Source organism: Microbacterium timonense (genome assembly GCF_900292075.1).
GTDB classification, from domain to species: Bacteria; Actinomycetota; Actinomycetes; order Actinomycetales; family Microbacteriaceae; genus Microbacterium; species Microbacterium timonense.
Genome location: NZ_OLMV01000002.1, coordinates 284277 through 394756, shown reverse-complemented (window position 1 = coordinate 394756; position 110480 = coordinate 284277). Strand labels below are relative to the sequence as shown.

Genomic DNA, 110480 nt, shown 5'->3' with positions numbered 1-110480 from the left:
CGGCTGATCTCTCGATCCAGAAGGCCGCGTCGGCGGATCAGGCGCAGGTGAACGCACCGCTCACGTACACGCTCACCGTCGCGAACGATGGGCCGAGCCCCGCGACGGCTGTCAGCGTCAGCGACCAGCTTCCCCAGGGCCTGATCAACGCGACCACGCCCACCGCGGAGTGCTCGATCGCCGGACCTTACCTGGACTGCCTCGTGCCCGCCCTTGCCAGCGGTGCGACGTTCACGGCAACCGTGACGGCCGTCGTCGACCCCGCGATCACCGCGACGGACCTGGTGAACACCGCCACTGTCAGCTCCGCGACGCCGGATCCGGATGCCGCGAACAACAGCTGGACGGTGACCACGCCTGTCGTCGGCACACCCGCCGTGGAGCTCGTGAAGACGGCATCCGCGCCGATCGACGTCGACGGAGACGGACGCATCGAGGCCGGCGACCGTATCGACTACACCTTCACCGTTCGCAATCCGGGCCAGATCACGCTGACCAGCGCCGCCGTGACCGACCCGCTCCTCGGTGGCGCGGTGTCCTGCCCGGCTCTCGACGCGCCGCTGGCTCCTGGCGGCTCGGTCATCTGTCCGCCGGTCGCATACACGCTGACGCAGCAGGACATCGATGCGGGAGGTGTGCACAACGAGGCCTCGGTGCGTGCGGAGTCCGGCCGCGGTCCTGCCACCGATGATGCCGAGGCGAACGTCACCGTGCCCGTGGTGAACAGCATCCGGCTGGCGAAGTCGCCCAGCCTTGTCGCCGACGTCGACGGCAGCGGAGGCGCGAACGCGGGCGATGTCATCGCATACACGTTCACCGTGACCAACACCGGGACCACCTCGCTGCACGACGCCGCCATCGTCGACCCGATGCTCGGTGGCGACATCGGCTGCGCTGCCTTGGACGGCGCCGTCCTGCAGCCCGGCCAGTCGGTCGTCTGCAGCCCGATCGACTACACCCTGACGCAGGACGACGTCGACGGCGGAGTGGTGCGGAACACCGCATCCGTCACCGCCGAATCTCCGACGGGGCCCGTGGAGGACACCGCCGCGGCGTCGGCCGACATCGACCAGACCGCCGGCGTCGAACTGCAGAAGAACGCCGGACCCGTTCAGGATTCCGATGGCGACGGCGTGGTGAGTGCCGGCGACACGATCGAGTACTCGTTCGCGGTGCGCAACACCGGCAACACGACGCTGACCGAGATCGTTGTCTCCGACCCACTCCTCGGGGCCGGGACGCTGTGCACCGTCGCTTTGCTTCTGCCGGGCGGCGAGTCGGATTGCGGCCCCTTCACCTACGTCCTCACCCAGCAGGATCTCGAGAACCAGGTTCGGACGAATACGGCGACGGTGCAGGGCATCAGCCCGGTCGGGCCCGTGTCCGACGAGTCGTCGGCCGAGATCCGCTTCAGCGGGACTCCGGCGATCGAGCTGACGAAGATCCCGGGCGTCATCGATCCGGGTGCCGACGGCAGGATCGGTGCCGGCGACACCGTGCCGTACACGTTCACGATCCGCAACCCGGGGAGCGTGATTCTGAACAACCTGTCGCTCGACGACGTCCTGCTGGGTGGCGCGGTGGATTGCCCGGTTCTCGACGGGCTGGCGCTGCGGCCGGGTGACGAGGTCACCTGCGGCCCGGCGACGTACGCACTGACCCAGGGCGACGTCGATGCGGGGACGGTGCACAACGTCGCGACCGTCCGGGCCGAGAGCGTCGCCGGTGACACCGAAGGCACCGCCGAGGCCGACATCACCGTCGCCGGCACGGACGCGGTCGCTCTGCTGAAGTCCGCGGCCGCAGTCGTCGACGCGAACGGCGACGGACGGACGGATGCCGGTGACACCATCGCCTACACGTTCACCGTGACGAACACCGGCACGACGACGCTCACCGGACTCTCGGTCTCCGACCCCCGCCTGAGCGGCGATGTCGTGTGCGACGCGAGCGAGCTGGCACCCGGGCAGGCGACGGTGTGCACGGCAGCTCCCGCTGTGCTGACTCAGGCCGAGATCGATGCCGGCCAGATCGTGAACACGGCGACCGCCATGGCATCGGGCACGGGGCCGGACGCGACCACGGCGGAGGACACCGTCACCACGCCGCTCGAGGCGCAACCGGCCATCGGGCTCGTGAAGACGGGTGGCGAGTACGCCGATGCCGACGGCGACGGCACCATGAGTGCCGGTGATACCGTGCGGTTCCGCTTCACCGTGAGCAACACCGGGGCGCGCACGCTGACCGACATCGCCATCGACGACCCGATGCTCGGCGGGGCTGTCGCGTGCGAGATCGCCGACCTGGCGCCGGGCGAGAGGGCCGACTGCGGACCCGTCTCCTACGTGCTCACCGCGGCGGACGTCGCGGCCGGAACGGTCGTGAACGTCGCGACGGCGAGCGGTGCGGCCGGAGCCGTCACGGTGACCGCCGCGGCGACGGCATCCGTCGATCTGAATGTGCTGGCCGCGACCGGTGGCGTGCTCACGGGTCTCGGCTGGGCGCTCGCGCTGCTGCTCGTCGGTGGCCTCGCCGTACTCATCGCTCGGCTGCGAGCGCGAAGGGCGGCCGGTCGAGCGGCGTGACGCGCAGCTGAGGCGACCGACCGGCCGGGTCCACGTGCGCGCGTGAGCGCTGCCGGCGGCTAGGTTACGAGCGTGACGTCGTACCCGAAACCCATCGAGGACTACGCGATGGTCGGCGACCTGCACACCGCGGCGCTGGTGTCGCGCAACGGTTCGATCGACTGGTTGTGCATGCCCCGCTTCGACTCGTCGTCGATGTTCGCGGCACTGCTGGACGCCGAGGAGGCGGGGCATTGGACGCTCGCACCCGACGACGAGGTCGTCGCCACCTCGCGGGAGTACCTTCCCGGAACGCTTGTGCTGCGCACCGTCTGGCGCACGGCGACGGGCGAGGCGGAAGTCGTGGAGTTCATGCCGCTGCACGACCGGCGCGCGAACCTCGTGCGCCGGGTGCGGGGTCTGCGAGGGGCGGTCCGCTTCCAGCAGGTAGTCCGCATACGCTTCGACTACAGCGCGGCGGTGCCGTGGGTGCGGCAGGTGCCGTCCGGCGACGGCTCCGCCCTCTTGGCCACCGCCGGTCCTGACGCGGTGCTCCTGCGCGGTCCCCGCCTGCAGGCGGACGGGCGTCATCACAGCGCCACCTTCGCGGTCGGCGAGGGGGAGACCGTCGATCTCGTCCTCACGTGGTACCCGTCGTACCGGCAGCCGCCGGAGCCCATCGACGTGGACGCGGCGCTGCACGACACCGTCGCGTGGTGGCAGGACTGGGCGGGCCGGAGTGAACCGCCCTCTCCGTACGACGAGCAGGTGCAGCGGTCGCTGCTGCTCCTGCGCGCGCTGACGCACGAGGACACCGGCGGAATCGTCGCGGCCGTCACGACGAGCCTGCCGGAGCAGCAGGGCGGTGTCCGCAATTGGGACTACCGCTACGTGTGGCTGCGCGATGCGGCGCTCACGATCGGCGTGCTGATCACCCACGGCTACCGCGACGAGGCGGAGGAGTGGCGCGGCTGGCTGCTGCGAGCGATCGCCGGTGACCCGGCCGACGTGCAGATCATGTACGGCGTGGGCGGTGAGCGGCGCCTGCCCGAATACGAGCTCGCGGAGCTGGGTGGATACGGCGGCGCTGCGCCGGTGCGGATCGGCAACGCGGCGTACCGGCAACGCCAGTGGGACGTGTTCGGGGAGGTCATGGTGGCGCTGCACGGGGCGCGGCTGGCGGGCCTCGAGGAGACACGCGCGTCGTGGCCCCTTCAGCGCGCGCTCCTGGACTTCTTGGCGCAGAACTGGCATCGGCCGGATCGTGGCATCTGGGAGATCCGCGGGCCCGAACAGCACTTCACCCACTCGAGGGCGATGGTGTGGGCGGCGTTCGATCGCGGCGTCCGTGCGGTCAAGGATTTCGGTCTTCCCGGGGAACCGCGACGCTGGGCCGAGCTTCGAGACGCCGTGCGCCACGAGATCCTCGAACGCGGCTACGACCGCGAGCGCAACACGTTCGTCCAGCACTACGCCACCCGCCGCGTCGACGCTTCACTCCTTCAGCTGCCGCAGATCGGCTTCATCCCGGCTGACGACCCGAAGATGATCGGCACGGTGCGCGCGATCGAAGAGGACCTCACCGTCGATGGCCTGCTGCTGCGGTACCGGGCGGACAGTGGCGTGGACGGTCTGCCCGGAGCGGAGCATCCGTTCCTTGCGTGCTCCTTCTGGCTCGTGGAGCAATACGCCGCGTCCGGCCGTGTCGCCGACGCCCGGCGGCTCATGGACCGGCTCACGACGCTCGTCAACGACGTCGGCGTGCTCAGCGAGGAGTACGACCCCGGCCGGGCGCGCCAGATGGGGAACATCCCGCAGGCCCTGTCGCATCTCAGTCTCGTCCGCGCCGCCGACGCCATCGCCGCCGCGGAGAAGGGGCGCGAAGGAGAGCTGCCGCACATTCGAGGCGGGTCCGAGGGCGCACAGGCCGACACGGCCGACCGCGAGCACGGTCGTATCTCGTCGCCACCGCCGTCCCCGGACGAGGGCGGTGATCGCGATCTGGGCGCCAAGCCCGGCGAAGCGCGGGAACAGGCCTAGGCTGACGGGGTGACGCAACCACTCGACGAGGGGCCGTTCTTCCACGGCACGAAAGCGGACCTGCGTGAGGGGGACCTCCTCACGCCAGGCTTCCGGTCGAACTACCGGCCCGAGATCGTGATGAACCACATCTACTTCACCGCGCTGCGCGACGGGGCGGGACTGGCCGCCGAGCTGGCGGCCGGCGCAGGCGAACCCCGGGTGTATCTCGTGGAACCGACCGGACCGTTCGAGGACGACCCGAACGTGACCGACAAGAAGTTCCCCGGCAACCCGACCCGCTCGTACCACAGCACCTCTGCGCTGCGCATCGTCGGTGAGGTGACGGATTGGACCCGGCTCACGCCCGAGGCGCTTCAGGGCTGGCGGGATCGCCTGGCGGCGCTCGCGCAGCACGAGCGCGGCGAGATCATCAACTGAGGCCGGGCGGCGAGAGGCTAGTCGGGCACCACCTGGATGATCGTCTTGCCGGGGGTGCGCACACGGCGTGCGAACGCGTCCGCGACCTCCTCGAGCCGACGAGTGCCGCTGATGAGAGGCGTGAGCCGCCCCGACCGCACCCGCTGGGCGAGATCGGCGAGCTGGGCACGGTCGGGTTCCACGACGAAGAACACCGCCCGCGCGTTCTCGGGCAGGACCGACGGCGGCTCGGCGATCGTCACCAGCGCGCCGCCAGGGCGCACCAGCGCGGCCGACCGACTCAGGATGTCGCCGCCGATCACGTCGAAGACCACGTCGACCGAGCCCACGTCGGCCAGCGAATCCGAGCCGAGGTCGAGGAAGGAGTCGGCACCCACCTGTAGTGCGACCTTCCGGTCGGCGGCGCGCCCCGTGCCGATGACGAACGCACCGGCTTCGCGGGCGAGCTGCACCGCGAGGGATCCGACACCGCCCGCGGCCCCGTGGATGAGCACGGTCTGACCGGCGGTCAGCCGGCCGTGCTCGAACAGTCCCTGCCAGGCGGTGAGGCCCGAGATGGGCAGCGCCGCCCCGACCGTGAAGTCGATGTCGGCCGGGAGGGGTGCCAGATTGCGGGCCTCGACGGCGACGTACTCAGCCAGGGAGCCGTCCCGGGCCCAGTCGGCGAACCCGAACACCCGCTGGCCGATCGAGAGGCCGGTCGTGCCGTAGCCCAGTTCGACGACCACGCCCGACAGCTCGTGTCCCGGGATGCTGGGCGTGCGGTCGCGGCCGGCCCGGTCGGTCCACGAGGCCGGCCAGGTGAGCTCTCCCGGCGTGAACCCGGCGGCGTGCACCCGCACGACGACGTCGTTCTCCGCCGCGTGAGGGTAGGGAACCTCGCTGACGGTGAGGTCTTCGATGCCTGCCGCGCGGTCGCGGACGGTGATGGCCTTCATGGCGTTCCTTTCGTCGGTGCCGGGACTTCCCCGGCTGAGGATCTCCTCGCGCGCCGCCCGCTCAGCTCGCCCACGGAGCGCCGAGCACCCGCTCGACGGTGGTGGTGCGGTGGAGGTGAGGGAGGTAGTGCTCGAGGATGTCGGAGTTCACGGTGCCGTTGGCGGTGTCGGGGCGGTCCCGCAGGCCCTGGACCACAGCCTGCAGGAAGCCGTTCTTGAAGTCACCCCGCGGGATCGCCGCCACGATGTCGTCGACCTTCCCGCGGTCGAGCTCGTTCAGACCGAACCCGAGCACGTCCGTGAGGACTCCGAGATACAGGGTCGCGATCTCGGGTCCCATGCGACCGGGGATGCCGGGAGTGGTGTGCAGCGCGATCGCCGTCCACACCGTGTCGGCGGCGGCCGGCGAGAACCCGTGGGAGAGCAGGAACGCGTGTGCGTGATCGGCGCCATCCACCTCGAACCGCTGCGGCGTGGACGAGAAGGGAGTGAGGAGCCCCGAATCGTGGAAGATCGCGGCAAGGTAGAGGAGCTCGGCGTCCGGCTCGAGCCCCAGCCGGCGGGCATGGAGCGTGCTGAAGTAGTACACCCTGCGGGAATGGTCGTAGAGCGTCGGGCTGACCATTCCGGCAACCAGCCGGTCCGCTTCCGAGACCGCGCTCGAGCGCGGCAGGGTCACCCCCGCGATGAGCTCTGACATCGTCGCTGCACCTCCGTCGTCACCGATGTCCTCCCATGGTCCGCCGGCTGCGGGGCAGGACGCCGCACGGTTCCGGACGAGAACCCCTTGTATCGGGACTCCGGTGGCGGATCTGTGTTACGAATGGCCCGTGAACGACAGCGCCACCTCTCGCGACGGCCGGCCGGGTGCCAGGCGCCGGGTCGTCTTCCTCGTCTATGACGGCGTGACGCTGCTGGATGTCGCCGGACCGGCAGAGGTCTTCAAAGAGGCGAACCTCTTCGGCGCGCGATACGACATCGTCTACGCGTCGCCCAGCGGCTCCGATGTGACCACGAACCTCGGCATCCGCATGGCGGTCGACGGCGCCATCGCCGACCAGAGGCCTGACCTTCTCATCGTCCCCGGCGCCGACGTGTATCCGAGCATGCAGGTTCCTCGCGCGCTCGCGGATGCCGCGGTCGCGCCCGCGGCGGAGGCATCCCGTGTCGCGTCCATCTGCACCGGGGCGTTCATCCTCGCCGCCGCCGGACTGCTCGACGGCAAGAGGGCCACGACGCATTGGAAGGCGGCCGACGTGCTGGCCGCGCGCTGTCCGTCGTGCGAGGTCCAGCCTGATGCGATCTACGTGCGCGACGGCACGACGTACACCTCCGCGGGCATCACCGCCGGCATCGACCTGGCGTTGGCGCTCGTGGAGGAGGACCACGGCCCCGCCGTCGCGCGGGATGTCGCGCGCAAGATGGTCGTCTACATGCAGCGCTCCGGAGGACAGTCGCAGTTCTCCGCGCCGCTGGAGGGTCCGCCGCCCCGGTCGCCGATCGTGCGGCAGGTCGCCGAGCTCGTCACGACTGATCCGCAGGGCGACCACTCGCTCGCCTCCCTGGGCAGGCGCCTCAATGTGAGCACGCGTCACCTGACGCGGCTGTTCCACGATGAGCTCGCATCCACTCCGGCGCGGTACGTGGAGAGCATCCGGTTCGACCTCGCGCGGGCGCTGCTCGATCAGGGCCACACCGCCACCCAAGCGGCGGTGCGGGCGGGGTTCCCCAGCTACGAGAGCCTGCGCCGTGTCTTCGCGCGCCGGCTCGGGATCAGCCCCTCGGCGTATCAGCGCCGCTTCAGCACGGCGCGCCGGGAGGGCCGCGAGACGGAACGTGAACGCGCCGCGGGCTGACGAGCCGCCGTCGCTGCGGCCGTCCCCGGCCCGGCTAGCATCTCACCGACGACACGTGCACGAGAGGCGGGCAGGATGAGCCTGGACGAGATCGATCCGACGGCCCCTCCCTCAGGGGAGGGCTGCGCCGAGTGCGACGCGCACGGCGGGTGGTGGGTGCACCTGCGACGCTGCGCGGTCTGCGGTCATGTGGGCTGCTGCGACACGTCGCCCGCCCAGCACGCGACGCTGCACTTCCGCGAGACCGGGCACCGGTACGTCCGCAGCTTCGAGCCGGGAGAGGATTGGTTCTGGGATTATGTCGCACAGGAGGACTTCTCGGGCCCGGCGCTGGCACCCCCGCAGTGTCGTCCGGAGACCCAGCCCGTCCCCGGTCCCGCAGGGCGGGTACCCGCGGACTGGCGCGAGCTGATCCACTGACACGGAGGGTCGCATGGGAAGTGCGAAGCAGTACGACATCGAGCGCATGATGAAGCCGGCTCTGTCGGATGCGCAGTGGGAGCGCCTGCTGGCGTTCGGCGAGGCGGAGGAGGTCGCCGCGGGAGAGTACCTCTTCCGCGCCGGTGATCTCGACTACGACCTCATCCTCGTCGACAGCGGTGAGGTGGAGCTCGTGCGCGTCGCGTTCGGCTGGGTCGGCGAGACGCTCATCGGAACGATGGGTCCGCGCAGCTTCGTCGGGGAGCTCGGCCTCCTCAACGGCCAGGGCGCCTTCCTCTCGGCGCGGGCATCGAAGGCCGGCCGCATGCTGCGGGTCAGTCGCGCCCGGCTGCGCCTGCTGATGGCCGAGGATGACGAGCTGTGCGACGTGATCCTGCACGCGCTGTGGGCGCGGCGGGAGGTGCTGCGACGGGGGCCGGCGGCGCTCACGCTCAAGCTGGTCGGCTCTCGCTCGTCCCGCGAGTTCCTGGCGCTGCGGCGCTTCGCCGAGCGCGTGGATCTGGTCCACAGCGCGATCGAACTCGCACCGGGCGACCTCGGCACGCTGGCGGAGCACGACATCGGCCTGGACGACCTGCCGGTGGCGTTCGTGCAGGGCGAGCCGATGCGTCGCGCCACCCCGGGACTTGTCGCGGAGCGTCTCGGGCTGAGCTACCAGGCACGCTCGGACGAGCTGGTGGACCTGGTGGTCATCGGGGGCGGCCCGGCCGGCCTTGCCGCGGCGATCTACGGCGCCTCCGAGGGCCTCAGCACCGTACTGCTGGATGCCGTGGCCCCGGGCGGACAGGCGGCCGCGACGTCGCGCATCGAGAACTTCCTCGGGTTCCCGTTCGGAGTGAGCGGCGGGGATCTCATCGGACAGGCGTCGCTGCAGGCTCTGAAGTTCGGAGTGCGCGTCTACGCGCCGTGCGAAGCGGTCGACCTCCGGTCCGTCGGAGACCACCTGGACATCACGCTCACCGACGGGCGCGTGATCCGCGCGCGCACCGCGATCGTCACCTCGGGCGCGGCGTATCGCACACTGGACCTCGACCGCTGGAACGACTTCGAGGGCACCGGCATCTTCTACGCCGCCACGCCGCTGGAGCTGCGTCAGGTGCGCGAATCGCCGGTCGTCGTCGTCGGCGGGGCGAACTCGGCCGGGCAGGCGTCGCTCTTCCTCGCCGCCAACGGGTGCCCCGTCCACCTCGTCGTGCGCGGAACCGACCTCGGCAGCCGGATGTCGTCGTACCTCGTCGACCGTCTCATGGAGGACTCCCGCATCGACGTGCACACCCGGTCCCAGGTCGTGGGACTGGACGGAGAGTCCACCCTGGAGAGGGTGCGCATCGATCCCGTCGGCGATGTCGCGGCACGCGGCCTGTTCTGCTTCATCGGCGCCGAGCCCGCGACATCGTGGCTCGCCGACCTCGACCGCGATGCGGACGGCTTCCTCCGCACCGGCACCGACGTCTCGGTGCAGTCGCTGGAGAGGTGGCAGGACCTCGGGCGTGAGCCGCTGCCTTTCGAGACCTCGATCCCGCGGGTGTTCGCGGCCGGGGACGTGCGCCGAGGATCCATGAAGCGCGTCGCGGCAGCTGTGGGCGAAGGCTCCAGCGCCGTGGCCTCGGTGCACCGCGCGCTCGCCGACCTGCGCTGACGCCGCGGCGGGAGCGACGGCCGCTCCGGGATCACCACCCGCTTCGGGTGGGCGTGTGGCCCTCGCGCGCGTCGCCGGGCATCGCCATCTCGGCCCGGACCCCGAGGAGCCGGATCGGCCGCCCCGGCTCGATCTTCGCCACCAGCTCGAGCGCGCGTTCGATCACCGCATCGCGGTCGGCGGTCGCAGGGATCTTCTTCGTGAACGTCTTGGTGACGAACGGCGCGTACCGGACCTTGAGGCCCAGGCCCACGACGGGGCGATCGTCCGTGGCCACCTCGTCGAGCACCTGGTCGAGCAGAGCCCTGGCCGCCCGTTCGACCTCGGACGGATCGACGATATCGGCCTGGAACGTGGTCTCTTTGCTGTGCCCCCGCGGCACCCACGGGGTGTCGTCGACGACCGTGGCGCCGTCCCCGCGGCCGAGCTGCCGGTACCAGAGGCCCATCTTCGGGCCGAACTCGCCGGTGAGAAGGGCGGGCTCGGCCGCGGCGAGCTCGGCGACGGTGTGAATGCCGAGCAGCGCGAGTCGTTTGGACACCTTGGACCCGACACCCCACAGCTCCTTGGTGGGCCGGTCGCCCATCACCTCGCGCCAGTTCTCCGCCGTGAGGCGGAAAACGCCTCGCGGCTTGCCGAATCCGGTCGCGATCTTGGCGCGCACCAGCGTGTCTCCGATTCCGATGCTGCAGTGCAGCCGCGTGCGTTCCAGCACCGCCTGCTGCAGTCGCCGCGCGTAGCCCTCGGGATCCTCGGTCTTCACGCCCACGAACGCCTCGTCCCAGCCGAGCACCTGCACCACCGCTCCCGGCTGCGCGCGCAGCGTGGTCATCACCTCGTCGGATGCCGCGAGGTAGGCCGGAGCATCGACGGGCAGGATGACGGCATCCGGGATCTTTCGGGCGGCGATGCGCAGCGGCATCCCCGAGCCGACGCCGAACCGGCGGGCCTCATACGATGCCGTCGAGACCACGGCGCGCTCGGTGGGATCGCCGCGGCCGCCCACGATCACGGGCCTGCCCGCCAGCTCGGGGTTGCGCAGCACCTCGACCGCGGCGATGAACTGGTCGAGGTCGACGTGCAGCACCCAGGGTCGCGCGGCGCTCACTGGCCTGCCCCTCGCCACCGGTGCATGCCATGAGACTAGGCCCGCACGGCGACATGGCGCAGGTTCCTCCGGCATTACCCGCGGTCCCACGAGGAGTCAACCCCCGTGCCGGTATCGCGGCGACGTTCGTACGGTGGCTGTTCCAAGGGAGAGGAGTCACCACTATGGCAACCAGCACCGTCACTGCCGAGATCGACGTCGATGCCCCGATCCGCGCGGTCTACGACCAGTGGACGCAGTTCGAGGAGTTCCCGCGGTTCATGTCGTCCGTCAAGAGCATCACGCAGCTCGATGACCGGCGCACGCACTGGGTGGTCAACATCGGGGGCGTGGAGCGCGAGTTCGACGCCAGCATCATCGACCAGGTTCCCGACGATCACGTCTCCTGGGCCAGCGAAGACGGCAAGATGCACACGGGGCGCGTCAGCTTCCGCCGCGAGGGCGAGGACACCCGGGTCACGCTGGAGATGACCTGGCTCCCCGAGACGTTCGCCGAGAAGGCCGGTGCCGCGATCGGCATCGATGAGCACGCCGCCAAGAAGGACCTCGATCGCTTCAAGGAGTTCATCGAAGAGCGCGGCCGGGAGACCGGCGGCTGGCGGGGCGAGATCCACGGTTCAGCCACGCCATGACGGTGCATGCGGTGCCCCGATCGCGATCGCTGTTCGTCACGGAGACGCTGCCGGACTCGCTCGGCTCGCTCGCGCAGCTGGCCGACACGGTGCACCGCTACGGAAAGCTGTATGTCCGGTACAGCGAAGGTCCGGCGTCCGACCGCGACGGGAGCGTCGACACCGAGAGCGGCCTGACGCTCCCCGGACTGTCGGTCAACCCGCTGCATGCGCAGGCGTGGTGGACGAGGCCGTTCGAGGACTGGCTCGCCCGCCAGGTGTGCCAGTACCGCGAGCTCAGCGAGAAGAACCCCGACCGATTCGCCTGGGTGCTCAGCGGCACCGAGACCGGACGCGGGCCCGACAACGAGCCCCTGCTGCGCGCGGTGGTCCCCATCGCCCGCCTGGAGGATCAGCTGCTGGACGAGGCCGCGCGCCGCTATGAGAGCCGGTTCCACGCCGGGCACGGACCCGAGGACTGAACGGACCCGAGGACTGAAAGGACGAACCATGTCAGACAACCTGCCCCCCGATGTTCCGCAGGCCCCCGACGGCCAGACCGGCATCCAGCCCCTCCGGGACCGGGACACCTCCATCGAGCCCGATCCGACACGCGATCCCGCCCAGGCGGAGTGGGACCGCGCGACGGCCCTGGATGCGGGGGAGGACCCCGACATCGAAACGGCCACGGGCGACGATCCGGCGCACCTGCCGTCGGATGACGAGGACGTGCCGCGCGCCGACATCGTGCCCGACGCGCTGCAGCCCGACACGCAGGGGCTCTCTCCGGAAGAGGCCGAACTCGGTGAGAGCGGCCAGGGCGACCTGGCGCCCGAGGACTACTGAGCTGCGCTGACGTGCGGATCCTGCTCTGGCCGATCCATGGCGGCTACACCGATGCCTTCGTGCGGGGCGGCCACGAGTACGTCCTCGCCGTGCGAAGCGTCCGGCCGGGAGAGGATGACGGCGTCAGCGGCTGGGGCTGGGAGCGCGCCCGCGCCGTTCCCCTCGATGCCCTGCGTGCGGAGCACATCGACGTCGTCGTGCTGCAGCGTCCCGAGGAGATCGCCCTCGTGGAGCAGCTCACCGGCCGCGTGCCGGGGCGCGACATCCCGGCCCTCTACCTGGAGCACAACACTCCCGGCGGGCCGGCGGTCGCCACGCGGCATCCGCTCGCCGACCGCCGTGACATCCCGATCGTCCACGTCACGCACTTCAACCGGCTGAGCTGGGACAACGGCGTCGCGCCGACCGCCGTGGTCGAGCACGGCGTACCCGATCCCGGACAGAGGTACTCCGGCGAGCTGGAGCGGGTCGGAGTCGTGGTGAACGAGCCGGCGCGGCGGTGGCGCACCACCGGAACGGATCTGCTCCCGGAGTTCGCCCGCGAAGCGCCGGTCGACGTCTTCGGGATCGACGCGGGCAAGCTGCAGGGCGTGTTCGGCGGGCGCGCGGCGATCGAGCCGGTGGAGAGCCTGCCCCCGGACCGGCTCCACTCGGAGCTCGCGCGCCGGCGGGTCTACCTGCATCCGTTCAGGTGGACGTCGCTCGGGCTGTCGCTGTTGGAGGCCATGCATCTCGGGATGCCGGTGGTCGCGCTGGCGACGACCGAAGCCGTCCGGGCCGTCGCGGCGGGGACGGGCGTCGTCTCCACCGACGTCGACGAGCTGCGCCTTGCGGTCCGCGCGTTCCTGCATGAGCCCGATTGGGCGCGGGAGGTCGGAGCCCGCGGGCGGGAGCACGCCCTCGCCCACTACGGGCTGGCGACCTTCCTCGCGCGGTGGGACGACATCCTCACCGAGACGGTGGCGGCATGGCCGTTGTCGCGCACCGCCACTCACACGTACGCGAATGCCGGGGGGAAGACCACCACCACGACCGTCGCCCACGCCAGGTAGACCGGGAGGAAGCCGGTCTGCCACCGCTCCAGCCGTTCGAACGTCGTGCGCCGCATGGCGAACCGCAGCTGCAGCCAGGCCGCACCGGCCAGGTTGGCGAGGAGGATGACATTGAGCCCGAGCGAGGCGAGCTTGTTGGGGCTGGCACCGAACTCGGCGATGCGGCCGACCATCGCGATGAGCACCATGACGTCGACGACGAGCGCCGCGAGGACCATCAGCAACTGCAGCCGCTCGAACCAGCTCGGCGGCGCCGACGGCTCGCGCGCCGAGATCGCGTAGAGGAGCAGACCCACCACGACGATCAGCACGACGTCGAACAGGATCAGCAGGTCGCGCTGGGCGAATGTGGTCGTGTCGCCGCCGTTGACGAGATCGCCCTGCACGAAGCCGGCCACGATGAACGCGAGCAGCAGCAGCGTGAACAACGGGGTGAAGAGCTTCGTCAGCACCGGCGCGATGTTCTCGATCACGCTCTGCTTGGCCTCGACGAGCCAGCCGGCGATCACCACGGCGCCGGCGATGCCGCAGGGCACCATCCACTCCTCGACGAACCAGCCGGCATCCAGGCCGATCGCCGAGAAGACCCCCACGGTCAGGGCGATGAGCACAGCGCCACCGAGTCCGATAAGGGCCAGATACACCACCCACTCGCCCGTGAACCGGATGAAGTCCATACGGGCTCGGCTGGAGGTCACTCTGCCGCCCACGTACGCGATCCCCGTCACGAGCCACAGCGCGACGGCCACGTGAGTGGCTGCCAGCATCAGCGTGGCGCCGCCCGGTGCGAACGGGTAGACCGCCATCACGACGGCCGCGAGGACGAAGGGGACCGCCACGGCGATCACCGTCCGTACGGACGCGCGCCGGCGCACCAGGAAATACCCCGCCAGGAAGGGCAGGACCAGGAGCGCTCCGAAACGGGCGTAGACGTCGGCATCCTCGCCGAACCCGAGACCGAACAGCGCCGGCACCTTGATCGCCAGCGCGGCCGCGACGGCCAGCCCGAGGGCGGCCGTGAGGCCGCCCGCGCGTGACGGACGAGGCTCGTCGGCGAACATCAGCTGTTTCCAGAGCCGGTCGGAATGCTCGCGGGCGAATTCCCGGGAGAGGTCGTCGAGTCCTCCGAGCCGCTTCACCGCGACGAGGAAGGCCTCATCGGCGGAGAGCCCGGATGCCACGAGTCGGTCGATCTGGCCCCGCAGGTGGTCTTCGAGCTCGTCGACGTCAGGACCGTCGATCGCCTCGCGGCGGGAGACGTAGGAGCGCCAGGTCTTGATCTGGTCCTCGATGGCGGGGTCGAGACGGTCCCGCATCTCAGGCTCCTCCCATGACCGGTGCGCCCGCGAAGGCGGATCCGCCGTCGCGATCGGACCACACCTGCTGCAGGGCGCGGCTGACGACGCTCCACTGCCGCCGCTGCTCGGCGAACGCCGCACGGCCGGTGCTGCTGAGGCGGTAGTGCTTGCGGGGACGCCCGCCGGAGGAGACACCCCACGACGATTCGACATGTCCGAGTCGCTCCAGGCGGTGCAGGAGCGGATAGAGCATGCCGTCGCTCCATTCCAGCTCGCCGCCCGACAGCTCTCCCACGCGCTGCAGGATCGCGTACCCGTACGACTCGCCCTCGGCGAGAATGCCCAGCACGAGCGGCGTCGCCGCCGCCGCGACGAGGTCTTTGCCGATCTTCACGCCGTCCTCCTACCTAGAAGTGCCACATACGTAGCAGAGCCACATACCTAGAACCACAAGGTAACACGGATGACGCCGTATGACACCTCCGCATCCGGCGCGGGAATGTCCCGGATCGGGACGTGTTGGGATGGACGGGTGCGCTCGCGCCCCGCCGTGAGCCGCCATCACCGCGCACCTGCCCGCCCCGAAGGACCTGCATGACCAGTTCGACGCCCACCACCGATGCCGTCACCGAGGCGCGCTGGCGCGCCGTCTCCTCCGAGCATGGCGTCGCGGCGCTGCGCCACACGCACTGGCTCGACGGCGAGGCACGAGCCTATGCCGGTGCCCCCGGCACCTGGCGCGCTGCCGACGGCCACGTCGTCGGCAGCGGGATCCGCGCAGACGAGCCCGCCTCTCCGGTCGACGAGGTGGTGCTCGCTCCCGGCCGGCACATCGAGGTGGGACGGCTGCGTCTGAAGGCGATGGATCGGCACGGCGCACTGGCACTGCGCGTGTTCGACCCCGAGACCCCGGGACGCACACGGCTGCGCCGCATCCTCTCGTTCCCCCACGACGACGCCTGGAGGCTGCCGGGAGTGTTCCGACCGGCCGCCGACGGTGAGGTGACCGTCATCAAGAGCGTGGACGGCTTCGAGCGCGAAGAGCCCGCGGTCGGCACGGTCGTACTTCAGGTGGGAGACGAGCGGGTCGAACTGACGGTGACGGGCGACCCCGCCGACGAACTCAGCGCCGTCATCGCGGATGCCACCAGCAACGTCGACGCGTACCGGTTCCGCTTCCTCCCGATCGACGCGCCGGCCGCCGACGGGTCGGTCGTCGTGGACTTCAACCGCGCCTACCTGCCGCCGTGCGCCTTCAGCGACCACTACGTGTGCCCGCTGCCGCCGCCGAACAACCGCCTGGCGGTGCGCGTGGAGGCAGGCGAGCGTTTGGCCGAAGTCGCGTGATGCGCTGATCGGCCGGCTGCGCCGACAATGGTGCCGCGGGGCGCGTCGCCCCCGCCATCCGAGTCGGAGGAGCCGGCCATGGCCAGAATGCGCGCGCGGGCGAGGGCCCGTTCGGAGCTGAAGAACACCGCGTACGAGATCTTCATCGGCATCCTGTCGATCCTGTCGATCTTCAATCTCGTGCTGATGTACGTGTTCGCGTCGGATCCGCCGCTCCAGCTGATCCTGTCGGTCATGAACGGCTTGTTCAGCGGCATCTTCCTGGCCGACTTCCTGTATCGCCTCTTCACGGCGGAATCGGCGGCCGGCTACTTCTTCCGCGGTTTCGGGTGGGCCGACCTGCTGGCCAGTCTCCCGTTCGCCCAGCTGAAGGTGCTGCGCGTCTTCCGCGTTCTGCGCGTCTTCCGGCTGCTGCGCGAAGTCGGCCCGCGCGCGATCGTGACCACCCTGGTGCACGACCGGGCCAACAGCGCGCTCATGACCCTGCTGCTGTTCGGTGTGCTCGTGCTGCAGTTCGGCAGCCTCGCGATGCTCGCTGTCGAGGAGCACGCGGACGGCGCCAACATCACGACAGCCTCCGACGCCCTCTGGTACACGATCGTGACGATCTCGACCGTCGGCTACGGTGATCGCTATCCGGTGACCAACGCCGGGCGCTTGATCGGGACCCTCATCATCGTGGTGGGGGTGGGCATCTTCGGCACCTTCACCGGGTATCTCGCCAACCTCTTCCTCGGCCCGAGGAAGGGCGAGCGGGGTGAGGCGACGACGGATGCCGCGCCCGTGGGTGAGGGCCCGTCGACAGACGACCCACCAGCCGCGCGGCGGCGCCGTCGGCACGTCGCCGACGCCACGGCGAAAGGCGTCGCCGCCGGGGGAGTGGCAGGTGCTGTCGGGGCCGGGGCTGCGGCGTCCGAAGCCGGACCGGGGCCGGCCGCTCACGATTCCGCCTCAAACGGCTCGGCCGTTCATGACGCAGCCACGCCCGGCTCGGCCGTCGACGGTTCGCCCGCGGGCGACGTCGGCACGGGGGCACCCGCGGCGGATGACACCGCAGCGCGCGTGCGCGAGCTGCTCGAGCAGTCGGAGGAGGCCATGGCCGAGGTGCGCCGGCTGCTGGCCGGGACCGTCACCTAGACCGGCGCGCGACCCGGTGTGCGCGACGCGATCGCGTTCCAGATGCCGGCCGCCAGCACGACCGCGGCTGCGAGCAGCGGTGCGACGAGAGCGGCGCCCGCGCCCGCGGTCTCGCCGACGATCCCGGTGAGCGCAGAAGCTCCCGACTGGCCGACCACGACCGCCGAGCCCAGCATGGTCATGACGGTGGCGGACCGCCCATGCGGGGAGAAGCCCGCCGCGAGGCTGTACTGCGTGACGAGGGTCGGGCCGATGCCGACCCCGATCACGAGGAGGCAGACCGCGATGGCGCCGACGCTGTCGACGAACGGCAGGGCGACGGCGCCCGCGGTGAGGATCGCCGCGAAGGTGAGCCACCGTGCGGCGAGGCTGAACCGGGCGGGGAACAGCGCGACGCCCAGCGCCAGCGCGGCCGAGCCGATGCCCATCGCCCCGTACACGAGCCCGGCCTGCTCCGGAACCCCGCGCTCGGCCATGAACGCCGTGAGGGAGGTCAGCATGGCGCCGAAGAACAAGCCCATGCCGAGCGCGCCGAGCGTGGGGGCGAGCACCCCGGACCGAAGCAGCTGCCGTGCCGGCGCCTGATCGGGCCGAGTCGATCGATCGGATGCCGCTGCCGCGCTCGCCGTCGGATGCAGGGCGAAGGCGGTCACGAACACGAGTGCGAGGACGGCGGCTCCGATCACCGGTGCGGCGGGGCTCATGGTGGTGGCGAGGAGTCCCACGATCACCGGTCCGAACACGAAGACGATCTCGTCCGCCGCGGACTCGTACGCCATCGCGCCGTTGACCACGCGCGTTTGGCGGTCCTCCGGGTATGTCCGGCCGATGATGCCGACCAGGCGCGTGCGCGAGAGCGGGGCCACCTGGGGCATCGACGCTCCGATGAAGAACGCGACGGCCAAGAGCGCGGCATCCGGTACCGCGGCGAACGCGAGCCAGGCCATGGCGACCAGGAGCAGGCTGTTGATCGTGCCGGCGAACAGCAGCACGCGACGCTGGCCGAGGCGGTCGGCAGCCGCGCCGAGGAGAGGGCCGATCAGAGCCGTTCCCAGCCCCGTCATGGCGCTGGTGGCACCGCCGAGCGCGAGCGAGCCGCGCGCCGAGACGACGAGGGTGAGGATGCCGACGACCATCATCGCGAACGGCAGGCGGGCGATCAGCGCGATGGGGAAGTAGCCGTACCCGGCCTCGCGGATGAGACTCGGCCGCGGCGTCGTGCGGCGCGCAGCGGTGTCGGTGTCGACGGCGGTTGTGTGCATCTTCTCTCCAGGCCGTCCGCCGGGGGTCGGCGGCGAATGGTGCCGCCTTGTCGGCAGCCGGAGCCGCTGACAGGTAGATGCACATCGAAATGGGCGGCCCCAGCATACCCGACGTCACCTGTGCGGCCCCTGGCCGCGAGCTCGCGGGTGCGCCGGTCCGCGGCTCGGCGACCGCACGGCTTGTTGACGAATGCACGGGTCTTGCGCGCAGCTACCTCGTGCACTCGCCGCGATCTCGTGCACTCGCGGCGACCCCGTGCACTTGTGCAGCGGGCGGGTGCGGGTCAGAGGACCGCGCCGACCATCGCCTCTCCGAGCGGCGTTCGGCGGTGCAGCATCCGGGTCCCCTCGCGCGTGCTCGCGACCAGCCCGGCGTCACGGAGCACGGTCAGGTGGTGAGACGCGGTCGAGATCGCCAGCTCGGTGTCTCGTGCCACCTGTGAGGTGGTGCGCGGTTCGTGCGCCTCGAGGAGGATGCGCGCCCGCGCCGGCCCGAGGAGCGCGCCGAGGGCGGTCATGACATTGGCCGGGTCGCGAGCCCACGACGCCGTCACGCCTTGGGCGGGGTAGAAGAGCGTCGGCTGCGCCGGCGGCTCGGTGAGGACGTTGCAGCCGGTGGAGCCCATCACCGACGGCACGAGCACGAGTCCGCTGCCTCGGCAGTCGACGACCTCGCTCCAGATGCGCATCGTCACGCGGACCGCGCCGTCCTCCCACGCGACGCGTTCGTGCAATGTCTGGATCATTGCGCCGATGCCGCTCTCGGCGATGCGCCGCGATCGCACCGCGATGTCCGCGCGCAGCAGGCGTTCGAGCTGCGTCCACACCGGTGCGATCGCGGCGTTCCATACGCCCAGCCAGGCGTCGGCGATCATCGCTCGCGCACGGTCGGGGTGATCGAGCATCCGCTGCACCGCCGTCCGCCGCGCCTGTCCCTCCGTCCGCACGAGCACTTTGGTCATGTCCACCTGGAATCGGGCGTCGTCGATGTCGCGCAGCCTCTCGCCCTCTGCCTCGGGCGTCAGCTCCCACGTCGGCGTCGTGGTGAGGAAGTCGGGGAAGTAGCCGTCCTCCCGGATGAGCAGCGCAAGCACGTCGAAGTCCGCGCGGGGGATCGAGCCCCTGGCCGAACGCATCCATCCCCACTGCAGGGGAAAGAGGTCGGGCCGCTGAAGAGCCCGCACGGCATGGCACAGTTCGTGCCCGGGCGAGACGCCGAAGCGGATGGCGGTGAGATCGTCGGGGGCGAGCCGGAAGTCGACGTACTTTCGATCCACATCGAAACTGTAGGGGGACGGATGCCGCGGCGAAAGGCTGTGATCATGAACACCGCCACCATCGTCCCCGCGGCCGAGCTGGTCATCGGCAGCGGCCGCACCCGTCGCTTCATCGGCGCCGAGCACGGCGCGGGCGTGTCCTACTTCTTCGTCGACAACGAGCCCGGCCAAGGCCCCGACATCCACCGCCATCCGTATCCCGAGACGTGGGTGCTCCTCGAGGGTGAGGCCCGCATCACGATCGACGACGTCGTGCTCCACGCCGTGGCCGGTGACACGGCCACCGCTCCGGCCGGCGCCTGGCACGGGTTCAAGAACTGCGGCACCGGCGGCCTTCGCATCCTGTGCATCCACGCGTCGGACCGCATCATCCAGGAGTGGCAGGATGCTCCAGGAGTGCTCGACATCCCCACCAGCCACTGAGAGGACGGATATGTCGTTCCAGGCATACCTCGACAACATCGAGGCCAAGACCGGGCTCACCCCGCGCCAGCTCATCGAGAAGGCGCACGAGAAGGGCTTCGACGAGCACACCAAGGCGACGCCGATCGTCCAGTGGTTGGCCGCCGACTACGGGCTGGGGCGCGGACACGCGATGGCGATCGTGCACGTGATCACGAAGGGTCCGCAGATCAGCGACAAGCACGTCGGAACCGATACCACGCACTCCGACCCGTCGAACATGCTGTGGCTCGACGGCAAGGCGACGAACCCGAACGGCTGAGTCAGAGCGCACTCCCGTTTGGGGCGCGTCGTGTGCGTGCGGGGCGCACGCCGCACGCCCCGAACGCGCGGAACGCGCCCCAAACCCGTGAGAGGTCAGCGGCGTCCACGCCGGCGCCACCACGGACGGCGGCGGGAGGCGGCATCCGACTCATCCTGCGCGCGCGTCGCGGCGAGCCGATCGTCGCGTCGTGCGCGCCACGCCAGGACCTCGGCCTCGACGTCGCGTGTGGGGGTGACCACGGGCGGGCCGCCCAGGAGCTGCCGGCGCGCCTCGATCACGCGGCGGTTGAAGTCCTCCACGGCGTCGCGCACGTCCTCCTCGCGGGGCAGCTCGTCCAGCCGCTGCTCGAGCTCTGCGCTCTCGACGCGCAGCGTGAGCGCCGGAGGCCCCAGGCCGGTCAGCTGCTCGGTCTCGATCTTGCGGCGGATCCACCAGTCCGGGTCGTGACTCTCGCCGAGCCCGGGGATGGGCTTGCCGGCACCGGGCAGGTCGTCGAACTCTCCCCGGCGGATCGCCTGCTGGATCGCGGTCTCGACCACTGCCGCGCGGTCCGCGGCCGAGTACGCGCGCGCCTGCGTCGGATTCGCGCCGGCCGCGGCATCCTCGTTCTCGCCCTCGGGCGCGAGGCCCTGCTCACGCTGCCACTTCTCGGAGCGGTAGCGCTCGGCCTTCTCGCGCGGGTCTTCGCTCACCCGGCCTCCACGTGGTCCCGCCACGAGTGCCGCGGCTCGTAGCCGAGGATGCGGCGGGCCTTGTCGATGGAAAGCAGGGTGTCGTGCTCGCCGAACTCACGCGTCTGCACGCCGGGGAAGACCTCGGCCACGAGCTCGGCGTTGGGCCGCGACATCACGGTGTCGGCGGCGGCGATGATGTACGTCTCGAAGCCGATGGGCGCCACCTCCAGGGCGCGCTGCACCGCCTGGGCGCCGTCGCGCGCGTCGATGTAGCCCCACAGGTTCCACTTGCGGGCGGTCGCGTCGTGGTCGTACGACGGGAAGGCCTCGTAGTCCTCGGGGACCATGACGTTCGAGAAGCGGAACGCGGTGATCGACAGGTCGGGGTGCCAGCGCACGAGCTCGACGGCCATCCGCTCCTCGAGGGTCTTCACGAGCGAATACACCGACTCGGGGCGCGGCGGGTACTCCTCGTCGACCGGGATGTACGGCGGGGGCACGTCGAAGGGCAGGCCGAGCACCGTCTCGCTGGACGCGTAGACGATGCGACGGATGCCGAGCCGCGCCGCCGCCCAGAACACGTTGAAGGTCGCCGTCATGTTGTTGTGGAAGGTGGCGACATCGGAGCGGATGCCGGGCGCCGGGATCGCGCCGAGGTGCACGACCGCGTCGAATCCGTCGTGACGGTCGTTGACCGCGGCGAGGGCGTCGACGACCTGGCCGTAGTCGGTGAGATCCACCTGGACGAAGTCGGGACCCCGCGTGCCGACCACGTCGAGGCCGATGACCTCGTAGCCGTTCGCGCGCAGTTCGCGGGCGACGACGGAACCGAGCTTTCCGGAGGAACCGGTGAGGGCGATGCGCATGACACAACCCTGCCACGAACGCGATCCCCCCGGACCCGGGCCCCGGTCCGCTCGGCGTCAGGAGCCGACGGCGCGCGTGGACTGCCGGACGATCAGGTGCGTGGGAAGCGGCGTGTCCTCGGTGATGCTGTCGGGCTCCTCGACGGCGATCAGCACTTTCTGCATGATGAGCTCGCCGAGGGTGCCGAAGTCCTGGCGCACGGTGGTGAGCGGCGGGTAGAGGTACCCCGCCTCGGGTACGTCGTCGAAGCCGACCACGCTGACGTCCTCGGGCACGCGCAGGCCGCGCTCGCGCAGCGCCGACATCACGCCGATCGCCATGTGGTCGTTCCCGACGAAGACGGCCTGACCCGCGTCGATGTCGAGCTCGAGGCCGACCCGGTGGCCGCTGGCGGCCGACCAGTCGCCGTGCTGCGGCTCCACGATCTCGAGCCGGCGCTCTGCCAGCTCGTCGCGCCAGCCGCGGATCCGTTCCAGCGCATCGGGAGCGCGCGTCGGCCCGGCCAGGTGCAGGATCCTGGTGTGGCCGAGTTCGGCGAGGTGACGCACCGCCGACCGCGCACCGCGGTACTGATCGATCGACACGATGTGCGGGCTTCTCCGGGCGGCCGACGTCGCGGCGACGAGCGGGATGCCGAGGTCCAGCCCCCGCACGACCTCGAGCACGCCGATGTCGACGACGATGAGCACGATCGCATCCACCCGCTGGCGCAGGAGCCCCTCGACCACCGCCTTGATCCCGGCCGGGTCGGGGTCCACGGCGCTCACGGTGTCGACGCTGTAGCGCGCCGCGCGTGCGGCGAAGTTGAAATGGGTCGCGATCGAGGTCGGACCGAAGTCCGGGACGCCCGGCGTCACCAGGCCGATCGTGCGCGTGCGACGGGTGACGAGAGCACGGGCGGCAGGCGAGGGACTGTACCTCAGCTGTGCGATGGCCTGCTCGACGCGTGCCCTGGTGGCGGGGCGGACGTTGGGCAGATCGTTGATCACCCTCGACACCGTCTGGTGCGAGACTCCCGCCAGGCGGGCGACGTCGAAGATGTTCGCGGCGCGCGTCGACCCGTCCTCGGCGGTCACACGAGGCTCACTCATCGAGCTCCTCGGGTCGGGCGACCAGCGCGAGGAGCGAGTCCACCGTGAGCGAGTCGGAGGGGAGGGTCTGGACGATGCGGCCGTCGCGGAGGATCGCCACCCGGTGGCCGACCCGCAGCACCTCCTCGAGTTCGGCGGAGATGAACATCACCGACAGCCCGTTCGCGGCCATCTCGCCGACGAGGTTCTGGATCTCGACCTTCGCCCCCACGTCGATTCCGCGCGTGGGCTCATCCAGGACGAGCACCCGCGGCGAAAGGGCGAGCAGCCGGGCGAGCAGCACCTTCTGCTGGTTGCCGCCCGATAGAGTGCCGGCGGGGCGGTCGAGGTCGGGGGGACGGATGCCGAGGGCCTCGACCCAGCTCGCGGCGAGCTCGCGCTGTCGCGCCGGGGGGATGCGACGGAGGATGCCGCGATCAGCCTGCAGCGCGAGGGTGATGTTCTCCAGCACGCTGAGCTCGCTGATGATGCCCTCGCTCCGGCGATTCTCGGACGAATACACCACCCCGAGCGAGATCGCCGAACGCGGACTGGCGGGCGTCCGGCTCGACCCCTCGATCCGGATGACTCCGCTGTCGAGGCGATCGATCCCCGTGACGGCGCGGGCGAGCTCGGTGCGCCCGGACCCGAGCAGGCCCGCCACGCCGAGCACCTCACCCTCGCGCAGGTCGACGTCCGCGTCGCGGATGCCCGATCCCGCGGTGACGCCGCGCGCCGTGAGCGCCGGGCGACCCTCGTCCACCGCATCCTCCCCGCGCGGGGACGCGGTGAGTGCTGCCGCGCTGCGTCCGAGCATCGCCTGCACCAGCTCGATGCGCAGAAGCTCACGGATGAGGTACTCGCCGATCAGCTTTCCGTCGCGCAGCACCGTGACCCGATCGCACAGCTCGTACACCTGGTCCAGGAAGTGCGAGACGAAGAGGATCGCGACGCCCCGCTGCTTGAGGTCGCGCACGACGCGGAACAGCTCGGCCACCTCGTCCAGATCCAGGCTCGACGTCGGCTCGTCGAGCACCAGCACCCGTACGTCCGTCGAGATCGCGCGGGCGATCGCCACCAGCTGCTGCACGGCCAGCGAATGCGTGCCCAGGCGGGACGCCGGGTCGATGTCGAGTCCGAGGTCGGCGAGCACCTCCTGCGCCTGCAGGCGCATGCGCCGCCAATCGATCGCCCCGGCACGCCGGGGTTCGCGCCCGAGCGCGATGTTCTCGGCGACGGAGACGTTGGGCAGGAGATCGATCTCCTGGTAGACCGTGCTGATCCCGGCACGCTGTGCGTCGTGCGGGGAGCTGAAGCGCATCACCTCACCACCGAGCGTCAGCACCCCCGCGTCCAGCGGGAGTGCGCCGGTGATCGCCCGGATCAGCGTCGACTTGCCGGCGCCGTTCTCGCCCATGAGCGAATGGACCTCGCCGGGGAACAGGCGGAAATCGACGTCGTCGATGGCGGCATCCGCTCCGAAGCGCACCGTCGCCCCGGACAGCTGCAGCAGCGGCCGCGCCTGGTCCATCAGGCCATTATCCCGATGGACCGGGGCGCGACCGGTGCGTGCGGACGTGGTGTCGCCGTCCTATCTGCGCCGCTGGGAGCGCGCCACGATCACGCGCTGCACGACGATGAACAGCAGCAGGAGCGCTCCGACGATGATCTGCGTCCAGGCCTGCTCGGCTCCCATGAAGGAGATGATCTTCTTGATGGTGCCGTACACGAGCACGCCGACGAGCGAGCCGAGCACGTACCCGGTGCCGCCGGTGAGCAGCGTGCCGCCGATCACGACGGCCGCGATGGCGTCCAGCTCGGTGCCGATGCCGTTGCGTGGATAGCCCGCCCCGGAGTAGGCGGTCAGCAGGAGTCCTGCCAGGCCCCCGCACAGGCCGCTGATGACGTATACGGCGATCTTCGTGCGTGCCACGCTCAGGCCCATCAGGCGTGCGGACTGCTCGTTGCCGCCGACGGCATAGACGGTGCGGCCGAACCGGGTCCACAGCAGCACCACGAAGGCGATCGCCACCGAAAGGAGCGCGATGATGCCGGTCGGCGTGATGTACCAGCCGGCGACGCTGAACCGCGTGCGCTGCAGCCAGAGCACGACGGGGTCCTCGACGCGAATGGACGACAGGCTCACGACGAAGGCGAGCCCGCGCGCCAGGAACAGGCCTGCCAGCGACGCGATGAACGGTTGGACCGCGAAGTACTGCACGAGGATGCCGATCAGCAGGCCGATCGCCGCCCCGGCGACGAGCATCACCGGGATGGCCACGACGGCGGGCACGCCCTGGGAGAGCAGGCTCGCGCCGAGGATCCCGGTGAACGCCATGACCGAACCGACGGACAGGTCGATGCCCCCGGTGAGGATCACGAAGGTGAGGCCGACCGCGAGGACGACGAGGTAGGCGTTGTCCAGCAGCAGGGCCGAGATGTTCCCCGGCGTGAGGAACCGCGGGAACCGGGCCTGCGCTCCGATGAGCAGCACCACGAGGATCGCCACCGCGGCGAAGGTGGGCATGAGTGCGGCGTGGCGGCTCAGGAACGTCGCATAGCGGCTGGTGGTCTTGGCCGCCGGCCGAGCGACCGTCGAGAGGCTGGTGGTCATGACGTCACCCCCACGCGGGTCTCGGCATCCGATCGATTCCGGGTGCGAGCGGACCGTAGCGCGCTGCGTGCCCAGCGGTGCAGACGGGGCGACTGCACCAGGACGACGACGATCACGACGATCGCGAAGAAGACGGGGCTCTGTGCCGACGGCACACCGAGGAACAGGATGGTGGCCTCCAGGGTCTGGATCGTGAGCACGCCCACGACGGTTCCTGCGATGGTGAACTTTCCTCCCATGAGCGACGTCCCGCCGAGGACGACCGCGAGGATCGCGTACAGCTCGATGAAGAGCCCGGCCGCGTTCGCATCCGCAGCGCGGATGTTCGAGCTGTAGATGATGCCGGCGATGCCCGCCAGCAGCCCGCTGGCCAGGTATGCGCCGAAGACGATTCCGCGGGCACGGACTCCCGCGAGCCGGCTCGCCTCGGGGTTGATGCCGACGGCCTCGGTGAGCATGCCCAGGGCCGTGCGGCGCTCGAACAGAGCGATCACGGCCACCGCCACCACCCAGATGAGGAAGGCGAACGGCAGCGCCACCAGGTAGCCGGTGGCGATGAACTCGTAGGGCTCGCTGTTGACGGTGGTGATGAACCCCTCGGTGATCAGGAGGGCCACTCCGCGCCCGGCGAGCATCAGCACCAACGTCGCGATGATCGGCTGGATGCCCACCACGGCCACGAGGAATCCGTTCCAGGCGCCGAGCACCAGCGACACGGCGAGCGCGACCGCGAGGGCGGTCAGCACGGTACCCAGGTTCCCGGGATCGGGCGAGCCGTCGATGATCGTCAGGGCGACGGCTCCCGAGACCGCCATGATGGCGCCCACCGACAGGTCGATGCCGCGGGTGGCGATGACGATCGTCATGCCCAGCGCCACGAGCATCAGCGGCGCGCTGTTGCGGAGGATGTCGATGAGCGCGCCGTACAGTTCGCCGTTGCGCACGGTGACCACGATGAACTGCGGGCGGGCGATGGTGTTGATCGCGATGAGCGCCAGTAGCGCGACGACCGGCCAGAACAGCCGATGCCTGACGACGTTCTTCATGCGACGCTCTCTTCCGGCTGGTTGGCGATGTAGTCGATGAGCCCATCGAAGTCGATCGCGCTCGAATCCACCTCGCCGACCTTCCGTCGATCGCGCATCACGACGATCCGCTGCGCGATGCGGACAACCTCCTCCAACTCGGACGAGATGAAGATGACCGACAGGCCGCGCGCGCTGAGCTCGGCGACCTTGCGCTGGATGTCGGCCTTGGCGCCGACGTCGATGCCGCGGGTGGGCTCGTCGAGGATGAGCAGCTCGGGCGCGGTCGCCAGCCAACGGGCGAGAAGCACCTTCTGCTGATTGCCGCCGGACAGGTTGCCGGCCGGCATGCCGGGGTCGGCGGGGCGCACGCCCAGAGCGGCGATGTACTCGGCGACGATCGCGTCCTTCTCGCCCTTCGGGATCGGACGCATCGCGCCGCGACGGGCCTGGATGCCGAGGACGATGTTCTCGGCGACGCTGAGGTCGGCGACGATGCCTTCGGAGCGGCGGTTCTCCGACGAGAACGCGATCCGGTTCTCGATCGCCCGTCGCGGCGAGGAGTGCTTGGCCGGACGACCGCTCACCTGGATGTCACCGGACTCCGCCCGGTCGGCGCCGTAGAGCAGGCGGACGAGCTCTGTGCGGCCGGAGCCGAGCAGCCCGGCGACACCGACGACCTCTCCCTCGTACACCTGGACGTCGACAGGCTCGAGCACACCACGCCTGCCGACCCCCTGTGCCTGCAGCACGGGTGTCCCGGTCCGGTCGATCGGCCGGTCGGCGACCGTGGCGAGCGCGCTCAGCTCGTCGAGCTCGCGGCCGATCATCTTCGTCACGAGCTCGCCGCGGGGGAGATCGCTCAACAGGTACTCGCCCACCAGCCGGCCGTTGCGCAGCACGGTGACGCGGTCGGAGATCTCATAGATCTGATCGAGGAAATGGCTCACGAAGAGGATCGCGACGCCTTTGTCGCGCAGGTCGCGTATGACCGCGAAGAGGCGCTCGACTTCTCCGCGGTCGAGGCTGGAGGTGGGCTCGTCGAGGATCAGGACCTTCGCATCGAGCACCATCGCCCGTCCGATCGCGATCAGCTGCTGAATGGCGATCGAGTGGCTGGACAGCGTCGAACGGGTGTCGATGGTCAGCCCGAGACTGCCGAGGTGCTCACCGGCGAGGCGGTGGACGGCGTTCCAGTCGATGCCGGCGGCCGTCCGTGGCTCGTGGCCGAGCATGACGTTCTCGCCGACCGACAGGTTCCCGCACAGGTTCACCTCTTGGTAGACGGTGGAGATGCCGGCTGATTGCGCATCGGCGGTCGTGCTGAACCGCCGAGGACGGCCCGAGACGACGATCTGGCCGTCGTCGACCGGGTAGACGCCGGTGAGTGCCTTGATGAGGGTGGACTTGCCGGCGCCGTTCTCTCCCATGAGCGAGTGCACCTCGCCCGGGCGCAGAGAGAAGTCGACGCCGTCCAGCGCCAGTACGCCGGGGAAACGGATCGTGATGCCGGTCATCTCGACGACCGGGGAGGGGGCGGGCACGGCGGGCATGAAGTCAGCTGCCTTTCGGGTTTCGTCGGCACCGCCGCCGGGGGCTCCCGGCGGCGGCGCCTGCGACCTACCTTGGTACGGATCGATCCGGATCAGTAGGGACGGCTGTCGATGACCTCGGCCGCCTGCTCCTGAGTGAACGACTGGTCCTCCACGTAGACCTTCTTCTCGACGTCCTTGCCGGCGAGCACATCGCGCACCAGCCCGGAGGTGAGCTCGCCCAGAAGCGGGTTGCACTCGACGATGAAGTTGATCTTGCCGTCCACGAGGGCCTGCATCCCGTCCTTGACGGCATCGATCGACACGATCTGGATGTCGACACCTGGCTCGGCCCCGGCCGCCTCGATCGCCTCGATGGCACCCAGCGCCATGTCGTCGTTGTGCGCGTAGACCAGGTCGATCCCGTCGACTCCGTACTTCTGGAGGAAGCCCTCCATCACCGTCTTGCCGCCGTCGCGCGTGAAGTCGCCGGTCTGGGAGTCGATCTTCTCGATCGCCGTGCCTTCCACGGCCTCATCGAAGCCGGCCGCACGGTCGTTCGCCGGAGCCGAACCGGTGGTGCCCTCGAGCACGACCATCTTCGTGGGGGTGTCGCCGAAGGTCTCGGCCGCCCACTCGCCGGCCATCACGCCCTCCTTCTTGAAGTCCAGGCCCACCCAGCTCGCGTAGAGGTCGTCGGAGGCCGACACGGTGCGGTCCTCGAGGATCACCGGGATGCCGGCATCCGCCGCCTCCTGGAGCACGTCGTCCCAGCCGTCCTCCACGATGGGGGCGATGACGATCGCGTCCACGCCCTGGTTGATGAAGTCACGCACGGCGGCGATCTGCGCGGCAGTGTCGTTGTCGGCGGCGTTGAAGATGAGGTCGTATCCGTTCTCGGCGGAGAACGCCTCCTTCATCGACTCGGTGTTCGCCGAGCGCCACCCCGACTCCGAGCCGGTCTGCGCGAAACCGACCGTGATGACATCGTCGCCGCCGCTGCCATCGCCTGCCGCGCCGGCTCCGTTCGATCCGGCGCACCCCGTCGTGGCGAGCCCCAGCCCGGCCAGCAGCGCGAGCCCGGCCAGAAGCGTCTTCTTCCTCATTCCAAAACCTCCTCGTTCTGGTCCGGCATCGCGGCCGGCTCGTTCCCAGCGGACCGCAGCAGCGCGACCCGTTGCTGGGAATGTTAGCCCTCACATTCAGAGCGCGCGCAAGATGTGAGCGGTAACAGTTGCGTAACGCCCCGGGTTCAGGGGCGTCCGGATGCGGCCATGCCACGGCCCTTCCGCGCGGAGGTGAGGGATCACATTCGTGGCGTAGAACTCCTTCCCCGCTTGGGTGGGAGGGGTGCGCGCGGATCGCCGGACGGGTCGGCGTCGCACTCCGGGGCCGGAGGTGATGGATAGGGTGTGCGCCATGGACGAGACGAGACGAGCGCCCGAGGAGGGGCGGCGTGTCGGCGTGCGCGACGTCGCGCGGGCCGCCGGCGTGTCGACCCAGACCGTCTCCCGCGTCCTGAACGACCACCCGAACATCCGCCCCGAGACACGCGATCGCGTGCTCCGCGCGATCACCTCGCTGGGCTACCGGGTCAACAACGCCGCGCGCACGCTCGGCACCCGCACCACACGGACCCTCGGGGTCATCGCCTCGGACGCGACCCTGTACGGACCTGCCGTCGGCATCGCAGCGCTCGAGGCGGCGATCCGCGACGCCGGGCGGTGGATCGCTGCCGCCTACGCGGACGCCTCGGCCGAGGCATCCGTCCGCGAGGCCGCCGACCGGTTGCTCGCCCAGGGCGTGGACGGGCTCATCGTGCTGGCTCCGCATGCCGCGACCCTGTCGGCGTTGACCGAGGCGAACCCCGGCACGCCGATCACCGCGCTGCACACCGGACCCGGCGCGGTCCGGCAGGAGCAGGGCGCGGCCCTCGCGATCTCGCACCTCGTCGACCTCGGCCACCGTCGCATCGGCAGGGTGGCCGGTCCTCCGGAGTGGCTCGAGGCGCGCTCGCGGGAAGCCGGCATGGCACGCGCGCTGCGCGAGGCCGGGATCGCCGACGGACCGCTGTGGTCGGGGGACTGGACCGCGGCATCCGGGGCGGCCCTGGCTGCGGACATCGCCGCCCACGTGCAGGCGCCCGGCGGGCCCACTGCGGTCGCCGCCGCCAACGACCAGATGGCGCTCGGCCTCATCGCCGGTCTGCGCGAGCGGGGCCTCGACGTGCCGAACGACGTCAGTGTCGTCGGCTTCGACGACAACCCGGATGCCGCGTACTACCGTCCCGCTCTCACCACGGTCGGCTTGGACCTGCGCGGCGAGGCGCGCCGCGCCGTGGCGGAGGTGCTGGGCGGCCCCGCCGCTGAGGCCGCCCCGCCCCGGCTCGTGGTGCGAGCATCCACCGCGACGCCCCGCTGACCTGCTCGCGCCGCGGGCCTCCCGCGGGCCTCCCGCGGGCCCGCGGGCTCGCGCGCTCCGGGCCTGCCGGCTCGCGCCGCGCGCCGCGCCGGCCTGCCGGCTCGCGCGCTCGGCTCAGGTGTCACGACACGCCGCTACGCTCGGCGCGATACCGCGTGTCGTGACACCCGAACGGATGCGAGGGGCGTCGGTCGCGCGCCCGGAGGTTGGCAACGCGTGATGTTACCGGTAACATCGGGTTCCACGGCTCGCGCGATCAGCCGCGACGACACGAGACCCGACGGAGGACCCCGTGACCAGCCCCGAAGCGGATGCCGCCGCGCCGACGTTCACTCCTGAGGTCGAGGCATCCATCGCCGCGGTCCGTGCCGACGTGGCGAAGCTCCACGGCGAGCTCGTGCGGTACGGACTCGTGGTGTGGACCGGCGGCAATGTGTCGGGCCGGGTGCCCGGGACCGACTTCTTCGTCATCAAGCCCTCGGGCGTCTCGTACGACGACCTGGCGCCCGAGAACATGATCCTGTGTGACCTCGACGGCAACGTCATCCCCGGCACCCCTGGGAGCGAGCGCAGCCCGTCGAGCGACACCGCCGCGCACGCCTACGTGTACCGGCACATGCCCGACGTCGGGGGAGTCGTGCACACCCACTCGACGTTCGCCGTCGCCTGGGCGGCGCGCGGCGAAGAGATCCCCTGCGTCATCACGGCGATGGCCGACGAGTTCGGCGGGCCGATCCCCGTCGGGCCGTTCGCCATCATCGGCGACGACTCCATCGGGCGCGGCATCGTCGAGACCCTGCGCGGGCACCGCTCGCGAGCGGTGCTGATGCAGAACCACGGCCCGTTCACGATCGGGGTGTCGGCGAAGGATGCCGTCAAGGCCGCGGTCATGGTCGAGGATGTCGCCCGCACCGTGCACTACGCGCGAGAGGCTGGCCCCCTCATCCCGATCCCGCAGGACGCCATCGACCGGCTGTACGACCGCTACCAGAACGTCTACGGTCAGTCCTCGGACGAACGCCGCGACGACGCGGCGGGGGGAGGAAGCCGGTGAGCGCCGAAGCGATCCGCGAACAACGAACCGCTCTGGGCATCGAGCTCGGCTCGACGCGCATCAAGGCGTGCCTCGTGGACGCCGACGACCCGGCGACCGTGCTCGCCATCGGCTCGCACGCGTGGGAGAACAAGTACGAGAACGGCCTGTGGACCTACTCCCTCGACGAGGTGTGGGCGGGACTGCAGGCGGCCTATGCCGACCTCGTCGCCGACGTGCAGCGGCGATACGACGTCGTTCCGGAGTCGTTCGGCGCGATCGGGGTGTCGGCCATGATGCACGGCTATCTCGCGTTCGACGAGTCCGGCGAGCTGCTCGCACCGTTCCGCACGTGGCGCAACACCAACACGGGCGCCGCGGCCGCCGAGCTCACCGAGGCGTTCGGCGTGAACATCCCGCTGCGGTGGTCGATCGCGCACCTGCACCAGGTGGTGCTCGACGGCGAGGCGCACGTTCCCGACATCCGGTTCGTCACGACCCTCGCCGGGTATGTCCACTGGAGGCTGACGGGCGAGAAGGTCCTCGGCGTGGGCGATGCCTCGGGCATGTTCCCGATCGATTCGGAGACCGTCGACTACGACGCCGGTCTCCTCTCCACCTACGACACGCTCGCAGCGGGACGCCTGCCCGTGGCGCACGTCGCGGACCTCCTGCCGCGCGTGCTCGCCGCCGGACGACCCGCCGGCACCCTCACCGAGGACGGCGCAGCTCTGCTGGATCCCTCGGGAACCCTGCGCGCCGGCATCCGATTCTGCGCGCCCGAAGGCGACGCGGGCACCGGCATGGTGGCCACGGGCGCGGTGGCGCCGCGCACCGGCAACGTCAGCGCGGGCACCAGCATCTTCGCGATGGTCGTGCTCGAGGGCCCGCTCGCGCAGGTGCACCACGAGCTCGACCTCGTCACGACGCCCTCCGGCGACCCCGTCGCCATGGTGCACTGCAACAACGGCGCCAGCGAGCTCGCCGCGTGGGCGGGGATGTTCGCCCGGTTCGCCGCGGCGGCGGGCGCTCCGCTCAGCGACGACGCGGTGTACGAGACGCTCTTCCGGGAGGCTCTCGACGGGGATGCCGACGGCGGCGGCCTGCTCGCCTACAACCACCTCGCCGGCGAACCGATCGCCGGGTTGACCGAAGGGCGCCCGCTCTTCGTGCGCACTCCCGACAGCCGGCTCACGCTCGCGAACGCCATGCGCGCGCAGCTCTACGGTGTCTTCGGGACGCTCGCCCTGGGCATGCGCGTGCTGGATGAGGAGGGCGTGCGGCTGGATCGGATGTTCGCCCATGGGGGCATGTTCCGCACCGCGGGCGTCGCTCAGCGGTTCCTCGCCGGCGCGTTGGGTGCCCCGGTCTCGGTCGGCGACACCGCATCGGAAGGCGGCGCGTGGGGCATCTCCGTGCTCGCCGCGTACGACCGGGCCGTCAGCGGCGAGGCGGCCGGTGCCGCGGCATCCGGGATCTCACTCGCCGCCTATCTCGACGAGCACGTCTTCGCCGGTGCCGAGATCGCCACCGTCGACCCCGACCCTGCCGACGCCGCCGGCTTCGCCGCGTACCTCGACCGGTATCGCGCCGGCCTGGCCGTCGAAGCCGCCGCCGTCTCCGCTCTCTGACCCTCTCTCACACGAGCATGTCCCGCTTTCTCGCCTTCGTGTCCCACTTTCGGTCGCTCCGGCGGCCCGAAGTGAAGGAAATCGGGACACGGATGCCTCTTCCCCGACGAACGAAGGACCCCCGATGACCCGCACACCCCTGTCCACCTCCCTCGACGGCTACGAGATCTGGTTCGTCACCGGAAGCCAGACCCTCTACGGCGAGGAGACGCTCCGCCAGGTCGCCGAGCAGTCGCAGGCGGTCGCCGCCGGCCTCGACGGGCTTCCCGTCAAGGTCGTCTGGAAGCCGGTGCTCAAGGACTCCGACGCGATCCGCCGCCTCGCCCTCGACGCGAACGCGCGCGACGAGGTCATCGGCGTGATCGCCTGGATGCACACCTTCAGCCCGGCCAAGATGTGGATCGCGGGCCTGGACGCCCTGCAGAAGCCGCTGCTGCACCTGCACACCCAGGCGAACGTCGAGCTGCCGTGGTCCGACATCGACTTCGACTTCATGAACCTCAACCAGGCCGCCCACGGCGACCGCGAGTTCGGATACATCCAGACGCGGCTCGGCGTCGCCCGAAAGACCGTCGTCGGGCACGTCTCGAACCCGGCCGTCCGCCGGCAGGTCGAGGACTGGCAGCGCGCAGCGGCCGGGTGGGCGGCATCCCGTTCCCTCAAGCTCGCCCGCTTCGGTGACAACATGCGGTACGTCGCGGTCACCGAGGGCGACAAGACCGAGGCCGAGCTGCGGTTCGGCGTGCAGGTGAACACGTGGGGCGTGAACGAGCTGGTGGAGGCGGTGGATGCCGCCACCGACGCCGACATCGATGCCCTGGTCGCCGAGTACCTGGATTCGTACGACGTGGCCGCCGAGCTGCGTCCGGGTGCCGAGCGGCATCAGTCGCTGCGCGACGGCGCCGCCATCGAGCTGGGCCTCCGCTCGTTCCTGGAGGAGGGCGGCTTCGGCGCCTTCACGACGTCGTTCGAGGACCTCGGCGCGCTGAAGCAGCTCCCCGGCCTCGCGGTGCAGCGTCTGATGGCCGAGGGGTACGGGTTCGGCGCCGAGGGGGACTGGAAGACCGCGATCCTGGTGCGCATCGCGAACGTGATGGGAGCGGGGCTCCCCGGTGGTGCGAGCCTCATGGAGGACTACACGTACGACCTGGTCGCCGGCGACGAGAAGATCCTCGGGGCGCACATGCTGGAGGTCTCCCCGTCGCTGACCACCGCGAAGCCGCGCCTGGAGGTCCACCCGCTCGGCATCGGCGGCAAGGACGACCCGGTGCGCCTCGTCTTCACGGCAGACCCCGGACCGGCGCTGGTGGTCGCCATGAGCGACATGCGCGACCGCTTCCGGCTCGTCGCGAACGTCGTCGAGAACGTCGAGGCCCCCGACCTGCCCAAGCTTCCGGTGGGGCGCGCCGTGTGGAAGCCGCAGCCCGACTTCGCCACGAGCGCGGCCTGCTGGCTCGCTGCCGGCGCCGCGCACCACACCGTGATGACGACGGCCGTCGGCATCGAGGTGTTCCGCGACTTCGCCGAGATCGCCGGCACGGAGCTCGTCGTCATCGACGAGGACACGACGGTCCGCGGCTTCCAGCGCGAGCTGCGCTGGAACCAGGCCTACTACCGCCTCGCGCAGGGTCTCTAACCCCGTCCCGCGGTCGCCCCACCCTCCTCCCACTTCGGTTTGTGCGAAGGACGCGCCGCAATGACGAAGCTCGAAACGGCGTGTTGTCCGCACAAACCGAGCGACCGCTAGCCTGAACTGCGGCGCACTTTCCGCATCTGAAGAGGATTCGAAACCCATGGCACGACCCCCTGCATCCGGAGTACAGCACGCCCTGCGGGCCGGCGACTACGAGGCCGTCATCGCGAGCGTCGGAGCCACGCTCCGCTCTCTCACGTACCAGGGCCGCGACCTCGTGGTGCCGTTCGAGGCCGACGAGGTGCGCCCCGCGCACCGCGGCGCGACCCTCGCGCCGTGGCCGAACCGCGTCGTCGACGGCACCTACTCCTTCGGCGGACGCGACTTCCAGCTGCCGCTCACCGAGCCCGCCCGCTCGCACGCCCTGCACGGTCTGGCGACGTGGCTCGACTTCGAGGCGATCGACAAGGGACCGGACCACGTGACGCTCGCCGCCGTGATCCAGCCGCAGACCCCGTACCCGTGGCGGCTCGTCGTGACGACGACATTCTCCCTCGGACCCGACGGGCTCACCCAGTCCGTCACGGCCCGCAACGAGAGCGACGAGCCGGCGCCGTGGGGCACCGGCCCGCACCCCTACCTCGTGGCGGGGGAGGGCAAGGGCGACGGCTGGACGCTCGAGCTGCCCGCGGGCCAGGTGCTCGCGGTGACTCCGGATCGCCTCATCCCCACGAAGCTGGAGGCGGTCGACGCCGAGGACCCCCAGCGCTTCGACTTCCGCTCGCCGCGTGCGATCGGCACCGCCGAAATCGATCACGCGTACACCGGTCTCTCGCGCGACGACGACGGCCTCGCCACCGTGCGCGTCACGGCGCCCGACGGCACCGGCGTTGCGATGTCGTGGGATGCCGCGTGCCCGTGGGTGCAGATCCACACGGCCGACAAGCCCGATCCGGCCCAGAGCCGTCTCGGCCTCGCCGTCGAGCCGATGACCTGCGCGCCCGACGCGTTCAACGCGCCGGCCTACGACTACGATGCGGGGCTCATCGTCATCGAGCCGGAGGCATCCGTCACCGCCTCCTGGCGCACCTGGGCGATCGCCTGAGCCCGGCCCGAGCCTCTCGAACATGAGAGGAGGACGACGCCGGCCCCCCGGTCGGCGTCGTCCTCCGGCATCGAGATCAGGTGTCGTCCCGCAGGTCTTCCTTGATGTCGTTGCGCGCTTTCACCGAGTCGCGCTCCGCCTCGGCCCGCCTGACGTCGGCGTCGGCCTTCATCTCGTCCGCCTTGTCGCCGATGCGATCGGTCGTGTCGTCCCACGTGTCCTTGATCTTCTCGCCGACCGCCTTGGCGGTCTCTTTCGCATCGTCCATGAATCCCATCGGTTGCTCCTCTCCTGAGGGATCCCTTTCGACGGTACGCCGGGGGCCCGCGCGCGCCCGGAGGGGTTGCGCGGTGACCGGAGCCTTGCTACCCGGCTACTGGGGCTGACCTCGGCGAACCGGCGTCGTGGTGTCGATCGCGTCGCGCAGCGGCCGGCGCATCGCCACCCAGTAGCGGGTGGGTGCGAGGCGGGCGAGCACGTCGACGAGCCGTGCCTCGCGGCCGACCATCGTGCGCGGACGTCGGTGGACGGTGGCCTCGACGATGCGCGCTGCCGCGTCGGCGGGGTCGGTGTGGTACATCGCCGCCTGCGCCGCGGCGGCACGCTGGGCGACGGCCGGGTCGATCGCCGCAGCGTAACGGCCGTGGAGGATGATCCCGGTCTTCACGCCGGCGGGGTAGACGGCGCCCACCGTCACGGTCGTGCGCTCGAGCTCGTGGCGCAGCGCCTCGGTGAAACCGCGCACCGCGAACTTGCTCATCGCGTACGGGATGCGGCCCGCGGGCGCCGCCAGGCCGTAGATCGACACCAGGTGGGTGATGTGGGCGGCGGGCTCCTTCCGCAGCGCCGGCAGCAGGGCCTTGGTGATGTTGACGGTGCCCCACAGGTTCACGTCCATGAGCCAGCGCATCTCGGCCATGGTGAGCTGGTCGATGTCGCCCAGCATGGATGAGCCCGCACACGTGATGAGCATTCCGACATGGGAATGGGATGCCTCGACCTCGGCGGCCAGCGCCGCCACCGCGTCGTCGTCGGTGAGGTCGACCACGTGGGTGGTGTGCCCGTCGCCGTCGAGCGTCGCGGCCACCGCGGCAAGTCCCTCGGCGTTGCGGTCGACCAGTGCGATGCGGGCGCCGCGCGCCGCGAGCTGACGCGCGATCTCCGCGCCCATCCCGGCGGCCGCGCCGGTGATCACGGCGGTGCGCCCGCGGACCTCAAGAGGTGGCTTCTTGGCCATGTCCTGCCCTTCCCTGGCCGGCGTCGACGTCGACGACCTGGCTTGTCGATTCTCGCCGACTCGTGAACGCGCCGCGGACGCTAGCCTTTTCGAGGGAGGTGCGATGGGCAAGACCGCAGAGGCGATCGCCGAAGGGGTGTCCATCGCGTCCGCCGCCGCACGGCTGGCGATCCGCAACCGGATCCTCGTGGACACGATCGCGAACGACGAGCCGTTCGAAGTCAGCGCCTTCACGCCGTTCGCGCGCGAGACGCTCATCGCGCTGGCCGATGAGCAGGACGAGGCGGCCGCCCTCGTCAAGCGTCAGCGCAAGAAGGCGTGGGGGAAGTTCACCGACCCCGACGGCACGCACGACTATCGCGATCGCGACACCCGCAACCTCCGCAAGCGCGGGCGCCAATACGCGGGCGTGGCGCAGGAGCTGCGTCGCATGGCGGACGATCCTCACGTGGTGCGCACGCTGATCGAGCAGTCGCGGGATGCCGCGTGGGGCGACGTCGAGTCCAACCTGCAGCGACGGCTTCGCGTGGAGGGAATGCGCCCCGAGCTCGACCCCGACTACGAGCGCATGCGCGCCGCACGCATGCAATCGATCCGGCTGGTGGATCTTCCGCGTCTGGCCGCCCACAAGCGCCATCGCGACGCCGAGGACCCGGATGCCACACCCGACGTCGCGCCGGCCGCACCCTCGCCGCGCGTGGGCGGCGTGGACGTCAGCGAGCTCGAGTCCTGACGCCGCTGCGGGGGAACACGCCCGGGATGCCGGCATCCCCGGTCCGATTCGCGCCCGGCCAGAGCGTGGGGTATTCTTGACGAGTTGTGCGCGCGAGCGAGCAACATGCGCCCGTAGCTCAATGGATAGAGCATCTGACTACGGATCAGAAGGTTAGGGGTTCGAGTCCCTTCGGGCGCGCACTGTGTTGAGACAGTGACCCTCGAAAGCCCGCGGATCTCCGCGGGCTTTCGTTCATTCGGTCACCTTCACCGATCCGCTCACGTACGGACGCGCGGTGGCGCCGATCGTCCCCTGGCCGCCTCGTTCGGCGAGGTGAGCGGCCCAGGCCGTAGCACAGGCTGACTCTCCGCGGCATCCTTGGTCGCATGGCGCGCTTCTTGATCTCGGCAATGCCGTTCACGGGCCACGTCAACCCCATCCGCGCCGTCGCGACGGCACTGATGGCCCGCGGACACGACGTACGGGTCTATACGGGTGCCGCCTTCCGAGTCGCGGTCGAGTCGACGGGCGCCCGGCTGGTGCCGTGGCGTCATGCGCCGGACTTCGATGAGAACAACCTCGTCGCCACGTTCCCGCGGCTACAGGGTAGGAAGGGGATCCGTCAGGTACTGGTCAATGTCGAAGAGGTCTTCATCCACACCGCTGCCGCCCAGGTGCAGGATTTGCACGACGAATGGGCGCGTGAACCGTGGGATGTCCTCGCCAGCGACGACGTCTCGATCGGCGCGGCGCTGTATGCCGCGCAGAGCGGCGGCCCATGGGCGACGATCTCGGTGACTCCGCTCAACCTCTTCGGACCTCAGGGGCCGCCATCCGGACTCGGCCTCCGGCCGGGGACGAACCCGATCACCAAGGCGAGAGACGCTGCCCTCCGCGCGGCCGCACCGCTGTTCGCCAGACCGCTGGGGAGGGCCATCGCAAAGGCGGAGGAAGCGATCGGCCTCCGGCCGCGTGGGCTGACGATGGAGCAGGTCACGTTCTCGCGGCAGCTCATCGTGGCGAGCGGGTCGCCGCTGCTGGACTTCGAGCGCACGGACCGACCCGGCTTCGTGCACTTCGTCGGTGAGCTTCGGATGCCGCCATCCGTGACGCGGTCGCTGCCGGAATGGTGGAGCGAACTCGACGGCCGCCGGGTCGTCCACGTCACACAAGGGACTCAGAACATCGATCCCGCCGACCTCATCGAGCCCACGCTCGAGGCCCTGGCCGACAGGGACGATCTGCTCGTGGTGGTGGCGACGGGCGTCGCCGGAGTCGACGAGCTGCCCTTTCCCGTTCCCTCCAACACTCGTGTCGCAGGATTCCTCCCGTATGCCGCGCTTCTTCCAAGGGTGGATGTCGCCGTGACGAACGGCGGATGGGGCGGCACGCTCGCGATGCTCGCCCACGGCATCCCCCTCGTCATCGCGGGAGGCGACCTCGACAAACCCGAGGTCGCCTCTCGCGTCGCATGGACCGGAGCAGCCGTCGACCTGAAGACCGGCACGCCGACCTCGGCTCAGGTCGCGGCCGGACTCGACACGCTCTTGTCAGCCCCGTCCTACCGGGATGCCGCAGCCCGCGTCGGAGCACAGTTGCGGTCGCTCGGCGGAGCCGACCGGGCAGCCGAACTGCTCGAGCGGGCGTTACTGAAGGGCGACCCTCCGTCGGCAACTTGACTAGCCAGTCTGTGTGCAACCGGTCGTCCACCGCGCCGGCAGCGGCTGGACCGCAGCGCCGCGCGCAGCCGATGCGGTGGGAGCCCGGGACCCAGCAGCGCTGGCCTGAGCTTTATCAGCATGCGCCGAACCGTTCCGTGGGCCCCATGACCGCTGCGCCACTGCTCATGCTCGGAACCGTCGCGCTTATCTGGCTCGCCGCCGTACTCGCCCAGGCAGGGATCCCTCAACGCGCACTGCGCGATGGGGGCGGTCACGCACGCACGCGGATGCGCATATGCCATCCGTCAGCGGGCGCCGAGCATTAGGGGAACCGGAACGCGCAATTGCGATCCCGAGTAGACCGTGAGTCAAAATCCCGCTTCGGCTGCGGTCTCATCCCATGCCGGGCGCTCCATATTGGACTCCATCCGGCAGTTCCGGGCACGAAGCGTCAGCTGTCTGGGCTGCGATCTCCGCACGCACAGCGACGCCGTCCGGAACGACTAGGAGGGTGTATACGATTCCCTCCTGAGCGCCCGGTTCCGGGATGTATCCGAGGCTCATCCCGTCACTGTCCATGCCGTCGGGCCGGTCGTCTCCCCACACAGAGACGAGACCGCCGGCGGGGTGTTGGTCGAGCCAGTCGGCGGTGTCGCTGAGAGTGGCGTCGGGGACCAGCCAGAACGCCTCAAGCTCAGAGACCGGCCCGCACGGCCAGCCCGTGTAGGAGGAGAGGAACGAGGCGACCGTCGAGGTGGCGGCAGTCGTACCGGGCGGGAGGGAGATGTCGTCGAGCCATGCCTGGGCCTGCGCCTGTGCCTGCTCGTCGTCGCTTCCCGACGCGATGACACCAGAGCGAGACGGTGTCGGCTCGGGCGTGGTGGCGGCTGCCGGGGCGGGTTCACCCGCGGGCGTCTGCCCGGTCGCGCATCCGGTTAGGGCGAGGGCGGCCACAATCGATGCGGCGAAGGTGATGGGGTGGCGCATCCGACCACTCTAGGAGGCACCCCGAGGCTCGCGGTGCGCGCTACACGCGTTTTGGGGCAGTCCGACTAGGCGAGGCGGCAACCACTGTGTGGGGCACCCGCTGACCCGTTCACCGCGGACTTTGAGCCACGCGACGTGGGCACGCGCCGCCAGTCGATCCGCATCCAGGCAGTCCACGCAGGCGGAGCCGCCGCGTGCATCGGGGATGGCCTAGCGGACTGCTGTGCTGACCGGCTCGATCAGAAACAGGCACCTGCTCTCCTCATACCCGTCAACCTCCGCAGTGACCGCCAGGTTCGTGCCGACGCCGACGCTGTCGGGAACGTCACCAGCCCAGCGCATGTCGTTCGTGGTATTCACGTCACGGAACTGGAACGCCGGCCCCGGCGCTGACGTCTCGCTGTAGTCGCCGGCGCCGATGAGGATGTCGTAGCGGGTAGTGGCACCGTTGTGCGGGTTGATCGCGCCGATGTATCCGGGGAACGCGATCGTGTCGCCGCTGTGCGCCGCGGCGAATGCCGCGATGTCAGATGAGCAGTAGTCCCCGAGGGCGAGGATCGCCGCGAACTCTGGACTGTCCTCAGGAGTCAGGGCGGCCGGCCCTGGCGCGGTTGTGGGAGTGGGTTCCGCTTGCGTCGGCTCAGGTGCCGGCTCCTCCTCAAGCGCCTCTTGGGTTGGGCTCGTCGCTGCTCCCGTGGACTCGGCGGGCGCGTTTCGTTCGCCGATGACACCGATGGTAATGACGGTCCCGAGGATAAGTGCAAGCGCTGCACCACCAATGATCCAAAGTAAACGCCGGGACTTCGGCTTTGGGCGACGGAAAGTGATCTCGGTCTGCAGTTTCCCCTGCGTCTGCGAGACGACTTCCCAGCCGTCGTCCTGCCACTTCTTGATGGTTCTGGACTCCATACCACGCATCGCGCGGGCGGTCCGCTCCTCGTACTTGACTTCGGTGTCCGTCGTCATTCTCAGCTGCCCCCATTCAGTGCCGAACCTGATCGGCCTCGCCGAGCCTATCGATCGCGCGGGTCCGGTTCTGACGCGGGTACCAAAGCGTGACGAAGCTCAATGAGCTTCCCAATAAGGGCGCTGCCCGCTCATCGGTTCTTGCCATGCGCCGGCGAGCTTGAGTTCCGTTGCATTGCCGATGCTTGCGGTGCCGACCGGCCGCCAGCGAATGACCAGCAACGCCTTCCGACCAATGTCGTCGGTGCTTGATACAACGTCGATATGGTCCTGACTGGCATCGACTTCGATCTCGTCGACATGCGCGGGTGGATTCTCGAGGGTCGATGGGATGCGCTGGTAATCCTGTGGAACGCCGGAATCACCGCGGCTGGGCAGCACTGGTGGTTCGGCCCGCTCGTGATCACACTTGTCCTGATTGCGGGGCGACGAGCCTGGATCCGTCTCGCTCGCTTCGTTCTCGGCGCCTACCTCCGCGGCTCCGCTGACTCTGGAAGGGTCTGAAAACGTGACTGACCTCGAGGAGCTGCCTCTTTCCGAACTCTTCGACGTTCATGCTCGTATCCAACGCGAGTTCGCCCGCCGTGGGGTCTCCAGAACGTCGGGGGCTATCCATGGTGAGGTCGGAGAGGGCTTGGCGCTTGCGGTGTACGGCCGTGCGTTGCCGCCGCCCGGAACAAAGGCCTACGACCTGGTCGACGCGCAGAGGCGTCTGATCCAGGTAAAGACCCGCACGCTCCCGAAGGACGATCACCGAATCTTCCAGTTCCACAGCCTCGACTTCGACGTCGCGGTGTGCATCCGATTCGACCGCGACTCGAACGAGCTCGAGTGGGCACGAGAGTTCGACAACTCAGAGTTGCGCTCGCTCGTGAGTCCTCACGCGCAGGGCCCTCGCCTGCCGATGGGGCGGACACACGCGAACGGACGAGACGTCACTTCTACGTTTCGGGCCGCGTACAACGCGCTGCGGGGCAGCTAGTCGGTCGCGCGAGCGAACGTGTCCCTGGGATCCCCATCCGGGCATTGCGCGTTGATGGTGGGTATCCGGTCGCGCTGAGGCGTGCTCGGCGAGTTTGAGGGCGGTGTCCCTCCTGGCCGCTCAATCCGCCTCAGGCAAGGTGCGAGCGGCTGGTGAGTCAGCACAGCGTGGCGGTGCGGCAGAGGCGGGGCCCCGAAGCCGGTTTTCGCCCGGTGTCGTGGCACAAGTGAGCAACGATCCAGCCCTAGGATCGGGCACATGTCGCTGAGTCCCGACGATGTGTTCATCCCTGGTGGGTTGCCCAGTGAGACCTACGTCTCGCGAGCGCACCTGAATCTTGAGGAGGACCTTGAGCATTGGCTTGAGCGCCGCCAAAAGCCGCTCCTCTCAGTATCCGGGCCGACCAAATCCGGCAAGACCGTTCTCCTGAAGCGGCTCGTGCCGAGCGCAGTCTGGCTTTCTGGCGGTGCTATCGACTCTGCTGACGACTTCTGGAGTGCGATCTGCGACGAGTTGGAGGTCTTCACCGACCACTCGCTGTCGTCGGAGCGTACGCGTGGCAACGGAGCACACCTCGAAGGGGAGCTAAACGCGGGCGTCGTGTCTGTCTCCGGGGGCGCGTCGGCCGACGACGCCCTCACCTCGGGCATCACTCGCTCGCGGGCTGCGGACCCACGTTCGGCCGCTCGCCGCGCACTCCGCGATACCGACCGCATCGTCATCATCGACGACTTCCACTACATCGACGGCGATGAGCAACTGCAGATCGTCCGTGGCCTCAAGGACCTCATCTTCGACGGGCTGGGAGTCATTGTCGCCGCCGTCCCGCACCGCGCCTACGACGTGGTTCGGGTCGAGAAGGAAATGACAGGCCGCGTCGAACCGCTCACTGTCGCCCAATGGAACGACGATGACCTGTCGCTTATTGGCAACCAGGGCTTCAACGCACTTCACGTCGCCGTGCACAAGTCCCTTACTCGTCGGATGGTTAAGGAGAGCTTCGGCAGTCCTCACCTCATGCAGACCCACTGCCTGAACCTCTGTCTCGCCAATCGCGATGAAGAGCGGAAGCTCAAGTCCCCGTTCACCTCTCCCGACTGGAAACAGTTCTTCGAGAAACAGGCGGCTGCTTCATCGAAGTCGGCGTTTGACCTGCTCAAGACCGGACCACGAACGCGCACCGACCGCATGTCACGGGAACTCAAGTCGGGTATCAGCACCGATATCTACGGCGCAGTGCTAGCCGCCATCGAGAACACCGGTCCTCGTACGACCCTCGTTTACGAGGAGATCCGCGCGTCGATGCGAGAAATCTTGGCATCCGACCTCCCCCAGCGGCACGAGATTACCAATGTCCTTGAACAGATGACGACAATCGCCAAAGACAAGATCGAAGGCGAGCCGGTCCTGGAGTACGACGCTGAGTATTCGACGCTGCACCTCGTGGACCCGTTTTTCGCCTACTACCTGAGGTGGGCACCTGACTCACTGAAGGACATCGCAATCTCGAAATCCTGAGCGCACGCACCTACCGTCCCGCGACGTCGGCTGTTTGCGATCCACGCGCCGGTCTTGCGCCGTGCGTCCATGGGGACGGGGCCTACCCGGTTGATGGCCTTGTTCAGACCGTAGCGGTCATGCCGCTTCAGCTTCACGGCGAAGCCAGACTTGTTTACGCGATCCCGAGTCCTGTGTCCATGGCCATGACGTCAACAGGATCCGACGGCCGCTGCGCATCGGTATCGCGCCCCTGCTCGCCTTCGGGTGACCAGCGTCACAATGCTGACTACAACTCAAGCGACGTTTGCGACCGCGAGTATGGACCGGACGAATGCACCGATTCGCGCGGCAAAGCCGTGGCTCGCTTCAACTCGTGGCATAGGATCGGCGCCATGCCGAGCCGCGACAATCGGATCGAGAACGATCGCCAGTCGCGCCGTGCTGCCCGAGACGCTCAACAGTCGGTGGAGCTGTACGAGCCGCCAAGCGAAGACGAATGCCTCAAAGACGAGAACGAGATCTACCTAAGCAAGGATCACCAAATCCTCACTGTCCTCTGGTTCTACGAGGGCAGGCTCGTGCGCTTCTTCATCGCATGGATGAGCCGCGATCGCGACGGTGAATGGTCGGAGCGGTACTCCGTCTGCGCGCAGCATGGGTACTTCCACGAGCACACCACTGGCCATCACCGCGCCGACGACCGCCAGGACATCTTGCCGCTCCGCTCGCAGGTTGACGTGCAGGAATGCCATGACAGCGGCTATGAGCGCGTGCACAATAGGTACATATTCGCGACAGGTGGGGGCTGAAATGAGCGACGACGTTCAGAGTGATCGCGACAAGGCAATCATCCGTGTCATGAAGTCGCTTGCGCGCCTGCGCGCTCACGGCGACGTCCTGCCCGTTCGGCGTTCCAACGGCGTCGCGCCGATCGTCGTCGTCCTGCCGTCCGACCGCGTCGGCGACGTCGAGGAGCAGGTGCACGACGCGGGCGGCGTCGCCAACGTGATCATTGCCGAAACGAACGGCTTCGTCATCTGGTCGTGGGACTGCACCGTGCCAGCTTCCGAGGACGCCCTGCAGGTGCACGAACACTCGACGATGGAGATGTTTCGGCTGTGGTGCGAGTCGCGCGAAGACGGGATCGCCAGCTATGACCTGGTTCGCGAGCTCGCGTACCAGTTCTAACGGGTAGTGCCGACGCGGGACGCTCGATGAAAGCGTAGCCATCCGCTGGAGACGTCGCTCGGATGCCGGTCCCTCAGCGAGCCACATATCCCCCCCCCGGGGACGCGGCGGCGGGCCGTCCTCAGAAATCGCTGGGCTGGATCGGGAGGAACTCCCATGCGGCGGCTGCTTCGGCCGCTGGAAGCCAGCGGAACTCGTAGCGGCCGCGGCGCTCGGTGCTCCATTCGTCGCATTCGATGTAGCCGTGCTTGATGTGATTCACGTATGACCAAGGCGGGTAGTCCTCGATGGAGCGTTCGCGGGATCCATCCGGCCAAACGGCGACCAACCAGACCCACCACTGCAATTGCCGCGGGCTGAACAGCGTCCTGAACTCGGAGAGGCTCGAAGCCAGATGCCCGACGACTTGGCCCTCGCGCAAGAGCTCGCCGACCCCATCCCGGAAAACTTCGATCGAGGCATCGGGCGGCGGTGGCTTGCTCCACCATCGAGAAGGGCTCACGCGAGCGATTCTTTCAGTCCGGCATGCCCCTCCCTCCGCCGGGTGTCTCGGCGCGGAAGGTTTTTCGGCCCCGCCCGGGAGCGGGCCTTCTTTGGAGCGGTCAACTGGGCTGGATATCGTCGACCTGTGCTGTCCATGCCTGTGCTGGCGATCCTGCTCGGCGTCGCGATAGCGGTGTTCGGCTTGATATTCACGCTCAAGGCGTCGTCGATCGCCGACACCATGTGGACGCGAAACGAAAGCCGCACCCGACACTCGCGGTTGCTCGCAGCGCCGCGGAGTTACTACCTCTGGCTGTGCCGCATAGGAGGCGTCGTCCTGTCGGCGGGTGGCGCTGCCCTCGGCATTGGCGGTGTGACGAACCTGCTGACCTAACGAGGCAAACCCGATGGCCGGTCCTCCAGCGAGCGGTCGTCCGACGAGACATGATTGACTTCGTACGTGGGTCTAACGCTTGGGTCTTGCCTTGTCGGATGACGTCGGCCCGAGCCCTCAGGAGGTCGATCCTCCTGTATCCACCACGCGACTGAGAACCGGACGGATTGGCTGGATCCTCTGGCTGACCGTGTTGGTCGCCACCGGCATCCAAGCGATACTTGGCATGGGCCTGCTCATCGACGGTGGATTCGGTGGAGGCTTGCGTCCCGATGACGTCGCAGTCTGGATCGCCACAGTGCGCGTACTTCTGGTCGCCTCCATCGCCTCCTGCGTCCTCGCGATAATCGCGAAGCGTTGGGTTCTGTCCTCGCTGTCGGTCGTTCTCACTCTGGTGCTCATGGTGATGAACATCCTGCGATGGAACGTTGGCGGCCCTCCATAGCTTGGTGCGTCCCCCGCCCAAGATCAGAGATGCGCGGAGCCGGCTCTGTGCGAGCGGTGAAGGGTTCTCAACTGCACCGCGCTAGCCGCGGCGCGAGGAGGCGCGTCGAGCCAGCTGGTCTTCTCGCGCGAACACCGCGGCATACGTGATCCCGACGAGGAGTACGGTTCCCACCAGCAGCAAAACGCCGTTGGTCGCGGCGACTGCGGAATTCATCAAGACGCCGGCCGCCGTCGTGAAGGCCCCCGCAAACAGTGCGACCACCGTGGCCACGCGTGCCGCGATGCCCACCCGACGCCCTCCAGCGCTCATGTTGGCATTCTTCCAAACAAAAGCCCGTGCCGAAAGCTCCTGCCACGCTGAACGCTGGCCAGTCCCATTGCGTGCGCCTGCGAAGTGGACGAGTACGGGCCTACTGGAGAGAATCGCAGAGACCGCGCGTCGCGGGAACCTGGGACGGAGTAGAGCAGCGTGACCGAGAACGGCCAACTAGCTGTTCTTCCCCGACACGTTGTGAACGTCTGAGGTAGGCGAAGACCTCCGGGGACGATGTGGGTACCACCCTCACATCCGCTCCACGGAGGTCTTCGTGACTCACGCTAACGCGCCTTTGACGCCGGAAGGGCGTCGTCGTCTTGCTGTTCTCGTCGTCGACGAGAAGTGGCCCCTGCGGCGGGCCGCGGAACGGTTCCAGTGCTCGCCGGCGACAGCGAAGCGGTGGGCTGACCGATCCCGCGCCGGGTGCCCGTTGACCGACCGCAGCTCTCGCCCGCACTCGTCACCGTCACGGATCTCCAGACGCACGGAGCGCCGGATCGTGGCGTTGCGGTTCCCCCGCCGATGGGGGCCGCATCGGATCGCGTATCACCTGCGCCTGCACCGCTCCACCGTCGGCCGCGTGCTGGCCCGGTATCGGATGCCGCTGCTGACGCATCTGGACCAGGCCACCGGGCTGCCCGTCCGCAAGCCGAAGCCGGTCCGATACGAGGTCGACAGACCGGGCCGGTTGGTGCACGTGGATATCAAGAAGCAGGGTCGTATCCCCAACGGCGGTGGACACCGCATGCTGGGCAGACAAGCCGGGAATCGCAACAACAAGAAGCGGGGCCGCGGCTACGCGTTCCTGCACCATGCCGTCGACGACCACTCCCGGCTGGCGTACTCGGAGATCCTGGCCGACGAGCGCAAAGAGACCGCGGCGGCGTTCTGGCGCCGCGCGAACGCGTTCTTCCAACAGGCCGGGATCGCCGTCACCGCCGTCATGACCGACAACGGATCTTGCTACCGCTCACGCGACTTCGCCGCCGCCCTCGGCGACATCCAACACCGCTGGACCAAGCCCTACCGGCCCCAGACCAACGGAAAGGTGGAGAGGTTCAACCGCACCCTCGCCGCGGAATGGGCCTATGCCGCGACCTACGCCAGCGACGAAGCACGCGCCGCCACCTACAACGCCTGGCTGCATCACTACAATCACCACCGACCCCACACCGGCATCGGCGGCCAAACCCCCTCAGCCCGCGTACCCAACCTCACGGGGAAGAACACGGGCTGGCACCTCTCACGTTGCGTCCGATTCCGTAAGTAATTGGGGGAGACCGCTAGGCTGTCGACGCGCTCGCTGATCCGATGGTCAGACTGCGCTCAACACGGCGGTCACCTATGAAAGCTCGTACCGATATCGTCGCGTGAGCGACATCCCAAGGCTGGCCGCATGGCGGCGACACCTTGTTGAAGCGCATGCAAGGCTGCGCCTCGCACTTGAAATCGCACAGAAGGCCGCGAGCGACGGCGCTGACATCTCGGACGCTTCTCGAGATCTGCTGTTGTATTGCCACGGGTTCTGCGTGGCTCTCGATGGACATCACCGAGGTGAAGACGCGATGCCTTTTCCTGCGCTCGTCTCGCAGCACCCGGAGTCCGCGCGCGTGGTGCGGATGCTCCGGCAGGATCACGACATGATCTCCATGCTCTTGAGCAGATTCGATGTCGGGGTGAAGTCCGCCGAGTCCCCGACGACTATTGCGCAGCATCTGGAGGGCATCGCGGCGATCATGGAATCACACTTTCGATTCGAGGAACGCGAACTTGAGCCGCTCCTCGACGGGCTCGAACTGCACGCGCAACCTGGAGACGTTCTCGGACCGATGTGACCACTCGCCCCGACGCCGGTCGTTAGGCGGGCGGATCTTCAGGCTCGTTCGAGCGTGCGCGCCAGGGTACATAAGCCGAGACTTCGGCGACATCGGTTAGCCGAGTTCGGCTTGCCATGAATACCGCGACGCTCCCGAAGAGCGCCCCGCCGACGATCAGCGCTGTGGGCAATTGCGACGGGTCTATCCGGTCCCGTGTACCGGTATCGGTCGCGATAAGGATGCACTCGAGTCCGAGCGGGATCAGGGACCAAGCCCCTTCGGCGATCACGGACTCGGGGTTGTGACCCGCCCCCAGATCAGTGGCGTACATCGAATCAAATACGCATGCGTAGTCCGCGCCGTTTCTCATCGCCGAAACGGCCAGCCCACTCACGGCGCTCCCGCCGGCGAGGATCAGGACGATCCCGACGACGGCCGTCGCGACGACCATCTGATGGGTTCCAAAGCGTCGCGCCACCCGCTCATGATCACACCGATCCCTTGTCTCGATCTACGGGCCTCGGCGTTCGTCGGAGGTCCACCACCGCACGTCTCGAGGGGCAGGCGACCTCCGTGTGCTGGGTCAGTCTCCGACGCTCCCAGGCAGGGCGTCTTCCGCCCGCGCCGTCACCGAGTCCAGACGCGGATCGTTGCGCAACTGTCGGAAGATCGGTGGTTCGGCTGCCACGATCAGCGAATCCGGGTACAGCCGGCCGCCCCACGCCAACCGGGTCTCCACGTCCCATGCGAACTCGGGCACCCGACGTCCCGCTTCCACATCAGCCGGACTAAGATCGGCCGCGAAGTAGTCTTGCCCGTGAACACGAACGGGTGAGTCAATGGGCACCTCGCCGTACCCGACCCACCGCAGGCATCGCATCGCCATGTCCCCGATGGCATCGCGCAGCGCTTCTGCGGTCGATTCGTCCAGTTCGCCCATGCAGGAGACGAGGTCTCGGATCTCGGGTTGTTCCTGCGCTACCTGCTGTGTCGCTTCGAACCAATTCAGCGACGCCGGATGATTCTCGACGTCGACATATCGCGACCACCGCACGGACTTTCCGTCACGGTCGATGAACGGCAGATACAGACGCAGCATCGGGAGGCCGCGGTGGGAAGCGGGGACAAAGTCAGGAGCGAGCCTTTGCCATCCAGACTCGTCCAGATCAACTGCCGTCTCGACCATGCCCATGACCGTAGCCAAGGCCTCTACGACCGCGCGACCCTCGATAGGCAGGTATGCGCGCAACCCGGTCCCTCCGCGCGCGGAAGTCACGACCATCGCGGCGAGTCTCGCGCCGATCGGGCGCGGCGGCATAGTGGCCCGACCGCCCAGGATCGGTCATGCACGCATAGCCGGCCCGACGCGATGTTCGGTGACGGTACGCCGCATGAACGCCCATGACTCGTCCATCAACAACCGGGTCCGCGGACGACGCGCAACAGGCGGCATCCTGGCTCCTCTGGTGTGAACCTCGGCGACAACTCGCCGTCTCTCCAGCTGAGGCTCGGCGCTTCTGGCCCGATATCAACCAGCGCTGGCGGACCCCGCCCCGGTGCGCAGCTGCCGCGCCGCGAGGTTCGGGCGGTAGCCGAGTTCGTCGATGGCCTGCTGCACGCGCGCGCGGGTCGGCTCGGCGACATGACCGGCGCCGTTGACGACATTGGACACGGTCTTCGCGGAGACACCAGCCCTGCTGGCGACATCGACCAGGGTTGCGACGCGGTCGGCCGTGCCCGCCTGAGGAATGACGAGCGAGTCGCTGTCGCGTCCGTTGCGGCGCCGCATCTTCACGTAGTTCCCGCAGCCTTCCATCGAGCACCATCGTCCCGAGCCGTTGCGGCTGCTGTCCCAGTACGCCCACCGGCACGTGTCTCGCGAGCACGCCTTCAGGCGCTGCCAGCCGGCGTGCTGCCGCGCGGTGTGGATGGCCTCCACGATGGGCGCGAGCGGGTTCGCGTCACGGCCCCCGGTGGCCCGCACCCGAGCGGCGCCATCCGCGGTGAACACGAGTGTCAGCGGGATGTCGCTGAGCGCGTCGTTGAGGTCCTCGATCGCCGCGCGACGGGGTTCGTGCCCGGCGTGGCTGAGCAGCACCTCGCGCAGCCCCTCGCGAATCCGCCGACCCCGCACCAGATGAGCCGCACTCACTCCGGCGGCCGGCATCGATCTCTCGCGCATCCAGGCGGCGAGGCGGGATGCCGTCGGCCACGCCTCGTCGTCTTCTTGCCACTCCACCGTGTTGACCAGATCTCTGATCAGCGCGATCTGCGGAGGTTCGGCGGGTGACGCTCCTGACGACATGACACCATCAAACATCCTTTGCTGGTGTAACGGAAGGCCATCGGCGCCCGATCACGCGAGGTACGGGTCGACCAGAAGCGGACCACGGATGTCGCGGAGTCTGTCGACGAGCTGCTCCAGGGCTTTGCGGTTCCAGGTCGACAGCTGCAGGTCGTAGGGGCCGAGCGGCTCGAGCTTTCCCGTGCGGATCCGCACCACTTCCCACTTCGCACTGCGCAGCGCCCGATCCTTGCGGCGGTCGGCGTCGGCTCGCTTGCCCACGTGCTCGAGCCCGTGCCGACCGGTGCTGTCGTACTCGATGGCGACCCGCAGCTCGGGAAGCAGGATGTCGGGCCACACCTCCACATGATCGAAGAACGGCCGTGCGACCCGGACCGCGTTGAGCCCTGCGGTCACCGAGAGGCGCGCGAAGAGATCCGCGCGCACCCGGGCTTCGATCGCCGACGCCGGCTTGGGCGCGCACGCGGAGCGGAACGGCTCGCCCACGGGGATATCGGGCGTCTTCGGGCACACCTGCTGCTTCGGCCGCGGTCGCCGGGGCCGGAGAACGGTCCGTTCGATCGGGTTCGCGAGGGCGGCAGGCACGGGGGAACCCGGCAGAGTCACCGCGTCGCGCATCGGCAGGGCACGGGCAGGCCGGGCGAGATCCGCGCATTCCGGGCACCAGGCGGAGCGGCGGCGCTCACGCCCGGGTCGGTTGCGCTGCTCGTCGGGCGTCGCGGCGAACTTGTGGCCCGCCTCGCATTGCCACAGCAGCAGCACGTCGGCGGCGGGCGGAATCTGGCTGAGGACGATGCCGGCGTTGAGCTCCGGGTGATACTGCCGGATCAGTGCGGGAAACGGTGCCCACGCCTCACGGTAGGTCCCGGCCGGGTAAGGGACCTCCCTGCCCTTGGAGAACTGCCGGCGGGCCCACCACAGCTCCACGCGCTCCGCCATGGGAGCAGGGTAAGCGCGGCCGGCGACATCCTGGCCGCCAGGCTCCGTTCACTCGTGCTCGGGAAGCACGGGCGTCGACCATCCGGCATCCCGCCCGAGCTGCGCGGCACGGGCCACCGACGTGGCGCCGAAGCGATCCCGCACCGCGTCGAGCACGGTGTCGAGTCGCTCGCCGTCGTCCCAGTCGATGGGCAGTTCGGGCGGCAGGCTGTCGGCAGGCGCCAGCTGCGACAGTGAGACGCCGATGAGAGTGATCCCCCGATCGGCGATCTCCGGAAGGGCGGAGGCGAGCAGTCCCCGGGCGACCATGAGCAGCACCGCCGTGCGGTCGGACGCGGAGCGCAGTGAGCGGGACCGGGTCGCCTTCGCGAAGTCGCCGAAGCGCAGCCGCAGGACGACGGTGCGGCATCCGCGCCCGCCGTCACGGAGGCGCCGGGCCAGCCGGTCGACGATCTGGGTGAGGATGAGGTCCAGCTCCTCCGGCGAGCGCGGACGGCTGCCGAGGGCGCGCTGTGAGCCGATGGATCCGCGGCGTCGGGTGGAGTCGACCGGCCGCGGGTCCCGCAGCCTCGCCAGTGCATGCAGGTGCGCTCCCGCAGCCCTTCCCAGCAGCCGCTCCGCCGTCGCCTCCTCGAGCTCGGCCAGCTGCCCCACCGTGCGGATGCCGAGCCTATGCAGCTTGTCGGCGGTGGCCGCGCCCACCCCCCACAGCCGCTCGACCGGAAGCGGCAGCAGGAACGCCTGCTCCTGGTCGGGCTCGACGACGAGCAGCCCGTCGGGCTTGCTGACGGCACTGGCCACTTTGGCGAGGAACTTCGTGCGGGCGACGCCCACCGAGATGGGCAAGCCGACCTCGGATCGCACCCGCGCGCGCAGTCGCGCCGCGATCTGCTCGGGTGTGCCGGCGAGGCGGCGCAGGCCGCCCACCTCGAGGAAGGCCTCATCGATGGACAGCCCCTCAACGAGTGGCGTCGTGTCGCGGAAGATCGCGAACACGGCGCGGCTGGCTGCCGAGTAGGCGTCCATTCGCGGCGGGACGACGACGGCGTCCGGGCAGAGCTCGCGCGCCTGCCGGCCTCCCATCGCCGTCCGCACCCCGCGGGCCTTCGCCTCGTAGCTCGCTGCGAGCACGACGCCGCCGCCCACGATCACCGGCCGGCCGCGCAGCGCCGGCGCGTCACGCTGCTCGACCGACGCGTAGAACGAGTCGAGGTCGGCGTGCAGCACGGTCGCTTCGCCCCGCATACCGCCTCCCGCCGTCCGCGCTCACGCGGATCGTCGCACGGACCGGCGACATGCCGGGCCCGGTGCCCGGTGCGGGGGTCGCTACTGGGGTGGGGTCTCGTCGGACGGCCAGCGCAGCAGGGCGACCGGCTCGCGTGGCGGGCGATCGGGTCTGGGCTCGTCGGGCTCCAACTGATCGCCGGTCACCAGCACCCGGGCGCCCGTGAGGATCGCCGCCCGAGCGAGGGCGTCGCCTGCGGCCACCCGTCCGAGGCTCTGCGCGGCATACTCGTCGTTCTCGCCCTCGGCCACCCACGGCGACTCCGCGAGGGCCTCCAGCAGGCGCTCGGAGTCCACGATGGCGTCGTCGAGAATGAGCGTGTCGACCTGAGCCTGCTGCAGCAACGGGGTGATCTCGCGCACCCCGTGAGCGCCCCGACGGTGTGCTTCGGCGGCCGCCCGGTCCAGCGCCTCCGCCTCCTCGGCCTCGACCTCATGCTCGACGGCATCCGACACCGCCTGGTCCACGGATCTTTCCGACGCTCCCGCGGCGCGCGTGTGAGCTTCGACCTCGACGATCAGAGCCCGCGTGTCGCCGCCGAGCTTCTCGACGAGGAGTTGACGGGCTCGCACGTCTCCCGAGACCACCACGAATCGCGGCTGCGCGTCGCGCACCAGCCGCTCCACGGTGTCGGCGACCTCGTCCTGATTGCTGCTCCACACCTCTTCGGAGTGCCGCTGGAACCTCGCCTGCGACCATCCGCCGGCCTGCACCTTGGGCAGGCTGTCGGTGTCGCCTTCGACCTCCACCGACCGCTCCGGTTCGCCCGCTCCCACCCGTTCCAGCCGGACACGGGCGCCATCCCGCGCGGTCTCGACCACGACATAGGAGATGTCTTCGCGAACGCGATGCCACAGCAGGGGCACCAGCATCGGCACCGGTCCGTGGTGGAAACGCTGGGGGCCGTGACGCGGGCCGGCGAAGCTCTCATCGAGCTCCACGCGGCCGTCCCGCACCAGCAGGTACCGCGTCGACGGGCTCGGCAGGCCCGTCCCGCGTCCGAGCGCCTCCTCGATCGCGGCGATGTCGGCCTGCGGCGCCCCCGCGCTCTCGACGCCTTCGCGCGCCGCGCGCCGATGGGCGAGCTCGCCGGGTTCGGGAAGATCGCTCGGGCCGTCGATGTACGCGGTGGTCCAGGGGCCGGGCTCGGACAGAAGCCGCTCCAGCTCGACGTCACTCATCGGCGCCCCGCCGGTCGTCCGCGGCCCGTTCGTCATCGCGCCGGAAGGCCTCCTGCGTCTGGGCGGGATCGGTGTCGTCGGGAAGCGGCTCGGTCTCGCGGAACGGCTCCGCGTGCGGGCTGCCGTGGCCCTGCACCATGCCGCGGGTCTCCCGCTCCATCTCCTCGTCCAGGCGCGGTCCGTGCGTGGTGTTGCCGCGCTCGCCGTCGGTCATGTCAGCTCCTTCGTACGATGGCTGCCAGGCATCTCGCCTCGTGCCACCGTCGCGCGCCCAGGCGCCGGACGCGATGGGGTTGACAACCGCCGGCCACAGGATCACCCTCGGGCCGGTCGCCGGTCGCCGGTCGCCGGTCGCCGGTCGCCGGTCGCCGGTCGCCGGTCGCCGGTCGCCGGTCGCCGGTCAGGCGTGCGGCACGGCCTCGATGACCGAGCCCGCGACCTGGCGGCCGGTCGGCGCCGAGTACGAGAATCGATCGCCGGGCAGCAGGCCCGTGATGGCCCGGCCGAGCGGCGACTCCGGAGAGTAGACGGCCAGCTCGCCGTCGTTGCTGAGCAGGGAGCGCGCGCCGAGCAGGAACGTCTCGCGGGAGGCATCCGCTTCGAATTCGATCGTGACGCGCATACCGGGTTCCACGATGCCGTCGTCGGGACGCGTCCCGACCTGCGCCCGCCGGATGATGCCGCGCAGTTCGACGGCGCGCACCTGGGCGGCCTCGTCGTCCACACCTTCACGCTCGATCGTGTCGAGCTCTTCCTGCAGTTGACGCAGAGCGTCCTGCGTGAGCCAGATCGGCTCTTCCATGACAGCCACGGCGACCTCCATCTCGGGAACAGATGAAGTTCCCGAGCCTACCCGTTCGCGGCTACCTGCGCTGCTCGAAGGCTCCGGCGGTGATGGGAACGGCCACGGCGGCGCCGATGCACAGCACCCCGGCGATGAACACCAGGCCGGGAAGGACCGGCGACGCGAACGAGATGCCGACCAGAACCATCCCGCCCAGCAGCAGGATCAGATACACCACGAACAGCATGTCGACCTCCGAGAGCTCAGTTGCTCCTTTGATACTCCTCTCCGCGCCCGCGCGGGAGAGGCTTGCCGTCACTGGCATCGCCGTGATCGGCGCGTCAGAATGACGCCATGAGACTCGTCCAGGTCGCCCAGCGCGCCAGTGACCTCCCGCGCGCTGCGGATTTCTACGCCGCTCTGCTCGGCACCCCGCCGACGGCGATGTTCGACCCGCCGGGTCTGCTCTTCTTCGATCTGGAGGGCGTGCGGCTGCTGCTGGATCGCGGTGCACCGAGCTCGCTGATCTACCTGCGCGTTGAGAACGTGGATGCCGCGCTTCAGCGCCTCGGTGAGAACGTCGAGGTCGTGACACCTCCGCACGTGATCTTCACCCACGAAGACGACGCGCTGGGGCCGGCCGGCCATGACGAATGGCATGCGTTCGTGAAGGATTCCGAGGGGAACACCATCGGGCTCATCGAGTTCCGCCCGCGCGTCTGAGTGCGGCATCCTGCATCCCGTGGCCGCGCGCATCGGGGCATCCTGCGGCTATCGAGTCGATAACGGTGGGCAGATCGCTCCGCCCCCGGCGTTACCCTGGGGGCGATGAGCGCCTACGTCTCGGCGTTCGAGCTGTTCTCCATCGGCGTAGGACCCTCGAGCTCCCACACGGTCGGTCCCATGCGGGCCGCCCACGACTTCGCCGTGCGCCTGCGTGAGAGTGGCGCGCTCGGTCGGGTCGGCCGCGTGACATGCACGCTCTACGGGTCGCTCGGGGCGACGGGCATCGGGCACGGCACCCCCGACGCGGTCGTCGCGGGACTGCGGGGACTGGAGCCCGAGACGGTCGATCCGGATGCCGTGCGCTCGGCGTGGAGCGGCCGCCCCGACCGTGCACCGCTCGACCTCGCCGGAGTCCGTGCCGTGCCGTTCGACCGTGGTGACATCGTCTTCGCGCCTCGTACCCGGCTGCCGGGACACCCGAATGCGATGACCTTGGAGGCGTGGGCCTCGCCCGGCGATGGTCCCGCGCGTGCGCTGACAGCGGCCTCCGGCATCCGCGAGACAGGGCCGGCGCGCTCGGCGGACCTGATGACCCGGTCGGACGACGGACTCGTCCTGCGTGAGACGTACTACTCCGTCGGCGGCGGCTTCATCCGGCGTGAGGGTGCACCATCCCCAGGCTCGGATGCCGAGGGGGCGGCGGCGCACCGCTTTCCGCTCGACTTCGCCAGCGCGCAGGAGCTGCTCGCGCTGTGCGACGAACGGGGGCTCACGATCGCGGAGGTGGCGCGGATCAACGAGGCAGCCGTTCGCACGGAGGAGCAGATCGCGGAGGGCCTCGACGCGATCTGGGATGCCATGGCCTCGTGCGTCGAGGCCGGGCTGGGCGCCGAGGGCGTGCTCCCCGGGACGCTGGGGGTCAAGAGACGTGCGGCGTCGATCCGGGCGCAGCTCGAGGCCGCCGAGGCCGAGGGGCGGCGCGAGCTTCCCGGCGAATGGCTCGGCGCGTTCGCGCTCGCGGTGAACGAGGAGAACGCGGCCGGCGGCAGGGTCGTGACGGCGCCGACCAACGGTGCGGCCGGCATCGTGCCCGCGGTGGCGATGTACTGGTGGCGGTTCCTGGCCGATTCCGGCCTCGGAGCCGGCAACGCGGTGACGCCGTACGGCGAGCTCGTCGGCAGCGCGCTGCTGGGCTATCAGGGACGGACCGTGGCGGCCGAGGAGGCCGCGCGGTGGGACGGTGCCGCCGTCGCCGAGGCCAACCGGCGCCGCGGCATCCGCCGCTTTCTCCTCACCGCGACGGCGCTCGGCTCGCTCTTCAAGGCCAACGCGTCGATCTCGGGTGCCGAGGGGGGCTGCCAGGCCGAGGTCGGGTCGGCGTGCGCGATGGCGGCCGGCGGGCTCACGGCCGTCATGGGCGGCACCAACCGGCAGATCGAGAATGCGGCGGAGATCGCGATGGAGCATCATCTCGGCCTGACCTGCGACCCGGTCGGCGGCCTGGTGCAGATCCCCTGCATCGAGCGCAACGCCATCGCCGCGTCGACGGCCGTGACGGCGGCGCGGCTCGCCCTGCGTGGCGACGGCTCGCACTACGTCTCGCTCGACACGGTGGTCGAGACCATGCGACAGACCGGAATCGACATGTCGCACAAGTACAAGGAGACCAGCGAAGGCGGTCTCGCCGTCAACGTCATCGAGTGCTGACGGCACGCGAACGTTCGCTGAGAGCGAACGAACGCTTTGTTAGCACTCTCGAGTGCAGAGTGCTAATCTGTACGTAGTTGAGTCGAGTGGACTCAACTCCACGACACAGAGAGGAGATTCCCATGGCCACGTATGACCCGTTCCGTGACCTCGACCGCCTGGCGTCCAGTCTCTTCGACACGCGTCGCGGCCCGCGCCGCATGCCGATGGATCTGTATCGCGACGGCGACCACTATGTGCTAACCGCCGACCTGCCCGGCGTCGACCCCGGCTCGGTCGACATCGACGTCGACGGCCAGCTGCTGACGATCCGTGCCGAGCGCACGCTGGCGACCGGCGAGGGCGTCAAGTGGATCACGCGCGAACGCGAGGCCGCGAGCTTCCTGCGACAGCTCAACCTCGGCCAGGGCATCGACACCGAGCGCATCTCGGCCAGCTACAGCAACGGTGTGCTGAGCGTGACGATCCCGGTGAGCGAGCAGGCCAAGCCGCGCAAGATCGAGGTGATGGCGGAGGGCGGATCGCCGACGATCCAGGCGCACGAGTCCACCGACGCGCCGCAGCCGATCGAGCAGTAGCCGTCGCCCGCTGAAGAACTGGATGCCTCGTCCCGCCCGGGACGGGGCATCCGTCGTTGCGGCGGCTACGCCGGGCGGCCTCCGGTGAAATGCTGCCGGCACCGCGCCTGATACGACTCCATGCCGCCGACCTGGTCGCTCGTGGGGATGAGGGGATCACCGCCATGTGCGCTCGCCAGTCGCTGGTGGAACGGGGCATCGGCGCCGCAGACCGCACAGACGGCGGTGAGCTTCAGCACGTCGTCGGCAGTCGCCATCAGGGCGGGAAGCGGCTCGAACGGTCGCCCGTCGAAGGTGACGCACAACCCGGAGACGATCACGGTCACGCCGTCGCGCAGGAGCGCGTCCACGGCCGGCACGAGGCCGGGGCCGAAGAACTGCGCCTCGTCGATCGCGACGAGATCGAGCCCACGGCCGGCCGTCGACGTCGTGAGCGTCTCGACATCGGGAACCGAGCGCGAGGGCACGCTCAGACCGGAGTGCGAGCTGACCCTGCCTTCGCCGCGCCGATCGTCGAGGGCGTGGCTGACGACCTCTACCGCCAGCCCGGCGATGCGCGCCCGACGCACGCGGCGCAGCAGCTCTTCCGACTTGCCGGCGAACATCGGGCCGGCGACGACTTGCAGCCGGGCCTGCGCGCGCATGTGCATGGGCCCACATTACGTCGGAGCTCCGACAGGTCGGCCCGGCCGGCTCGGGCGTCGGGGTCGTAGGCTGTGGCCGTGGCGGAGTTTGTCGTGCCTGCGCCGAAGCGGCGCCGCGGTCGCCCGCGCGCGGGACAGTCCGACGCGCGCGAGAGGATCCTCGCGGCCGCCATCGACGAGTTCGGCGACCTCGGCTACGACGCCGCCACGGTGCGCGGCATCGCCGCTCGCGCCGGTGTCGACTCGGCTCTGGTGCACCACTACTTCGGGACGAAGGCCGACCTGTTCGGCGAGAGCATCGGGGCGCCGATGCGGCCGGACGTCGCGGTGCCCGAGATCCTCGCCGGTCCTCGCGACGACGTCGGCGAACGCATCGTCCGGTACCTCGTCGAGACGTGGGAGGATCCCGACGTGCGGCGCCGCGGGGTCGCACTCATGCGCACGGCCATCGGCAACAAGCTGACGACGCCGCTGCTCGCCGGCTTCATCTCCCGCGAGCTGCTCTCGCGCATCGTCCGTGCGCTGGAGGTCGACGACGCGGAGCTGCGGGCGGGACTGGTCGCCTCGCAGGTCGCCGGTCTGATGATCGGGCGTTACGTCCTGCGCCTGCCGGGCCTGGTGGCCGCGTCGCCCGACGAGCTCGTGGCACGCGTGGGTCCGACTGTTCAGCGCTACCTCTACGAGCCGGCTTGACCTCTTGACGCCGGTGACGTCCGGGTGCACAATTCATCACGTGATGAATAACTCGCCGGGCGCCGTCCACGTGCGCGGTCTCCACGTGCGGCGCGGAAAGACCGAGGTGTTCCGGCACCTCGATCTCGACATCCCGCGCGGGCAGATCACCGGGCTTCTCGGACCCTCCGGCTGCGGCAAGACCACGCTCATGCGTTCGATCGTCGGCGTGCAGAAGGTCGCCGGCGGCACCGTGACCGTGCTGGGAGAGCCGGCGGGATCACGCGGGCTCCGGCACCGCGTCGCCTACGACACGCAGGCGGCGTCGGTTTACGGCGACCTCACGATCCAGCAGAATGTGCGCTACTTCGCCCGCCTGGTCGGGGCGGCCCGGGCGGACGTCGACCGGGTCATCGCCCAGGTGGGACTGGCCGACCAGCGCGACCAGACCATCGACTCGCTCAGCGGCGGACAGGAGACCCGCGTGTCGCTGGCGGTCGCGATGCTGGGAACGCCCGAGCTCATCGTCCTGGACGAACCGACCGTCGGCCTCGACCCGGTGCTCCGCGCCGAACTGTGGGATGTGTTCCGCGGGCTCGCGCAGACCGGCGCGACGCTGATCGTGTCGAGCCATGTCATGGACGAGGCACTGCGCTGCGACCGCCTCATCCTCATGCGCGCGGGCCGCATCATCGCCGACACCACGCCCGACGGCCTGCTGGCCGACACCGGCACCACCGACCCGGATGCCGCGTTCCTGGCGCTCATCGAACGGGACGCCCGTGGACCCGCTGACGGGCCGGGTGCTGCGGCCGGATCGCCGGAGGAGGCAAGTGCCGACGGTGCCTCGCACCCGCTGACCCGTCGGGAGGCCCGCGAGGAGGCGAGCGGCTCATGAACGGCGTGCGCACCTTCGCGACGGCCGGCCGAGTGCTGCGGCAGCTGAGCCACGACCCGCGCTCGATCGCCCTCATGCTCGTCGCGCCGAGCCTGCTGGTCGGCCTGTTCGCGTGGCTGTTCAGCGATCAGGAGGGCGTGTTCGACCAGTTCGGGGGCCCGATCCTCGGGCTCTTCCCGTTCATCGTGATGTTCCTGATCACGTCGATCACCACGCTGCGCGAGCGGCGGTCGGGAACGCTCGAGCGGCTGATGACCACGCCGATCGCCAAGGCCGACTTCATCCTCGGGTACGGTCTGGCCTTCGGCTTGATGGCGACGCTGCAGGCGATCATCACCGTGACGTTCGCGGTGTGGGTCTGCGGACTCGAGGTGGACGGGCCTCTGTGGCAGCTGGGGCTGGTGGCCGTCGTCGACGCGATCCTCGGCACGGCGCTGGGGCTGTTGGCCAGCGCGTTCGCCCGCACCGAGTTCCAGGCGGTGCAGTTCATGCCGCTGATCGTCTTCCCGCAGATCATCCTCGGTGGGCTGTTCATGCCGCGCGATGACATGCCGAACGCGCTGTACCAGATCTCCAAGGTGCTGCCGCTGAGCTACGCCATCGACACGATCAACGCGGTGACGGCGGGGGACGAGGGGGGGGACGTGTTCGGGCCTCTCATCGTCGTCGTGGCGTTCGCGCTCGCAGCGCTCATCCTGGCGTCGCTCACGCTGCGGCGACGCACTCCGTGACCGCGGACTGAGCTCAGCAGCTGGGCTGCTTCTTGCGCAGCTTCGCGGTCAGGTCGCGCAGCTGCGAGAGCTCCTCGTCGGACAGCAGCGACATGCGCTCGGCGATCGCCTTGCCGTGGGCGCTGGCGATACGGCGGAACACGGATGCTCCGGCATCCGTCGCGCGCACGAGCGCCCCCCGCCCGTCGTCGGGATCGGGGCACTTGGTGAGGAGTCCGCGGACGACCATGCGATCGACCAGGCGAGACACGCTGGGCTGGCTGATGAGCATGTTGGCGGTGACGTCGCGCAGTCGCGCCGTCATGTCGGGCCCGCGCGTGACCGTCAGCAGCACGTCGTACTCCGCCTGGCTCAGCGTGTCGTCGTCGAAGTCGTCGTTGATGTCGCCGAACACCTCGTGCTGCGCGCGGAAGAGGCTCTCCCACGCGTCGATGGCAAGGCGGCGGTCGGTCATACCGTCAAGATTAGGGCAGGCCGCGGACCCTAGGCTGGCCCCATGGGGAGTTGCGGAACCGTGGCTGTGGGCGTGCGCCGGGGAAGAATCGCCTCGCTCGCGCTCGCCGCTCTCATCGGAGTTCTGCTGGCCATCTGGACGCCGGGCTCGGCCCGCGCCGATGTGGACGATTTCTCGTTCGAGAGCCTGGACGTCGAGTACCAGCTCGGCCGTGCGGATGACGGGACCAGCACGCTGACGGTCGTGGAGACCTTCGTCGCACTCTTTCCCGAGCACGATCAGAACCACGGGATGCGCCGGCTGATCCCGGACTCCTATCAGGGCGCGCCGCTGCACCCTCGGCTCGTCTCGATCACCGACGAGAACGGTTCGCCGCGGCCGGCCGAGACCGAATCGGACGACGGCGTGTACGCGGTGACCTCGCGCGCCGACGAGTTCGTGCACGGGCGTCAGACCTACGTCTTCACCTACACGCTCGACAACGTCGCGAGGTTCTTCGCCGACACCGACTCCGACGAGTTCTACTGGGATGTCAACGGCACCGACTGGGCGCAGCCGTTCGGGCGGATCACGGCCAGGGTCACGATGCCGGCGGAGCTGGATGCCGCGCGCACGGGCCAGCAGGCCTGCTACGTCGGTGCACAGGGCTCCACGCAGACGTGCCCGATCACCGATGTCGACGGCGCCGTGCAAGCGTCAGCCGAGAACGTCGCGCCGTACCAGACGATGACGATCGCGATCGGGTTCGCGCCCGACACCTTCACCGAGTTCGACCCGGGATATCTGTCGTCGCCCTGGGGCTGGCTGCAGGGCGGGGTCGCGCTGCTCGGTCTCGGCGGCGCTCTGGTGCTCGCCGGGATGACGCGCGCCCGGCACCTGCGCGATGCTCCTGGTCGTCCCGTGATCATCGCCGAGTACACGCCGCCGCGGCAGGTCGACGCCCTCGAGAGCGCGGTGCTGCTCGGGTACACGACGAAGGCCATCCCCGCCGAGGTGTTGGAGCAGGCCGTCGTCGGCAGCATCCGGATCGAGGAGGGTGCGGCGAGATGGTTCGGGGGAACGCGACTGAAGGCCGTGCTCGTCGACCCGTCGCGAGCGGACGGCGACGGCCGGATGCTGCTTCCCGGGCTCTTCCCGACGGGGAGGCCCGGCGAGGAGTTCGAGTTCGGGCGCACCGACACGAGGTTCTCGTCCACCGCGCAGAAGGTGCTGAAGGCTGCGACCTCGGAGCTCGTCACGCGCGGGCTTCGCCGCCCGGTGCCAATCGGACCGCGCGCGTGGCCGGTCGTGATCGCGGTCCTCGCCGCCGTGCTGGTCGTGCTGTTCGGCATCGCGGCCCTGTCGGCCTTCGTCACACCGCTGGTGCCGATCCTGCTCATCATCGCCGCCGTCCTCGTCGTGATCGTCGTCGCCGGGATGGTGGCGCGCAAGCCGCTCACCGCCGAGGGGACCGAGGTGCGTGACCATCTGCTGGGCCTGAAGCAATTCATCGAGTGGGCCGAGGCCGACCGCATCCGCATGCTCCAGTCTCCGCAGGGAGCCGAGCGCGTGCCCGTCGATGTCACCGACCCGCGGGTGAAGCTGAAGCTGTACGAGAAGCTGCTGCCGTACGCGGTCGTCTTCGGACAGGAGAAGCAGTGGGCGAATGAGCTGGCCGTGCTGTACGGCGAAGGCAACGCGCCCGCGTGGTACCTCGGTTCGAGCGGCTTCAACGCGGGTGCCTTCTCTTCGGGCATCTCCCACCTCTCGGCCTCTGCGTCATCGTCATCGTCCTCCGGCGGGTCGTCGGGCGGCGGCTCCGCCGGCGGTGGCGGTGGAGGTGGAGGCGGCGGCGGGGTGTGACCGTACTTCTCCGGGGGCGATGACTCGAAGAAGCGGCAATGCCAGTGACAGGGCCACGGCTGTGGCGAAAGCGGCGACCCACACCGGCCCGACGTCGCCGAGCGTCGTGGTCAGGGTTGCCGCCCCGAGGAGAGGTCCTGCGGCCGCTCCTAGGTTGAGCGCGGCCGTGGCGTACGACCCGCCCATCGTGGGGCCCTCCGTCGCCGCGTAGAGCATGCGTGTGATCAAGGTGCTGCCCACGGCGAAGCTCAGGATGCCTTGGAGAGGGACCAGGGCGAGCAGCACCACGGGCTGGCTCGCAGATGCCGCCATGGCGATCCAACCGAGCAGGAGCAGGACGCCGCCCACCGTGATGACGGCTCGAGGTCTGCGGTCGGACAGGTGTCCCGCGACGGTGACGCCGATGAAGGACCCGATGCCGAAGAGCACCAGCGCCGGCGGCAGCCACCATTCACTCAGGCCGGCGACGCCGGTCACGAGCGGCGCAAGGAACGTCAGCACGGCGAACGTGCCCGCGTTGATCAATGCAGCCAGCGCCATCGGTAGAAAGAGGCGGGGGGAGGCGAGCAGGCGGATCTCCGTCCCCAGCGACGGTGAGCCCACAGGGCGGTCGGGCGCGAGTCCGGAACGTCGATCGGCAGGAATGCCGGTGGCGATACCCACGGCGGCAGCACTGCTGAGGCTCGCGATCGCCCAGAAGGTCGACTGCCATCCGAGCGCGGTTCCGAGGAGAGCGCCGGCGGGGACGCCGACGACCGTGGCGACCGTTGTGCCGGAGAGGAGCACCGCGACAGCACGCCCCTTCCCGTCGGCCCCCACGAGCCTGGTCGCGACGCTCAGTGCGACGGCCAGGAATCCCGCGTTGGCGAAGGCCGCGACAAGGCGGGTTGAGAAGAGCACGGCGAAGTCGGCCGTGATCGCACCGATCACATGCGCGAGGGCGAAGAGGACGAGGCACCCGAGAAGCGTGCCGTGGGGCGGCAGCCGGCGTGTCAAGGCAGCCATGGTGGGCGCGCCGATGACCATGCCGACGGCGAAGGCTGATGTCAGCAGGCCGGCGGTTCCTACCGGGACGTCGAGGCTGATGGCGATATTGGCCACCAGTCCAGCGAGCATGAATTCCGAGGTGCCCATGGCGAAGACCGCCAGGGCGAGCAGATAGAGAGCGAAAGGCATCGAAGACTCCGAGGCGAGAGAGAACGAACAACGAACGTCTCGTCACCACGGTCAGCGCGGAGCGCGCGCTCGCGACTCCCGCGCACGACGGCAGGAATCGGTGGGGATGCTCAGCGGGTCAGGGGCTGACGGGGTGACCGAAAGCCCCCGAAGTGGATGCCTCAGGGCTCGACATGATTCTCACCTTATCGAACGAGCCTGACGTCACCGCCGCCGCCTGACGGTTCGCTGCGCGAACGGTCAGGCCAACCGCGCCTTCTGCAGCTCGCGGTGAAGCGCTCGGTTGGCGGACCGCCATCGCTGTCGTGGATCGAGCCACGTCGGCGGTCGCACTTCGGGCACGCCGTCCGCCATGCGGATCTCCCACCCGCTCGTCTCGATGCTCCGGTGATGGTGCCAGCAGAGCAGCACGCCGTTGCCCACGTCGGTGGGCCCCCGCCGGGACCACGGCGTGACGTGGTGGATCTCGCACCAGGCCGCGCGGACGCGGCAGCCCGGGATGATGCAGCCCCCGTCGCGCGCGGCGATCGCCCGGCGCTGCCAGGGCGAGAAGACACGGTCGGTCACCCGGAGCGCCTTGATCGCTCCGTTCGCGCTGAGTGCCACGCGCTGAATCGTGCCGTGGCAGCCGACGTGCCGTGCGAAGGACGCCGAAACGGGGACCGCGCCGTCTGGTCCGTCGATGAATGCCACACCGTCGTCGCGGGCGAGCTGGTCATCGGCGACGGTGACGACCAGGGTCGGGGCGGCGCCCCCCAGCGTCGGACTCTCGGCGGCAGACGCCGCGGACGAGAGGATGCTCGCGAGGGCGTCGTGGCGCTTCTGATCCGCGGTGCGCGGATCGTGGACGTGCTCGTCGTCGTGCTCGTCGTCGGGTGAGTCAGGTCCGGCGGACGCGTGGATCTCGACGAACCGCGGCGCGCGGTCCCGGACGCGCGGGTTGAGATGGGCGTCGAGCAGCCGCTGAAGGGTCGCCGCGACCTCCGCTGTCACCATGCCGTGGACCGGGAAGAGGTCGTCGCGTCGGCGTCCGAGCCGGAAGGTGCGCCTGCGCTCGCCGTCCTCGTCGGGAAGGGTGCCGTCGGGGTCGAGGTACAACGCCCACGTCTGGGCCATGATGCGCAACTCGTAGATGCTGCACGGGGGATCGCCGGCGACACCGACCGCAGCCTGCACCAACTCGGTCTCGGCCGCCGCAAGGTCTTCCGCGCTGCAGCGCCGCTGGAGCGGACGAAGCCCATCGGTGATCGTCGTCAGCGCATCGAGACTGAGGCGCCCCGCAGCCAGTTCCTGCCGCGCGAGTTCGAGCGGCGCGGGCCGACTCTGTCCGGTCAGGCTCGTGCACGTCGTGACGGCGCGCGCCGTCCGCAGCCGCGCTCGGGCGGTCGTGTTCGAGACTCCGACCGCGCGTTCGAGCAGCTCGGCGGGGCTGTCGCATCCGTACCGGGCCGTGAGGGTCATCTCCGCGGCACCCGGCTCGCTGCGACGGCCGACCTCACCGGCAAGGCCCAGACGCGCGGCATCCGCCCACCGTCCGAGCTCTTCCACGACCCGCAGCGTCTCGACCAGCTCATGGTCGGTGAGGGTGCGCTGCGCCTCGTCGACCAGGGGCTCGCGCAACGCATCGCCGAGCATGCGGGCCATGTCGCGAAGGTCGGCGAGGGGGAACGGCATACCTCCATGATGCCGAGGGGGTCCGACATTCGAATCGACCGAAAGAGCAGGTCATCAGGCAATTCTGTGGACAACCCCGGATCGCCGGACGAATCGCGCGCCTGTGGAGGAACCGCCGCGCAAACGCCGCCCGCGCGCCGAGAAGCTGCGCACGCGGTGGTCGCGCCGGAAGGGGATCTGGTCAGCCCCGTGTGGCCGGCGCTTCGGGCACGTGCAGGCGTGTCAGGAACGCATCCGTGCCGCGGGGGATGCGCCCTCGATCGCCGAGCGAGACGAGCACGGTGACGAGCACCGCGATCGGAACCGTCCACGCCGCGGGCTGCTCCAGGAACGGTCGCAGCGTGCCCGCCCACCCGGAGATCATGCCGCCCCCGAGGATCGCGACGCCCGACAGCGTCGCGCCCGTGAGCATTCCCGCGATCGCACCGCGGGCGGTGAGGCCGCGCCACCAGATGCCCAGCAGCAGCACGGGGCACAGAGTGGAGGCCGTGAAGGCGAAGACGAGCCCGACGCTGCCCGCGAGTCCCGCAGGCTCGGTCGCGAGAGAGACGACGAGCGGCACGAACGACGAGAGCACCGCGGCGATGCGGAACCCGCGCACGCTGCCGCCCAGCATGTCCTGACTGATGACGCCCGCCAGCGACACCACGAGGCCCGACGAGGTCGACAAGAAGGCGCCGAAGGCCCCGGCGATCACGAGCGCCGTGAGCACCTCGCCGAGAGGCCCGGGCACGAGACGCCCCGGCAGCAGCAGCACCAGTGCATCGGCGTCGCCGGAGCCCGCGAGGTCCGGGGCGAAGGCTCGGCCGAGGAGCCCGAACGCGGTGGGGAAGAGGTAGAACACCGACAGCAGCGCGAGGACGATGAGGGTCGTCCGCCGTGCCGCGACGCCGTCGGGATTCGTGTAGAACCGCACCAGCACGTGGGGGAGGCCCAGCGTTCCCAGCAGCAGCGCCACCATGAGCGACACCGTGTGGTAGACCTCGAGATCGCCGGGTCCCGCGGTCGCCGGGAACGCCACGTCCGGAGGCAGGGCGGGCTGGGTGTCGCCGATGAGGAGCAGGATGGCGACCACCGGGATTGCGAGCGCGGTGAGCTTCAGCCAGTACTGGAACGCCTGCACGAACGTGATCGACCGCATGCCGCCGGCCGCCACGACGACCGCGACGATCAGGGCGACGGCGAGCGACCCGGCCCAGGCAGGCAGCCCCGTCGTGATCCGCACGGTGAGCGCGGCGCCCTGCAGCTGCGGGACGATGTAGAACCAGCCGATGATGATCACCAGCGTGCTGGTGACGCGTCGTGCCCACGTGGACTCCAGCCGTGCCTCGGTGAAGTCGGGAAGGGTGTAGGCGCCGGAGCGCCGCAGCGGTGCCGCGACGAACAGCAGCAGCATCAGGTATCCGGCCGTGTAGCCGATCGGAAACCACAGGCCCGACGCCCCGGTCAGCAGGATCAGGCCGGCGATGCCGAGGAACGACGCGGCCGACAGGTACTCGCCGCCGATCGCCGACGCGTTCCACCACGGGCGCACCGTGCGACTGGCGACATAGAAGTCGCTCGTCGTGCGCGACACCCGCAGGCCGTAGAAGCCGATGAGCGCCGACGTCACCGCCACGGCGGCGATCGCCAGATAGCCGATGGCGGGATTCACTCGTGCTCCGCAAGCGAGCGATAGCGGGCCTCGTTGCGGGCCGCGGAGCGTACGTAGAGCGCCGCGACGGTGATCGCGAGGGGGTAGATCCCGACGCCGAGCAGCAGCCACGACAACGGCACTCCGAAGACGAAGGTCGCGCCGAGCTGCGGCACGAGGGCGATGGCGAGCACGAACAGCGCCGTCGCCGCCACGAAGCCCACGGCCACCACGACCCCCAGGCGCAGCTGCGACCGGATCAGCGATCGCACATAGATGCCCGCGATGTCGCTGGTCGGAGCCTGGGCGTCAGGCGCCCCCGCCCGCATCGCACGCGGATCGGCGCGCGGCGCGGTGACGCGCACGCGGGCCGGCGGCTGCGAGGGCGAGGTCACGACCGTGGCCGGATCGTCGCGGTCTCGAGCCGCTCGCGAAGCGCGGGCAGCAGGCGGCGGCTCACCGGCAGCTCGGCGCCGGCGACGGTGACGCTCGGGCGATCGCCGGCCAGCCGCAGCCGCGCGAGGTGCGGGATCGCGACGAGGTACGAGCGATGGATGCGCACGAACGCGTCGGACCACTGCCGCTCCAGGTCCGACATGGGAACGCGCACGAGGTAGCTCGCCTCCTCGGTGTGCAGTCGGGCGTAGTCCCCCTGCGCCTGCACGTACCGCACCTCGTCGCGGCGGATCATGCGCGTCGTGCCGCCGAGCGTGACGGCGATGAGCTCCGGACGGGAGGGGGCCGAGGCATCCGTCGGCGGAGCAGCCTGTGCGCGGATCGCCTCGAGGACGCGGGTGACTGAACGCTGCAGCCGCTCGGTGCGCACGGGTTTCAGCAGGTAGTCGACTGCGGCCAGGTCGAACGCTTCGAGGGCGCTCTCTTCGTCGGCGGTGACGAAGACGAGCGCCGGGCGGCGTTCGAAGCGCTGCAGTGCTCTCGCGAGGTCGAAGCCGGTGAGGCCCGGCATGTGGATGTCGAGGAACACGGCATCCACCGGCTCCCGCGTCAGCAGCCGGATCGCCTCGGCTCCCGACGGCGCCTGGTGGATGACGCCGATCCGCGCGTCCTGGCGGAGCAGGAACGCGAGCTCGTCGATCGCCGGTTGCTCGTCGTCGGCGATGAGCACGGAGATCATGCGTTCACTTCCCGCTCGAGCTGGGTCGCGCCCTCGACGCGGCTCGGCACGCGGACGGAGCCGGTGGATGCCGCGACCCGGCCGGGCTGCGATTTCGGCACGCGCATGCGCACCAGCGTGCCGGCGCCGACGTTCGTCTCCACGACGAGGCCGTGCTCATCGCCGTACACCTGGCGGAGGCGGGCGTCGACGTTGCGCAGGCCGACGTGCTCGCCCGGGGCGGCGCCGGCCAGTGCCCGCTCGAGCACTGCCGGGTCCATTCCGACGCCGTCGTCCTCGACACTGATCTCGGCGAACGCGCCCTGATCGGATGCCTCGATGACGATGCGCCCGCCGCCCTCCTTGCTCTCCAGGCCGTGACGCACCGCGTTCTCGACGAGCGGCTGGATCGACAGGAACGGCACCACCGTCGACAGCACCTCGGGCGCGATCTGCAGCGTGACGCGCAGGCGGTCGCCGAAACGTGCGCGCTCGAGCTGCAGGTAGCTGTCGATCGAGCGCAGTTCCTCGGCCACCGTCGTGAACTCGCCGTGGCGACGGAACGAGTAGCGCGTGAAGTCGGCGAACTCGAGCACGAGCTCGCGTGCCTTGGCCGGATCGGTGTTGATGAACGACGCGATCGCGTTCAGCGAGTTGTAGATGAAGTGGGGGCTGATCTGCGCGCGCAGCGCGCGCACCTCGGCCTCGGCGAGGGCGGCACGTGAGGCATCCAGTTCGCCCAGCTCCACCTGCGCCGCGACCCAGTCGGCCACCTCGCCGGTCGCGCGCACGAGACCGGCGCGCACGCGCGGTGCGAAGGCGACGATGGCGCCGGCGGGCGCGCCGCCGGCGAGAATCGGCGAGGCAACGGCATCCATCTCGCGTTCCGCCGCGCGGATGCGGCGCTGCAGCTGCGGTCGCCCCGACTGACTGGCCTCGGCGGCCAGTCGCCCGGCGACCTCGCGCACCGGGTCGTCGCCGTCGATGGTCACCTGTCCTCCGGCGTCGACGAGCGCGAGCGTCTCGCATCCGAGCAGGCTGCGCAGGTGACGACCCGCCCGCGTCGCGTCGCCCTGGGCGATGCCGCCACGCAGGTGCTTGGCGGCGCGACTGGCAAGATGCAGCGTCTGATACGTCGCCTGCTCGACATCGGTGCCCAGGTCTTTCGAGGCGAGGACCACCCTCCGCAGCAGCAGGACGATGCCCACCGCCAGGGCCCCGGCGACGACGCCGCCGGCGGCGGCGAGCATCATCGACTCCGGCATGCACGCCAGCGTAGCCGTCGTTCACCGGCGCCGATCCGCCGTTCGTCGCACCGCCGCCACCGTTCGCCGACGACGAGCGGCAGCCGCCACATCCCGTCGCGCCCCGACGCGACCATGGTCGCACTGTCAACACAGCGGCGTGGTCGACAGGCCGCGCTGATCCCCTCGAAGGAGACACGCCATGGGCAACGATGCCCCGAGCGCCGAGACGAGCCTCGCAGAGGTCGACTACGGCGCCGTTCAACGATCACCCGACTTCCAGAGGCTGCGGCGCACCCAGCGCAGCTTCGTCTTCCCCGTGCTGGGCGTGTGCCTGGCCTGGTACTTCGCCTACGTGCTGCTGGCCAGCTACGCGCACGACTTCATGTCGATTCGCGTGTTCGGGAGCGTCAACATCGCCATGCTGCTGGGCCTCGCGCAGGTGATCACCACGTTCGCCGTCACCACGTGGTACGTGCACTACGCCAACAAGCGACTGGACCCGCTCTCCGAGCAGATCCGAGAAGAGATCGCGTCCGGCCAGTTCCAGACCGAGGAAGGGGTGCGCTGATGGTGCACGCACAAGCCGCCACGACCTCGCCCGGCGAGCCGTGGCTCAACATCGCGATCTTCGCGGCCTTCGTCGCCGTGACGATGGTCATCGTCTTCCGGGCCAGCCGCAACAACAAGACAGCGGCCGACTACTACGCCGCCGGCCGGTCGTTCACGGGAGGCCAGAACGGCTCCGCCATCGCCGGCGATTACCTGTCGGCGGCATCGTTCCTGGGCATCGTGGGCGCGATCGCCATGACCGGATACGACGGCTTCCTGTACTCGATCGGCTTCCTGGTCGCGTGGCTCGTCGCCCTGCTGCTGGTCGCCGAGCTGCTGCGCAACACCGGCAAGTTCACGATGGCCGACGTGCTCTCGTTCCGCCTCAAGCAGCGGCCCGTGCGCATCGCCGCGGCGACCACCACGCTCGTCGTCTGCTTCTTCTATCTGCTGGCCCAGATGGCGGGTGCCGGAGGTCTCGTCTCGCTGCTGCTCGGCGTCGGCGATCAACTCGGCCAGGCCGTCGTCATCACGGTGGTCGGCGCCCTCATGATCCTGTACGTGCTGATCGGCGGGATGAAGGGCACCACGTGGGTGCAGATCATCAAGGCGGTGCTGCTCATCGCGGGCGCCGGCGTCATGACGGTGTGGGTGCTCGCGCTCAACGGCTTCGACTTCTCGGCCCTGCTCGACAAGGCCGTCGAGGTCGCCGGCAACCCGGCGATCCTCGACCCGGGACTGAAGTACGGCGTCTCGGACGTCTCGAAGATCGACTTCTTCTCGCTGGGACTCGCGCTCGTGCTCGGCACCGCGGCACTGCCGCACGTGCTCATGCGCTTCTACACGGTGCCGACCGCCAAGGAGGCCCGCAAGTCGGTGGTGTGGGCGATCTGGCTGATCGGCATCTTCTACGTGTTCACGCTCGTGCTCGGCTACGGTGCCGCCGCGCTCGTGGGTCCCGCAGTCATCGCCGCGGCCCCGGGCGGACCGAACTCGGCAGCCCCGCTGCTCGCCTTCTCGCTCGGCGGACCGCTGCTGCTGGGGCTCATCTCGGCGATCGCCTTCGCGACGATCCTCGCGGTGGTCGCCGGCCTGACGATCACAGCGGCTGCGTCGTTCGCGCACGACATCTACGCGTCGGTCGTGAAGAAGGGCAAGCCCGAGCCGGGCGCCGAGGTGAAGGTCGCCCGTCGCACCGTGGTCGTCATCGGCATCGTGGCGATCATCGGCGGCATCGGGGCGAACGGTCAGAACGTCGCCTTCCTCGTGGCGCTGGCGTTCGCGGTCGCCGCCTCGGCCAACCTGCCGACGATCGTCTATTCGCTGTTCTGGAAGCGCTTCACGACGAAGGGCGCGCTGTGGAGCATGTACGGCGGCCTCGCCGCGGCGATCGTGCTCATCGTGTTCTCGCCGGTCGTCTCGGGCTCGGAGACATCGATGCTGAAGACGGATGCGATCGACTTCGCCTGGTTCCCGCTGTCGAACCCCGGCATCATCTCGATCCCGCTCGCGTTCCTGCTGGGCTGGATCGTGAGCCTGCTCGACAAGACGCGCGAAGACCCGGTGAAGCAGTCCGAGATGGAGGTGCGCTCCCTCACGGGCGTCGGCGCCGAGAAGGCGGTGACGCACTAGCCACGGAGGGCAAGAGTAAGGGCCGGTCGGAGAGGCTACCGACCGGCCCTTGTCCCTTGCACCAAGAGTGTCCTGCAATCACATGCCGGTAGCTGCCACAGCAAAACAACTACCGTGCAAGCACTCTATAACGGCCAGGTAACGATGGCAAGGGTTTGCCGTTATCTTTTTGTGATCCGTTTCGCGCGCGTCTCAGCCCAGCCGGCCGAGGTGGATCGCGGCGTACGCCAGCGCGGCGATCGTCTCGCCGTCGGTGATCCGGCCTTCGCGGATGAAGCCCAGCGCCTCGGGAAAGGGCACCCAGTGGACGGCATCGATGCCCTCGTCGCGCTGCGAGCCCGAGGCATCCGTCACGCGCTGCAGTCCGCGCGCCAGGAAGACGTGCTCGGGCGCGTCGGCGACGCCGTTGAGCGCCTGCATCCGGCCGAGTTCGGTCCAGTCGGATGCCGTGAACCCCGTCTCCTCCTCGAGCTCGCGCCGCGCGGCCACCAGCGGGTCCTCGCCGTCTGAGCCACCGGCGGGCACCTCGAGCGAAGTCGCGCCCGTCGCATACCGATGCAGCGAGATGAGGCACACGCGATCCTCGTCGTCCAGCGCGACCACGAACACGGCGGGATGCCGCACCTCGACCACGCCGTAGATCCCGTCGCCGTGCGGGCCGACCACGTCGTCCTCGCGCACACGGATCCAGCGGTTCTCGTACACGACGCGCGAAGCGAGGGTCTGCCAGGTCATGACGCCACCCTAGACGGCGGTGCCCGCCGATCGCGCCGGCCTCTTGACCCGTATGCACCGATGTGTACAGTGTGAACATACGGCCGAGCGAACTTGGAGGTTCCGATGTCGAGCACCACCCCGCAAGCGCTTCCGCCCGTCGTGGACCTCGAGACCTGGCGCCGCGAACTGGCCGAGCTGCGGGTTCGCGAGAAGGCCGCCACGCGCGAGCTGGACGCCATCGCGGCGCAGCGCCGGCGGCTGCCGATGGTCGAACTGCCCGACTACACCCTCGTCGGCAAGGAGGGGCCGGTACGCCTCGTCGACATCTTCGAAGGCAGATCGCAGCTGATCGTCTACAACCACATGTGGTTCGAGGGCAAGCGATGGCACTGCCCCGGCTGCACCGGCTACACGTCGCAGTTCACGCGCCTGAAGTTCCTCGAGCCGTACGACGCCCGGTTCGTCATCGTCACGCAGGGCCCGATCGACGAGGCGCTCGAGTACAAGGAGCGCACGGGCAACCGCATGGACTGGTATTCGACGGCCGACAGCCCCTTCGGGGCGGACATGGATGCCCCGGCGGGCGGCGGGTTCGCCGTCAACGTGTTCCTGCGCCACGACGACACCGTCTACCGCACGTGGCACACCAACGGCCGGGGCACGGAGCAGCTGAGCCACACGTTCCCGCTCATCGACGTGCTGCCGTACGGGCGCCGGGAGCCGTGGCAGGACTCACCGGACGGGTGGCCGCAGTCCGACACGTACGACGGCTGGCACTCCTCGCAGAAGATCGCCGAGCTCTACGGCCCGGGATCGGGCCACCTCGACTAGAGCCGGTCGCTCAGTACCAGTTCGTCGCCTGCGAGTGGCCCCACGCAGCGCATGGCGTGCCGTAGGCGCGGGCGATGTAGTCCAGTCCCCAGCGGATCTGGGTGGCCGCGTTCGTCTGCCAGTCGGCGCCGGCGCTGGCCATCTTGTTCCCCGGCAGGGACTGGGGGATGCCGGTCGCGCCGCTACCGGCGTTGTAGGCCTGATAGTTCCAGCCGGACTCCTTGTTCCACAGCGACTGAAGGCAGGAGAACTGCCCGTCGCCCCATCCGTACTGGGACGCGGCGAGCTGGCGAGCGGTCGCCTTGGCGCCTTCGGGCGTGTTCGCCGCCGCGAGGGCGGCAGCCGCGGCTTCGGCCTGGCGCTGCGCTTCGGCGGCAGCGGCGGCAGCGGCAGCGGCCGCTTCTTCGGCCGCCTTCTGCGCCTTGGCGGCATCCAGGCGCTCGCGCAGATCTGCGGTTCGAGCCGACACCTTGTCCGAGACCTGCTCGGCATCGGCCGTGAGGGTGGGAACGAGCAGGATGGGCGCGAGCTCGAGGTCGGAGAGGCGGTCGATCGACTCCTCCAGTGCCGAGGTGTCGATGGTGGTGTCGGGGACGCCGACGTCCAGGCCCGAGGCCGCGATGTCGGCCTCCACCGCTTCCGCCTGGTTCGCCGCGGTGCGGGCGGCAAGGAGCGTGCTCTGGGCGTCCGTGCGGATGTCGCGCAGAGTGCCGGCGGTCGCTCCCGGAGCGGCGACCGACACGATGGCGGACGCGGCCACCGGCGCGGCGGCGGCCAGCGTCGGAGACGCGAGTGTCAGGCCGACGGTGGCGAGGACGCCGAGCGCGGTGCCGGCGGCGACACCGGGGACGAAGAAGCGGGAGCGGCGACGGGCATGGGCACGTGACTTGTCTGAATGCATGGCGAACGTACGTTCCTTCGGGGATTCCGCGCTGCGCGGCAGCGCGGCGCGTCCGTCGGGTCGGACGCACAAGTCCCCGAGTCTGCCTCATGCCGTCTGGACGACTCCCGGCATTTGCCTGGAAGGAACGTGAACGCGGCGGCCGCCGCGCGCGCGATTACGCCGTGCGGTGGGCGGCGTAGTACGCCAGCAGCGATCGGGTCGAGGCATCCTGTGCGGCGACCGCGTCCTCGTCCCCTTCGATGGCCGGTGCGATCTGCAGGGCGAGCTGCTTGCCCAGCTCCACGCCCCACTGGTCGAACGAGTTGACACCCCAGACCACGCCCTGCGTGAAGGTGATGTGCTCGTACAGCGCCACCAGCTGGCCCAGCACCGCCGGGGTCAGGGCGGGGGCGAAGATTGAGGTCGTCGGCTTGTTCCCGGCGAAGGTCCGCGCGGCCACGAGCGGGCCGGTCGTCCCCTCCGCCTCGACTTCTTCGGCGGTCTTTCCGAAAGCGAGCGCCTTCGTCTGCGCCAGGAAGTTGGAGAGGAACAGGCCGTGGACGTCGCGGTCACCGTCCGTGAGCGGATAGGCCGGATTCGCGAACGCGATGAAGTCTGCGGGGATGAGCCTGCTTCCCTGGTGGATCAGCTGGTAGAACGCGTGCTGCCCGTTCGTCCCCGGCTCGCCCCAGAACACTTCGCCCGTCTCGGTGGTCACCGCGGAGCCGTCCCATCGGACGGACTTGCCGTTGGATTCCATCGTCAGCTGCTGGAGGTAGGCCGGGAACCGGTGCAGCTGCTGCGCGTAGGGGAGCACCGCGTGCGATTGCGCGCCGAGGAAGTTCGAGTACCAGATGTTGAGCAGACCCATGAGGACGGGCACGTTCCGCTCCAGCGGTGTGGTGCGCATGTGCTCGTCGATGGCGTGGAAACCGGCGAGGAACTCGCGGAACACGTCCGGTCCCAGCTCGATCATGAGCGAGAGCCCGATGGCGGAGTCCACCGAGTAGCGTCCGCCGACCCAGTCCCAGAACCCGAAGGCGTTGACGGGGTCGATGCCGAACGCGGCGACCTTGTCGAGCGCCGTCGAGACGGCGACGAAGTGGTGGGCGACGGCATCCGTCTTCTCTTCGTCGGTGAGCCCGCCCGACGCGCCGATGGCGCCCGAGGACTGGAGACCCCGCCACAGCCAGTCTCGCGCCAGCCGCGCGTTGGTGAGCGTCTCGAGGGTCGTGAACGTCTTGGACGCGACGATGAACAGCGTCGTCTCGGGGTCGAGGTCGTGCGTCTTCTGCGCCAGGTCGGTGGGATCGATGTTCGAGACGAACCGCGCCTGGATGCCGGCGGTGGCATACGGCTCGAGCGCCGCCGACACCATCACGGGACCCAGGTCCGAGCCGCCGATGCCGATGTTGACGATGTGCGTGACCTTCTTGCCCGTCACGCCGCTCCACTGCCCCGAGCGCACCCGGTCGGCGAACTCCGTCATGGCGGTGAGCACCGCCTGCACATCGGCGTCGACATCCTGACCGTCGACCACGAGGGCCGGTTGCGCCCCCGCCGGCCGGCGCAGGGCGGTGTGGAGCACCGCGCGGTCCTCCGTGGTGTTGATGTGCTCTCCCCGGAGCATGGCCGCGTAGTGTTCGGCGACGCCCGTCTGCTCGGCCAGGCGCACGAGCGCCGACAGGATCTCGTCGGTGACGAGGTTCTTCGACAGGTCGACGTGCAGGTCGGCCGCTTCGAAGCTCAGCCGCTCGGCACGCCGGGGATCGATCGCGAACCATTCGCGCAGATCGGGCGAGAACGAGTCGCGGAGCGAGCTGAGCTCCGCCCAGGCGGAAGTGGCGGTGGCATCGACGGGAGCGGTCACGCCCCTAACGTACTCGCGACAGTGGGCGCGCGGGTTACGCGTTACTCACCGGGGGTGTGCGGCGCCCGTGAGATGCGCCCGATCCGGCAGCCGCACCGCCACCGTAGGCTGGAGGTGTCATGCCCTTCCCCTCTCCCGACCTGCGCCTGATCGCCGTCGACATGGACGGCACGCTGCTGGACGGCGAGGGCCGCATTCCTGACGATCTGTGGCCGCTGCTGGACCGGCTGCACGAGCGCGGCATCCGTTTCGCGCCGGCGAGCGGCCGGCAGCTGGCGACGCTGCAGCGATCGTTCGCCGGGCACCTCGATGACGCCGTCTTCATCGCCGAGAACGGCGCGTACGTCGTCGAAGGCGACACCGAGATCAGCACCGACGCCATGGATGCCGCGTTCACGGCGTCGCTGATCGCCCGCGTGCGCGGGCTCGTCGCATCGGGCAGGGATCTCGGCATCGTCGTGTGCGGCAAGCGGTCGGCCTACATCGAGCGCGCGGATGCGCCCTTCCTCGCCGAGGCGGAGAAGTACTACGCGAAGCTGCAGATCGTCGACGACCTCGTGCGCCTGGACGATCAAGTGCTCAAGGCGGCGATCTTCGACTTCGCCGATGCGGCGACCACCGCGCCGGCGCTGGAGGACCTGCGGGCATCGCACCAGGTGGTCGTCTCGGGGCAGCACTGGATCGACGTCATGAACCAGGGCGTGAACAAGGGCGCGGCGCTGCGGCGCCTGCAGGCGGCCACCGGCATCACCCCCGAGCAGACCGCTGTCTTCGGGGACTACCTCAACGACCTGGAGATGATGGATGCCGCGGCCCTCTCGTTCGCGATGGCCAACGCCCACCCCGACGTCGCGGCGCGGGCGCGGTACTCCGCTCCGTCGAACCTCGACAACGGCGTCGTCACGACCATCCACAAGCTGCTCGACGGCGAGCCCGAGCCCGAGGTCGCGGCGACCCCGCGGTGACCGCGGTGCGTCGGCCGTCCCGCGGCGTTCCGCGCCCGTACCCTCGCATCATGGCGCTGAGTCAGACCAGGCGGGCGCGCGCCGCACGACGTCGCGCGCGGCGGGTCGCCGCCGCCGACAACGACCTCACCGCGCAGGAGTGGCAGGCCCTGCTCGAAGCGTGGGGCGCCTGCGCGTACTGCGGCACCGAGGCGGGCCCCTTCCAGAAGGACTGCGTGCTGCCGATCTCCCGCGGCGGCAGGTACACGTTCGAGAACGTCGTGCCGGCCTGTCGTTCCTGCAACGCCAGCAAGAGCAACGACGAGGTCACCGGCTGGCTGCGGCGCAAGCGTCTGGATGAGCGGGCCTTCCTGCTGCGCCACGTCGAAGTCCTCGCCGCGTGGCGCGCGACGATCACCGCGATCGACGGGGGCGCGCCGTGACGGTCCGCATCCGTCCGTACCGGGCGAGCGACTGGGATGCCGTCAGTCGCATCCACGATGCCGCGCGCGTGGACGAGCTTCGGGGCGCGGGCCTTCTGGACGCCTATCTCACCCTCGCCGAGACGTACGAGAACGAGGGCCTCTTCGACGACGAGGTGTGGGTGGCGGAACTCGACGGCCGCGTCGCAGGCTTCCTCGCCGGCAGCGTGGGCGAGGACGGCGGAGAGATCACCTGGATCTACGTCGACCCGGACCTGTATCGCCGCGGGGTGGGCCGGGCGCTCGTCGAGCACTTCCTCGAGCGAGCGGACGCGCCGGTCGAACTGGAAGTCCTCGACGGCAACACTGCGCGCGGGTTCTACGAGACGCTCGGCTTCGTGGTGAAGTCCACGACCACCGGCAAGCTGGCAGGCAACGAGACGTTCGCCGCGACCGGCCACACGCTGGTGTGGCGGCCCGGGTCGGCGCCCCCTCCGCCCGCCCGTCGCTGAGCAGGCCGCGGCGCCAGGCTCAGTCCGCCGACGGCTGTGCGAGACGGGCGACGCCCTCGACGACGGCACGCTGCGTCGTGGCCGACCCCAGTACGCGGAAGTGACCGGGCGTCGGCACGCGGACGTTGGTCGCGCCGTCCAGCGCGCTGCCTTCGGGGATATGCGGGTCGAACGGGCCGAAGACCGACACGATGCGCCCGTTGACGGAAGTCTCACGGCCGAGCATGACGATGGTCGCGTTGCGCGGGCGGAACGCCCGGATGCTGGGGTCGATGAACAGTCCCGCCAGTCGCGAGCCTCCGAAGGGCGTCGCCACCGCCACCATTCCGAGAAGGCCCAGCGGTCGGTCGCCGGTGAGCGAGGCGGTGCTCGCCGCCTCGGCCGGGTCATCGCCGCCGGCGGCCGCCGCCGCGGCGCGGGCGGCCGCGCCCGTGGTCACGAGGACGTGCTTGCCGATGAGCCCGCCCTTGCTGTGCGCCACGAGCACGCGCCCCGCCGCGGGCGCGGGCCGGCGCTCGAGCAGTCGCGCGAGGCGATCGGCCGTCTCGGCGATCCCCCGGCGATTGACCCCCAGCCCGTGAAGGACGCGCACGCGATGGCCGGCCTGGGCGAGGGCGTCGCCGAGCGGGCGGAGGAACGTCCAGTGCTCGTAGACCCCGGGGAGCAGATAGATCTCCGGGCGTTCGGCGTCACCACGATGCCAGGCCGCCGGGGTGGGGCGTGGTCGGCCGATCGCCCACGGTGGGGCGAGCACCCCCAACTGCTGCCGCACGGCGTACGCGTAGTCTCCGGCCCACCACAGTCCGCGGCGCAGCAGGGTGGGCGCGGGCCCGTCGGGCGAGGCATCGGCGCGGGTGTCGGCGAGGTCGCCGCGACCTGTCATGGCCCGAAGTCTACGAGGATTCGCCGAGGTCGCGGCCGGTCGCGGGCGGGGCCGGCGCCCCGCGCACGCCGGTGATGGCGGCCTCCACGACGGATGCCGCGAGGGCGTCGATGACCGGCTCGGGCTGCCACCGCACCGGGCCGTGCACGGCGATGTCGGCGAACCCGTGCACGGCCGACCAGCAGGCCCATTCCGCGAAGGGGCGCCGATCGGCGTCGAGGGCGCCGGCCTCCACCATGGCGTCGAGCGTCTCCATCAGCAGGCGGAAGGGGGCCACGACCTCGTCGTCGAGCGTCACGATGGCGTTGTTGGCGTGGGTGTCCTGCGTGAAGAACGCGATCTCGAACCAGCCGCGCTCGGCCCGGGCGAAGTCGATGTATGCGAGGCCGACACGGCGCAGGCGCTCGATCGCCGCATCCGCCGGCGGCAGGGTGGGAGGGGTCTTCGCGACCCGATCGCTGATCGCCGCGGCCAGGGCGAGCTGCGCTTCCCGTGCGACCGCGCGCACGAGGGCGTCGCGGTCGGCGAAGTGCCGGTAGGCCGCGTTGGGGGAGACGCCCACGGCCCGCGTCACCTCACGGAGCGTGACGGATGCCGGTCCACCGGTGCGCGCGAGCTGGAGCCCCTCGTCGACCAGCGCGCGACGCAGGTCGCCGTGGTGGTACGTGCGCGCGGGTGAAGTCATTGCGCCTCCCCGCTCCCGTGTGTACGGTGTGAACATCGAATGTGAACAGTGTCCACATTCAGCTTAGGCCCTCGCACGTCCACCCCTGCTCGCGCACACGCCGGAGAATCATCGCATGAGTCAGCCGACCCCTTCCGGGGCCGCCCCGACGACCGACCCGTCCCTCCCGCAGGCGCCCGGCCCGCGCACGCTGCGGGCGTTCCACCAGGTGCTCGTCAACACCGCCGTGGCGAACGTCACGACGAGCTATCTGTGGTTCGCGCTCACCTTCTGGGTGTACCTCGAGACGCAGTCGGTGCTCGCCACCGCCATCATCGGCGGGTCGTACATGCTGCTGGTCGCCGTCTTCGGCGTGGTCTTCGGCGTGATCGTCGACCGCATGAAGAAGAAGGCGGTCATGCTCCTGTCGAGCATCGTGACGTTGACCGCCTACGTGGTCGCGGGGGCCATGTACCTGGCGTTCCCTGAGAGCACGCTGCTCGACTGGGGCGGGCCCTGGTTCTGGGCGTTCGCCGGAGTCATCCTCATCGGCGGCGTGGTGGAGAACCTGCGCAACATCGCATTGTCCACCACCGTGACCCTGCTGGTCCCCGCCGATCGCCGCGATCGCGCGAACGGACTGGTCGGCGCGGTCCAGGGCATCGCGTTCATGGTCACCAGCGTGTTCTCGGGTCTGTCGATAGGCCTGCTCGGCATGGGGTGGACGACCGCGATCGCCATCGCCGCGACCGCGATCGCCCTCGTGCACCTGCTGTTCGTGCCGATCCCCGAGCGCGGCGTCGCCCACGTCGAGGGTGCCGCGCCCCAGGGCTTCGGCTTCCGCGGTGTGATCCCCGCGGTGATGGCGGTTCCGGGCCTGCTCGCCCTGATCCTCTTCTCCACCTTCAACAACCTCGTGGGCGGCGTCTTCATGGCCCTCATGGATCCCTACGGGCTGACGCTCTTCTCGGTGGAGATGTGGGGCATCGTCCTCGGCGTGACGAGCTTCGGGTTCATCATCGGCGGCGCGCTCGTGGCGAAGTTCGGTCTCGGCAAGAACCCCGTCCGCACGATGCTCCTGGTCAACATCGGCATCGCGCTGCTGGGCATGACGTTCGCGATCCGCGAGTTCTGGTGGCTGTACGGGCTGGGCATCCTCGTGTTCATGGCGCTCATGCCGATCGCGGAGGCCTCGGAGCAGACGATCGTGCAGCGCGTCGTGCCGTTCGAGAAGCAGGGCCGAGTGTTCGGCTTCGCCGCGAGCGTCGAGTCGGCCGCCGCGCCCATCTCGGCGTTCATCATCGGCCCGCTCGCGCAGTTCTGGCTCATCCCGTACATGGAGTCGCAGGACGGCCAGAACGCATTGGGCTGGCTGCTCGGCGACGGCCAGGCGCGCGGCATCGCGCTGGCCTTCGTCGGTGCCAGCCTGGTCCTGCTGCTGGTCGTGCTGCTCGCCTTCGTCTCGAAGCCGTATCGTGAGCTCTCCGACGCCTATGCCGCGGCGGCGCCGCCGGCGGCGGACGACGGGGATGCCGCGGCCCTGCCTGCACCCGATGCTGCAGCGGCGATCGGCGAGGCGGGGGAGGACCTGCGCTCGAACCTCCGCTGACCTCGGCGGTCGGACTTCCGGCGTGCGCCGGCGTCAGCCGAGTTCCGGCGTCCGCCGGCGTCAGCCGAGCTCCGGCGTGCGGGCGGGAGTCGTCCGTCGGGGACGGAGTGCCTCGAACGCCGCCGCCCAGGCCAGCAGCTCGTTGTCGCTGTACGCGCGCCCTGCGATCGTGAGGCCCACCGGCATCCCGATGTCGTCCATCGTGCCCATCGGCACGGTCACCGTCGGGATGCCGAGGTGGCGGATCACGAGGTTGCCGTTGGCGACCCACACGCCGTTGCGCCACCCCAGATCGGCCGATGCCTCGTCCACGTCCGTGTCGGCCGGGCCGACGTCGGCGACGGCCGGGAAGACCACGGCGTCGAGCTCGAGCCGCGACATCCACTCCTCGAGATCGACGCGACGCGTCTCTTCCAGGCCTGGCAGCCCGTGCTCGATCTCGGGGATGTCGGCGAACGACCGGTACGGGTGGTCGCGCACCTGCGAGGGGTAGGTGGCGATGTCGTCGTCGAAGCCGGTGTACCGGTCGGGCAGCGCACCGGCGGGATGCGGGAAGATCGTGGTCCCGTCGACGTCGTCGAGCCGGTGGAGAGCCGGATCGCCGTTGGCCCGCAGGAAGTCGTCCCACGCCCACGCCGAGAGGTCGACGATCTCGCGGTGCAGGAAGGCCCCGCTGACGAGCCCTCGCGTCTTGATCGTCGGCGCACCGGGCCGGTCGCCCTCGTAGTTCGTCACGGCCGGGAAGTCCACCTCGACGACCTCGGCGCCGGCCGCTTCCAGGTCACGACGCGCGCGCTGCCACAGCGCGAGCACCGACGGCCGGGGGTGGATGCGGGTACCGGTAGGCCCGCCGATGCCGCCGTCGGGGTTCGTGCCGGCGTCGGGATCCGCGCCGATGTACATGCGCGGCACACCGAAGCGTCGTCCGCGCAGAGCCGCGCGGGCGCTCTCGGGATCGCCCGGCGCGAGCGACGGGTACGACGGGGGGCGCACGGTAGAGGCATCCGGAATCGTGATCCAGGGCTGCGCGCGCCAGAGATCACCTCGTGTCTCGGGGTCGTCGGCGACCAGGGCGTCGAGGACTTCGAGCAGGTCCGCCATGGTGCGGGTGTGCGGCACGACGACGTCCATCGTCGGCACGAGCGGCCAGTTCCCGCGCACGGAGATGACGCCGCGCGACGGGGTGTACGCGCACAGTGCGTTGTTCGAGGCGGGCGCGCGGCCGCTGGACCAGGTCTCCTCGCCCAGACCGAACGCGGCGAAGCTGGCCGCGGTCGCGGTGCCGGAGCCGTTGGACGAGCCCGACCCGAACGCGGAGGTGAGGTAGGCGGCGTTGTACGGGCTCTCCGCGCGCCCGTAGAGCCCACGCTGCATGCCCCCGTTGGCCATCGGCGGCATGTTCGTGAGGCCGAGCAGGATGCAGCCGGCCGCACGCAGACGTTCGATGGAGTAGGCGTCGCGCTGCGCGACGAGGTCGGCGAACGCCGGGGACCCTGCCGCCGCCGTGAGCCCTCGCACCAGGAAGGAGTCCTTCGCCGTGTAGGGGATCCCGTCCAACGGCCCGAGCACCCGCCCTTCGGCGCGGCGCAGATCGGATGCCGCGGCCTCGGCGCGCGCGTCGGGATTGCGCACGACCACGGCGTTCAGTGCGGTGGCCGTGCCCGGCGCGTCGTAGGCGTCGATGCGGGCCAGGTAGGCGTCGACGAGCTCGACGGCGGTCACCGCGCCGGACGCCAGATCGGCGCGCAGCTGCGCGATCGTCTTCTCGACCACCGGGTAGCGGCGGCTCATCGGCCCTCTCCAGGTGCGGTGCGGTCCGTGTCGGCCGCCGGCGCTGCCTCGCTCGACGACCCGGCCGCCGAGCGCTCATCCGGGTCCGGTCGCAGGGCCGGCTGCTGCTGGGTGATGCAGTGGATGCCGCCGCCTCCGGCGAAGATCTGCCGCGCGTCGACGGTGACGGCGCGGCGACCGGGGTAGGCCTCCTCGAGGATCTCGCGGGCCTGTGCGTCGGCCCGATCCTCGCCGAACCCGCACGCGATCACGCCGCCGTTGACGACGAGGTGGTTGACGTAGCTGTAGTCGACGAAGCCCTCGTGATCGCGCAGCGTGCCTGGCGCGGGCAGGTCGATGATCTCGAAGGGGCGGCCGGCGGCATCCGTCTGCGCGGACAGATGCTCGCGCAGTCGACGAGTCACCGCGAAGTCGGGGTGCTCGGGATTCTGCTGCGCGTGGAGCAGCAGCCGCCCCGGCGCCGGGATCGTCGCGACGATGTCGACGTGGCCGTTGGTCCCGAACTCGTCGTAGTCCCGTGTGAGGCCGCGCGGAAGCCACACCGCTTTCGTCGCGCCGATGGTCCGGGCCAGCTCCGCCTCGACCCGCGCCTTGTCGGCGAACGGATTGCGGCGCGGGTCGAGCTGCACCGTCTCGGTGACCAGGACGGTGCCTTCACCGTCGACGTGGATGCCCCCGCCCTCGTTGACCAGCAGCGAACTGACCACCTCGGCACCGGTGAGGCCGGCCGTGAACCGCGCGTGCTCGGCGGCTTTCGTCCAGGACGCCCACTCGGGTGCCCCCCAGCCGTTGAACACCCAGTCGACCGCGCCGAGCACGCCGGGGCGATCGTCGTCGACGACGAAGGTCGGACCGTGATCGCGGAACCAGAACTCGTCGACGGGCGCCGGGATGAGCTCCACGTCGGAGGAGAGCATGCGCCGGGCACGATCCAGCTTCGATGGGTCGACGAGCATCGTGACCGGTTCGAAGCCGGTCACCGCGTTCGCCACGGCGGCCCAGGCGGCGTAGAACCGCTCCTGCTCCGCGGGGTCGTCGCCCAGCGTCGGCCCCTCGTTGGGGAACGCCATCCAGGTGCGCTCGTGAGGGTCGCCCTCGTGCGGCATCCTCCAGGCCATCGTCGCCCCTTCCTCGCCGGCGCGTCCCGGCAATTGATCTAGCGATCAATAGGGAAGATATCTATGCTGGCGGGACGATGTCAACCAGCAGCCGGCCTCGCACGCGCAAGGCGCCCGCGGAGCGTGCCTCCGAGATCGTCGCGGCCGCCGCCGCCGTCGCTCGTGAACAGGGGCTGAGTGCTCTGACGCTGCGCGCGGTGGCCGAGCGGGCCGGCGTCGCCCCGGGGCTCGTCGCGCACTACCAGCCATCGATGGACGACCTGGTGGCGCGCGTGTATACCGGTCTCGTGCAGGAGGAGGTGCGCGAAGTGGAACGCCTCATCGCCGAGGTGGCGGGGCCGGCGCAGCGGTTGGGTGCGCTCATCGACACGCTGATGAACGGGGATCGTGAGGAGCTGACCGTGGTGTGGGTCGAGGGGTGGGCGATCGCGCGCCGCAACGAGGTGCTCGCGCGCGCCGTGCGTGAGCAGATGCAGCACTGGCAGAGCCTCGTCGAGACCATCGTCTCGGACGGATGCCGCACCGGCGCGTTCACGACCACCGAGCCGGGCGAGGTGGCGTGGCAGCTCATCGGCATGATCGACGGCCTGAACGCCCAGTCCCTCGCTCGGGGAACCGACACCACGCGGTTCGCACAGCGCACGGCCCGTGCCGCGGAGGCGCTCGTCGGGGCCGCGCCGGGCACGCTCAGGGCCGGTTCCCCACCCGCGAGACTTCGGGAGAGCGCCGAGACTTCGGTTGCGGGTTGAAGTCTCGGCGCTCGGTTGAAGTCTCACGGTCACCGAGCCCCGCGATGCGGATAGCTTGCCTTGCTTCGTCACGCAAGCCCCCTTCGGTCCGCGAGGTGCGACCTTACGTTCGGAGCAGCGAGAAGGAGAGCACAATGACCAATCAGCTTCCCTACGAAGGACCCGCCGACGACCCGGACATGCCTCTCGAAGAGGTCGTCACGGGTGACGACGACCGGCCGCTCGACCCGGACGCCGCAGACGACCGGGTCGACAGCGCGGAAGCCGACGAGCGCGCCGCCACGCAGGGCGAGATCGACGTCGACGAGCTGCCCTGACGGGCGCGGTCGCCGCAACGGGCCAGGATAGGAGCATGAGCGCGATCCCGACCGTGACCCTGAACGACGGCACCTGGTTCCCCGAGCTGGGACTGGGCACCTACAACCTGCGGGGCGAGGAGGGGATCGCCGCCATGGTGTCGGCGATCGAGTCCGGCTACCGGCTGCTCGACACCGCGGTCAACTACGAGAACGAGCGCGAGGTCGGCGAGGCGGTCCGGCGCAGCGGCGTCGACCGCAAGAGCCTACGGATCACGTCCAAGATCCCGGGCCGCCATCACGGCCGGGACGAAGCGATCGACAGCATCAAGGGCTCGCTGGACGCCCTGGGCCTGGACCGCATCGATCTGCACCTCATCCACTGGCCGAACCCGAGCGTCGGGCGCTATGTCGACACGTGGCGCGGCATGATCCAGGCGCGAGAGCAGGGTCTGGTGGAGTCGATCGGCGTCTCGAACTTCACCGAGGAGATGATCACCGAGCTGATCGAGGAGACCGGCGTCGTGCCGGCCGTGAACCAGGTCGAGCTGCACCCCTACTTCCCGCAAGAGCGTCTGCGTGCGTTCCACGCCACGCACGGCATCCGCACCGAGAGCTGGAGCCCGCTGGCCCGGCGCAGCGAACTGCTCACCGAGCAGCTGCTGAACGAGCTCGCCACCGTCTACGAGGTCACCCCGACGCAGATCGTGCTCCGCTGGCACACGCAGATCGGCAGCACGCCCATCCCGAAGTCGGCCGACGCCGACCGTCAGCGCGAGAACGCGGACGTGTTCGGCTTCCGTCTGACCGACGAACAGGTGGCGGCCATCACCGGCCTCGAGCGCGGCCGTCTGTGGGACGGCGACCCGCTCACGCACGAGGAGATGTAGCGGGCGACGGTCCAGGTCTCAGGCGTCGGGGAGGGCGTCGAGCCATTCGCTGAACGTCTGGACGCCCCGCAGCGCCGTCGTGCCGGGAAGCAGCGCTCCGGACCGCAATGCGCGCCCGAGCGTGCCGGGTGTGTGCACGATCGGAACCGGACGGCGATACCCGATGGCGCGCGCGTAGCGGCGCACCATGTCGGCGAGGCTCTCCTCGCGCGGGCCCGCGAGGTCGGTCGTGCGTCCCGCCGCTTCGCCCTCGGCCAGATCGACCAGGTGCTCGGCCACCTCGTGGAGGGCGACGGGCTGCACGCGCCCGGCAGGTGCCACATGCGCACCCGCGTGCGAGCGGTGGAACATCATGGCGGCGTACTCGTGGAACTGGGTGGTCCGCAGGACGGTCCACGGCACGTCACTGGTCGAGACCAGTCGCTCCTGCACCAGCTTGCCCGCGTAGTAGCCGTCGGGGGCCGCTTCGGCACCGACGATCGTGAGCGCCAGATGGTGCCTCACTCCGGCGAGCTGCTCGGCCCGCAGCAGGCTCTTGGTGGCGCCGGCGAAGAACGACACCGAGACGTCGGGCTTGGCCGTGGTGACATTCGTCGCGTCGATGACGGCATCCACACCCTCCAGCCGCCCCTGCAGGCCGGCGCCGCTGAGCAGCTCGACACCCGTGCTGCGCGAGAGCACGACCACCTCGTGGCCGCGCTCATGCGCGACGGCGGTGATGTGAGCACCGGCCATGCCGGTGCCGCCGGCGACGGCGAGTCTCACGGGTCCTCCCAGGTGTCCGTCGACTCTATCGCCGGCGGCCGGGTCGCCGGGGTTTCAGCCGATCTCGTCGAGCCAGGCCGCGAAGGTCTGCGTGCCCAGCACCGCGTCCGGGCCGGGCAGGGCCAGCCCTTCGCGCATGCCCTTCATCTGCGCACCGGGCAGGCTCAGCGCCGGCATCCAGCCGCGGTGGCCGGTGCGACGGGCGTACGCCTTCACCATCTCGTCCAGCCGCTCCTCGCGGGGTCCCGCGAGATCCGTGGTGCGCCCCTGCGGCGCGCCGGCGGCCAGCGCAGCCAGCCGCGCACCCACCTCGCGGGCGGCGATCGGCTGCACGCGGGCGCGTGGCGCGATGTGCAGCGGGCCGACCTTCGCCGCGTCGAACAGTTGCGCCGCGAACTCGTGGAACTGCGTGGCCCGCTGGATCGTCCAGGGCACCCGCGCGGTCTCGACCACGCGTTCCTGCGCGAGCTTTCCCGCGTAGTAGTCATGCGGCATCCGGTCGATCCCCACAATCGACAGCAGCACCACATGGCCCACACCCGCCCGCTCGGCGGCGGCGACGAGGTTCCCCGTCGAGGTCTGGAAGAACCGGGTGGCCTCGTCCGCCGACATCGTCGACAGGTTCGCGGTGTCGACGATCGCGTCGGCGCCCGCGAGGGCGGCATCCAGCCCGGCGCCCGTGGTGAGATCGACCCCCGTGCTGCGGCTGAGTACCACCGCCTCATGCCCCGCGTCCCGCAGGGATTCCACGACGTGGCGTCCGACCACTCCGGTGCCTCCGGCGACCGCGATTCTCATGACATGACTCCTTTCATCCCGCCGGCGCGGGGTGTTCCGCTTAACCGACGACGTGACCGGCGAGAATGTGAGGCGACGGGATCGGCCGACCGGACGGGCGGCTGAGCCGCGGGAAGGATGCCGGCTGTGGACGAGGTCGAAGGCGAACGGCGCACGCTGCTGGGGCTGTGCTATCGGATGCTCGGCACGGTCGCCGACGCGGAGGACGCGGTACAGGAGACCTACCTGCGGTGGCTGCGGCTGCCGGACGCCGAACGCGCCGCGATCCGCAACCCGGGAGCGTGGCTCACCCGCGTCGCGGGACGCATCTGCCTCGACATGCTGGGATCGGCACGCGCACGCAGAGAGAGCTATGTGGGGGAGTGGCTGCCGGAGCCCGTGCCGGGAGACTCGCCGCTGGCGACCTCGGCGCCGGTCGATCCGATCGACCGCGTGACGCTCGACGATTCGGTGTCGATGGCGCTCCTGGTGGTGCTGGACGCGCTGACACCCGCCGAGCGGGTGTCGTTCGTGCTGCACGACGTGTTCGGCGTGCCCTTCGCCGAGATCGCCGAGACGGTCGGGCGCAGTCCCGACGCGGTACGGCAGCTCGCCTCGCAGGCGCGGCGCCGGGTGCGCGACCAGCGCGCGCGTGCGGCGTCGCGGACGGAGCACGACGCCGTCGCGCGGGCGTTCGCGGCCGCCGCCACCCACGGCGATCTCGACGCGCTCGTGGCGGTGCTCGATCCCGATGTCGTGCTGCGCTCGGACGGCGGCGGGCGGGTGTCCGCCGCGCGCCGGCCGGTCCTGGGTGCGGACCGGGTTGCCCGCTTCGTCCTCGGCCTTCCCCGGCTGGAGCCCGACGCCCGGCTCGAGCCGGTGCAGACGCCCGACGGCATCGCGTTCCTGGCGAGGATCGCAGGCAAGGTCGACTCCCTGTTCTCGCTGCGCGTGCAGGACGGCCGGATCGCCGACGTGTACGTCATGCGCAATCCCGACAAGCTCACCCAGTGGGGCTGACGCCGTCGTTCGCGGGGTCAGAACCGTTCCGTTAGCGTGGGGTTCATGGCGACCCCCTTCGATTCCCTCGACGAATACATCGCACTGCCCCGGGTAGAGGCCGTCGCGTTGTCGCCGGACGGGACGACAGCGGTCCTGACCGTCGCCGCGCTGAAGAAGGACGCGACCGGCTACGAGCGCGCGCTGTGGGCGGTTCCCGCGTCCGGCGGCGGTGTGCCGCGCCGCCTCACCCGGTCGGCGAAGGGTGAGGCGGGTGCCGCCTTCACCGCCGCCGGCGATGTGCTGTTCGTGTCTGCTCGGCCCGACGCCGAAGGCGATTCCGACGACGAGTCCGGTCAGCTGTGGCTGCTTCCGGCGGCCGGCGGCGAAGCGCGACCGGTCACTCGCCTCGCCGGCGGCGTCGACGGCATCGCGGCGACGGCTGCGGCCTCGGACCGCGTCGTGATCGCCGCCTCCCTCCTCCCCGGCGCCGACACGCTGGAGAGCGAGGCGTCCCTGCGGGCCAAGCGCAAGGAGAAGAAGGTCTCGGCGATCCTCCACGAGACGTACCCGGTGAGGTTCTGGGACCACGACCTGGGCCCGGCCGAGCCGCACCTGCTCGCGCTGGACACCGGCGCCCTCCAGGACTCGATCGCTGCCGTCGTCGCGGAGGAGGCCGTTGCGTCCGACGACGCCGATGCTCCGGCATCCGCCTCGGACGAGAAGCCGTACCCCGCGACACTGCCCCGGCCACGGGACCTCACCCCGAAGCCGGGGCGCTCGGCCGACCATGCGGAAGCCGTGCTCACGCCGGACGGCGCGACCCTCGTCGCGTCGTTGGAGCAGCGTGAGCAGCGCTCCGGCCGCCGCGTCATCGTGGCCATCGACACCGCCTCGGGCGAGCGCACCACCCTCTTCGACGAGATCGGCGTGGACTTCGAGATGCCCGCCGTGAGCCATGACGGCACGCGGATCGCGTTCCTCCGCACGCTCAAGAGCACGCCGCACGCGCCCACCGACTCCGAGGTCTGGGTGGCGCGCCTGGACGGCACCGAGGCACTCCGCATCGCCTCCGACTGGGACCGCTGGGCGACGTCGCTCGCGTTCGCCGCCGACGACGCGGCGCTCATCGCCACCGCCGATGACGACGGCCGCGGGCCGATCTTCCGCATCCCGCTGGACGGCGGCGACCCGCAGCGGCTCACCGACGACGACTTCGCCTATACGCATGTCGCGGTCGATCAGGCAAGCGGCGACCTGGTGGCGCTGCGTTCTTCGTGGGTGGTGCCGCCCCACCCGGTGCGCATCGGCACCGACGGCGCCGTGACGGAGCTTGCCACGCCGGCGCCGGCGCCGGCGGCCCCCGGCGCGATCACGGAGGTCGAGGCGGCTGCCGAGGACGGGGCTCGCGTGCGCGGCTGGCTGCTGCTGCCCGAGGGCGCATCGGCGGATGCCCCCGCGCCGCTGCTGCTGTGGATCCACGGCGGTCCGCTGAACAGCTGGAACGCGTGGAGCTGGCGGTGGGCGCCGCTGCTCGCGGTCGCGCGCGGGTATGCCGTGCTGCTGCCGGACCCGGCGCTGTCGACGGGGTACGGTCTGGACTTCATCGCGCGCGGGTGGAACAGCTGGGGCGGCAAGCCGTACACCGACCTGCTCACGATCACCGACGCCGTCGAGAGCCGCGACGACATCGACCAGACCCGCACGGCCGCCATGGGCGGATCCTTCGGCGGGTACATGGCGAACTGGGTCGCCGGTCACACCGACCGCTTCCGCGCCATCGTGACGCACGCGAGCCTGTGGGCGCTGGATCAGTTCGCCGGCACCACCGACAGCTCCGAGTACTGGCAGCGCATCTTCACGCCCGAGGCGATGGCCGAGAACTCACCGCATCAGTTCGTGCGCGACATCCGCACGCCCCTGCTCGTCGTGCACGGCGACAAGGACTACCGGGTCCCGATCGGCGAGGGCCTGCGGCTGTGGTCGGAGCTCGCCGAGCATCACGCGGACGAGGACGGCCGCATGCCGCACCGGTTCCTGTACTTCCCGGATGAGAACCACTGGGTCCTGCGTCCCCAGCACGCGGTCATCTGGTACGAGACGGTCTTCGCATTCCTCGCGGAGCACGTGCTGGGCCAGGCGCCGTCTCGGCCGGAGCTGCTGGGCTGACGCCTCGGTGATGGCGGTGTCAGGACGCGTGGCGGACTTCGCAGTCGCTTCCCGGTGACAGGATCGCCTCGTGCCCGTCGTCGTAGCGCACGACGAGCAGCGGGCTCTGGGTGCTACCGCGGACTTCGATGACCTCGCCGGCGCGCTCCGTCGCTCCGACGATGCGACCGTGGATGATGACACGGTCGCCGACGCTCGCTTGCATGCGGACCACCTCCTCGCGCTCACGATACGACGAGGGCGCGGGTCGTGGAAGAGCCCGTGCGCGGCGGCTCCGCTAGAGCTGGGCTCCGTCGTCGTCCCGGTTCTCCAGACCGACGTTGCGACCGCGCCAGGACTCGTACGCCAGGAGCCAGCCGACGGACACGGCGGCGGCGAGCACGACGCCCAGCAGCACGTTGCCCCAGATCAGTCCGAAGACGATCCCGAGTGTGAACATGAGGGCGGTGCCGAAGGCCCAGCCCGAGTGCCCTCGTGTCCAGCCCCTACGCGTCGTGGTCATGCCCACAGCCTAGGGCCGCGCCACGCGCACCGGCGGCGCGGCACCCCGGCCCCGATAGGTTGGAGACGACGGACCCCACACGGAACGGATGTCATGACCCTCAACGTCAGCCCGATCACGCTCGGCACCTCCGGCCTGGGACGCGACACCGTCCCCGGCTCCCCCGGAGAAGAGGCGGCCGTCGCGTTCGCCCGGGAGCTGTTCGCCGGGCCCCACGCCTTCGTCGACACGTCGAACAACTACGCGGGCGGCCGGTCGGAGGCGGTGCTCGGCCTGGCCATCGCACAGGTGGACGCAGCGGCGGCCGATCCCCTGGAGCCGGGCGCCGGCACACGGGTGATCTCGAAGGTCGACTGCGAGCCGGGGACGGGCGTCTTCGACCGGGAGCGCGTGCTGCGCTCGTTCGACGAGACCACCGCGCGGCTCGGTGTGGACCGCCTGCCGCTCCTGCATCTTCACGACCCGTACACCGTCACGTTCGACGAGGCCATGGGCAGAGGGGGCGCCGTCGAGGGGCTCATCGAGCTGCGCGAGTCCGGCCGCGTCGACGGCATCGGGGTCGCGGCCGGGCCGGTGCCGCTGATGGCCCGGTACGTGGCGACGGACGTGTTCGACGCCGTGCTGGTGCACAACCGCTTCACCCTGGTCGACCAGTCCGCTGCGGTCGTCTTCGCCGACGCCCGCGAGCGAGGGATGACGGTGTTCAACGCGGCGCCCTTCGGCGCCGGCATCCTCGCCACCGGCGCGCGAGAGGGAGCCGTATACGGCTATCGACCCGCGTCTGCCGAGCTGCAGGAGTGGGTCTCGAGGGCGGAAGGCGTGTGCGCGTCGTTCGGTGTCGCGCTGCCCGCGGTCGCTCTGCACTACTCGCTGCGCTCGCCGCTGGTGGACTCCACCGTCGTCGGGGTGTCGTCCACGCGGCGGCTGGCTCAGCTGGACGAGCTGCTGGCCACGACGATCCCCGACGAGGTGTGGGCCGAGATCGAGGCGCTCGGTCCGGCCCCCTCGCCCGTCGACGACAGCGACTACGCCTGATCCGGCTCGCCGGCCGTGCTCCGACGCGACGTCGGAGCCGGGCGCGTTCTCACTGCTGTGCGTTGACGGCGATCATCCAGTCGATGCCGTAGCGATCGGTGAGCATTCCGAACTTGCCACCCCACGGCGGGGTGTCGAAGGGAATCGTCACGCTGCCGCCCTCGGCGAGCTTGTCCCAGAAGCCCTGCAGCGACGCCTCGTCGTCGCCGCTGACCGACACGGAGATTCCGGCGGGCTTCTCATAGGGCATGCTCGTCGGGGTGTCCGCGCCCATCAAGACGAATCCGTCGGGCGTGGTCAACTGCGCATGCATCACGAGGTCGCTCTCGGCAGGGTCCTGGACCATGCCCTCGAACTGGCCGAACGTCGAGATGTCGAGGTCGCCGCCGAACACGCTCTGGTAGAAGGTCATCGCTTCGCGAGCCTGTGTGCGGAACGAGAGATACGGGTTGAGGCTGGGCATGTCGAACTCCTGAGGTAGGCGGTGGATGCCGCGCCCGGCCGCGTGGCGCGTCCCCCAGTGTCGTCGCCCCCTCCGACATCGGCAAGGGCCGAGCGTGTGCGGCCCTCAGCGGTTCCGGTGATCTTCGGGATGCAGGCGCGGACCGCGCCGCGGCTCCCGGACGCCGCTCGCGCCGATGAGCCGGATCACCCGCTGACGCTGGCCCGGCCACGCGGCCAGGAGCTGCAGCATCCCGTCGTCGTCGACCCGATGCCCGGTGAGCGCGTGGCCGACCTCGTGCGCCAGGTGGTAGTCGCCGACGCTCACCGCGTCGGGGTCGCCGAGGGCGCGCGTACGCGTCTCGGCCGCGGTCCAGGGGCCGATGCCCGGCTGGCTGATCAGCACGCGGTCGACCGCTTCGCCGTCCTCGGCGGCCAGCACGGCTCGCACGATCGACTCCCCACGCCGCGCGGCGCGGACCACGGTCCTCGACTGCGGCGGCTCCAGCCCCGCGCGATGCCACAGCCACGACGGAACGCGCTGCCAGCCCTCGATGGTCGGCGGCGCGAACATGGGCGCGGGGGTGGGGCCCGGCGCGCGCTCGCCGCACCACGTGACCACCCGACGCCACGCGGCGAAGGCCTGCATGCCCGTCACCTTCTGCTCGAAGATCGCACAGGCGAGCGCGTCGAAGACGAGGCCGGTGCGGGAGAGTCGGAGGCCGGGGTTGCGGCGGTGGGCGTCGGCGATGAGCGGATGCCGCGTGGCGTCGAAGTCCGACGCGTCGTCGTCGGCGCCGCACAGGGCCGGAAGCTGCGCGAGCGCCCACTCGCGTCCCGGTCCCCACGCCGCGGCGCGGATCACGCCCGGATGGGTCTCGCGGACGGCGAGCGTCGCCACGCCCATGGGGGTGCGGCTCGCACGCCAGATGACCGCCCCCGACACCGTCATCGTCGGGTCGCCGGCCCCGCGACGCTGGAAGAGCACGGTGCGGCGCAGATCCAGCGGATGCCGCGGCCGGTACTCCGTCTCCAGCGGCCGGCCGTGGTCGGGCCGCGGGTCGCGTGTGGCTGCGGCGCGTGCACCGAAGCGCTCGGCATCCCGGGTGCGCGGGATGCGCGAGAGCGAGGTGGTCATGCCGCCCACCCTACGCTCTGCCCCCCGACACCACGTCGCCCCCGTGGCCTCGGAGCCGACCATGCCCCGTGTGTCTCGACCATGCCGCCTTGTGTGCCGACCATGCCCCTTGTGCCTCGACCATGCCCCGGCATGCTCGCGCGACCGTGGCAGCCTCGGCAGGCGGCGAGACGGGCGCGGATCAGAAGCGGTCGGGCGAGGGCGTGCCGTGGCCGTAGCGGATCACGACGTCGGCGTGACGGTCGAACCGGTACCCGACCCCGCGGACGGTCCGGACGATGTCCTCGTAGCGCCCGAGCTTGGCGCGCAGGCGGCGCACGTGCACGTCGATGGTGCGCTCACCGGGAGCGTCGTCGTCCGACGCGCCCTGCCACAGCGAACTCACCAGTTCGGTGCGCTCGATGGTGCGACCCTCACGCAGCACGAGGTACTGCAGCAGCTCGAACTCCTTGAACGTGAAGGCGGCAGACTCGCCGTCGATGAGCACGCGCTTGCGGGAGATGTCGACGACCACGCCGCCGCCGGCGGGATCCTCGTCCTCGGGCTCCTCCTGCTTGGTGCGCGCGACGGCCGACGGCTCGTGAAGCGCGAGTCGCACGACGTCGACGTCGCGGCCTCCGGAGCCGACCGGCGCGAGCGCGACGGTGGCGTACGTCTCCGCCGACGGAGCCAGCTCGGCGAGGGTGCGACGCAGCGCGTCGACGAGGACGCCGAGATTCACACCGGATGCCGCGGCCTTGGCCTCGTCGATGCCGACGTACAGGGCGAAGCCGCGCGGCGCGGTCCCTGCGGGCAGTGCGCGGCCGGCAGGCTGGGCCGACGCAGCTGGCGCGGCGGCCGGCTCGACGCGAGCGGGGTGATCGATGGCCCGCAGGTGGCGGACGGGGGCGGTGGTGGCGGGGCGGTCGAGAAGGGCGGTGGTCGACATGATGATGGTCCTTGCGGGAGGAACCCGGATGGCGGAGACCGGGTTGGATGTGCTGCGGCCCTGGTCGTCGGAGGCGAGAAGGCCGGCGGCCGGTAGCGGCCTGTGCCCGACGTTGGGCGATGTGCGAAGCGGATCCGGGTGCGCGTGATCGACGCACGAAACCGGTGCTTCGGGGGACTCCCTGCGATCCGTGCCCGCGGACGGGCGTCAGGAACCAGTGCGGAGAGGGGGTCCGACGGGGGTCACCGTGCTAGTGGCACATTCGACAACACATGGCAACGCGACCGGCCATCATCATGCCGGCAGTCCTGTTCGCCTCCCGGGCGGACAGATACAGCGCGTTGTCAGTCATGTGGCCGATTATTACCGACTCTGTCGGAATACGTCAAATCGCACGGCTGCCCCGGCTCGATCGTTGCGGAATATGACAGATTGCTCAATCCGCGATGCCGTCCGCCCCGCCGACCTCGCCGTGGACGAGGGAAGCCGAGGCGCGGCGGCCGACGGCCCGTCCTCGAACGCCCCCGGGAGGCTGCTGAACGATCGCCGCGACATCCCTTGCGGTGCGGCCTCGCGAGGTCTGACGGGCGTAGCCTGTGCGGGTGACCGAGCTGCGCTTCACGAATGAGACGGATTCATCGCGCTACACACTGCACCGGGGAGACGACCTGGTGAGCGTGCTCGACTACCGCGACGACGGACGCACGGTGGCGATGACCCGCGCCTACACCATCCCCACCTTCCGCGGACACGGCTATGCCGGAGAGCTCGTCGCGCGCGCCGTGACGGAGCTCGAGCAGAGCGGCGATCGCAAGGTCGTGCCGGTGTGCTGGTACGTCGCGGACTGGTTCGACGCGAACCCCGCTCACCGCAGCATCCTGTCGCCGCGCTACTGACGGCGCACGGCGGCACCGTCCGCCGATGCTTGTCAACCCCATGTCACCCGGGCCGCCGCCGGGGGAGGCTGGGGGTGGACGAGAGGAGCACGCCCATGGATCGTGATCGGTCGACCGATCAGAACGTCCCCGACGGCGTCATCGACGCCGACCCCGCCGGCGCTTGGGAGCCCGTCGACGACCAGGAGTCGCGCGAGCAGAGTGCGGCGCAGAGCGAATCGGAGCTGCTGACGGATGCCGCGCTCCAGCCGGACGACCCGGTCGAGGGCGAGGCCGCACGGCGCGGCGCGGACCCCGACATGGCGACGGACACCGGACGAGGGGAGGAGCCCTGAGATGAGCACGACAGGCAACGAGTTCGAGCAGCCGGGAGTCAACTATCCCGATCGCGAGGATGCCGCGGGCGCGGCCGAGACGCCCGCGGAGGGCGAGCCGACGCGTGAGGAGCAGCCGGCGGCGCCGGCCATGGGGGAGCCGGATGCCGACGCACGACCGGCCGGAACATGGACCGAGGCCCCCGAGCAGGGCGGTGGCGCACCAGAGGCGACGACGGATGCCGGCGCCGCGCCGGCAGGCTCCCAGCAGCAGACGGCCCCGACGGGTGCTGCTGCCACCGGCCCGTCGGAGGGCGCGCTCAGCGGCGAACCGAGCCATGAGGCGGTCGGCATCGGAGTCATCGACGGCGCCGATCACCATGGCAGCGATGAGGGGCGCGACACCATGACGGTCAGCGAGGCGCAGCAGACCAGAGGGGGCCTCGGCACCGAGCAGGAGCAGCGCCTCCCCGCGATGTCGCAGAACAACGCCTCGGACCTCGAGAAGGTCACCGGCATCGTGGCGCAGACGCGGCAGGACATCGGTACGGAGCCGATGGAACGGATCGCCGAGGTGCTGCGACAGCGCTTCGACCAGGCCGGCGTCGAGCTTCCCGACAGCGACGTGCAGGAGCTGGCGCGTCAGGTCTCCACCGGCGACGCCGACAGTCCGCAGGCGTCCTGACGACGGGCACCGGGCGGTCGTCTCGAGCGACCGCCCGATGCCCGGCCGCGAATCGCCGCGCAGCAGCGGTGACGCGGCCCTAGGCTGGGCGCGTGCACACGGAGGCCCTCTTCACCGCCGTCGCCGTCGGGTTCGAGGTGATCGGCGCGGCCGCCATGATCATCGGCTTCGTCATCGCGCTCGTGCTGGGGGCGCGCTCGCTCCTGCGGGGCGACGGCGGGCAGAAGGCCTTCAGCGTGCTGCGCACGACGCTCGGCGGGGCGATCCTGCTGGGCCTGGAAGTGCTCGTGGCAGCCGACCTCATCCGCACGATCACGTCGAAGCCGTCGCTGGAGGATGCCGCGATCCTGGGCCTGATCGTCCTCATCCGGACGGTCCTGTCGATCTCGATCCAGATCGAGATCGAGGGAACCCTGCCCTGGCGCCGGGCGCTGCTGCGCAGCGGCGGACAGGTGATCGGTGACGCGGTGGCACGTGACGCGGCTGCTCAGCGGACCGACCGCCCCCTCTCGGGGAGCGCTGCCGGCGACCAGCAGCGCTGACGACGGTTCAGGCCACCGCGCAGGCCGCGGTGCACTCCTCCTGCGTCCGCAGGCCGATCGGGCGCGGCCATCCGGCCCGCTGGGGGCGTTCGGCGGCGCGGGCGGCGGTGATGCGATGGGGCCGGGTGACAGCGCTCCGCTCGCGCATCGAGACCAGCAGCGCATGCTCGCGCTGCAGGGCCAGGGTGTCGTGGTGGTACTGCTGTTCGGCGGCGAAGACAGCGAACATGTTTCCTCCGTTGGTTGCGACAGGGTGAAACCTACGCGGGGGTTCCGACATTGCCGCCCGGGGAGCGTTTGGCAGGAATCCACCGCCAAGGGGCAGTGCGGCGGTGTTCGTTCAGGGGGACTCGGCGAACCGGCGGATGAGGCGTGCGGAGGGAGCGGCATCCCGGATCATCGTTTCGTGGCCATGGCCGGGAACCTCCGCCAAGCGACCGTCGGGGAGGCCGTCGGCCACCCGCCGGCACCAGTCCTGGGGCGCGACCAGATCGTCCTCGCCGCGCAGCACGAGCGCGGGAACGTGCACGCGCGACAACACGTCCTCGGGACGGTGCACGAGCATCGCGCGGAACTTCGCACGCAGCCTCGGACCGGCTCGGACGTACTCGCGGGCGCCGCGTGCGATCACGCGAGGGCTCTCGATCGCGATGTCGCGCAGTAGGCGCCACAGCTGGCGCGGAGCCGTCCGTGCCGACGGGTCGACGGTGGGGCCGATCAGCACGATGCGCTCGGTGACCGCGGGATGCCGCACGGCGACCTCGAGCGCGACCTGGGCGCCCATCGAGTGCCCGACGATCACCGCGGGGGTGCGCACGCGGGCGCGCAGGTAGGCGGCCACGAGGTCCGCCGTGCGCTCGATCGTGAGCACGCGTTCTGGTTCGGGTGCTTCGCCGTACCCCGGCAGGTCGAGGGCGATCACCTCGCTGCCGTGGAGCTGGTGCGCCAGCTCGCCGAAGACCGTGCGCCCCATGCCGATGCCGTGGACGAGCACGAAGACGGGGTGACCCCGTCCCCGCCGCTCGGCGACGATCGTCGCGCCGGCGTGCGCGAACTCCTCGACGTGGGCCACGGATCAGGAGGCGCCCGTCTCGTCGCGCAGCCCCACCCGGTCCGGGATGGCGAAATGCACCTGGGGCAGCCACGACGACGGCTCCGGCCACGGGCGCGAGGCCGGCAGTGCACGCAGGCGCGCGCGCAGCGCGGATCCGGATGCCTCGACCGGCAGCACGCGGGAGGGCGCGTGATGTGCGAGCGCCCCGAGCCACCAGTGCCGCCACGTGTCTTCGATCGCCTCCGGCCCGGCCACGACGTAGTAGTCGGGCATGACGGCCTCTCCGGAGGCGAACAGCGACAGCAGCGTGTCGACCTCGATCTCGAGTGTGCCCAGGGTCGCACGCTCCTCATAGAGCTCGACCCACGCCGCCGCGACGTGCTCGAGAGGGTCGGCGTCATGGATCACGTACGGCGTCGATGCGGAGGCCACCAGATGCGCGGCGACGGCCGGCTCGGCCTCGCGCAATGACAGCGCGACGAGGGCGGGAACGTCGGCGAGGCCGGTCAGGAGCCCGTCGCTGTCGGCTCCGACCAGCGCCACGACGGTGGGACGTGGTGCGGTGTCTGCGATGTGCGCCATGCTCCACGATACGTCGAACGAGGCGGCATCGGCCGGCATCCGGCGCGGGGTGGCGGCTGCTTCCCGGGCTCACTCCGCGGTCAGCACGACGGTGGCCAGATCGGCGCCGAACGTGAAGCGGGCGTCGACGGTGCCGCCGCGCAGCACGCCGGGAAGCCAGCGGGACGCGTCATCCCACATGCGCGCGTAGGGCACGGCATCCAGCGCATACCAGCGCGGGGTGATCTCATCGGTCTCGACCGGCTCACCGGCCCACCGACGGCAGACGAACACCGTCGACCGCTGCGACCAGGCAGGCCGCGTGGGGAAGTGGTAATCGATGGCGCCCGCCAGGTGCAGATCGGATGCCTCGATCCGCACGCCGACCTCCTCGCGCACCTCGCGGACAGCGGCGTCGTGGGCCGATTCGCCGGGGTCGAGCTTGCCGCCGATGCCGACGATCTTGCCCTGTCCGAGCCCCGTGCGCTTGTCGCCCAGCAGCACCTCCATGCCGGAGGCGCCGCGCCTGATCAGGTAGACGACGCAGACCTCGGGCAAGGACATGGCACCGAGGCTACGCGGTCCGGCGCACCGGACGCACAGGCGATGCTGTCGCCGCGAACGCGGCCTGCCTCGCGGGGGATGTCGGGAGCGGAACGTACGGTGTCTGCATGCGGATCCTGCATACCTCGGACTGGCACATCGGGCGGTCGTTCCACGGCCACGCCACGCTCGATGCGCTGCGCGGTGTGCTGGACGCGCTCACGGCGCAGGTGCGCGAGCACGGGGTCGACGCGGTCATCGTGGCCGGCGACGTCTTCGACTCCGCGACCCCGGCGGCGGGTGCTTACACGCTCCTCACCGATACGCTCGGCGCCCTGGCCGACACGGGCGCCACCGTCGTGGTCACCAGCGGCAACCACGACTCGGCGGCACGACTGGGATTCCAGTCGTCGCTGCTGCGCGACGGCGTGCACGTCGTCACCGACCCGGCAACGGTCGGCACGCCGATCACGGTGGCGGACGAGCACGGACCCGTGCATATCTACGGCATCCCCTACCTCGAGCCGGTGCTGCTGCGCGCCACGTGGCCGGGCGTGCGCTCGCACGCCGAGGTGATGGGTCACGCCATGAACCTGGTGCGGGCGGATGCCGCGGCCCGGGGCGGCCGCACCGTCGCCGTCGCGCATTGCTTCGCGGCGGGAGTGGAGCCCACCCCGCACCTCGAGCGCGACATCCAGCAGGGTGGCCTCGACATCGTCCCCCTCTCGACGTTCGACGGGGTGGACTACATGGCACTGGGCCACATCCACGGGCGTCAGCAGCTGTCCCCCCGCGTGCGCTACGCCGGCGCCCCGCTTCACTACAGCTTCGACGAAGGCCACAAACCGCGCGGCTCGTGGCTGGTGGACCTCGACGCCGACGGACTCGACCGGGTGGAGTGGCTGCCGCTGCCCGTGCCGCGCACCCTCACGACGCTCCGCGCGACGCTCGACGAGCTGCTGAGCGAAGAGCGGTTCATGGCCCACGCCGCGGACTGGATCCGCGTCGAGTACACCGACCCGCTGCCCCAGCGCGATCCGATGCGACGTCTGCTGTCGCGGTTCCCGCACTGCGCCGAGGTGCGTCACGCACCCGCGGTCACGGCCGCCGGCGACGCCCGTACCTACACCCAGCGCGTCCGCAGTGCACGCAACGACGCCGAACTCGTCGACGCGTTCCTCGCCCACGTCCGCGACGGGGAGGGCGCGTCCCCGCGCGAGGCCGAGTTCATCGGAGAACTCCTCGACCAGCGCACGCGGGTGGAGGCGACCGCGTGAGACTTCATCGGTTGGAGCTCACGGGGTTCGGGCCCTTCCGCGAGCGGCAGATCGTGGATTTCGAGTCCTTCGAAGCCGACGGCATCTTCCTGATCACGGGGCGTACCGGCGCCGGGAAGTCGAGCATCCTCGACGGCGTCTGCTTCGCCCTCTACGGCACCGTGCCGCGCTACGAGACGGGCGACAAGCGCCTGCGCAGCGACCACTGCGAGCCGGAGGATCCCACCGAGGTGCGACTGGAGTTCACCGTCGCCGAGCGGCGGTGGCGCGTCACGCGCGCCCCCGAATATCTGCGCCCCGCCCGCCGCGGCGGCGGGCTCACCGCCGAGCCGACACGGGCCGAGCTGGAGGAGCTCGTCGACGGCGTGTGGGTCGGGCGCGCAGCCAAGCCGCGGGATGTCGGCCTGGTGCTCGACGAGGTGCTGGGCCTGAACGCGCAGCAGTTCCAGCAGGTCATCCTGCTGGCCCAGAACCGGTTCTCGCGCTTCCTGCTCGCGTCAGGTGGCGAGCGTCAGGCGCTGCTGCGCGCCCTGTTCGGCACCCGACGCTACGAGGAGTACGCCCGCGAGCTCGGAGAGCGCAGCAAGGCCGCCCAGCAGGAGCTCGACGCTCTCGGTGAGCGCGCCCGCACGCTGTTGGATCAGGGGGAGCGCCTGATCCGCGCCGGCGACCTCGTCAGCGAACCCGCCGAGGGGGAGGAGCCGACGGCGGACCTGGCCACGCGGCGCGCCGGTATCGAGTTGGGCGAGCAGCGCGCGGCGTACCGGCTCGACACGCTGGTGCGCGAACGTGCCGCCGCCGATGATGCTCGCGCCGCTGCCGAGACGGCCCACGCGTCCGCGGTCGCGCTGGCCAAGGCGCAAGAAGAGCTGGCACGGTCCCGCGCCCGCATGGCGGCCCTCGAGGCCGAGGGCGAGCAGATCGCGAAGGACCGCGTACACCTCACGCGGGCTCGGGCGGCCGAGCTCCTGCGAGCGCCGCTGGAGGCCGCCGATCGCGCCGGACGCGAAGCCCGCTCCGCCGCATCGGCGGCCGCGGACGCGGGCGCGGCGTGGGAGCGCGTCGCCGCGCAGGCCGGCGTCTCGTCGGCGGACGAGCTTTCGGCCGTGGTCGAACGCCTCACCGGAGAACTGGCGACATGGGTCGCCGCCGCGGGGCAGGAGAGTGCGCTCGCTGCCGGCGAAGCGGAGCTCAGCGAAGCGCACGCGGCCGCAGATCGGCTGGCCGCCGACCTGCAGAGGCTGGACGAACAGCGCGCGGCGGTCCCCGCGGAGCTCGCGCGCCTGGCCGACGAGCTCGAGGAGCAGCGCGAGGCGGCCGCGCGACGGGACGCCGCGCGCGCTCACCACGACGAGCTGACACGCCGTCTGCACGCTGCGGAGAGCGCCGAGCACCTGGCGGAAGCGCTCCGCGAGGCGGAGCGTGCGCACCGGGATGCCGCCACCGAGGCCGCAGAGGCCGCGGCGACGGTCGCGCAGCTGCTGCAGCGCCGGCTCGACGGGTACGCCGGCGAACTGGCGGCCACGCTGAGCGACGGCGAGCCGTGCGCGGTCTGCGGTGCGACCGCCCACCCGGCGCCCGCGGAGCCCTCGCACGAGCCCGTGACCGACGACATGCTCGCGGCTGCCGAGGCCGCCCGTGACGCGGCATCCCGTCGCGAACGGACGGCAGCCGACGCGGCGCGCGCCGCCCGCGAACGGCATGCGGAGGCTGCCGCGCGAGCCGGGGGTGAGAGCGCGCAGACGCTCAGCGCACGACACGAAGCGGCGACCCAGGAGCTCCGGACCGCCGAAGAGGCGGTGCAGCGACGCGAGGCCCTCGCGCTGCGGCACGCCGAGCTGGCCGCGCTGGATGCCGAAGCCGAGGCGGCGCGCACGGCGCTGGCCGAGCAGCTGGCGGACGCCCGCACCACGATCGCCGGGCTGGCGGCGACCGTGGAGGCGGCGCGCGGGGTGGTGGCGCAGGCGCGAGGAGACTTCGCGAGCGTGGCCGAGCGCGTCGCGGTCGTCACGAGCGTCCGCGACGCGGCGAAGGCCGCGGCGGACGCCCGCGCGGAAGCGGATCGTGCGGCCGCCCGGGCGGAGCAGGCGCGCGCCGACGCGCAGGCGCGGGTCGCAGCATCCGTGTTCGCCGACGCCGACCAGGCGTCCGCAGCCTTGCGGACGGCGGATGAGACCGAGGCGCTGGCGAGGCGGGTCGCCGAGCACGACGCGCAGCGCGCGGCGATCAAGGCGCGGCTGCTGGAACTCGAGCTGGAGCTGGCCGGGGCTCCCGAGGAGCCGGTCGACACCGCGGCGACGCAGGCCGCCCTGGCCGCCGCGGACGACGTCCGGACGGCGGCGGTACGCGCCGAGCGCGACGCGCAGACGCTCGTGACGACCCTCCGCGACCTCGCGGTTCAGATCGACGACGCGTACGCGGGTGTGGCCGCACGCGCCGAGGAGGCGGCCGCGCTCGCGCGCCTGGCCGACACGGTGGCCGGTCGCGCGCCGAACACGATGAAGATGGACCTCGAGACCTTCGTGCTGGCCGCCGAGCTCGAAGAGATCGTCGCCGCCGCGAACGTGCGTCTGAGCGACATGTCGTCCGGCCGGTACCGGCTGCAGCACACCGACGCGCGCGCCGCACGCGGTGCGGCATCGGGCCTCGGCCTCGAGATCGTCGACGCGTTCACGGGACAGGCCCGTCCCGCGCAGTCGCTCTCGGGCGGCGAGACGTTCCTCGCCTCACTCGCCCTCGCGCTGGGGCTCGCCGAGGTGGTGACCGCCCGGTCCGGCGGGGTGCGGCTGGACACCCTCTTCGTCGACGAGGGCTTCGGCTCGCTCGACGACGAGACGCTCGAGCTCGCGATGCGCACGCTCGACGAGCTGCGCCAGGGCGGGCGCACGGTCGGGGTCATCAGCCACGTCGCGGCCATGAAGGAGCAGCTACCGGCCCAGCTCGCCGTCGAAGCCACCGCCGAGGGACCCAGCGTGATCCGGCAGGGGACGGTCGCGCGGGTGGGCGGCGCTGCGGCTGCGCTTCGTTAGGCTGAAGGCGTGAACAAGAGCACGGTGTGGACGGTGGTCGGCGTCATCGCCGCCATCGCCATCGCATGGGCCCTGGTCGACGTGCTCTTCTCGCTGCTGTGGTTCATCGGCAAGCTCGTGATCGTCCTCGTCGTCGCGGCCATCGTGTTCTTCGCGTTGCGGGCGGTGTTCTCGCGCCGCAGCGAGTGACGGCTCAGACGCCGTAGTCGGAGCGGATCCGCTCGCGCAGCTGATGGCTGCAGGCGGTCACGGCCGCATGCCAGTCGGTGATCGCGCCGTCCTGGGCTCGATCCGAGACGGCCTTGAGCACACGGATGGGAACGCCGAAACGCTGCGCCACCCAGATGTACGCATACGTCTCCATGTCGACCAGGCCCGCGCCCAGCGGGCGGATCACCGCCACCGCCTCGGCATCGTCGACGAAGTGGTCGCCTGTCGCGATCACCACGCCGTCCCCGTCGAGGTCGACTCGCGCCGGCAGTGACACATGCTGTCCGACGATGCCGTCGATGTCGGTGACATCGTGCTGGATGGCACCGGCGATCTCGTAGACGGATGCCTCCAGCCGGGCATCGATCGCGCCCGCCGTCCCGACCACCACGACCTCCTCGTACGTCGCCGCATCCAGCGCCCGCGTCAGCGCGTACGTCGCCTGCAGCTTGCCAGGCCCGGTGACGAGGCGATCGAATCCGGGCAGCTCGTCGGGGAAGGCGACGAGCTCCGAGGCGAGGGCGGCGACGAGAAGTCTCACCCCGCCATCCTCCCAGTTCCGCCGCAGGTCCGGGCGTCGCGCGGCGCCGCGGCGGGCCGGGATGCCGGCGATCCGGGTTAGCCTGGGCACGATGACCGAGACCGAGCCGCAGCCGCCGTCGGCCGCGCGCGCGGCCGTGCCGACCACCACCGCCGTCATCCCGCTGTCGCCGGGAGCCCGTTGGCGTGCGTTCTGGGTGTGCGTGTCGGTCGCGGCCATCACGATCCTCGACATGACGAAGGTCAACGTCGCGCTGCCGTCCATCGGCGAGGTGCTCGACGCCGGGTCCACCGAGCTGCAGCTGATCGTGTCGGGATTCGTCCTGACGTTCGGGCTCGTGCTGGTTCCGATGGGCCGCCTCGGTGACCAGCGGTCGCGCCGAACGCTGTTCGTCGTGGGCCTGTCGCTGTACACGTTGACGAGCATCGCCTGCGCGCTGGCGCCCACCGGCGAGTTCCTGCTGGTCGCGCGGCTCCTGCAGGGCGTGGCCGCCGGCATCCAGATGCCACAGGTGCTGGGCATGGCGCAGGAGCTGTTCCAGGGGAAGGAGCGGGCACGGGCCTTCGGACTGTTCGGCGCGACGATCGGCATCGCCACCGCCTTCGGCCCCACCCTCGGCGGCCTGCTCATCGCGCTGGGGGGTCCGACCGACGGCTGGCGGCTGATCTTCTGGATGAACGTGCCGCTGTGCCTGGCCGCCATCGCGCTGGCCCTGTGGCTGCTCCCCGAGACGCGGACGCGTTCACATCGGCCGGTGCAGCTGGACCCGATCGGCGTGCTGCTGTTCGGCGCCAGCGTCGTCTCGCTGATGTGGCCGTTCCTGTTCACGACCGGTGCCCCCACCGACAATCCGGCCCGCTGGTGGCTGCTGGTCGCCTTCGCGCTGTTCGTGTCCGCCTTCGTCGCGTGGGAGCGCCGGTACGCCTCGCGGGGCCGAAACCCGCTCATCCCGCTCGCTCTGTTCCGCATCTCGTCGTACCGCAACGGCACGCTGCTGCAGGCCGCGTACTTCACCGCGACGCCCGCCATGTTCCTCGTCACGACCCTGTTCCTGCAGATCGGCCTCGGACTGGAGCCGGTGTACGCCGGCATGGTCTCGATCGGGTTCGCGCTCGCCAGCGCCGTCACCTCGTGGATCGGCGGCAACCTGGTCAGCACGCACGGCCGCGTGGTGGTCGTGTGGGGTCTGGTGGGCGTGCTGCTGTGCGGGGGCGGGCTCGTGCTCACCGCGCTCTACACCGACCCCACCTGGACGCCCTACGTCGCGGCGGCCGTCATGACGCTGGGCGGCGCGGGGGGCGGCCTCGTGATCTCACCGAATCAGGCGCTGACGCTCGGCGACATCCCGGTCAAGCAGGGAGGTCTTGCCGGCTCGGTCGGCCAGTTGGGGCAGCGCATCGGCGCCGCTGTCGGCACGGCGGTGGCACTGTCGCTGTTCTACGCGGCGATCTATCGCGAGTCCGGGTCGCACGACGATCTCGTCGTGTACCACGATGCGTACGCGTTCGGGATGCTGTCGGTCGGTGTCTTCCTGGCCCTCGCCTTCCTCGTCTCGATCGTGGATCTCACCGCGCGTGCTCGAAAGCGCGCCGCGCCCTCCGACGCCGCAGGACCGCCCACCCCCTGACGCACGGCATCCGGAGCTGTGCGGCGTCAGCGTCGCAACGCGACCGGTCCCAGTACCGGGCGGCGGCGGTCGCGCACCCATCGGGCGCGGGTGGCACGGTACTCCGCTCGCGTCGTGAACCGGTAGCGGTACGAGACCGCACGCACCCAGGTGGGCCGCTCACCCGCGAAGGGATCGTGATCGAGCAGGGCGAGGGTCGCGGCATCCGCTTCCAGCAGCTTCACCAGGAATGCGGTGAACCACTCGTCGAGCGATCGCCCCAGCGGCAGGAACCACATCAGCCAATCCAGCCGCAGGTGGTAGGGCGCGTACTGCCGCGGGATCCGTCTCACATCGCCCGGCTTCCCCTTGAAGCCGTATTCGCGCCAGGTCGCGGCATCCGGGTCGTCGTCGGTGGTTCCCTCGACGACGATCTCGATGCGCTCCTTCGTCACCGTCCCGAAGGCGCCGTACGCGTTGGCGAGCTGCCAGCGGTTGAACGAGGCGTTCATCAGCTGCCTGCGGGCGAACAGATTGCGCAGCGGCGCCCAGCTGAGCACCACGTACAGCCCGCCGACGGCGCACGTCACGATGATCCAGGGCAGCGGGACGCCGTCGATGACCCACGGCGGCGCATCGTCCGGCGCACCGGCCGGGGCGCCGATGCCCGGCAGGCCGATGGCGGAGAACGCCAGCACGATCGTCATCCAGTTCAGCCAGGCGAAGTTGCCCGTCATCACGAGCCATGCCTGCGTCGCGATCACGATCATCGCCGCCACCGCCCCGATGATCGCCGGCACCGGCCCGGGCAGCAGAAGGCCCAGCAGCGGTGCGAACAGGAACCACGGCACGATGAGCTGGGCGACGTGGTTGCCCACCACCTCGAGCCGGTGGAACCAGCGCGGCAGCAGGTGCGCCTGCCGGCTGAGCGGCCCCGGCATGGGCTGCGTCTCGTGGTGGTACATGAGCGCCGTGAGGTCGCGCCACTCCCGGCCGCCGCGGATCTTGATCATGCCGGCGCCGAACTCGAGCCGGAACACCAGCCACCAGAACAGCACGATGACCACGGTGGTCGGCGGCTGATCGTTCGAGCCGAGGAACGCCGCCAGGAAGCCGGCCTCCAGCAGCAGCATCTCCCAGCCGAACCCGTAGAACGTCTGGCCGATGCTGGTGATCGACATGTAGCCGAACCACAGCGCGAGGAAGCACAGCATCGGCACCCACGGCGGCCCCAGCTGCGGGATGCCGGCGACCAGCGCCCCCGCCACCACGATGCCCGCTGTGCACAGGCCGACCAGTCGCCGGTCGGTGTATCGCACGTAGCGGAACACCGTCGGGTGCAGCAGCCGGCCCGCCCGCGGCGAGGACCGGACCCACTCGAGCAGCTCGGGCGCCGGAAGCAGGCCGCGCTCACCCAGCAGTGGCCGGAACTGGTTCACCGTCGACACGAACGCCACGACGTACAGCGCGGCGATGCCCCGCTGCAGCACGTGCCGCGCGAACTCGAAGTCCACGGCAGCGAACCCGTTCATCGGCGCCGTCTCCCGCCCCGTGCGCCCCGGCCCGGCGCCGCAGGCGCGGTCAAAACTCCGCAGAATCGTCCCGGTTCCCCGCGATTCGGACGTGCCCGAACCACCGGAGCCCCGGTTTTGAGGAGTTCGGGCCGCGGGACCATGTCAGCTCCTCGCGAAGAGGTCCTCGAGCTCGAGGCGCTCGCCGTGGCCTCGACGCGCCGCGTCGCGGAGCGCCTGGCGCGCCGCGAGCCAGCCCGGCATGCCGGTCACACCGGGACCGGGCGGTGTGGCGGCCGACGCCAGATAGACGCCGTGCAGGGGTGTTCGCCACGGGGTGGGCGAGACGACCGGCCGCCGGAACGCTTGGGCGAAGGTGAACGCGCCGCCCAGGATGTCGCCACCGACGTCCGCCGGATTGAACTCCGCTCGCTGGGCCGCCGTCATCGCGTGGCTCGCGAGGATGACGTGCCGGAACCCGGGGGCGAAGCGCTCGACCTGGCGCACCACGAGCTCCGTCGGGTCGAGCGTGGATGCCGCGGGCACGTGGATGTACGCCCACAGCACGTGCCGCCCCTCCGGCGCCCGCGTGCCGTCGAGCACCGTCGGCTGCACCGCGAGCACGTAGGGCCGGTCCGTCATGGTCCCGCGGGCGACGGCGTTCTCGCTCGCCTCGATCTCTTCCCGCGTGCCGCCGAGGTGCACGGTGGGCGCCAGCGCCACGTCGGGATGCGCCCACGGCACCGGACCGCTCAACGCGAAGTCCACCTTGGCCGCGGCGGGCCCGTACCGATAACACCGGATGGCACGGGCGTACCGCGCCGGCAGCTCGGGATGTGTCAGCAGCAGGCGCGGTGTGGTGTCGAGCAGCAGCAGGTCTCCGGCATCCGGATCGCCCCAATCGAGGTCTTCGAGGGACGACACCCGCGCACCGGTCTGGATGCTGCCCCCGTGAGCCCGCAGGTCATCGGCCAGCGCGTCGGCGATCGCCTGGGCGCCGCCGCGGGGGAACGCCCACCCGTCGGCCGCGTGCGCGTGCGCGGCGAGGAAGAGCCCGGATGCCGCCGAACCGAGCGACGGCAACGGCGTGTTCGCGTGCGCCAGCACGCCGGCCATCAAGGCGTTCGCCTCTTCGCCGGTGAAGGTGCGCCGTCCGAGCCGCGTGCCGAGCTGAAGGGTGCGCAGGCCGAAGCGCAGGGTGGTGATCGGATGCCGCGGCCATCGCAGCAGCTGCGATCCGGCGAAGTCGACCACCTCGCCGAGATGTCTGCTCAGCGGCCGGAGCACCGCACGCCAGGCCCGGCCGTCGGGGCCCAGCGCGTCGGCGGTGCGTTCGATGTCGCGCCACGCGATCGCGGCGCGGCCGCCGTCCAGGGGCTGCGCGTAGGACGCGAGCGGGTGGATCCATCCCACACGCTCGTGGATGCCGAAGGCGCGGAGGAAAGGCGAGCTCAGGGCGGCCGGATGCACGGCCGACCCGACGTCGTGGCGGAAACCGGGGAGGGTGAGGGCCGCCGTCCGCGTGCCGCCTCCGACCGTGGACGATGCCTCGAGCACGCGCACCTCGTACCCGGCGCGCGCGAGCGCGACGGCGGCGGACAGCCCGTTGGGCCCGCTGCCGACGACAGTCGCACGCCTGGCCATCTGCCCATCCTTCCACCGGCGTGCAGCCTCTCGCGTGGAGGTTGACAACCGCGCCGAGGTGGAGGCATCCGTCCCTTTCTCAGCCGCCCCGGTGCTCGGCCGATCCCGCCGCGTGCCGGGCGAGGCTGCGCGGCCCTTCCTCGGCGCGGGGTGCGGCGAGAGGATGGGGATGCGGACGGACCGCGAAGGAGGCGGATCATGCAATCGGTGCTTCTCGAGACGCCGGCAGGTGTCGTGGCGCGGCTCGGTTGGGATCCCAAGGTCACCGAGCACGATCGCAAGCGGCTCCTGGCCAAGGAGATCGTGGCGGCACGGCTGGGCGTGGAGCCGAAGGACGTGCGTGTCGAGCGTGAGGCGCCGGGCACATTCGGCTTCCATACGCAGCTGATCGCCGAGGTCGGCGGGCGGGAGGTGCCCCTGAAGATCCGCAACGCGAACTTCCGGGCGGCCACCGTCGTGGCGGTGGCGGAGCCCTCGGTCCCGCTCGGGCTGGACCTCCGCG

116 protein-coding genes, 1 tRNA gene and 3 pseudogenes (2 of these 120 cut by a window edge) are annotated in these 110480 nt (G+C 70.4%); 59 read left to right on the top strand and 61 right to left on the bottom strand.

Annotated elements, in window-relative coordinates; translation table 11 throughout:
* The 3 genes from C9992_RS07720 to arr all read left to right on the top strand — a co-directional run.
* A protein-coding gene (locus C9992_RS07720) for a DUF7507 domain-containing protein (protein WP_106815001.1) crosses the window boundary here: on the top strand, window positions 1-2585 show its end. It extends 2965 nt beyond the left edge of the window; the window shows 2585 of its 5550 coding nt (coding positions 2966-5550); its start codon lies off the left edge, out of view; it ends in the stop codon at window positions 2583-2585.
* A gap of 72 nt (window positions 2586-2657) precedes the next feature.
* Window positions 2658-4604: a glycoside hydrolase family 15 protein gene (locus tag C9992_RS07715; protein WP_268807171.1), complete on the top strand. Its 1947-nt coding sequence runs from the start codon at window positions 2658-2660 to the stop codon at window positions 4602-4604.
* A gap of 9 nt (window positions 4605-4613) precedes the next feature.
* A complete protein-coding gene (gene arr / locus C9992_RS07710; protein WP_106815000.1) occupies window positions 4614-5024 on the top strand; it encodes an NAD(+)--rifampin ADP-ribosyltransferase in 411 nt (136 codons plus the stop codon).
* Between the two features lie 17 nt (window positions 5025-5041).
* On the opposite strand, the gene C9992_RS07705 is transcribed toward arr, so the two are convergent.
* Window positions 5042-5962: an NADP-dependent oxidoreductase gene (locus tag C9992_RS07705; protein WP_106814999.1), complete on the bottom strand. Its 921-nt coding sequence runs from the start codon at window positions 5960-5962 to the stop codon at window positions 5042-5044.
* Between the two features lie 61 nt (window positions 5963-6023).
* Window positions 6024-6662, bottom strand: coding sequence for an HD domain-containing protein (locus C9992_RS07700; protein WP_106814998.1), 639 nt, complete (start codon window positions 6660-6662; stop codon window positions 6024-6026).
* Between the two features lie 130 nt (window positions 6663-6792).
* Between C9992_RS07700 and C9992_RS07695 the strand changes: the two genes are divergently transcribed.
* From C9992_RS07695 to C9992_RS07685, 3 genes are all read left to right on the top strand, one after another.
* The gene (locus tag C9992_RS07695; protein ID WP_235008109.1) at window positions 6793-7818 is read left to right on the top strand and encodes a GlxA family transcriptional regulator; all 1026 of its coding nucleotides are present in this window, start codon (window positions 6793-6795) and stop codon (window positions 7816-7818) included.
* Window positions 7819-7893: 75 nt separating this feature from the next.
* Window positions 7894-8238 carry a UBP-type zinc finger domain-containing protein gene (locus tag C9992_RS07690; protein ID WP_106814996.1) on the top strand — a complete coding sequence of 115 codons (345 nt, stop codon included), beginning with the start codon at window positions 7894-7896 and terminating at the stop codon, window positions 8236-8238.
* Window positions 8239-8251: 13 nt separating this feature from the next.
* Complete coding sequence (locus tag C9992_RS07685; RefSeq protein ID WP_106814995.1) at window positions 8252-9898, top strand: FAD-dependent oxidoreductase; 1647 nt, start codon at window positions 8252-8254, stop codon at window positions 9896-9898.
* 31 nt (window positions 9899-9929) lie between these two features.
* On the opposite strand, the gene C9992_RS07680 is transcribed toward C9992_RS07685, so the two are convergent.
* The gene (locus C9992_RS07680) at window positions 9930-10985 is read right to left on the bottom strand and encodes a DNA polymerase IV (protein WP_106815317.1); all 1056 of its coding nucleotides are present in this window, start codon (window positions 10983-10985) and stop codon (window positions 9930-9932) included.
* A 185-nt stretch (window positions 10986-11170) separates the two neighbouring features.
* Here C9992_RS07680 and C9992_RS07675 point away from each other — a divergent pair, with 185 nt between their 5' ends.
* The 4 genes from C9992_RS07675 to C9992_RS07660 are packed head-to-tail and all read left to right on the top strand — an operon-like array spanning window position 11171 to window position 13515.
* Window positions 11171-11638: an SRPBCC family protein gene (locus C9992_RS07675; protein ID WP_106814994.1), complete on the top strand. Its 468-nt coding sequence runs from the start codon at window positions 11171-11173 to the stop codon at window positions 11636-11638.
* A gap of 11 nt (window positions 11639-11649) precedes the next feature.
* Entirely contained in the window at window positions 11650-12099 is a 450-nt protein-coding gene (locus tag C9992_RS07670) for a DUF6098 family protein (protein WP_235008107.1), read from the top strand.
* A gap of 28 nt (window positions 12100-12127) precedes the next feature.
* Window positions 12128-12463 carry a sugar ABC transporter ATPase gene (locus C9992_RS07665; RefSeq protein ID WP_106814992.1) on the top strand — a complete coding sequence of 112 codons (336 nt, stop codon included), beginning with the start codon at window positions 12128-12130 and terminating at the stop codon, window positions 12461-12463.
* Window positions 12464-12474: 11 nt separating this feature from the next.
* Window positions 12475-13515, top strand: a complete 1041-nt coding sequence (locus C9992_RS07660) for a glycosyltransferase (protein WP_106814991.1) — start codon at window positions 12475-12477, stop codon at window positions 13513-13515.
* Here the strand turns inward: C9992_RS07660 and C9992_RS07655 are convergent.
* Together C9992_RS07655 and C9992_RS07650 are read right to left on the bottom strand one after the other, a co-directional pair.
* Window positions 13455-14831, bottom strand: a complete 1377-nt coding sequence (locus C9992_RS07655) for a permease prefix domain 1-containing protein (RefSeq protein WP_106814990.1) — start codon at window positions 14829-14831, stop codon at window positions 13455-13457. The two genes, C9992_RS07660 and C9992_RS07655, sit on opposite strands and share 61 nt — an antisense overlap.
* A gap of 1 nt (window position 14832) precedes the next feature.
* Window positions 14833-15207, bottom strand: a complete 375-nt coding sequence (locus C9992_RS07650; protein ID WP_106814989.1) for a PadR family transcriptional regulator — start codon at window positions 15205-15207, stop codon at window positions 14833-14835.
* 200 nt (window positions 15208-15407) lie between these two features.
* Between C9992_RS07650 and C9992_RS07645 the strand changes: the two genes are divergently transcribed.
* Together C9992_RS07645 and C9992_RS07640 are read left to right on the top strand one after the other, a co-directional pair.
* Window positions 15408-16160, top strand: a complete 753-nt coding sequence (locus C9992_RS07645; RefSeq protein WP_106814988.1) for a DUF1684 domain-containing protein — start codon at window positions 15408-15410, stop codon at window positions 16158-16160.
* Window positions 16161-16238: 78 nt separating this feature from the next.
* Complete coding sequence (locus tag C9992_RS07640; RefSeq protein WP_235008105.1) at window positions 16239-17297, top strand: ion transporter; 1059 nt, start codon at window positions 16239-16241, stop codon at window positions 17295-17297.
* Here C9992_RS07640 and C9992_RS07635 read toward each other — a convergent pair.
* Together C9992_RS07635 and C9992_RS07630 are read right to left on the bottom strand one after the other, a co-directional pair.
* Complete coding sequence (locus C9992_RS07635) at window positions 17294-18559, bottom strand: MFS transporter (RefSeq protein WP_106814986.1); 1266 nt, start codon at window positions 18557-18559, stop codon at window positions 17294-17296. The two genes, C9992_RS07640 and C9992_RS07635, sit on opposite strands and share 4 nt — an antisense overlap.
* A gap of 284 nt (window positions 18560-18843) precedes the next feature.
* Entirely contained in the window at window positions 18844-19836 is a 993-nt protein-coding gene (locus C9992_RS07630) for an ArsR/SmtB family transcription factor (RefSeq protein ID WP_106814985.1), read from the bottom strand.
* A gap of 45 nt (window positions 19837-19881) precedes the next feature.
* On the opposite strand from C9992_RS07630, the gene C9992_RS07625 reads away from it, so the two are divergent.
* Window positions 19882-20259: a cupin domain-containing protein gene (locus tag C9992_RS07625; RefSeq protein ID WP_106814984.1), complete on the top strand. Its 378-nt coding sequence runs from the start codon at window positions 19882-19884 to the stop codon at window positions 20257-20259.
* Between the two features lie 10 nt (window positions 20260-20269).
* Window positions 20270-20560 carry a DUF4287 domain-containing protein gene (locus C9992_RS07620; RefSeq protein ID WP_106814983.1) on the top strand — a complete coding sequence of 97 codons (291 nt, stop codon included), beginning with the start codon at window positions 20270-20272 and terminating at the stop codon, window positions 20558-20560.
* A 95-nt stretch (window positions 20561-20655) separates the two neighbouring features.
* Here the strand turns inward: C9992_RS07620 and C9992_RS07615 are convergent, their stop codons facing one another.
* The 8 genes from C9992_RS07615 to C9992_RS07580 all read right to left on the bottom strand — a co-directional run bounded on the left by C9992_RS07615 (window position 20656) and on the right by C9992_RS07580 (window position 29451).
* A complete protein-coding gene (locus C9992_RS07615; RefSeq protein WP_106814982.1) occupies window positions 20656-21255 on the bottom strand; it encodes a DnaJ family domain-containing protein in 600 nt (199 codons plus the stop codon).
* Window positions 21252-22103, bottom strand: a complete 852-nt coding sequence (locus tag C9992_RS07610) for an NAD-dependent epimerase/dehydratase family protein (protein ID WP_106814981.1) — start codon at window positions 22101-22103, stop codon at window positions 21252-21254. The genes C9992_RS07615 and C9992_RS07610 overlap by 4 nt, the downstream gene beginning before the upstream one ends.
* Window positions 22104-22160: 57 nt before the next feature.
* Window positions 22161-23195, bottom strand: a complete 1035-nt coding sequence (locus tag C9992_RS07605) for a LacI family DNA-binding transcriptional regulator (RefSeq protein WP_106814980.1) — start codon at window positions 23193-23195, stop codon at window positions 22161-22163.
* Complete coding sequence (locus tag C9992_RS07600) at window positions 23188-24705, bottom strand: sugar ABC transporter ATP-binding protein (RefSeq protein WP_106814979.1); 1518 nt, start codon at window positions 24703-24705, stop codon at window positions 23188-23190. Before C9992_RS07600 ends, C9992_RS07605 begins: the two co-directional genes overlap by 8 nt.
* Window positions 24706-24765: 60 nt before the next feature.
* Entirely contained in the window at window positions 24766-25788 is a 1023-nt protein-coding gene (locus C9992_RS07595) for an ABC transporter permease subunit (RefSeq protein ID WP_106814978.1), read from the bottom strand.
* Window positions 25785-26834 carry an ABC transporter permease gene (locus C9992_RS07590; protein WP_106814977.1) on the bottom strand — a complete coding sequence of 350 codons (1050 nt, stop codon included), beginning with the start codon at window positions 26832-26834 and terminating at the stop codon, window positions 25785-25787. The genes C9992_RS07595 and C9992_RS07590 overlap by 4 nt, the downstream gene beginning before the upstream one ends.
* Complete coding sequence (locus C9992_RS07585; protein ID WP_106814976.1) at window positions 26831-28366, bottom strand: sugar ABC transporter ATP-binding protein; 1536 nt, start codon at window positions 28364-28366, stop codon at window positions 26831-26833. Before C9992_RS07585 ends, C9992_RS07590 begins: the two co-directional genes overlap by 4 nt.
* A 92-nt stretch (window positions 28367-28458) precedes the next feature.
* A complete protein-coding gene (locus C9992_RS07580; protein ID WP_106814975.1) occupies window positions 28459-29451 on the bottom strand; it encodes an ABC transporter substrate-binding protein in 993 nt (330 codons plus the stop codon).
* Between the two features lie 313 nt (window positions 29452-29764).
* On the opposite strand from C9992_RS07580, the gene C9992_RS07575 reads away from it, so the two are divergent.
* The 5 genes from C9992_RS07575 (at window position 29765) to C9992_RS07555 (ending at window position 36168) form a co-directional block, all read left to right on the top strand.
* Window positions 29765-30766: a LacI family DNA-binding transcriptional regulator gene (locus C9992_RS07575; RefSeq protein WP_106814974.1), complete on the top strand. Its 1002-nt coding sequence runs from the start codon at window positions 29765-29767 to the stop codon at window positions 30764-30766.
* 292 nt (window positions 30767-31058) lie between these two features.
* Window positions 31059-31820 carry an L-ribulose-5-phosphate 4-epimerase gene (locus tag C9992_RS07570; RefSeq protein WP_106814973.1) on the top strand — a complete coding sequence of 254 codons (762 nt, stop codon included), beginning with the start codon at window positions 31059-31061 and terminating at the stop codon, window positions 31818-31820.
* Window positions 31817-33430 carry a xylulokinase gene (locus C9992_RS07565; protein ID WP_106814972.1) on the top strand — a complete coding sequence of 538 codons (1614 nt, stop codon included), beginning with the start codon at window positions 31817-31819 and terminating at the stop codon, window positions 33428-33430. Before C9992_RS07570 ends, C9992_RS07565 begins: the two co-directional genes overlap by 4 nt.
* A gap of 124 nt (window positions 33431-33554) precedes the next feature.
* Window positions 33555-35066 carry an L-arabinose isomerase gene (araA, locus tag C9992_RS07560; protein ID WP_106814971.1) on the top strand — a complete coding sequence of 504 codons (1512 nt, stop codon included), beginning with the start codon at window positions 33555-33557 and terminating at the stop codon, window positions 35064-35066.
* Window positions 35067-35223: 157 nt separating this feature from the next.
* Window positions 35224-36168 (top strand): aldose 1-epimerase family protein, encoded by a 945-nt coding sequence (locus tag C9992_RS07555; protein WP_106814970.1) that lies wholly within the window; start codon window positions 35224-35226, stop codon window positions 36166-36168.
* Between the two features lie 76 nt (window positions 36169-36244).
* Here the strand turns inward: C9992_RS07555 and C9992_RS07550 are convergent, their stop codons facing one another.
* A complete protein-coding gene (locus C9992_RS07550; RefSeq protein ID WP_106814969.1) occupies window positions 36245-36445 on the bottom strand; it encodes a hypothetical protein in 201 nt (66 codons plus the stop codon).
* A 96-nt stretch (window positions 36446-36541) separates the two neighbouring features.
* Window positions 36542-37405 (bottom strand): SDR family NAD(P)-dependent oxidoreductase, encoded by an 864-nt coding sequence (locus C9992_RS07545; RefSeq protein ID WP_106814968.1) that lies wholly within the window; start codon window positions 37403-37405, stop codon window positions 36542-36544.
* Between the two features lie 103 nt (window positions 37406-37508).
* On the opposite strand from C9992_RS07545, the gene C9992_RS07540 reads away from it, so the two are divergent.
* The 3 genes from C9992_RS07540 to C9992_RS07530 all read left to right on the top strand — a co-directional run bounded on the left by C9992_RS07540 (window position 37509) and on the right by C9992_RS07530 (window position 39799).
* Entirely contained in the window at window positions 37509-38138 is a 630-nt protein-coding gene (locus C9992_RS07540; RefSeq protein ID WP_106814967.1) for an asparagine synthase, read from the top strand.
* A gap of 107 nt (window positions 38139-38245) precedes the next feature.
* Window positions 38246-38318, top strand: a tRNA-Arg gene (locus C9992_RS07535).
* Window positions 38319-38506: 188 nt separating this feature from the next.
* A complete protein-coding gene (locus tag C9992_RS07530) occupies window positions 38507-39799 on the top strand; it encodes a glycosyltransferase (protein ID WP_106814966.1) in 1293 nt (430 codons plus the stop codon).
* Window positions 39800-40174: 375 nt separating this feature from the next.
* Here the strand turns inward: C9992_RS07530 and C9992_RS07525 are convergent, their stop codons facing one another.
* The 3 genes from C9992_RS07525 to C9992_RS17945 form a co-directional block, all read right to left on the bottom strand.
* Window positions 40175-40768, bottom strand: coding sequence for a hypothetical protein (locus tag C9992_RS07525; RefSeq protein ID WP_106814965.1), 594 nt, complete (start codon window positions 40766-40768; stop codon window positions 40175-40177).
* Between the two features lie 210 nt (window positions 40769-40978).
* Window positions 40979-41734 carry a DUF4839 domain-containing protein gene (locus C9992_RS07520; protein ID WP_106814964.1) on the bottom strand — a complete coding sequence of 252 codons (756 nt, stop codon included), beginning with the start codon at window positions 41732-41734 and terminating at the stop codon, window positions 40979-40981.
* Between the two features lie 99 nt (window positions 41735-41833).
* Complete coding sequence (locus tag C9992_RS17945) at window positions 41834-42115, bottom strand: hypothetical protein (protein ID WP_146145309.1); 282 nt, start codon at window positions 42113-42115, stop codon at window positions 41834-41836.
* Between the two features lie 127 nt (window positions 42116-42242).
* Here C9992_RS17945 and C9992_RS07510 point away from each other — a divergent pair, with 127 nt between their 5' ends.
* From C9992_RS07510 to C9992_RS07495, 4 genes are all read left to right on the top strand, one after another.
* Entirely contained in the window at window positions 42243-42716 is a 474-nt protein-coding gene (locus tag C9992_RS07510) for a hypothetical protein (protein ID WP_106814962.1), read from the top strand.
* A gap of 258 nt (window positions 42717-42974) precedes the next feature.
* Window positions 42975-44234, top strand: a complete 1260-nt coding sequence (locus tag C9992_RS07505; protein ID WP_106814961.1) for a P-loop NTPase family protein — start codon at window positions 42975-42977, stop codon at window positions 44232-44234.
* Window positions 44235-44608: 374 nt separating this feature from the next.
* On the top strand, window positions 44609-45025 hold the full coding sequence (locus C9992_RS07500; RefSeq protein WP_106814960.1) for a hypothetical protein: 417 nt from the start codon (window positions 44609-44611) through the stop codon (window positions 45023-45025).
* A 1-nt stretch (window position 45026) separates the two neighbouring features.
* A complete protein-coding gene (locus C9992_RS07495) occupies window positions 45027-45404 on the top strand; it encodes a hypothetical protein (protein WP_106814959.1) in 378 nt (125 codons plus the stop codon).
* Window positions 45405-45525: 121 nt separating this feature from the next.
* Here C9992_RS07495 and C9992_RS07490 read toward each other — a convergent pair whose 3' ends face one another.
* The gene (locus tag C9992_RS07490) at window positions 45526-45906 is read right to left on the bottom strand and encodes a hypothetical protein (protein WP_106814958.1); all 381 of its coding nucleotides are present in this window, start codon (window positions 45904-45906) and stop codon (window positions 45526-45528) included.
* Between the two features lie 126 nt (window positions 45907-46032).
* Between C9992_RS07490 and C9992_RS07485 the strand changes: the two genes are divergently transcribed.
* Window positions 46033-46281: a hypothetical protein gene (locus C9992_RS07485; RefSeq protein WP_106814957.1), complete on the top strand. Its 249-nt coding sequence runs from the start codon at window positions 46033-46035 to the stop codon at window positions 46279-46281.
* Window positions 46282-46372: 91 nt separating this feature from the next.
* The gene (locus C9992_RS07480) at window positions 46373-46726 is read left to right on the top strand and encodes a hypothetical protein (protein WP_146145308.1); all 354 of its coding nucleotides are present in this window, start codon (window positions 46373-46375) and stop codon (window positions 46724-46726) included.
* Window positions 46727-46807: 81 nt separating this feature from the next.
* Here the strand turns inward: C9992_RS07480 and C9992_RS07475 are convergent, their stop codons facing one another.
* Entirely contained in the window at window positions 46808-47038 is a 231-nt protein-coding gene (locus C9992_RS07475; RefSeq protein WP_146145307.1) for a hypothetical protein, read from the bottom strand.
* A gap of 277 nt (window positions 47039-47315) precedes the next feature.
* Here C9992_RS07475 and C9992_RS07470 point away from each other — a divergent pair, with 277 nt between their 5' ends.
* On the top strand, window positions 47316-48314 hold the full coding sequence (locus tag C9992_RS07470) for an IS481 family transposase (RefSeq protein ID WP_106814954.1): 999 nt from the start codon (window positions 47316-47318) through the stop codon (window positions 48312-48314).
* Window positions 48315-48414: 100 nt separating this feature from the next.
* Window positions 48415-48879 (top strand): hemerythrin domain-containing protein, encoded by a 465-nt coding sequence (locus C9992_RS07465; RefSeq protein WP_106814953.1) that lies wholly within the window; start codon window positions 48415-48417, stop codon window positions 48877-48879.
* Between the two features lie 22 nt (window positions 48880-48901).
* Here the strand turns inward: C9992_RS07465 and C9992_RS07460 are convergent, their stop codons facing one another.
* From C9992_RS07460 to C9992_RS18190, 10 genes and pseudogenes are all read right to left on the bottom strand, one after another.
* Window positions 48902-49312 carry a hypothetical protein gene (locus tag C9992_RS07460; RefSeq protein ID WP_106814952.1) on the bottom strand — a complete coding sequence of 137 codons (411 nt, stop codon included), beginning with the start codon at window positions 49310-49312 and terminating at the stop codon, window positions 48902-48904.
* Window positions 49313-49444: 132 nt separating this feature from the next.
* Window positions 49445-50053, bottom strand: a complete 609-nt coding sequence (locus C9992_RS07455; protein ID WP_146145306.1) for a hypothetical protein — start codon at window positions 50051-50053, stop codon at window positions 49445-49447.
* Between the two features lie 360 nt (window positions 50054-50413).
* A pseudogene (locus tag C9992_RS18360) lies at window positions 50414-50611 on the bottom strand (LacI family DNA-binding transcriptional regulator); the annotation flags it as partial.
* Between the two features lie 36 nt (window positions 50612-50647).
* A pseudogene (locus C9992_RS18355) lies at window positions 50648-51028 on the bottom strand (CGNR zinc finger domain-containing protein); the annotation flags it as partial.
* Window positions 51029-51217: 189 nt separating this feature from the next.
* A complete protein-coding gene (locus tag C9992_RS07445) occupies window positions 51218-52105 on the bottom strand; it encodes a zinc-ribbon domain-containing protein (RefSeq protein ID WP_106814950.1) in 888 nt (295 codons plus the stop codon).
* Between the two features lie 48 nt (window positions 52106-52153).
* Window positions 52154-53350, bottom strand: coding sequence for a DNA polymerase IV (gene dinB, locus C9992_RS07440; protein WP_106814949.1), 1197 nt, complete (start codon window positions 53348-53350; stop codon window positions 52154-52156).
* Between the two features lie 81 nt (window positions 53351-53431).
* Entirely contained in the window at window positions 53432-54571 is a 1140-nt protein-coding gene (locus C9992_RS07435; protein ID WP_146145305.1) for a baeRF2 domain-containing protein, read from the bottom strand.
* Window positions 54564-54785: a hypothetical protein gene (locus tag C9992_RS07430; RefSeq protein WP_106814947.1), complete on the bottom strand. Its 222-nt coding sequence runs from the start codon at window positions 54783-54785 to the stop codon at window positions 54564-54566. Before C9992_RS07430 ends, C9992_RS07435 begins: the two co-directional genes overlap by 8 nt.
* A gap of 186 nt (window positions 54786-54971) precedes the next feature.
* Window positions 54972-55373 carry a GreA/GreB family elongation factor gene (locus C9992_RS07420; RefSeq protein WP_106815316.1) on the bottom strand — a complete coding sequence of 134 codons (402 nt, stop codon included), beginning with the start codon at window positions 55371-55373 and terminating at the stop codon, window positions 54972-54974.
* A gap of 61 nt (window positions 55374-55434) precedes the next feature.
* Complete coding sequence (locus C9992_RS18190; RefSeq protein WP_200826248.1) at window positions 55435-55602, bottom strand: hypothetical protein; 168 nt, start codon at window positions 55600-55602, stop codon at window positions 55435-55437.
* Between the two features lie 107 nt (window positions 55603-55709).
* Here C9992_RS18190 and C9992_RS07415 point away from each other — a divergent pair, with 107 nt between their 5' ends.
* The 3 genes from C9992_RS07415 (at window position 55710) to C9992_RS07405 (ending at window position 58366) form a co-directional block, all read left to right on the top strand.
* Window positions 55710-56078 (top strand): VOC family protein, encoded by a 369-nt coding sequence (locus C9992_RS07415; RefSeq protein ID WP_106814946.1) that lies wholly within the window; start codon window positions 55710-55712, stop codon window positions 56076-56078.
* A 105-nt stretch (window positions 56079-56183) separates the two neighbouring features.
* On the top strand, window positions 56184-57788 hold the full coding sequence (locus C9992_RS07410) for an L-serine ammonia-lyase, iron-sulfur-dependent, subunit alpha (protein WP_106814945.1): 1605 nt from the start codon (window positions 56184-56186) through the stop codon (window positions 57786-57788).
* A gap of 122 nt (window positions 57789-57910) precedes the next feature.
* The gene (locus C9992_RS07405) at window positions 57911-58366 is read left to right on the top strand and encodes an Hsp20/alpha crystallin family protein (RefSeq protein WP_106814944.1); all 456 of its coding nucleotides are present in this window, start codon (window positions 57911-57913) and stop codon (window positions 58364-58366) included.
* A 65-nt stretch (window positions 58367-58431) separates the two neighbouring features.
* Here the strand turns inward: C9992_RS07405 and C9992_RS07400 are convergent, their stop codons facing one another.
* Window positions 58432-59016, bottom strand: coding sequence for a thymidine kinase (locus C9992_RS07400; RefSeq protein ID WP_106814943.1), 585 nt, complete (start codon window positions 59014-59016; stop codon window positions 58432-58434).
* A gap of 72 nt (window positions 59017-59088) precedes the next feature.
* On the opposite strand from C9992_RS07400, the gene C9992_RS07395 reads away from it, so the two are divergent.
* Genes C9992_RS07395 through C9992_RS07385 form a run of 3 tightly spaced genes read left to right on the top strand, consistent with a single transcriptional unit; the run spans window position 59089 to window position 61311 of the window.
* Window positions 59089-59703: a TetR/AcrR family transcriptional regulator gene (locus C9992_RS07395; protein WP_235008104.1), complete on the top strand. Its 615-nt coding sequence runs from the start codon at window positions 59089-59091 to the stop codon at window positions 59701-59703.
* 43 nt (window positions 59704-59746) lie between these two features.
* The gene (locus tag C9992_RS07390; RefSeq protein ID WP_106814942.1) at window positions 59747-60580 is read left to right on the top strand and encodes an ABC transporter ATP-binding protein; all 834 of its coding nucleotides are present in this window, start codon (window positions 59747-59749) and stop codon (window positions 60578-60580) included.
* Window positions 60577-61311, top strand: a complete 735-nt coding sequence (locus C9992_RS07385) for an ABC transporter permease (protein WP_106814941.1) — start codon at window positions 60577-60579, stop codon at window positions 61309-61311. Before C9992_RS07390 ends, C9992_RS07385 begins: the two co-directional genes overlap by 4 nt.
* Window positions 61312-61324: 13 nt before the next feature.
* On the opposite strand, the gene C9992_RS07380 is transcribed toward C9992_RS07385, so the two are convergent.
* Window positions 61325-61765: a MarR family winged helix-turn-helix transcriptional regulator gene (locus C9992_RS07380; protein ID WP_106814940.1), complete on the bottom strand. Its 441-nt coding sequence runs from the start codon at window positions 61763-61765 to the stop codon at window positions 61325-61327.
* 42 nt (window positions 61766-61807) lie between these two features.
* On the opposite strand from C9992_RS07380, the gene C9992_RS07375 reads away from it, so the two are divergent.
* Window positions 61808-63607 carry a DUF2207 domain-containing protein gene (locus C9992_RS07375; RefSeq protein ID WP_106814939.1) on the top strand — a complete coding sequence of 600 codons (1800 nt, stop codon included), beginning with the start codon at window positions 61808-61810 and terminating at the stop codon, window positions 63605-63607.
* An 18-nt stretch (window positions 63608-63625) separates the two neighbouring features.
* Here C9992_RS07375 and C9992_RS07370 read toward each other — a convergent pair.
* The 6 genes and pseudogenes from C9992_RS07370 to C9992_RS07345 form a co-directional block, all read right to left on the bottom strand.
* Window positions 63626-64783, bottom strand: a pseudogene (locus C9992_RS07370) (Cmx/CmrA family chloramphenicol efflux MFS transporter); the annotation flags it as partial.
* Between the two features lie 240 nt (window positions 64784-65023).
* Window positions 65024-66457, bottom strand: a complete 1434-nt coding sequence (locus tag C9992_RS07365) for an HNH endonuclease signature motif containing protein (RefSeq protein WP_106814937.1) — start codon at window positions 66455-66457, stop codon at window positions 65024-65026.
* Window positions 66458-66638: 181 nt separating this feature from the next.
* Window positions 66639-68111, bottom strand: coding sequence for a sodium/solute symporter (locus C9992_RS07360; protein ID WP_106814936.1), 1473 nt, complete (start codon window positions 68109-68111; stop codon window positions 66639-66641).
* A complete protein-coding gene (locus C9992_RS07355) occupies window positions 68108-68485 on the bottom strand; it encodes a DUF485 domain-containing protein (protein ID WP_235008102.1) in 378 nt (125 codons plus the stop codon). The genes C9992_RS07360 and C9992_RS07355 overlap by 4 nt, the downstream gene beginning before the upstream one ends.
* Window positions 68482-69225: a LytR/AlgR family response regulator transcription factor gene (locus tag C9992_RS07350; RefSeq protein WP_106814935.1), complete on the bottom strand. Its 744-nt coding sequence runs from the start codon at window positions 69223-69225 to the stop codon at window positions 68482-68484. The genes C9992_RS07355 and C9992_RS07350 overlap by 4 nt, the downstream gene beginning before the upstream one ends.
* On the bottom strand, window positions 69222-70469 hold the full coding sequence (locus tag C9992_RS07345) for a sensor histidine kinase (protein WP_106814934.1): 1248 nt from the start codon (window positions 70467-70469) through the stop codon (window positions 69222-69224). Before C9992_RS07345 ends, C9992_RS07350 begins: the two co-directional genes overlap by 4 nt.
* A 181-nt stretch (window positions 70470-70650) precedes the next feature.
* On the opposite strand from C9992_RS07345, the gene C9992_RS07340 reads away from it, so the two are divergent.
* Window positions 70651-71019 carry a DUF485 domain-containing protein gene (locus C9992_RS07340; protein ID WP_106814933.1) on the top strand — a complete coding sequence of 123 codons (369 nt, stop codon included), beginning with the start codon at window positions 70651-70653 and terminating at the stop codon, window positions 71017-71019.
* Window positions 71019-72632 carry a solute symporter family protein gene (locus C9992_RS07335; protein ID WP_106814932.1) on the top strand — a complete coding sequence of 538 codons (1614 nt, stop codon included), beginning with the start codon at window positions 71019-71021 and terminating at the stop codon, window positions 72630-72632. The genes C9992_RS07340 and C9992_RS07335 overlap by 1 nt, the downstream gene beginning before the upstream one ends.
* A 192-nt stretch (window positions 72633-72824) precedes the next feature.
* Here C9992_RS07335 and C9992_RS07330 read toward each other — a convergent pair whose 3' ends face one another.
* The gene (locus C9992_RS07330) at window positions 72825-73367 is read right to left on the bottom strand and encodes an NUDIX domain-containing protein (protein WP_106814931.1); all 543 of its coding nucleotides are present in this window, start codon (window positions 73365-73367) and stop codon (window positions 72825-72827) included.
* Window positions 73368-73472: 105 nt separating this feature from the next.
* On the opposite strand from C9992_RS07330, the gene C9992_RS07325 reads away from it, so the two are divergent.
* Window positions 73473-74180 (top strand): DUF899 domain-containing protein, encoded by a 708-nt coding sequence (locus C9992_RS07325; protein WP_106814930.1) that lies wholly within the window; start codon window positions 73473-73475, stop codon window positions 74178-74180.
* Window positions 74181-74190: 10 nt separating this feature from the next.
* On the opposite strand, the gene C9992_RS07320 is transcribed toward C9992_RS07325, so the two are convergent.
* Both C9992_RS07320 and pgi read right to left on the bottom strand, forming a co-directional pair.
* A complete protein-coding gene (locus C9992_RS07320; RefSeq protein WP_106814929.1) occupies window positions 74191-75081 on the bottom strand; it encodes an aggregation-promoting factor C-terminal-like domain-containing protein in 891 nt (296 codons plus the stop codon).
* Between the two features lie 157 nt (window positions 75082-75238).
* Window positions 75239-76933 (bottom strand): glucose-6-phosphate isomerase, encoded by a 1695-nt coding sequence (gene pgi / locus C9992_RS07315; protein ID WP_106814928.1) that lies wholly within the window; start codon window positions 76931-76933, stop codon window positions 75239-75241.
* Window positions 76934-77052: 119 nt separating this feature from the next.
* Here pgi and C9992_RS07310 point away from each other — a divergent pair, with 119 nt between their 5' ends.
* The 3 genes from C9992_RS07310 to C9992_RS07300 are packed head-to-tail and all read left to right on the top strand — an operon-like array spanning window position 77053 to window position 78811.
* Complete coding sequence (locus tag C9992_RS07310) at window positions 77053-77898, top strand: Cof-type HAD-IIB family hydrolase (RefSeq protein ID WP_106814927.1); 846 nt, start codon at window positions 77053-77055, stop codon at window positions 77896-77898.
* A 50-nt stretch (window positions 77899-77948) separates the two neighbouring features.
* On the top strand, window positions 77949-78320 hold the full coding sequence (locus C9992_RS07305; protein WP_106815313.1) for an HNH endonuclease: 372 nt from the start codon (window positions 77949-77951) through the stop codon (window positions 78318-78320).
* Entirely contained in the window at window positions 78317-78811 is a 495-nt protein-coding gene (locus tag C9992_RS07300) for a GNAT family N-acetyltransferase (protein ID WP_106815312.1), read from the top strand. The genes C9992_RS07305 and C9992_RS07300 overlap by 4 nt, the downstream gene beginning before the upstream one ends.
* Before the next feature lie 19 nt (window positions 78812-78830).
* On the opposite strand, the gene C9992_RS07295 is transcribed toward C9992_RS07300, so the two are convergent.
* Window positions 78831-79694 carry an esterase/lipase family protein gene (locus tag C9992_RS07295; protein WP_235008100.1) on the bottom strand — a complete coding sequence of 288 codons (864 nt, stop codon included), beginning with the start codon at window positions 79692-79694 and terminating at the stop codon, window positions 78831-78833.
* Between the two features lie 10 nt (window positions 79695-79704).
* Window positions 79705-80379, bottom strand: a complete 675-nt coding sequence (locus C9992_RS07290) for a TetR/AcrR family transcriptional regulator (RefSeq protein ID WP_106814926.1) — start codon at window positions 80377-80379, stop codon at window positions 79705-79707.
* A gap of 115 nt (window positions 80380-80494) precedes the next feature.
* Between C9992_RS07290 and C9992_RS07285 the strand changes: the two genes are divergently transcribed.
* On the top strand, window positions 80495-81967 hold the full coding sequence (locus C9992_RS07285) for an MFS transporter (RefSeq protein ID WP_106814925.1): 1473 nt from the start codon (window positions 80495-80497) through the stop codon (window positions 81965-81967).
* Window positions 81968-82027: 60 nt separating this feature from the next.
* Here C9992_RS07285 and C9992_RS07280 read toward each other — a convergent pair whose 3' ends face one another.
* On the bottom strand, window positions 82028-83758 hold the full coding sequence (locus tag C9992_RS07280; RefSeq protein ID WP_106814924.1) for an amidase: 1731 nt from the start codon (window positions 83756-83758) through the stop codon (window positions 82028-82030).
* A complete protein-coding gene (locus tag C9992_RS07275) occupies window positions 83755-84876 on the bottom strand; it encodes an agmatine deiminase family protein (protein ID WP_106814923.1) in 1122 nt (373 codons plus the stop codon). The genes C9992_RS07280 and C9992_RS07275 overlap by 4 nt, the downstream gene beginning before the upstream one ends.
* Window positions 84877-84953: 77 nt before the next feature.
* Here C9992_RS07275 and C9992_RS07270 point away from each other — a divergent pair, with 77 nt between their 5' ends.
* The 3 genes from C9992_RS07270 to C9992_RS07260 all read left to right on the top strand — a co-directional run bounded on the left by C9992_RS07270 (window position 84954) and on the right by C9992_RS07260 (window position 86811).
* Window positions 84954-85625 (top strand): TetR/AcrR family transcriptional regulator, encoded by a 672-nt coding sequence (locus C9992_RS07270; RefSeq protein WP_106814922.1) that lies wholly within the window; start codon window positions 84954-84956, stop codon window positions 85623-85625.
* Between the two features lie 134 nt (window positions 85626-85759).
* Window positions 85760-85942: a hypothetical protein gene (locus C9992_RS07265; RefSeq protein ID WP_106814921.1), complete on the top strand. Its 183-nt coding sequence runs from the start codon at window positions 85760-85762 to the stop codon at window positions 85940-85942.
* Window positions 85943-85977: 35 nt separating this feature from the next.
* The gene (locus tag C9992_RS07260; protein WP_106814920.1) at window positions 85978-86811 is read left to right on the top strand and encodes an aldo/keto reductase; all 834 of its coding nucleotides are present in this window, start codon (window positions 85978-85980) and stop codon (window positions 86809-86811) included.
* Window positions 86812-86829: 18 nt separating this feature from the next.
* Here C9992_RS07260 and C9992_RS07255 read toward each other — a convergent pair whose 3' ends face one another.
* Both C9992_RS07255 and C9992_RS07250 read right to left on the bottom strand, forming a co-directional pair.
* Complete coding sequence (locus C9992_RS07255; protein ID WP_106814919.1) at window positions 86830-87576, bottom strand: SDR family oxidoreductase; 747 nt, start codon at window positions 87574-87576, stop codon at window positions 86830-86832.
* Window positions 87577-87630: 54 nt separating this feature from the next.
* On the bottom strand, window positions 87631-88374 hold the full coding sequence (locus C9992_RS07250) for an SDR family oxidoreductase (RefSeq protein ID WP_106814918.1): 744 nt from the start codon (window positions 88372-88374) through the stop codon (window positions 87631-87633).
* A gap of 117 nt (window positions 88375-88491) precedes the next feature.
* Between C9992_RS07250 and sigJ the strand changes: the two genes are divergently transcribed.
* A complete protein-coding gene (gene sigJ / locus C9992_RS07245) occupies window positions 88492-89373 on the top strand; it encodes an RNA polymerase sigma factor SigJ (RefSeq protein ID WP_106814917.1) in 882 nt (293 codons plus the stop codon).
* A gap of 45 nt (window positions 89374-89418) precedes the next feature.
* Window positions 89419-91521 (top strand): S9 family peptidase, encoded by a 2103-nt coding sequence (locus tag C9992_RS07240; protein WP_106814916.1) that lies wholly within the window; start codon window positions 89419-89421, stop codon window positions 91519-91521.
* Window positions 91522-91540: 19 nt separating this feature from the next.
* On the opposite strand, the gene C9992_RS07235 is transcribed toward C9992_RS07240, so the two are convergent.
* Together C9992_RS07235 and C9992_RS07230 are read right to left on the bottom strand one after the other, a co-directional pair.
* Window positions 91541-91726 carry a DUF1918 domain-containing protein gene (locus C9992_RS07235; RefSeq protein ID WP_106814915.1) on the bottom strand — a complete coding sequence of 62 codons (186 nt, stop codon included), beginning with the start codon at window positions 91724-91726 and terminating at the stop codon, window positions 91541-91543.
* 72 nt (window positions 91727-91798) lie between these two features.
* The gene (locus C9992_RS07230) at window positions 91799-92023 is read right to left on the bottom strand and encodes a hypothetical protein (protein ID WP_106814914.1); all 225 of its coding nucleotides are present in this window, start codon (window positions 92021-92023) and stop codon (window positions 91799-91801) included.
* A 93-nt stretch (window positions 92024-92116) separates the two neighbouring features.
* On the opposite strand from C9992_RS07230, the gene C9992_RS07225 reads away from it, so the two are divergent.
* Window positions 92117-93058, top strand: coding sequence for an aldo/keto reductase (locus tag C9992_RS07225; RefSeq protein WP_106814913.1), 942 nt, complete (start codon window positions 92117-92119; stop codon window positions 93056-93058).
* A 49-nt stretch (window positions 93059-93107) separates the two neighbouring features.
* Here C9992_RS07225 and C9992_RS07220 read toward each other — a convergent pair whose 3' ends face one another.
* The 3 genes from C9992_RS07220 to C9992_RS07210 form a co-directional block, all read right to left on the bottom strand.
* Complete coding sequence (locus C9992_RS07220) at window positions 93108-93521, bottom strand: VOC family protein (protein ID WP_106814912.1); 414 nt, start codon at window positions 93519-93521, stop codon at window positions 93108-93110.
* Window positions 93522-93626: 105 nt separating this feature from the next.
* Window positions 93627-94637, bottom strand: coding sequence for a DNA-3-methyladenine glycosylase family protein (locus C9992_RS07215; RefSeq protein WP_200826247.1), 1011 nt, complete (start codon window positions 94635-94637; stop codon window positions 93627-93629).
* Between the two features lie 181 nt (window positions 94638-94818).
* Entirely contained in the window at window positions 94819-95565 is a 747-nt protein-coding gene (locus C9992_RS07210; protein ID WP_106814911.1) for a winged helix-turn-helix domain-containing protein, read from the bottom strand.
* 602 nt (window positions 95566-96167) lie between these two features.
* Between C9992_RS07210 and C9992_RS07205 the strand changes: the two genes are divergently transcribed.
* The 4 genes from C9992_RS07205 (at window position 96168) to C9992_RS07190 (ending at window position 98002) form a co-directional block, all read left to right on the top strand.
* Window positions 96168-96461 carry a GNAT family N-acetyltransferase gene (locus C9992_RS07205; protein WP_106814910.1) on the top strand — a complete coding sequence of 98 codons (294 nt, stop codon included), beginning with the start codon at window positions 96168-96170 and terminating at the stop codon, window positions 96459-96461.
* A gap of 95 nt (window positions 96462-96556) precedes the next feature.
* Entirely contained in the window at window positions 96557-96796 is a 240-nt protein-coding gene (locus tag C9992_RS07200) for a hypothetical protein (protein WP_106814909.1), read from the top strand.
* A 1-nt stretch (window position 96797) separates the two neighbouring features.
* A complete protein-coding gene (locus C9992_RS18350; protein ID WP_235008098.1) occupies window positions 96798-97460 on the top strand; it encodes a hypothetical protein in 663 nt (220 codons plus the stop codon).
* Between the two features lie 92 nt (window positions 97461-97552).
* The gene (locus tag C9992_RS07190) at window positions 97553-98002 is read left to right on the top strand and encodes a DUF1622 domain-containing protein (RefSeq protein ID WP_106814908.1); all 450 of its coding nucleotides are present in this window, start codon (window positions 97553-97555) and stop codon (window positions 98000-98002) included.
* 7 nt (window positions 98003-98009) lie between these two features.
* Here C9992_RS07190 and C9992_RS07185 read toward each other — a convergent pair whose 3' ends face one another.
* The 4 genes from C9992_RS07185 to C9992_RS07170 all read right to left on the bottom strand — a co-directional run bounded on the left by C9992_RS07185 (window position 98010) and on the right by C9992_RS07170 (window position 100181).
* Window positions 98010-98231 (bottom strand): hypothetical protein, encoded by a 222-nt coding sequence (locus tag C9992_RS07185; RefSeq protein WP_106814907.1) that lies wholly within the window; start codon window positions 98229-98231, stop codon window positions 98010-98012.
* Between the two features lie 111 nt (window positions 98232-98342).
* Window positions 98343-99074, bottom strand: a complete 732-nt coding sequence (locus C9992_RS07180; RefSeq protein ID WP_106814906.1) for an alpha/beta fold hydrolase — start codon at window positions 99072-99074, stop codon at window positions 98343-98345.
* Window positions 99075-99077: 3 nt separating this feature from the next.
* Window positions 99078-99638, bottom strand: a complete 561-nt coding sequence (locus tag C9992_RS07175) for a hypothetical protein (RefSeq protein WP_106815308.1) — start codon at window positions 99636-99638, stop codon at window positions 99078-99080.
* Between the two features lie 69 nt (window positions 99639-99707).
* Window positions 99708-100181: an 8-oxo-dGTP diphosphatase gene (locus tag C9992_RS07170; protein ID WP_106814905.1), complete on the bottom strand. Its 474-nt coding sequence runs from the start codon at window positions 100179-100181 to the stop codon at window positions 99708-99710.
* A 107-nt stretch (window positions 100182-100288) separates the two neighbouring features.
* On the opposite strand from C9992_RS07170, the gene C9992_RS07165 reads away from it, so the two are divergent.
* The 3 genes from C9992_RS07165 to C9992_RS07155 are packed head-to-tail and all read left to right on the top strand — an operon-like array spanning window position 100289 to window position 104655.
* Window positions 100289-101437, top strand: coding sequence for an exonuclease SbcCD subunit D (locus C9992_RS07165; protein WP_106814904.1), 1149 nt, complete (start codon window positions 100289-100291; stop codon window positions 101435-101437).
* On the top strand, window positions 101434-104466 hold the full coding sequence (locus tag C9992_RS07160) for an AAA family ATPase (RefSeq protein ID WP_106814903.1): 3033 nt from the start codon (window positions 101434-101436) through the stop codon (window positions 104464-104466). Before C9992_RS07165 ends, C9992_RS07160 begins: the two co-directional genes overlap by 4 nt.
* 9 nt (window positions 104467-104475) lie before the next feature.
* The gene (locus tag C9992_RS07155) at window positions 104476-104655 is read left to right on the top strand and encodes a hypothetical protein (protein WP_106814902.1); all 180 of its coding nucleotides are present in this window, start codon (window positions 104476-104478) and stop codon (window positions 104653-104655) included.
* A 4-nt stretch (window positions 104656-104659) separates the two neighbouring features.
* On the opposite strand, the gene C9992_RS07150 is transcribed toward C9992_RS07155, so the two are convergent.
* A complete protein-coding gene (locus C9992_RS07150; protein ID WP_106815307.1) occupies window positions 104660-105217 on the bottom strand; it encodes a phosphorylase family protein in 558 nt (185 codons plus the stop codon).
* Between the two features lie 91 nt (window positions 105218-105308).
* On the opposite strand from C9992_RS07150, the gene C9992_RS07145 reads away from it, so the two are divergent.
* Entirely contained in the window at window positions 105309-106844 is a 1536-nt protein-coding gene (locus C9992_RS07145; protein WP_106814901.1) for an MFS transporter, read from the top strand.
* Between the two features lie 26 nt (window positions 106845-106870).
* Here C9992_RS07145 and C9992_RS07140 read toward each other — a convergent pair whose 3' ends face one another.
* Both C9992_RS07140 and C9992_RS07135 read right to left on the bottom strand, forming a co-directional pair.
* Complete coding sequence (locus tag C9992_RS07140) at window positions 106871-108355, bottom strand: lipase maturation factor family protein (RefSeq protein WP_106814900.1); 1485 nt, start codon at window positions 108353-108355, stop codon at window positions 106871-106873.
* A 144-nt stretch (window positions 108356-108499) separates the two neighbouring features.
* Window positions 108500-109978: a phytoene desaturase family protein gene (locus C9992_RS07135; protein ID WP_106814899.1), complete on the bottom strand. Its 1479-nt coding sequence runs from the start codon at window positions 109976-109978 to the stop codon at window positions 108500-108502.
* Between the two features lie 198 nt (window positions 109979-110176).
* Here C9992_RS07135 and C9992_RS07130 point away from each other — a divergent pair, with 198 nt between their 5' ends.
* On the top strand, window positions 110177-110480 hold the 5' portion of the coding sequence (locus C9992_RS07130; protein WP_106814898.1) for a hypothetical protein. It continues 275 nt past the right edge of the window; the window shows 304 of its 579 coding nt (coding positions 1-304); its start codon is at window positions 110177-110179; the stop codon falls past the right edge of the window.

Bases quoted from the DNA above. Each gene is read 5' to 3' on its own strand.
- C9992_RS07705 (WP_106814999.1), bottom strand. From the start codon at position 5,962: ATGAAGGCCATCACCGTCCGCGACCGCGCGGCAGGCATCGAAGACCTC.
- C9992_RS07700 (WP_106814998.1), bottom strand. From the start codon at position 6,662: ATGTCAGAGCTCATCGCGGGGGTGACCCTGCCGCGCTCGAGCGCGGTC.
- C9992_RS07690 (WP_106814996.1), top strand. From the start codon at position 7,894: ATGAGCCTGGACGAGATCGATCCGACGGCCCCTCCCTCAGGGGAGGGC.
- C9992_RS07685 (WP_106814995.1), top strand. From the start codon at position 8,252: ATGGGAAGTGCGAAGCAGTACGACATCGAGCGCATGATGAAGCCGGCT.
- C9992_RS07675 (WP_106814994.1), top strand. From the start codon at position 11,171: ATGGCAACCAGCACCGTCACTGCCGAGATCGACGTCGATGCCCCGATC.
- C9992_RS07665 (WP_106814992.1), top strand. From the start codon at position 12,128: ATGTCAGACAACCTGCCCCCCGATGTTCCGCAGGCCCCCGACGGCCAG.
- C9992_RS07655 (WP_106814990.1), bottom strand. From the start codon at position 14,831: ATGCGGGACCGTCTCGACCCCGCCATCGAGGACCAGATCAAGACCTGG.
- C9992_RS07645 (WP_106814988.1), top strand. From the start codon at position 15,408: ATGACCAGTTCGACGCCCACCACCGATGCCGTCACCGAGGCGCGCTGG.
- C9992_RS07640 (WP_235008105.1), top strand. From the start codon at position 16,239: ATGGCCAGAATGCGCGCGCGGGCGAGGGCCCGTTCGGAGCTGAAGAAC.
- C9992_RS07635 (WP_106814986.1), bottom strand. From the start codon at position 18,559: ATGCACACAACCGCCGTCGACACCGACACCGCTGCGCGCCGCACGACG.
- C9992_RS07625 (WP_106814984.1), top strand. From the start codon at position 19,882: ATGAACACCGCCACCATCGTCCCCGCGGCCGAGCTGGTCATCGGCAGC.
- C9992_RS07620 (WP_106814983.1), top strand. From the start codon at position 20,270: ATGTCGTTCCAGGCATACCTCGACAACATCGAGGCCAAGACCGGGCTC.
- C9992_RS07610 (WP_106814981.1), bottom strand. From the start codon at position 22,103: ATGCGCATCGCCCTCACCGGTTCCTCCGGAAAGCTCGGTTCCGTCGTC.
- C9992_RS07605 (WP_106814980.1), bottom strand. From the start codon at position 23,195: ATGAGTGAGCCTCGTGTGACCGCCGAGGACGGGTCGACGCGCGCCGCG.
- C9992_RS07600 (WP_106814979.1), bottom strand. From the start codon at position 24,705: ATGGACCAGGCGCGGCCGCTGCTGCAGCTGTCCGGGGCGACGGTGCGC.
- C9992_RS07595 (WP_106814978.1), bottom strand. From the start codon at position 25,788: ATGACCACCAGCCTCTCGACGGTCGCTCGGCCGGCGGCCAAGACCACC.
- C9992_RS07590 (WP_106814977.1), bottom strand. From the start codon at position 26,834: ATGAAGAACGTCGTCAGGCATCGGCTGTTCTGGCCGGTCGTCGCGCTA.
- C9992_RS07585 (WP_106814976.1), bottom strand. From the start codon at position 28,366: ATGCCCGCCGTGCCCGCCCCCTCCCCGGTCGTCGAGATGACCGGCATC.
- C9992_RS07580 (WP_106814975.1), bottom strand. From the start codon at position 29,451: ATGAGGAAGAAGACGCTTCTGGCCGGGCTCGCGCTGCTGGCCGGGCTG.
- C9992_RS07575 (WP_106814974.1), top strand. From the start codon at position 29,765: ATGGACGAGACGAGACGAGCGCCCGAGGAGGGGCGGCGTGTCGGCGTG.
- araA (WP_106814971.1), top strand. From the start codon at position 33,555: ATGACCCGCACACCCCTGTCCACCTCCCTCGACGGCTACGAGATCTGG.
- C9992_RS07555 (WP_106814970.1), top strand. From the start codon at position 35,224: ATGGCACGACCCCCTGCATCCGGAGTACAGCACGCCCTGCGGGCCGGC.
- C9992_RS07550 (WP_106814969.1), bottom strand. From the start codon at position 36,445: ATGGGATTCATGGACGATGCGAAAGAGACCGCCAAGGCGGTCGGCGAG.
- C9992_RS07545 (WP_106814968.1), bottom strand. From the start codon at position 37,405: ATGGCCAAGAAGCCACCTCTTGAGGTCCGCGGGCGCACCGCCGTGATC.
- C9992_RS07540 (WP_106814967.1), top strand. From the start codon at position 37,509: ATGGGCAAGACCGCAGAGGCGATCGCCGAAGGGGTGTCCATCGCGTCC.
- C9992_RS07530 (WP_106814966.1), top strand. From the start codon at position 38,507: ATGGCGCGCTTCTTGATCTCGGCAATGCCGTTCACGGGCCACGTCAAC.
- C9992_RS07525 (WP_106814965.1), bottom strand. From the start codon at position 40,768: ATGCGCCACCCCATCACCTTCGCCGCATCGATTGTGGCCGCCCTCGCC.
- C9992_RS07520 (WP_106814964.1), bottom strand. From the start codon at position 41,734: ATGACGACGGACACCGAAGTCAAGTACGAGGAGCGGACCGCCCGCGCG.
- C9992_RS07505 (WP_106814961.1), top strand. From the start codon at position 42,975: ATGTCGCTGAGTCCCGACGATGTGTTCATCCCTGGTGGGTTGCCCAGT.
- C9992_RS07500 (WP_106814960.1), top strand. From the start codon at position 44,609: ATGCCGAGCCGCGACAATCGGATCGAGAACGATCGCCAGTCGCGCCGT.
- C9992_RS07495 (WP_106814959.1), top strand. From the start codon at position 45,027: ATGAGCGACGACGTTCAGAGTGATCGCGACAAGGCAATCATCCGTGTC.
- C9992_RS07475 (WP_146145307.1), bottom strand. From the start codon at position 47,038: ATGAGCGCTGGAGGGCGTCGGGTGGGCATCGCGGCACGCGTGGCCACG.
- C9992_RS07460 (WP_106814952.1), bottom strand. From the start codon at position 49,312: ATGGTCGTCGCGACGGCCGTCGTCGGGATCGTCCTGATCCTCGCCGGC.
- C9992_RS07455 (WP_146145306.1), bottom strand. From the start codon at position 50,053: ATGGGCATGGTCGAGACGGCAGTTGATCTGGACGAGTCTGGATGGCAA.
- C9992_RS07445 (WP_106814950.1), bottom strand. From the start codon at position 52,105: ATGGCGGAGCGCGTGGAGCTGTGGTGGGCCCGCCGGCAGTTCTCCAAG.
- dinB (WP_106814949.1), bottom strand. From the start codon at position 53,350: ATGCGGGGCGAAGCGACCGTGCTGCACGCCGACCTCGACTCGTTCTAC.
- C9992_RS07435 (WP_146145305.1), bottom strand. From the start codon at position 54,571: ATGAGTGACGTCGAGCTGGAGCGGCTTCTGTCCGAGCCCGGCCCCTGG.
- C9992_RS07430 (WP_106814947.1), bottom strand. From the start codon at position 54,785: ATGACCGACGGCGAGCGCGGCAACACCACGCACGGACCGCGCCTGGAC.
- C9992_RS07420 (WP_106815316.1), bottom strand. From the start codon at position 55,373: ATGGAAGAGCCGATCTGGCTCACGCAGGACGCTCTGCGTCAACTGCAG.
- C9992_RS18190 (WP_200826248.1), bottom strand. From the start codon at position 55,602: ATGCTGTTCGTGGTGTATCTGATCCTGCTGCTGGGCGGGATGGTTCTG.
- C9992_RS07415 (WP_106814946.1), top strand. From the start codon at position 55,710: ATGAGACTCGTCCAGGTCGCCCAGCGCGCCAGTGACCTCCCGCGCGCT.
- C9992_RS07410 (WP_106814945.1), top strand. From the start codon at position 56,184: ATGAGCGCCTACGTCTCGGCGTTCGAGCTGTTCTCCATCGGCGTAGGA.
- C9992_RS07405 (WP_106814944.1), top strand. From the start codon at position 57,911: ATGGCCACGTATGACCCGTTCCGTGACCTCGACCGCCTGGCGTCCAGT.
- C9992_RS07400 (WP_106814943.1), bottom strand. From the start codon at position 59,016: ATGCACATGCGCGCGCAGGCCCGGCTGCAAGTCGTCGCCGGCCCGATG.
- C9992_RS07390 (WP_106814942.1), top strand. From the start codon at position 59,747: ATGAATAACTCGCCGGGCGCCGTCCACGTGCGCGGTCTCCACGTGCGG.
- C9992_RS07385 (WP_106814941.1), top strand. From the start codon at position 60,577: ATGAACGGCGTGCGCACCTTCGCGACGGCCGGCCGAGTGCTGCGGCAG.
- C9992_RS07380 (WP_106814940.1), bottom strand. From the start codon at position 61,765: ATGACCGACCGCCGCCTTGCCATCGACGCGTGGGAGAGCCTCTTCCGC.
- C9992_RS07375 (WP_106814939.1), top strand. From the start codon at position 61,808: ATGGGGAGTTGCGGAACCGTGGCTGTGGGCGTGCGCCGGGGAAGAATC.
- C9992_RS07365 (WP_106814937.1), bottom strand. From the start codon at position 66,457: ATGCCGTTCCCCCTCGCCGACCTTCGCGACATGGCCCGCATGCTCGGC.
- C9992_RS07350 (WP_106814935.1), bottom strand. From the start codon at position 69,225: ATGATCTCCGTGCTCATCGCCGACGACGAGCAACCGGCGATCGACGAG.
- C9992_RS07345 (WP_106814934.1), bottom strand. From the start codon at position 70,469: ATGCCGGAGTCGATGATGCTCGCCGCCGCCGGCGGCGTCGTCGCCGGG.
- C9992_RS07340 (WP_106814933.1), top strand. From the start codon at position 70,651: ATGGGCAACGATGCCCCGAGCGCCGAGACGAGCCTCGCAGAGGTCGAC.
- C9992_RS07335 (WP_106814932.1), top strand. From the start codon at position 71,019: ATGGTGCACGCACAAGCCGCCACGACCTCGCCCGGCGAGCCGTGGCTC.
- C9992_RS07330 (WP_106814931.1), bottom strand. From the start codon at position 73,367: ATGACCTGGCAGACCCTCGCTTCGCGCGTCGTGTACGAGAACCGCTGG.
- C9992_RS07325 (WP_106814930.1), top strand. From the start codon at position 73,473: ATGTCGAGCACCACCCCGCAAGCGCTTCCGCCCGTCGTGGACCTCGAG.
- C9992_RS07320 (WP_106814929.1), bottom strand. From the start codon at position 75,081: ATGCATTCAGACAAGTCACGTGCCCATGCCCGTCGCCGCTCCCGCTTC.
- C9992_RS07310 (WP_106814927.1), top strand. From the start codon at position 77,053: ATGCCCTTCCCCTCTCCCGACCTGCGCCTGATCGCCGTCGACATGGAC.
- C9992_RS07305 (WP_106815313.1), top strand. From the start codon at position 77,949: ATGGCGCTGAGTCAGACCAGGCGGGCGCGCGCCGCACGACGTCGCGCG.
- C9992_RS07295 (WP_235008100.1), bottom strand. From the start codon at position 79,694: ATGACAGGTCGCGGCGACCTCGCCGACACCCGCGCCGATGCCTCGCCC.
- C9992_RS07290 (WP_106814926.1), bottom strand. From the start codon at position 80,379: ATGACTTCACCCGCGCGCACGTACCACCACGGCGACCTGCGTCGCGCG.
- C9992_RS07285 (WP_106814925.1), top strand. From the start codon at position 80,495: ATGAGTCAGCCGACCCCTTCCGGGGCCGCCCCGACGACCGACCCGTCC.
- C9992_RS07280 (WP_106814924.1), bottom strand. From the start codon at position 83,758: ATGAGCCGCCGCTACCCGGTGGTCGAGAAGACGATCGCGCAGCTGCGC.
- C9992_RS07275 (WP_106814923.1), bottom strand. From the start codon at position 84,876: ATGGCCTGGAGGATGCCGCACGAGGGCGACCCTCACGAGCGCACCTGG.
- C9992_RS07270 (WP_106814922.1), top strand. From the start codon at position 84,954: ATGTCAACCAGCAGCCGGCCTCGCACGCGCAAGGCGCCCGCGGAGCGT.
- C9992_RS07265 (WP_106814921.1), top strand. From the start codon at position 85,760: ATGACCAATCAGCTTCCCTACGAAGGACCCGCCGACGACCCGGACATG.
- C9992_RS07260 (WP_106814920.1), top strand. From the start codon at position 85,978: ATGAGCGCGATCCCGACCGTGACCCTGAACGACGGCACCTGGTTCCCC.
- C9992_RS07250 (WP_106814918.1), bottom strand. From the start codon at position 88,374: ATGAGAATCGCGGTCGCCGGAGGCACCGGAGTGGTCGGACGCCACGTC.
- sigJ (WP_106814917.1), top strand. From the start codon at position 88,492: ATGCCGGCTGTGGACGAGGTCGAAGGCGAACGGCGCACGCTGCTGGGG.
- C9992_RS07240 (WP_106814916.1), top strand. From the start codon at position 89,419: ATGGCGACCCCCTTCGATTCCCTCGACGAATACATCGCACTGCCCCGG.
- C9992_RS07235 (WP_106814915.1), bottom strand. From the start codon at position 91,726: ATGCAAGCGAGCGTCGGCGACCGTGTCATCATCCACGGTCGCATCGTC.
- C9992_RS07230 (WP_106814914.1), bottom strand. From the start codon at position 92,023: ATGACCACGACGCGTAGGGGCTGGACACGAGGGCACTCGGGCTGGGCC.
- C9992_RS07225 (WP_106814913.1), top strand. From the start codon at position 92,117: ATGACCCTCAACGTCAGCCCGATCACGCTCGGCACCTCCGGCCTGGGA.
- C9992_RS07220 (WP_106814912.1), bottom strand. From the start codon at position 93,521: ATGCCCAGCCTCAACCCGTATCTCTCGTTCCGCACACAGGCTCGCGAA.
- C9992_RS07215 (WP_200826247.1), bottom strand. From the start codon at position 94,637: ATGACCACCTCGCTCTCGCGCATCCCGCGCACCCGGGATGCCGAGCGC.
- C9992_RS07210 (WP_106814911.1), bottom strand. From the start codon at position 95,565: ATGTCGACCACCGCCCTTCTCGACCGCCCCGCCACCACCGCCCCCGTC.
- C9992_RS07200 (WP_106814909.1), top strand. From the start codon at position 96,557: ATGGATCGTGATCGGTCGACCGATCAGAACGTCCCCGACGGCGTCATC.
- C9992_RS18350 (WP_235008098.1), top strand. From the start codon at position 96,798: ATGAGCACGACAGGCAACGAGTTCGAGCAGCCGGGAGTCAACTATCCC.
- C9992_RS07185 (WP_106814907.1), bottom strand. From the start codon at position 98,231: ATGTTCGCTGTCTTCGCCGCCGAACAGCAGTACCACCACGACACCCTG.
- C9992_RS07175 (WP_106815308.1), bottom strand. From the start codon at position 99,638: ATGGCGCACATCGCAGACACCGCACCACGTCCCACCGTCGTGGCGCTG.
- C9992_RS07170 (WP_106814905.1), bottom strand. From the start codon at position 100,181: ATGTCCTTGCCCGAGGTCTGCGTCGTCTACCTGATCAGGCGCGGCGCC.
- C9992_RS07165 (WP_106814904.1), top strand. From the start codon at position 100,289: ATGCGGATCCTGCATACCTCGGACTGGCACATCGGGCGGTCGTTCCAC.
- C9992_RS07145 (WP_106814901.1), top strand. From the start codon at position 105,309: ATGACCGAGACCGAGCCGCAGCCGCCGTCGGCCGCGCGCGCGGCCGTG.
- C9992_RS07140 (WP_106814900.1), bottom strand. From the start codon at position 108,355: ATGAACGGGTTCGCTGCCGTGGACTTCGAGTTCGCGCGGCACGTGCTG.
- C9992_RS07135 (WP_106814899.1), bottom strand. From the start codon at position 109,978: ATGGCCAGGCGTGCGACTGTCGTCGGCAGCGGGCCCAACGGGCTGTCC.